Genomic DNA, 85708 nt, shown 5'->3' on the forward strand with positions numbered 1-85708 from the left:
GATTCGAGTTTGGTAGGGCTGTGTGACCGCGATCAACCAAGAAGGGACACTACCCTTTGTCCATGTAATTCAACAGAAAAATCCTTCTCTTGCAGGATTCGTTTTGACACAGATACCTCTGCTCACCATTGGGCTGTTTCCCGAATTTTACAACCCTCAAACCCCCACACACGGGACACCGAACATCCACGATAGCCATCATACCCTCCTTGGCAAATGGAACACCCTTGCGGATTCTACTCGATCAACCAAACAGATGCACTACCCACCTTCCCTACCCCTATCCACCAGGACTCTGCCCTGGACCTGCCAGGGAGCCAGCCCCCTGGACCCCGATGCGTTGCCGGGTTTTGAACGATCATGGCCACTACAACAGACATCTGTTTTTATCATCAACCAAAACCTCCCGCACCGGCCCAAAGCTCCGCCGATGGTGTGGCGTGATGCCCAACCTTTGCAGGGCTGCGACATGTTCCCGCGTCGGATAACCTTTGTTGCGTTCCCAGCCATAACCCGGATGGTCCCGCGCCAAGTCGTCCATGATGGCATCCCGGGTGGTTTTGGCGAGGATGGAGGCAGCGGCGATGGAGGCGCTGAGCGTGTCCCCCTTCACCACGGCGCGGGCAGAACAGGAAAGAGCGGGAGGGAGATCGCGTCCATCGACAAGAAGAAAATCCGGAGTGAACGGGTCGGGCAGGGGAGACCCGAACCATGGCGATCCAGAGGAACAAGCATGGGGTATGATGCGCAGGTTCGCCACGGCCCGCGCCATGGCGAGGAGGGCTGCCTGACGAATGTTGACGCGATCAATCTCCGCAACATCCGCCAATCCGACACCGATGGCCACGGCGCGGTCACGAATTTGCCCGGCCAGAAAGGCGCGCTGGTCCGGGGTGAGCTTTTTGGAATCATCCAGACCCGCTGGGGCAACCTCAGGGGAGAGAATGACAGCCGCTGCGACCACCGGGCCTGCCAGCGGTCCCCGACCGGCCTCATCCACACCGGCGACGCAGCGAAACCCCTCCCGGAAAAGGGCCTCTTCCAGGTGAAAATCGGGACGTGTCGGGCGCAAGCAGAGTGTCCGGCAGGGTCAGTCCGGTCTTTCAGTCCCGCTTTTCTTTGATGCGGGTTGCTTTGCCTGTCCGCTCACGCTGGTAGTAGAGCTTGGCGCGTCGAACCTTGCCCCGGCGCGAGACCTCAATTTTTTCCAGGCGTGGCGAGTGGAGCGGAAAGACCCGCTCGACACCTTCACCGAAGGAGACCTTGCGCACGGTAAATGTGGAACGGACCCCGGCGTTGTGCCGACCGATGCAGACCCCCTCGTAGACCTGCACCCGTTCGCGATTGCCTTCCACGACCTTGACGTGGACCCGCAGGGTATCCCCAGGGTTGAAGGCGGGCATTTCTTTGATGTTAGCCTGCTCGAATGTTTGCAACACGTTCATGTAAACTTACCTCCCAACGTCAATCCCGCAATCCCGTTCAGCCTCTTCAGACGCCTGGTCCAGGAGATCCAGATCCTGGGCCAGCGCTTTGACAAGACGGCTCTCCGCTTTGGTCAGACAACTCCCGTCCAGAAGGTCGGGGCGTCGCAAGATGGTACGCAACAACGACTGCCGCCGCCGCCACGCCGCGATGGCTCCATGGTTACCCGAACGCAGCACCTCCGGCACTGGCCGTCCATCCCAGACCCCTGGGCGTGTATAGTGAGGGTGGTCCAGCACCCCCTGGTAGAAAGAGTCCGCCTGGCAACTCTCTGCATCACCGAGAACTCCGGGCACGAGGCGGGCTACCGCATCCACCACGGCCATGGCGGCAATTTCGCCACCGGTCAAAACAAAATCCCCGAGGGAGATCTCTTCGTCCACCCGGGCATCGGTAAATCTTTCATCCACCCCTTCGTAATGCCCACACACCAGGACGACATGATCCACCCCGGCCAGACGGCAGGCGACCTTCTGATCGAAAGGGGCGCCCTGGGGTGTCAAAAGCACCACATGCGCCACCGAGTCCGCACAAGCCTCGGCCAAGGCCTGATCCAAAACATCCGGGCGAAACACCATGCCCGGACCGCCGCCAAAGGAGGCATCGTCCACCTGTCGGTGCGGTCCGGGGGCAAAATCCCGAATCTGCACCACTCTGACCGCCAACAACCCCCGATCCTGCGCCCTGCCGAGGATAGACCTGGTCAACACCCCAGAGAACATTTCCGGGAAAAGGGTCAGGATGGTGAAGCGAAGCGTTGCATCCATCATAGACCGGGCATCAGTTGCACGGTGATCATGCGTTGCGGCAGGTCGACCGTTTCAACCACCTCCCGGTTGAAAGGCAAGAGCCGTTCCGTACCGTCGGGCGTTGTCATAACCATCACATCGTTGGCACCGGTCGCCATCATCGACTGCACCGTGCCGAGGTGGAGACCATCCCCGGTCACGACGCGGCACCCCTCCAGGTCAGCCCAATAGAACTGCCCCTCTTCCGGCTCGGGCATCTGTGTGCGCTCAACCAAAACCCTGGCCTTGGCGAGAAGCTGTGCCTCTTCTCTGGTTGCAACCCCGGCCAAGCGCACCACAACCGCGCCTTCACCATGACGCCGTCCAGACACCACGGCAACCTTCCGGCGCGATCCCTTTTCTGGAAATTCCAGATACCACTCGGGAAATCCAAGCAGACGTTCCGGGTCTTCCGTAAACGTTTGCACCCGGACCTCTCCATGCACCCCGAACGCACCGATCAAACGTCCAAGCGTCAACCAACGGACGTATTGATCCGTCATGGCTCAGGATGCGGGTTGCGCACGAACCGGTTCGATGCCAGCCAATTTGATCAACTTGGCGACAACATCGGAGGGCTGTGCCCCCAGACCCAACCAATGGGAGACGCGATCCGCCTTCAGCACCGCCTTGTCCGACACCTTGCGGGGATCATAAGTGCCCAGTTTTTCCAGGTAGCGGCCATCCCGGGGCATCCTCTGGTCCGCCGCGACGACGGCGTAAAAGGGACGTTTTTTGGATCCTCTCCGCTGCAATCGGATGCGTACAGCCATACCGTTTCCTCTGCTTCCTTTCATGACCCGGGGCCAACGCCCGGCCTTGTGGTGATTGGGAAAAACCGCCTGAAGTCAACTCCAGAAAAAGCGTTGCATTGTCATCGAAAACAGCTATCCCGTCAAGGCCTCTCGTCACGTTATCTCGAACAAAAGTGTCGCCGTTCAGCGTCCTTACAAGAAAAGCCGTCACGATTCAGCACCCTGCCAAGAGAAGCCTGGACATGAAAGCCTCGGTTAAGGCCCCGCCCCGAACGCCACCAGGACGCAGTCCAGGGTTCTGTCTGGGAGCCACTCCTCTGGACCCCGAAGAGCCGGACCATCCCGGTCTGTACATATCGTCGTTCCGTTGGCCAGACGTCTGGTCCGTAAAATGCTTGTAACCATGGTTCTCAGTCAACCCCGAAAGCCGTCCCACCCTGAAATGCACTGCCGTCCCAACGTCAAACCTATGGGCAAGTCGAGGAGAAGATTATGAGCGAGGCGCAACAGACAGAATGCAAGACCCTGGACAATTACTGGCGTTATGACCACCTGATCAAGGGTTGCGCTCCGGTGGATCCGATCACGACCGCCGTCGTGCATCCTTGTGATGTCGAGTCCATCCTGAGCCTGGTCCAAGCGGCGCAGGAGGGTCTGATCAATCCCATCCTGATCGGACCCGAGCGCAAAATTCGCGAAACTGCGGAAAAGGCCGGGCAAGATATCTCCCCCTTCCAGTTGATTCCGGTCGTTCATAGCCATAATGCCGCTGAAAAGGCCGTGGCCATGGCCCGGGCAGGCCAGGTCGAGGCCATCATGAAGGGGAGCCTGCATACCGACGAACTCATGGGAGAAGTGGTCAAAAAGGAGATCGGTCTGCGCACGGAACGCCGCATCAGCCACGTATTCCTGATGGACATTCCCAAATTTCCCCGCCCTCTCCTGATCACCGATGCGGCGGTCAACATCAACCCCAATCTGTGGACCAAACGCGATATCTGTCAAAATGCCATCAATCTGGCCATTGACATGGGTATTCTCAACCCGCGTGTCGCCGTCCTGTCGGCTGTGGAGACCGTCAACCCGGAGATGCCCTCCACCATCGAGGCCGCTGCCCTTTCCAAGATGGCGGATCGTGGACAGATCGTTGGTGGCCTGGTGGATGGCCCCTTTGGCTATGACAACGCCATCAACGTTGAAGCGGCCAAAACCAAGGGGGTCAAAGGCCCCGTCGCCGGCAATGCCGATATCCTGCTGGTGCCCAATTTGGAGGCGGGCAACATTCTGGCCAAGCAGTTGACCTACTTTGCCCAGGCAGAAGGGGCCGGCATCGTTCTCGGCGCCAAAGTCCCCATCATTTTGACCAGCCGGTCGGACAATGCCCACACGCGCCTGGCATCCTGTGCCGTTGCGGTCCGCCTTGTCGAGGCCCGTCAACGCCGGGCCGTCAAGGCCGCTGCCGAAGCGGCGCGCTGAGGGCCGTTCCGCCATGACCGCTCCAGCGATTCTCGTCATCAATGCCGGTTCGTCGAGCCTCAAATTCACTGTCTTCGTGACCGACGGCGACGAACCCCGGCGCACCCTTTACGGCCAGATCGAACGGATCACGACGCGGCCCCGGTTCGACGCCCACGGTCCCGAGGGAACCCTGGACAAAGATGTGGACCTGGGCGTGGAGAGGTGTGGTCACACCGCCTGCCTGACCTATCTGCTGGATTGGCTGAAAAGCCACACCACCATCCAGGCTGCCGGGCATCGGGTGGTGCATGGCGGCATCCATTTCCGGCAGCCGGTCCTGGTCACGCCGGAGATCCTCCGCGAACTGGCGACGCTGACACCTCTGGCCCCTCTGCACCAGCCGCACAACCTCGCCGCCATACACGCCCTGGAACAGATCTACCCGGGCCTACCGCAAGTGGCTTGTTTCGATACCGCTTTTCACGCCAACAAACCCCCGGTAGCGGCCATTTTTCCCCTGCCCAAGGATCTGACCGCATCGGGCGTCCGGCGTTATGGGTTTCATGGTCTCTCCTACGAGTACATTGCCCGGGTGTTGCCGAAGGTGGCCCCGGACATCGCCCGGGAGAAGGTGGTGGTGGCCCACTTGGGCAGCGGCGCCAGCATGTGCGCCATGTACAACGGTTGTGGCATCGAAACCACCATGGGGCTCTCCACGGTCGATGGCCTGATCATGGGTACCCGTTGCGGCTCCATCGACCCTGGCGTGATCATGTTTCTTGCCCAGGAGCGCGGCATGTCGCTGGATGAGATCCGCGAGATCCTTTACAATCGCTCCGGTCTCAAGGGGGTATCCGGGATCAGCAACGATATGCGGGAGCTGCTGAACACCCCGCATCCCGATGCCGTCCTGGCGGTCGATCTGTTCATCTACCGGATTCGCCAACAATTGGGTGCGCTTGCGGCGGCCTTGGAGGGGATCGACGCCCTGGTCTTTACCGCTGGCATCGGCGAGCACTCCCCGGTGGTCCGCGAGCGGGTCATCACGGCCTCAGCCTGGATGGGCATGGTCCTGGACCCCCATGCCAATGCGACAGGCGCTCCCCGCCTGACCACCCCGGACAGCCCAGTTTCGGCCTGGATGATTCCCACCAACGAAGAGTTGATGATCGCCATTCATGCCAGGGATACGCTGAATTAAGAAACTCTTGGAGAAACCGGACATACCAGGAAGGGATGTGCCCTTCCTGGTGGGGTATGGAACGAACTCTTGACAAAATCCCCCGTAGCACCCGGCAGCGAATCGGGGTCCGGGGGGCGGGCTCCCTGGCGGGTCCAGGGCAGCGCCCTGGTGGGGTTCGGGGCGAAGCCCTGACAAAGGCTTTCATGTCCGGCTTTTCTTGGGATGATGCTGAATCGTTACGCATTTTTTGCTTCACAAAAGGGAGTTCGCCGCGTCATGACCATCATTTCCCTTGCCATGCACGATGGTGATTGGCATCTCCAGGAGACCCACTTCGGTCTTTTCAATTTGCTTGTGGGGATTTCGGGTGTTGGCAAGACAAAAATTCTTGAGGCCATACGCATCATTCGGCGAACAGGCATCAAAGACTCCAGTCGCGCAAGTGGGTGCTCATGGGTTGCAAAATTTAATATCGGCGATCACCAATACTCTTGGGAAGCTGAGTTGTCATCGGATACAGGCAGATCGCCAATATTCACCTCGCGTCCTGATGAAACCGATAGAGATCTTCCTGTTTTTGAAAGAGAAATTATTCATCTTGACAGCTCGGAACTGGTCGCCTGAAACCGGGATGAAGGCAGTTTCCTGTTTAATGGAACGCCCTTGCCAAAGTTAAAATGGACAGAAAGCGCAATTTCCCTATTGAACACTGAACCTTCCATGTCTCCTCTCTATGAGTCCCTCCAGGGAATCGTAATGAGCACTACAAACAATTCCTGGACGGACGAAATCATGGACAATCCTCCTGTTTACGATCCCCTGTCGGACATTCAATCCAATACAAGACACCCTTTGCTTGTCAAGTTGCTTGGGCTGCAAAATCATTTCGGCGACAAATTTAATCAGATCAAGGATGACTTTGTAGATATTTTCCCATTTGTTGAAGCCTTCCGCGTCGTTGGTGCCAAAGAATATTTTCCTGATTTAATAAAGACGCCTTTTGATATATGGGTTCTGGCCATCAAAGAGAAGGATGTCCAAAATTGGATTCCTGCTGTTGAACTCTCGACGGGCATGCTGCGCACCCTGAAAATACTCTTGGAGTTGTTTCTGGCCCCGAAGGGGTCTGTTTTTCTTGTCGATGAGTTTGAAAACAGCTTGGGTGTCAACTGTCTGCCCCAGGTGGCCGAGGCTGCCAGGGCACGCCAAAACGACATTCAATTCATCATTACCAGTCATCATCCCTATGTGATCAACAACATTCCTTGGACATCCTGGAAGGTGGTCACGCGCCATGGCGGTACTGTCACTGTGCGCGATGTCGAACACATTCCAGAACTGCAAACAGACTCTTCCATGGACCATTTCTTGTTGCTCCTCAACTCGGAGACGTATGAGGATGGTATCAGATGAACCTGTATTTCTTCGTGGAGGGCGAGAAGACCGAAAAGATGGTCTATTCCGCATGGGTTCCTCATGTCTTTGCCGGCTTGCAAAAGGTGGGACGAGTCGAGGATTTGCAGGGGAGCCATTTTTTCGTCACCTCCTCCATGGGGTACCCCTTCAAGAAAGAGACGCTTGAAGCTGCCGTGCATGATGCCGCACGCCACGACGCTCATTTATTCGCATGCTTCGATGCCAAGGATGAGTCGCAGGAGAAAAAGTATGGCGAAATCAATAAAGTCATTGCAAATTTATTGCATGATCTCGGAAGGGATATCTCCCACTCAACCATCATACACAACAGATGCATGGAGACGTGGTTTTTGGGAAATCGTCACTTCACGAAGCAAAATCCCCAAAACTGGCGCATGCGCGCCTGCCAGCAGCACTATCCGGTGTCAGAGCGTGATCCGGAACAGATGCCGGTGCCGGGAGATTTCAGAGGCACCCATGCCGAGTGCCATCTCGCCTATCTCAAGGCCATGTTTGCCGAACACCTCCAGATGTCATACAGCAAATCCCGCCCGGGGGCCGTGCTTGAGGAGAGCCACCTCGCTGAACTGGCCCGGAGATGCCGGGAGACGGGCCACCTGCCCAGTCTGAACGCCCTGCTGGAGTCATGGGAAGGGTTGGGAGGCAAGATTCCGGGGACGCTGTCTCAGGCCCTGCCAGGGAGCCAGACCCCTGGACCCCCATTTGTAACCGGGTGGTGAATGGTTGGTGCGGCTAGTGGCTCAACCGTGTTGATTTGATGTGCAGGCAAGCCATGAATCGGGGTCCAGGAGGCTGGCTCCCTGGCTTTGTCCAGGGCAGCGCCCTGGTGGGGTTCGGGGCGAAGCCCTGACAAAGGCTTTCATTTCCAAGCTTTTCTTGAAAGAGTGCGGAATAGTCACGAAAAGTGAACACTTTAAATCATGTTGGTTGAGCCACTAGGCAAGGTCGCGTATTTCTCGGAGAGCATGGCATGTCGGAGATAGGGGATATGTGGCAACCTGGGAGACCCGGATGGGTCGTCTTTCAGGGAAGGGAGTATGCCGAGCAATCTTTACAAGGGGAGCGAGGCAAAGGCGGCAACGGGAGTCGGATGGTTGCATGGTACCGATGAAGGCGGGTAACTCTGCTGGAGGGAAGGTGGCCACATCAGTAATCACCTTCCCGACCCCGGCGTAAAGGTAAGCGAGGACGGAAGAAGAAGCTGAAGAAGCGTTGGCCGAAGGGCAGAAATGACGCCACCAGGCGTTTGTGCGCGATTCTTGCTGATATTCGCGCATTAATGTGCGAAAATGCGTCCCATGAACGGCAACGAACTCCTCCGCAAGCTCAGAAAGTACGCCAAGGCCAACGGGCTCGATCTGATCCATGTGGCTGGACGCGGATCTGGGAAGGGGAGCCACTCTTACATTCTTCTGGGGTGCCGCCGAACGGCCATGAAATATTTGCGGAGCGAAATCAATCAGGGGTTGCTGGTCAAAATGCTGAAAGACCTTGGCTTGACCTTGGACGACATTCAATAAGGAGGTTTCCGTGAACCCGACCTATCCCTATGACCTTCATGAGGATCCCCCTGGTTGGTATATCTCGTTCCCGGATGTCCCGGGGAGCAATACCGGGGATGCAACCCGGGATGACACCATAGATGGCGCCATGGATTGCCTCATTACTACCATGGAAGCCATTATGCACCAGCGCCAGGATATCCCCCCGGCAAGCCTGCCAAACAATGGTCAGGGAACCGTGACTCTCTCACCTTTGGTGATGGCCAAATTGGCTCTTTACCAGACCATGCGCAACCATGCCATGACCAACGTGGCTTTGGCCAATGCGCTTGGCATCCAGGAGAGTGCAGTGCGCAGGCTTCTTGATCTCCGGCATCAATCACATATCGGACAGGTGGACCGTGCGCTTGCATCGCTTGGGAAGCGATTGATTGTCTCCGTTCAGGATGCGGCGTGATGGAGCGGATCCACACAGGGAGCCAGCCCCCTGGACCTCCATTCGTGGCCGGGTGGTAAATGGTTACGGTTTTCGTAGCCATTTACCACCCTCGCAAGAAAGGCCTGGATATGAAAGCCTCTGTCATGGCTTTGCCCCGTTGCAAAGCATCTCTTGCAGTGGCGCCGAATGGTTATGCGGCGCCGAGGCTACATCTTGAAACCAATACCCAACAGATCGATCGGCACGCCCGACGTGGTGGTGGTCGAGCCTGCCTCAACCATCATGCCGGTACCCGCCAGCAAAGTCGGTGTTGCACCCGGTGTGGGGGCTGTTGACGTGGCCCACCCATTCCAGGGTGAGTTCAGAGTAAATGTGCTGGTCTCGTCGCTCCCTGCCGCTCCATTCACGACAACATTGGAAGTGGTGACATTGCTGCCAAGGGTCACCGTTTGCGTCATGGAACCAATGATATATCCCGAGTTGGCCTTGCCAAACACCCCCACCTGCCATGTGCCGTTCGCGTCGTCGGCGGTGATGGCTTTGGCCGTCGCCCCGATCACGACGCCATAACCCAGGGCGACCGGATCTTTCATGTCGATCAACATGACGTTTTGGCCGTTGGCGGCTTGGTAGGCCATGGCGGTGCCGACTTCCCGGCTTTCTTGAAGGATTTGCCATTTACCCCCGCCCAGGGTATTGATCGTGCCGCTTGATCCAGGGCAGAATGGATCCGTGGCATAATTGGCGTTGGCGCAACTGTTCCACGTCCCATCGCTGCCGATACGGAAGGTGCCATACTCGGTGTTGGCCGCCACCGCTGAACAGTCGAGGGTGGGGCACCTGTAAGAGACGTAGTTGTAGGTTGCAGCCGTCGCCGCCAGGGAGGTGAGGGGGTTGCTGAACCCCACGATTGAGACCGTTCTTGTGTTGCCGTTGAAATTTTCCCGAATGGCCGCAACCAGCATGCCGCCCTTGAGAATGATGGCCTTCGCGTTCGGGATGTTGGAGAGTGCGTAGGTGCCGTCACCGTTGGCGATAAGCTTGCCGGAACCGGTTTTTCCTGTCAGGCCGTATTGGCTCTCGACGATCGTGTAGTTGTAAGTTAAACTTGAGGTATCCATGGTGTAGCTCACCAGCTCACCTGCCGCTGCCGCGCTCGTGTAGGTGACCGGACTTGGAGTGGAAGTTGTGGTGGTGGCAGCAGGGGTTCCACCACCATCCCCACCGCCACCGCCACAACCCGCCACGGATATCAGGCAGGAGAGCGCCAGTAAACCCTGAGAAAATGGCCTCGATTTCATTTTTTTCCTTTCCCTTGCAAGTTTATTACTGCATGTCATAGGGCTACGCCTTGAGGAAAAGAAAGATATCCTATCGACTGGCATCTTTCAATATATATCATTAACTGAATGTGATTTTTGAAAACAACCCTTTTTACATGATCACTTGCATGAATGATTTCAGGGGTATGACGCATGCGCAAACGATCCATCATCATGTCACTTCTCCTGGCAGCAGTTTTTTTCACGCCTGATGCCATACCCCAGGTCGGGATGGGTTTTGGTCTCGGGTCAGGCTTGGCAGCCGGCATGGCCGACCAGGAGCCCTGCCGGTTTCTCAATGATGGTGGGAAACGGGCGCCGGTTGGAGCGGTGGTTGCTCTCCTGCTGCTGGCAGGGTTGGCGTTTCTTCTCTACCGCTGGGGGGTGACGCCCGGTTTTGCCGCAGGACTCAAATGGATGACCGGTTTGTTCCTGTTGGCGTTCCTGCTGACGGCATCATGGACCTGGCGCAGTTGGCAGGATTGGCGGAAGTTCGGGGAGGTGATCTTGTCGGTGACGCCCTGTCCACCCCGCCTCGGAATGCCGATGCGGGCAGAAGTGATCCTGGCAGGGGAACCTGGACCGGGAGCGTTGCCGCCCGGGGAAGAGACCTTGCACCTCACGCTGGTTTGCGAAAAATCAACCTGGATACCGGGTTCGGATGTGGGAGAGGTCAAGGGTTGGCAGGAACAGATTGAGACTCTCTGGCAAAAGGTTCAGCAAGCCGGGAGGATACCCACGGCGTCCCATCCAACCTATGTGGCCACCTTCGATCTGCCGCAGGGGCATCCAGCCAGCGCCCCGCCAGCGTCCAAACCTCTGCACGCCCCCGCCCAACCCCAACCCGGGATCCGTTGGATTGTGCATCTTCGGGGCGATGGCGGCTTGGCTTATCTGGATCGCCGTTTTGAAGTGCCGATCTACTGAAAATCCATCTGATAATAGATGATCTCATCTTCGATGCGGCTGGTGAGCTTGAGACCGCTGCCTTCAAAGACGGCGCGCATGGGGCGGTTGGAGACCAGAGTCTCGGCGGTAAATCCCCGGATGCCGTTGCGTTTGGCGAGGGTGACGAGGTAGCGCATGACAAATGTGCCGATCTTGTGGCCCTGCCAGGCATCCCGGACCACAAAAGCCACCTCGGCGCGGTTGTGGATGGGGTCGAGGTAGTATCCACCCACGGCAATGATCTGTTCCCCGTAGGACTCGGGGATGGTGCCGACCAGGATGACATCCCGGCGATGGTCGATGTAGACGAACTGCTTGAGCTGTTGAAACGTGAAGCGCTTCAGATTGCTCATGAAACGGCGATAGACCGTGATCTGGGAGAGGGAGTAGAGCATCTCCCGTATGGAAGGTTGATCGGTGGGCAGCGAAGGACGAAACACGATCTGCTCGCCGTTTTCCAACAGCAGGGTGGTTTTCAGGTCACGCGGGGCAATCAGGGTCTTGCCATCCACGGCAGCCAACTCGGGATGGACATAGTGACGGCGGATGGCCTCGTGGAGCAAATGGGCCCGAAAGTCAGGGTGCGCGATGCTGATCATGGCCATGACACGCTCCTGGATGCTTTTGCCATGCAGGTATGCCACCCCGTGTTCGGTCACGACATAGTGAACATGTCCACGTCCCAGTCCGCTGCCGGCCCCTTCCCGGAATTGCGCGACAATGCGCGAAACCTTCCCACCCTCGGCGGTGGCGGCCAGGGCGATGATGGATTTGCCCCCAGGTGCTCGTGTGGCGCCATGGCTGAAATCGACCAACCCCCCTATCCCGGAATAAAGACGGTCGCTGATGGCATCGGCACAAAGTTGCCCGGTCAGATCCACCTCCAGAGCGGTGTTGATCGCCACCATGTGACGCTGCCGGGAGATGATGGCAGGATCGTTGACATACTCGGTGGGGTGGAAGGCGATGCGGGGATTGTTGTGGACAAAATCGAACAGTTTTTGGGTTCCAAGCGCAAAACTGGTGACAATTTTTCCCGGATCCAGGCTTTTGCGTACTCCGGTAAGACTCCCTTGCGCCACCAGCTCCATGAGGGTATCGCTGATCACGTCGGAGTGGATGCCAAGATCGTGTTTGTCAGCCAAAAAAGGGAGGATGGCCTGGGGGAGTTGGCCCAGTCCCACCTCCACGGTGGCGCCATCTTCCACCAGAGAGGCGACATGGCGGGCAATGTCGCGGGTGGTCACATCGACGGGAGTGGGTGGGTGTTCACGGAGCGGTTCATCCACGGGAACCAGCCAGTCGAGATCCTCGACGTGCAGGAAGCTCCCCCCCAGGGTGCGCGGCATGTGCCGGTTGACCTGGGCGATGACCAGAGCCGCATTGCTGGCGGCGCTCTTGACCACGTCCACGGCCACCCCCAGGCTGACCATGCCCCGAAGATCGGGTGGGGTCACCTGAATCAGGGCTACGTCCAGCGGCATCTGTCGGTTGGCAAACAGGGGAGGTATCTCCGACAGTGACACTGGGGTGTAATCCTGAAGCCCCTTGCTGGGGCCGATCTGGGCGTTGTCGGCTACGTAAAAGGTGTTGACGGTAAAAATATCCTGCAACTCCCGGGTGGCGAACGGGGAGTCGCCGAGAGTCAGCAGGTGTATGATCTCGATATCGGCCAGGGAGCGTCCGAGAAGAGCCAGGGTACGCAACAAGGCCTGGGGTTCACCACAACCGGAACCGACAAAGATACGCTGGCCCGGCTTGATGTGCGCCAGGGCCCGCTCCGGGGTGGTGACCCAGGAGCGGTATGTCTCCTGCCAATGCGGGTCGGGTGCGGTGGGCCCTGCGTGTGGATCCGGATTCATGGTTGCGGGATTGGGGGTCATGTTGGCCCCTCGTGCGGGATGAGGTTGATCCGGACTTGTCCCACCAGGGGTGGGGTTCCCGGCAGGTCCGTGATCAGGGGGTTGATCTCCAACTCCTGGATGGCTGGAAAATCGGTGGCCAACTGGCTGAGGCGTTGCAGGCTTTCGGCGATATCGTTCAGGCCTCTTTCCGAGCCGAGTTGGGAAAAAGAGCGGGTGCTGCGTAGCATCTGCATCGCCTCGTCGGCGGTGATGGGGGCCAGATGAAAGCTGACATCCTGCATCACCTCAACAGATGTGCATCCGGCGCCGAAGGTCAGCATGGGACCGAACAGCGGATCGCGCAGCATGCCGATGACCACCCGGCGCCCCGCCGGGAGGGTGCGTTCCACGGTGATGCCAGGCAGACTGCTGGCGGGAAGTTGACGTTGCAGGCGCAAGGTGAGCAGGTCGTAGGTGTCGCGGACCTCTTCAGGGTTGCGCAAACCTTCCCGGAAAAGATCGGTTGTGGCAAGGACAGGCGCCTCGGAAGCCGCCACGCTCAGGGTGACCGGGTAGCCGATACGTTCCGCCCACTCCATGGCCGCATCGACATCATCGACTGTCTGGGCGTGGGGAACCAAAAAACCATAGGCGGACAGAATCTCCCGCGCCCGTATCCCCTGAATCTGGACCTGGTGGGTGCGTCGATGGGAGTTGATGATGCGCTTGACCCGGGTCTGATTGACGGGAAAGTGGGTCACGACCCGTGGGGGGCGTTGTTGCCAGGTGTGGCGGTGGTGCATGGCCGCCAGGGCGACAATGGCCCGGGAGGGGCTGGTATACAGGGGGAGGTTGCCACCTGTCAAAAGGGGCAGGTGACCATCCGGGGAGGGCGGGGCGCCGACGAGGGCCACCAAAACCGGCTTGCGCTCATGGGGGTCGGCATGCAGGCGGAGGACGATCTCCTCCAGGGGCGCCGCAGGGAGTGGGGCGACCACCACCACCACGGCATCCACCTGGGGATCGGTCAGGAGCGTCTCCAGGGCGATGGCGTACAGGTCAGGGGTGGCCTGCGCACCCAGATCCAGGGGGACGCCGGGTTGGGGAGGCCATGGCAACACCTTTGCCAGGCTGGCCAGGGTTGCCGGTGTGGGCTCGGCGACTGTCAGGTTGACGGCATCCAGGGTATCGGCGGCCATGACCGCCAACCCTCCGGCGTTGGAGATGACCCCAACCCGACCACCGCAGGGGAGGGGTTGCCGGGCGAGGGCCATGGTAAAATCCTGGAGTTGCTCCAGGGTGTGGACGCGAATCGCCCCAACGCGCCGGAAGGCTGCGCCATAGGCCAGATCCACGCCGGGAAAACCACCTGTATGCAGCAGCGCCGCCCGTCGTCCTGCCGGGGTGATCCCCACCTTCATGACGATCACCGGTTTGGTGGCTGCCGCCTCCTCGGCGGCCTTGAGAAAGCTGGGTCCATCGCTGATGGTCTCCAGAAAGCAGACAATGACCTTGGTTTCCGGATCCCGGGCAAGCCAGGCGAGAAAGCTGACTTCATTCAGGTCAGCTTTGTTGCCGATTCCGGCCAGTTTGGCGAGGCCGATTTTCATATGGACCATCCAACCCAGCAGGGCGCTGCACACCGCACCCGATTGGGAGATGATCGACACGCCGCCGATGGGGGGGAGGGGGCCATCATGGGTGGTGGCGTTGAACAGGCGCAACCGGTTGATCAGGCCAAGGCAATTGGGTCCAAGGAGGAGAGTGCCTGCCTCCCGGCAGAGTTGGGCGACCCGTTCCTGGACGGCAGACCCTTCCGGGCCAGCCTCGCGAAATCCGGCGCTGATCAGAACGATCCCTTTGACCTGAGCCCGGATCGCCTGCCGCACGGCGGCCTCCGCTTCGGCCTGTGGCGACACCACGATGGCCAGATCGATCCCCTCCACCCCGTCCAGGGAGGGGCAACATGGCATGCCCCGAATGGCAGGAAGGCGCGGATGCACCGGATAAATTTTTCTGCCAAATCCGCCGCGCAGGAGGTTGTCCAAAATCTGGCCACCGGTCTGACCGGGATCCGTGGTCAGACCCAGAATGGCGACGCCCTGGGGATCAAACAAGATTTTCAGCACGTTACAGCAATCCTTGTGTAACCATTCAAAGCCCGGCAACCAATCGGGGTCCAGGGGGCTGGCTCCCTGGCGGGTCCAGGGCAGCGCCCTGGTGGGGTTCGGGGCGAAGCCCTGACAAAGGCTTTCATGTCCGAGCTTTTCCTGAAGGGGTGCCGAACGGTTGCACGCTTTCAGCTATTGGGGGCTGGATGATCTCTGGTTACCAAGCAGCAATCCTTGCCGGTTGGCCTCCAGCCAGACGAAGGGTGATATTTTTTTCAGATGGTCGGATGTGAACTGTTGGTCGAAGTAGTCCTGGAAATGTTGGACGCGCACTCTCTTGATGTCGGGGTCGTTTAGCTTCAGGCGGGTAATGGTATCTTCCACTTGTTTGGTTTTTTGCGCGTCAAAATCCCTGGCAGGGTAAATGTGGCCTGTGATCAATTCAAGCTGAAACCAGCCATTGGTCACGGTGAACGGGTCGAGCACATCGTCAAACTTGTTCTTTCGGTTGTTCATGGCCTGGCAGGCCAGGCGATAATTGTCCCACTCGTAGGCCAACCTGGCTTGGTGTTGGGATTTGGCGACAAAGTGATCGACCGAGGCTACCCCCAGCACTCTCTCAAAATGGATGGCAAGGTAGGCACAGATTCCCCCATAAGCCTTATAGAGATCACCCAGGGATGTGCGCCAGAAAGGGGCAAGTTCGCTCCCTTTTGAGGGAAGTTGATCGACGGCGATGCCTTTTTTGCGCAGATCGGCAAGGCCTTTTTGCCGGACATCTTTGTCAAATCCGGCTGGTTCGGGCTGGAGCTGCACGCGGATCATGTGTTCCACCCCTTTTTATCCATGACAAAGCGCCAGCGTGCCCAGAACGGATCGATATCTCCCAGGACCGATTTCAACTCCTCTTCAAGCATTTTGGCCTGGGCTGCATCAAACGCGGGTTCACTCATGAGCTTGCCGGCCTTCTCCAGGGCGATCTCAGCTTCCAGGGATCGACCGCTGCCCAGGTCAAAGGCCTCGCTGGTCAACCAATCGGTGACGTCACCGTGGCGATAGAAGGGTTGCTTGGCGATTTCGACGCGGGATGCCGGGATTCTTTTCTGGCCCGTCTGGCCCGTTGGAGAGAAGAATTTGAGAAGTTTTTGATATGCCGCTTCGTCTTCCTGACGGTAATCGAGAGCAAAATAATTTCTTAACTGAGTAGGAATCTCGCAATCATCCAGGAATATAGGGATGAATCTCCTTGTTTTATTCATAGGATCGCGTGTTATGGCCGCACTATACTCTAATTGAATCCATTGGGAACGAATAGAATGACTAGATAAGACCACTATTGCCACTTTTGCATTGCGCAACCCCTCCATAACAGCTTCTGAAATGGAATCTCCAGCTCTCAATTTCCAAACATCAATCCAGACTTCCAAACCATCGCTTTTGAGTCGTTCTGCTAACTTTAAAACCCTCGCTCTATCCTGATGGGCATAGCTGAAAAAAACATCGTACAGGTAGGTTTCATTCTGTTCTAAAGTGTCTGATGGGTCATCAGGCTGGTCTTGAAGAGGTGTTGTGCCATGGACCAGATCGATATCGAACCAGGCATCCTGGGCAGAGTCGAAAAAGGGTTCGACCGAGGCAAGAACCAAGGGGGCATGGGTCGCCACCATGAGTTGCACCCCGGCCTTAATTCCGCTCTCGTCTCCCAGCGATGCCAATGTTTCCATCAATGCCCGGATGATGCTGCGTTGCCACCTGGGGTGTAGATGGGCCTCGATCTCGTCCACCAAAAAAACAACCTGCCGGGACGGGGAGATATCAAGGAGTTGACAGGCGCTGAGGTGTTCCTGCCACACCCAGGTCAACAGGTAGCACAAGGTAATGATCCTGCGCATACCCGCCGAGGCATGCAGGATAGGCACATCCTGACCATAGGGCATCCGCAGCGTGGGGATGTCGCGGGCATCATCTGGACTGATTCGGGTCAATGGACCTGGCGCGAGCACCTCCCGAGGTCCAGGCGAGAGCATGCTGAGTGCCCGGGTCAACATTGTAAGCGGAAGTTTATTCTCCTTGAACCAACCGGCCCAGTCGGCAACCAGCCCGTTGCACAACTGCCTGCCACTGCCCCCCTTCAAACCGTCCCAAAGCTCTGCCGGGGTAAAAACATAGGCAGGTTGCCGCTCCTGCGTGGCCACTTCACCCTTGGTTCGCCAGGAGTTGCGTGCCGAGTCCCACACGGAGAAACTGCCGTCTGCCTGGCTGTAGATGACCAGGCCGGAGATGGCAGGACGCGCCCCACGTCCCGCCCAGGTTTGTGCGGGGCGGTCAAATCGGCTGGTGTATGAGACGGGTTTGGTTTTGCCGGAAAGAGTAAACTCGATTGAGGCCTCACCCGTTCCATAAGGCCGTGCCATCATCCCGGTAGAGAGCTTGTTGTTGAGCTCGGCGGGCCAGGTGCGGGTCAAGGCCCACCAGACGATATCCAACAAAAAGGTTTTGCCCAACCCATTGTCACCGGTCAACAGGTTCAGACGCTCTCCAAACTGGAGAACCATGGAGGGGGCAGGCCCGACATTCTGCAACGTCAATCGCTTGAGCATGATGCTCCCTCGGTCAGGTTCCCCCCGAAAGGTCGATCCTTTCGTGATAAATGGAGTAGTGTATCGGCACGGTATTTTGATAGTTGATGCGCTTGCGGCGCGCCTCGTCCAGCAGGTGGTAGCGGATGGTGACATCCAGCACGGCGGCTTGCGGGGCGGCGCCCATTTTGGGGAGTTCGTAGATAAACTCGCGCGGCTGCCGGGCCGCCAGCCGATTGTCCCAAAGATCGAGGATGAAAGGCCGCCACATGATGGTGCGTTGCAGCTTGTAGACTTTTTCCTGCATCACGGCGTCATGGTCGTCAAGGAGACGAAATGCAAGAGTCAGATGACGATCCGGTGTGCCGGTCGGCAGAAAATGGTCGGTGCCGACGTTGGTCAGGGTGAAGACGAATTGCGACTTGCCATCGACCTCTTCGCGGCGATGATCGACCTTCAGGGCACGCGCCACCTGGGGCGGATAGTGCCCCCCCTGGAACAGATGCCGCCCACCCTGCCGCAGGGGCCCGCTGGTGGCCATGGGCCGTGTCACGCTGGGGAGATGACACCCCACGCAATCGGGTTTCCTCTCGCCCTGGTTGATCTCATCGACAGTGCCGCAGGGGGCGATGCGATAAAACATGTCCCAGCGATCTCCAGAGACGACATGACAGATGCGGCAAGGACTCATGCCGGAAAGAAAGTTGGGATCCACCTTGACCGGGTGGGGTGACTGATCGGTGGCATAAGGGCCGATCACCTCGCCCTGACGCACATGACAGACGGCACAGGTGACGCCTTCGTCACGCAACTGGGGATCGAAGTGGGGATTGTCCGCCAGAACCGGATCCAGCATATCCTTGTCCCTATAGCGAACAACAACTTTTTCCTGCTGATTTTTCAAAGGAATATGGCAATTGATGCAAACGTGGGGGCGCTTTTCAAAGGCGCGATCCGCCTGGTAGTATTCGTCCGTCCAGGCCCGGGCGTGCATGCTCCCGGACCACTCCTGGTAAATTTCTGTGTGGCACGAGCCGCAATGCTGGGCACTGAGGGATTCCAGTCCCTTGGGGATGGGGGAGTCGATGGGCCAGGCAAATTTTTCTTCCACAACAAAAATATTTAAAGGCCGAACGAACCTCCAACCGAGAAAGAGTACGATCACCGCCAAGAGCATCCATCGAGCGTGTTGGGGACGTAAGACCATATTCTGGATCCGGAAGGAGCGCATCAGAAGGAGGTTGTTCAGGTTTGACAATTTGAACCCCCGAATCTAACAGGTTCGTTGCCCCTCCTCCAAGACAAATTTTGCCACCAACACCCGATGGGTAGAGATCATTCATGACCCATCCGGGAGGGGGGTCCGACCTGCCGGGGATGCAAGCGTCGCGGCAGGCTCATGGCGCGTTTTTTGGGTGGCTGCCGAACAGAGGGCATGGAGGAAAACTTGTTGCCTGACCTCTTCGTGTCGTACAACCATTCAGGGATATGAAAGCCTTTATCAGGGCTTCGCTCCGAACCCCACCAGGACGTCGTCCTGGACCTGCCAGGGAGCCAGCCCCCTGGACCCCGATGCGTGGTCGGGTGGTGAATTGGGACTGGTTACGGTCATATTTTGCTTTTGCATGGGAAAGATGTGGTCATGGCAGCCCGTTTCATACCAACCCTGTTGGGGTTGATCCTGATTGATATCCTTTTTCTGAGCGGATCTTTTCCGGACGGGAGCGGAAGGGTTTGGGCCGCTGACCGTGCCGTGGCGGAGAAGGGAAGCGAAGCGCTGAAAAAGGGGGTTGATGCCCAAAAAAAAGGCCACTTCGTTGTGGCGGAAACGCTCTACACCAACGCCCTGGCGGGCAAGGATCTGGACCGTGCCACCGAAGCGGAAACCCTGGCCAATCGTTGTCTGGTGCGTCTGGAACTGGGACAGCGCAACAAGGACAAGGAGAAATTTATTGCCGGATTTGATGACTGCAATCGGGCGGCATTGCTGAAACCGGACCTGGCCCATGCCTATCTTTTTCGCGGCAACGGATATTTGGCTGTCGAACAGTTTGACCTGGCAGCGGAAGATTTCAAGGTGGCCATGGGGCTGGCTCCCAGGGATCCTCTCCCCTTCTACTTGCGCGCCCGGGCCTTGTTGCGCCTGGGGCGCAGGGCGGAGGCTAAACAAAACCTGGATAATGTGCTGAAGATCCAGCCCAAATTTTCTCCGGCCCATGTGGAACGCGGCCTGATCCATCTGCAACAAGCCAACCTGACCCAGGCGCTGAAGGATTTTACCGAGGCCATCCGGCTCAATCCGGAATGGCATGAGGCCTATTTTTTGCGCTCGGAGTTGTTGGGTCGTATGGGGAAGATCAAGGAGGCCTTGGCCGATGTCGAGCGGGTTTTGCGGGGGCGACCTGATCATCCGGTGGCCATGTTTCGCCGTGGTCTGTTCCATTTGGCCCTGGGTGAGACCGATGCGGCCATTGCCGCATTCGAGCAGGCGCGTCGATTGGCCCCGGCAGACCCGCAAGTGCCTGCGGGACTGGGCATGGCACGACTGGGTCAGGGCTCCCTTGCCGCCGCCGAGGCGGACTTTGCCTTGAGTCTGCAACTGGCTCCGCATGATCCATTCGTTCTGCTTTGGAGTGCCTTGACGCGACTGAAGGGGAATCCCCAGGCATCTCTGCCAGCCCTGACCGGCAGCGAGACCGACCGGTTGGAACACTGGCCAAACCCCTTGCGCGCCTTGCTGTTGGGCGCTCTGACGCCGGATGCGGTCCTGCAATACGCCGGCAAGGTGGAAAAGGCCGGCAAGCCCATGGCCATGGCGGAAACCCATTTTTTCATGGCCCAGTACCACCTGTTGCATGGCCAGGCGTCAGAAGCGGAAAAGTCGTTTCGGCAGTACATGGCCCTCCCGGAAAAAGACCCCCTGTTGACCTACCTCGTCACCCGGGAACGGGATCGCTTCGCCACGCCGGTGGCCGGCGCTGTCGATGACAAACCCAAGACGGATGCCGTGACTTTATCGCCCGAACCTGCGGTTGTTGCTGCGGAGACGACCCCCATCATGCCATGGATCCTGTCTGCCACCCCACTCCTCCCCTCGCCGCTCTTTTTGCGCAAGGAGGATGGATCACCAGCCGATGTCGCCCCCGAACCGTTGCCCCCGGCAGAGACGGTCGAACCAGCCACATCCGCCACCCAAAACAAACAACATGAAAAACCGGTCAGCCAGGAGAAGGTCGAACCCGCCACATCCGCCACCCAAAACAAACAACATGAAAAACCGGTCAGCCAGGAGAAGGTCGAACCCGCCACGCCCGCCACCCAAGACAAACAACATGAAAAACCGGTCAGCCAGGAGACGGGTTGGCCCTTCGGCGAGGTCAAGGGGGCTGTCACGATTCTGGTCACGAACTCAAAATCTACTGATCTATCTGATATTGTTAAATATTTTCGTCGGAATGGCCTTGTCAAATCAGGCCAGCGCATGCACCTTTTGCGTACCAGGGGCAACAGAACCCTGGTCTATCTTGGCACCTTCACCCACGTTGCCGAAGCCCGAAAGCATATCGAGGGGATGACCCCTTTCTTGAAAAAAAACAATCCGACGATTCTTCCTCTCTCCAGGGTTGAAATGTTGCTGAAAACAGCCCAGGTCTTTTCCATCCCTGGCGATCCTGGCTGATCGCCGCTCGCAATTTTTCATGCAACGATTCACTGCCCGGCAACGCATTGGGGTCCAGGGGACTTGCTCTCTGGCATGGCCTTTGTCAATGTTTTTTTTGCTGAAGGTTGCACTTATGCAAAATTACAAACATTTGTAAATAGAGTGTATTTTTTGATGGAAGGAAAAAAATTCATGGGATGGCATTTTTTTCTTCTTATAAACCAAAATGATCTGTTATTATCTCACCTTATACCAAACGTTCGGGCCAATCGGAGGCAAGGGATTGCGGAAACGTTTCACACCGGGAAGTGCTGAGTGCCGGATGCGTGGCCGATCATGGATGGGCCTCGTTTTGTCGGCACTCGTTCTGTTTGGATGCGCCAGGCAGGAAGATCCGGTTGTGACATCCAAAACGCTTCTCGATCATATCCAGGCACGGGGGTTTTTGCGGGTAGTTACCCGTTATGCCCCCACGACGCTCTATGAAGGCCCGGATCGGCGCATGGGGTTTGAGTACGAGCTTGCGGTTGCCTTCGCCCGCTCCCTGGGCGTTGTACCGCGCTTTGTCTTCCGGGATGGGCAAGAGGATATTTTGGCGGCCCTGCGTGACGGCGAGGGGGATATCGCTGCCGCCGGTTTGATCCGTACCCCGGACATGGAGAAGGAGTTCTTGCTGGGGCCGGATTATCAGGAAGTGGATCAACAGGTCGTCTGCCGACGCGGTGGACAGCGCCCCACCGACCTGCCGAAGTTGGCCAAGGTCAAGCTCTCCGTGCCACGCGGCAGCATCCATGAAGCACGGTTACGGGAGTTGCAGGAGGGCGTTCCGGATCTCTCCTGGATATCTGACCCGGAGCGATCTTCCGAACGGATCTTCGAGCAGGTGGTGAAGGGTGATGTGGATTGCACCATCGCCGACTCCAATGTCGTGGACATCAATCGGCGGTATCACCCGGAGTTGGTGGTTAAGTTCCCTGTCCATGAGACCCAATCTCTGGCCTGGGTGTTGCCGAGCCAAGCGGTGGAACTGCAACAGGCGGTTTCGGCATGGTTCCGCGCCATGGGCAGGACTGGTCGGCTGGGAGAGTTGGAAGATCGCTATTTTGGTTCTCTCAGCCGCCAGTACGATTATGTGGATAACCGGGCCTTTATCCGCCGTATCGACGAACGGTTGCCTGATTTTATCGCCAGATTCAAGGATGCCGGAAGACGTTACGGCATTCCCTGGCCCCTGCTGGCCGCGCAGGCCTATCAGGAGTCCCACTGGGATCCCCAGGCGATCAGCCCGACCGGTGTCAGGGGGATCATGATGCTGACGCAGGAAACGGCAGCGACGCTGGGAGTGAAAAACCGACGAAATCCCTACGAAAGCATCCGTGCGGGTGCCTGGTATCTGGCTGAGATGCGACGACGATTGCCGCCAGAGATCAAGGATCCGGATCGAACATGGATCGCCCTGGCGGCGTACAACGTTGGACTCGGGCATCTGATGGATGTCCGGGAGATCGTCAAATCGATGGGCAAGGATCCTAACTCCTGGAAGTCGGTACGCGAAGTGCTGCCCTTGTTGGCCAATAAAGATTACTACTCCAACACAAAACACGGCTACGCACAGGGGATGGAGCCGGTCCATTATGTCCGGAAAATCAGGTATTACTACGATGTCCTGGTGCAGCGCGAAGCCATGCTGAACCGGCGTTCCACCCTTCTGGCCCAAACGCACCAACCGGACGATGGCGCTACCCGGATGGCCCAGTTGGATGTTCCGGATTTGAAAAATCCTTAAAGAAACTGTTGAAGTCTGGTACATCCGGGGCTGGCGGTGCCTTGTGGCTGGTGGCGGCGTAAATGGCGTGTGCCAACAAGCCACCGGACAGAATCATGCCCAAGCCGGCCACGGAAAGGGCCAAGGGAAAAGACGAGTTGATCCCTGTCACCAGCAGCAGGATGGTGGCGCAGTGGGTCACGAAATGGATGCGGGTCGTGCGCTCCGGGAGCAGATCATCCATCATGGGGAGGTTGGGAACCAGACCTGCCAAGCGGCTGAAGCGGTGAAACCAAACCAGAAAGGGAACTATTTTGTAGAGCATGCCAAAGATGATGGAGGAGACGCCACCCCAGAGAAAGATCACGGCAAAAAGGAAGCGCCAACGCTCGGCGTCGGTAATGGGCCAGATGATCGGCAACAACAGGCTGATGCCGCCACACCCCAGGCCAACAAGCCAGAACTGATAGGTGACATCCGCAATCTTACGCTTGCGGGCGGCAAAGATTCGCTTCATGGCCAGGGCGTAATAAACGATGGCCACGCCGGCGGGAAGCGCTGTCAGCCAGACCCAGACCGGTTGCCCCGCAGCGAACCACAGAGCGGCAGGCAGAGCGATGAGCGTTGTACCCAGACCGACCAGAATTTTGTTGCCAACAGCAACGGGAAACATGGGCATGACATAGAACATGGGCAGAACCTGCATGGAGACGCCTATGATCAACGTGCCCATCCACCCCAGCAGACCCCAAACCAGGTGCATGCCGAGCAGTGTCTCCCGATCAACGTTCAGAAATCCGTGCGCATACTCCCCGAGAAAAATGGCACCCAGGATCAACACCCCCGACAGGGAGAGGAGGGCGATGCGCATGGCATGCACGGTGGGATGCCTGACAGTGGTTTTGACAAGGGCACGGCCTGTCTGCAAAATGAAAAACCCCAAGGCGATGCCCAAACCGGCTGAAGCCACCAGCAACAACCAGCGGTGGAGGCCAAATCCGATCTCCAGGAAAAAGGTGATCACCCCGATGATCAGCCCGGCATGGACCCAGGGAGCCAGTCGCAGCCAGGGCATGGGCAGCCCGGCCAATACCGGAATCATCTGGTACATGGCGCCGAACATGACCATGCTGATCCACCCCAGAACGGCAAGATGGGCGAGAGCAATGGTTTGGGGTGACAAGGGAAACTGCCAGAGATCAGGGCCCCAGCCAAAAACGACAACCCCCGCGCAGGCTATGAACAAGGGAGCGGTCGCAAAAAATCGGAATGGTATGTGGAGAGGAGGGGCTTGGTCAATGTGTAACCCACTGGTGGAAATCATGTTTCAATCTCTCTTGGGGAATTGAGTAGCCCTATTGGAACACATCATCGATAGTCTTGGCGTCCAAAATGTTCTCCGCCCATTTTACCAGGGTTGCAAGGTCAGCCGCGATGAGCTTTGTATGGACCCATTCCGGGACCACACCAAATTGTCGCTCAATGAGCCGCCGAAGGGAGCGCATTTCACCTTCGCGAAGACCTTTCATTTCACCCTCACGCAAGCCTTCCTGGCGGCCTTCCTGGCGGCCTTTCGCTTCCCACTGCTTCGTCCATTCCTGCACAGTTTCGGCCAACATGGCATCGACCTCCTGCAAGTCATTCAACTCCGGTATCGCCTGTCCCGACACGCGCCGTGGCAGCAGAACGCGCCCCAGCATCACGGTGAAGGCCCTCCGCAGACTTAGCTGCTTCGGCTCCTGCAACCAATCGACCAGATACCCAACGACTGTGCGGATCTCCTCGGGCGTTCGGCTCTGTTCCAGACGGCACAACGCCAGAGCCAGATTTTGCTTTTCGGATAGATCCAGCTTGGCATACCGAAGCTGGTCGATCAACAGATACCGCATCCGGGGCCGATATCGATCCAGCCCTCCGGGGGCTGGATGGATCAACGCCTCCACATCCAAAGCTGCCGTCCATACCGGTTTCCCATTGTAGAGGACCAGCGGCAACACCGGCGGTAGCCGATCTTCCTCTTTGATCTGCCCGGACTTGATCAGATCCTGATACAGCAGCCCGACATAGACGAGCACCCGGACGGCCATGTACTGATCGACCGTGCTTTGGAACTCCAACCCACTCCTCTTTCACGAACTCCAGCAGGAGATCCAGCACCATTTCCGCATGGCTGAAGAGCTGTTTGTAGCCCGAGTCGATTTCCGCCAACGGTCATCTCCATTCATCAAGGGAGGCAACCTGCAAGGGCATCCAGCGTTTGGTTCTACCCGCTGTATGCCTCTGCCGACAGGATCGGGCCTTAGAAGGTGTAGTTGACCCCCATGAATGGACCCTTCGTGACGTCGGGTTCATCATAAACGGCGCCTGTATTCAAAGGGGATTCCACAGTTATTTTTTGATACTTATAACCCAACTGCAAACCAGCTTGTGGCATGAAGTCCGGACGATAGACGACACCAACCTCGCTTGAAATGTAGGATGTTCCGCAGTTTTTGAAAACAGCATCACTCACGTAGGAGGCAGAGTAGCTGGTTTTTCCACCGACGCCATAAGCCAAATTTCCGATGAACGAAAAACGGTCATAGAGAGGCGCTGCAACGACGAGTCCAACAAATGGCGACTTGACGGTCATGGTGTCTGAGTCACTTCTATTAAACTTGGACTAGTCGACACTAAGTCCCACTTTCGATCTTTGTTCAAATATTTATAGCCTGCTGCAACCCCAAAATTCGGCAAAATCATGTAGCAAATACTTAGATCGTATTCTGTCTTCTCAATTTGTGTATTCTTAAAAGTGTTTTGTACGATCTCAATTGGCGCATCTGGGCGGTCTTCCATCGTCGCAATATAGGAAGTTTGCATATCATCTATGCCATATTTTTTTTTGTGTTATAACTTCCTGTAATAAAAAATTTCCGGTACATGACGGACATGTTTGGGATGATATTGACCCTGGCGCCATTCGCTGGCGTAGAATCATAACCATTTGCTTTGCCATTACTGCCAACACCAGCTCCAAAAAACGTCGCATAATCGCTATACCACCCCCTCATCCCCACAGTCACCGCCCAATCGCGTTGTCCGGTCACCTCTTCATTTTTTACTGCTCCATTCTGACCCCCCCCTTCGAATGGGCGGACTCTTCCGCGATCCTGACGGCCTCTTTCAGGAGTTCCTGGGCCTTGCGATGGGAGTCATCGGGCAGATCCTGGGCCTTGGTGGCAGGGGGAAGGGCCGACTGGGCCGCCAGGAGAAGCAGAGAGGCGGTCAACCATTTCGTGGTGGAGAGTTTGCCGTGGTTTGTGGTGTGTCTATTCATGCTGATATCCTCCGATGTGGTTTCTGACGATGAGCAAAAAAACCTGTCCTCAAACAAATATGTTTAAGATAAGATGCGAGCTACCGCCCAGCCCCGACCAACCAGACAAGAAGGGTTGATTATTATATTTATAGATGTAAATCTTGACTTGTTAAGCGACGGACGGCTTACCCCCACCAGTTCCATGGAATCGAGCAGCGACGTGCCAAAACAACCCATTGTTTGTGTGTCGTCAAGGGCTTTGCCAAGATTTATGGAATATGGACGATTTTAAATTTAAACTTAATAAATATTAAAAAAATACAAGATTATAATTTAAATCTATGAAAACAATCTGAACTGTTTGAGGTTTCCGACAGGTTTCATGGGAGGGGTGCGCAGGTGGAAACTGCAAAACACGGCGCCTGTGGGGGAAACTGTCGTTCTCGGTGCCTCTTGTCCCTGTGAACCGCTTGCGGCCCATTGACTTGCGTCAAGGCGCGGAGGCATGGTCCCGGAGAAGATGTCGGCGGGGAGTGCCCCCTTGTTCATGTGACAACGGCATGGTGCGACAACGACACGATGCACGACCAGAAAAAAGAGGAAGGGATACATGAGTGATGCATTGGATTTGAGCGGAACCGATTCTGCCCAGGCTTGGACGCTGTTACAACAAAAATTTGCCGCCGCTGCACCCGGCGAGGCGCTTGAGATTCTGATCTCTGGAGATGCCGGGGGGCTTCTGCGGGAGATGCAAAAGTCGCATTGGGGGGCATTCGACTGGGCCCCTCTGGAGGAGGTGTCCGGCCAGGGGAGGTATTGGGTACGAAAATTGGACAAACCTTCGCAAAAAAGACGCCTCAACGAATTTTTGACCAGTGACCACCGGCGTTGCGACAGCGTGTTCACCACCCTGGAAGAAAAAGCCGCTGCCGGTGACAAGGAAGGAACTCGTCTGCATTTCCAGCGCTTTGAAAGAGGTATGCACCGCCACTTCAAAATGGAGGAAGATCTCTTTTTTCCCGCATTTGAGGCCCGCACCGGTATGACCCGTGGACCGACCATGGTGATGCGCATGGAACACGAGCAAATGCGGGGCATTTTGAAGCAGATGCGCCAATCCCTGGAAGGGGGTGATGTCCATGGCGTGGCACGGGCTTGCAGCACCCTGCTGATGGTGATGCAGCAGCATAATGTCAAAGAAGAACAAATGCTCTATGCCATGGGTGAGATGCACCTGGGAGCGGAAGGGGATGCCCTGACGTTGCAGATGCAGGCTGTGGTGTGATGGATCGAGGCTGATACCCCCTGCTTATCCTTCAGATTCTTCCTGGCGTAACTTCCGGATTGGAATCAGAATCCTCGGCCATGCCCAGAAAGGGTTCCGTTTTTTCGGGAAACCGGGAGCCGGGTGGAGTTTTTGTAGGCGGAGCGGACACGGGCAGCGTTCCGGTCCAGGGGGGGGCAGTTTTGATCAGCGGGAGGATCGGTCATGACGGGAAGTCCGCTTGGGCGGCACAAGGCAGATTGGGTCTTCATGGTCATGATGATCGTTGGTTTTCTTTATCAGATCGTCATCTTTCATCGGGTCATGCAGGTCGCTCCGGATGTTGGGTTCACGACAGATGAAGTGTTTATGAATCTGGCGAAAAATCTGTACGAACACGGTGTCATGGGAGACAGGATCGATGCGGCGGGGAACGTTGTTCCCAACACCTGGCGCACTCCGTTGTTTCCAGTGGCAGCGGCTCTCGTGTATGAGATCTTGGGGCCTGAGACCCGCTGGGCTTTGGTTTTGAACAACGCCTGCTATGGCCTTGCCGTGATTTTGACCTTTTTTCTTGGCCGACGATTACACCCGTGGGGAGGGGTGTTCGCCGCCTTTTTTGTCCTTTTGGATCCGATCTTTCTCTATACCGTGAACTCCGTCATGGCCGATGCGGCGTTTCACCTGCTGGTGACCTGGCTGTTGCTGCACATGATCTGGATGTTGCAGGAGGGTGTGACTTATCCTCGGGTTGCCGTATTGGCCATCCTGATCTCCCTCCAGGAGTTGGCCCGACCCGCCGGGATGCATTTGTGGATGGTGGTCTGCATCACCCTTCTGGCCCACCTCTGGCGCCGCGCCAGTTGGCGTCGCATGGCCGCATGCATTGCCATGATCCTGGTGGTCCACTTTGCCACGGTGGGTTTGTGGAGTCTGCGCAACGCCCAGGCTGGAGGTCTGTTCAAATTTGTGGGTATGAGCGGGGATCATCTCCTGCGTTTCCACTTCCCCGTGGTGGAGTCGGAACGGCTCTCCATCTCGGTGGATGAAGGATCGCGCCGGATCCATGAACGCTTCGATGCCGACTTGAACAAACTGCAAACGACCAAAGAACAGGAAGCCTTCGTCGAGGCAGCCAACAAGACAATGTTTCTGGAAACCTTTCCCTGGTCTCTCTGGGTCATGGTCAAAATGTTTCCGACGCTCTACATCGGATTTCCGCCGGACTTTTTTTCCCTGTTCCACACTCCGGAAGAGAGATCCCGATTTGACGCCTACCTGCGCGAACATGCCACCTACTCCAGAAGCTGGAGCGAAAAGGTCGCGTTTTTTCGCCATCTCTTCGACCATGGCTACGGAGTCACACTCGGCATGGGCATTTTGACCAAGATCGTCAATTCGGCCCTCTTGATCCTGTCTGTCGTTGGAGCCTGGGGCATGTGGCGCGGAAAGGATCGTGTACAACGTCATATTTCATTGTTTCTGACCCTGTTTTTTGTGCAGATGACCTTGATTTCAACCGTGTATGGCATGGGCCGTTATCGTTTGCCCATCATGCCGGCGGTTTATCTCCTGGCCTTCCATGCTCTCTGGATGTTTTTTCACTCGAAAACCATCTCCGTAAAAACGGCGCCGACCGGGAAGCCGGTGGGTGTTTCACCAGGGCCGAAGGCTGTTCGACAGAGGTGATGGGCATGTTGGCACGTGTTGGTACCGTCGCTCTGGAAGGGATCGCCGCCCGCCGGGTGGAGGTGGAGGTGGACCTGAGCCGGGGTATGCCGTCCCTGAACATGGTGGGGCTGCCTGACGGGGCTGTGCGCGAGGCGAAAGATCGGGTGCGGGCCGCCTTGAGCAACTCCGGGTTTCAGTTGCCCAGCTTGCGCATCACCATCAATCTGGCCCCCGCCGACCTGCCCAAGGAGGGGAGTGGCTACGATCTGCCGGTCGCCGTCGGGTTGCTGGCGGCCATGGGGTCTGTGCCTGCCACCAGCACGGAGGGTCGTGTTTTTTTGGGAGAACTCTCCCTGGATGGGCGGCTGAACGCCGTTCCGGGGTCTTTGCCAACCGCCCTTTATGCCCGGCAGGAGGGGATCCGAGAGGTCATCGTTCCGGAGGCCAATGGCGCCGAGGCGGCCCTGGTTCCCGGGATTCAGGTCATCGCCGTGGCGACCATCACGCAACTGGTGGCGCATCTGCGCGGGGCGCCACCGCTGCCGCCACTACCGGCCACGGAGTGGCAACAATGGCTGGGACGCATTGATCCGGGTACACGGGAACTTGCCGAAGTCAAAGGGCAGGAGTTTGCTAAGCGAGCGCTGGAGGTGGCAGCCGTCGGAGGACACAATCTGGTCATGAGCGGGCCACCAGGATCCGGGAAGACCTTGTTGGCCCGTTGTATTGCCGGCTTGCTGCCGCCCTTGTCCCTGGACGAAGCCCTGGAAGTGACTGCTATTTGGTCCGTCGCCGGACGCTTGACCCAGGGCTCCCCCCTGGTGGGAACCCGCCCTTTCCGTGCGCCGCACCACACGGCATCCGCCATCTCCCTGATCGGTGGTGGTTCATCTCCTCGCCCCGGTGAGGTCAGCCTCTCCCACAACGGCGTGCTCTTCCTGGATGAATTGACAGAGTTTGGACGTACCACCCTGGAGGTTTTGCGCGAACCTTTGGAGGCGGGCATGGTCACCATCTCACGCGCCCAAAGAAGCGCCAATTTTCCCGCCGTTTTTCAACTGATTGCCGCTTTCAACCCCTGTCCCTGCGGCCACATGGGCGACCCTTATCATGAGTGCCGATGTTCGTCCAGTCAGGTGGCGCGTTATCGGGCCCGTCTTTCCGGTCCCCTGTTGGATCGCATCGATATTCACATCCAGGTGCCGCCGGTTCCCGTGGAGAAGCTGATGCACTTGCCGGGAGGAGAGAGGTCGGCAACAGTCCGGGAACGTGTCATGGCTGCCCGGGATCGCCAACGCGAACGTAATGGACCGGGTTGCCTTAACGCCACCTTGCAGGGTGCAGATCTGGAATGTCACGCTGCCCTGGATGCGGAGGGGACGGAGCTGTTGCGCCATGCCGCCAAGCGTCTGGGATTTTCGGCGCGCGGGTTTCATCGCATTTTGCGCGTGGCCCGCTCCATCGCCGACCTGGAACAGGCCGAACGCATCCATGCCGGGCACCTGGGAGAAGCGATCCAGTATCGGTTGGAGAGTGGCCTGAATGCGTCCGGGACGTGAACCCATGTTTGTCGGGTCGTGTTGAAAAGACACAAAACAGTGACCATTCAGAATCTTGTAAGTGAAACGGAGTCCAGGGGTCTGGCTCCCTGGCAGGGCCCTAGACAGCGTCCTGGTGGGGTTCGGGGCGAAGCCCTGACGAAGGCTTTCATATCCAGGTTTTTTTTGGAAGGGTACTGAATGGTTACGGGTCGCAAAAAAAGCCGGGAGATGGCCACCATCTCCCGGCTCTTTAATTCAAACCAGGCTCGGATCAGCCCAGATTGCTGGCCACGAAATCCCAGTTGACCAGATTCCAGAAAGTTTCGACGTATTTGGGACGTGCATTGCGATAGTCGATGTAGTAGGCATGCTCCCAGACATCACAGGTGAGCAGGGCCTTTTTGTTGTGTTTCACCGGGGTGTCGGCATTGCTGGTGCTGAGGAGATCCAGCGAACCATCCGGATTTTTCACCAACCAGGCCCAACCGGAACCGAAAGTGGTGATGGCGCACTTGCCGAAGGCCTCTTTGAAGGCGGCGAAGGAGCCCCACTTGGCGTTGATGGCATCGGCCAACTTTCCCTTGGGTTCACCCCCCCCTTTGGGAGAGAGGCAGTTCCAGTAGAAGGTGTGGTTCCAGACCTGGGCGGCATTGTTGAACATGCCACCCGAGGAACGCTGAACGATCTCGTCCAGGGATTTGCCCTCGAACTCCGAACCGGGCAACAGGCCATTCAAGTTGGTGACGTAGGTCTGGTGATGTTTGCCGTAGTGAAACTCCAGGGTCTCCTTGGAGATGTGGGGCGCCAGGGCATCCATTCCGTAGGGGAGGGGAGGCAGGGTGATCGACATGGGGTCATTCCTTCTTCAATGGGCAGGTTTGATGGCAATCGGTCAGTCGACCGACAGGATTCCTTACAGCTTGTTGGCGTGTTGCGCCAGATATTCGGCCACGCCAGCTGTGGAGCCCTTCATGCCGGGTTTGCCTTTTTGCCAGCCAGCCGGGCAGACCTCCCCATGCTCCTCGTTGAATTGCAGGGCATCAACCATGCGCAGCATTTCATCGACGTTGCGGCCCAGGGGCAGATCATTGACCACCTGGTGCCGAACGACGCCAGCCTTGTCGATCAGGAAGGAACCACGCAGGGCAATGCCGGGACCGAACTCAAGATCGTAAGCCTTGGTGATGGCTTTGTTGATGTCAGCCACCAGAGGGTATTGCACGTTGCCAATACCGCCCTTGCTGATTTCCGTGTTTTTCCAGGCCAGATGGACGAAGTGGGAGTCGATGGAGACGCCGATCACTTCGGTGTTGCGCGATTTGAACTCGTTGAGACGGTGGTCGAAGGCGATGATTTCTGAGGGGCAGACGAAGGTAAAATCAAGGGGGTAGAAATACAGGACGACGTATTTTCCCTTGTAATCGGACAGAGAGATCTCTTTGAAGCTGTTGTCGGGCATCACCGCAGTGGCTTTGAAATCCGGGGCCTGTTTGGTCACCAATACACTCATGGGGCTTTCTCCTCTAATGGTACGCTTGATTTATTATGTATATGATTTACAACATGTTATTCGACTTGCCACGATGGCCTTGCCTGGATAAGGGAGCCGATGTTGGATGGTTGAGTGGAGCTTTGGCAAGGTGGGGATGATCCTGTGAACTCACTCGACATCTTGGAGCCTGGAAACGGATGGTAATGGGACAGGCTGTATACGTCAAGAGAAAAAAATGGTATACCATCAAAAATGTCGTGATTTTGTCGGATGTGACGATGGCTTCATTTTTTGCAACTATTCGACACCCTTGCAGGAAAAGCTTGGATATGAAAGCCTTTATCAGGGCTTCGCCCCGAATTTTCACCAGGGCTCTGTCCTGGACCTGCCAGGGAGCCAGCCCCCTGGATCCCGATGCGTGGCCGGGTGGTGGATAGTTACTGACATAGTTACCAATTTTTTTTGGAGGAGACAGGGGTGGTCACCAATCTGGTGGGTACGCGAATCCGTGCCATACGAACGATGCGCAAATGGACGCAGCAACAACTGGCCGACTTGGCGGGCATTCCCAGGGCCACGTTGGCAACGGCGGAACGTGATGATGGCAACCCATCCCTGGCGGTTGTGTTCAGGATCGCGACTGCGTTGGGCATGCCGTTGGACGATCTGGTCGAGGCGGCGGAAAATTTGATTCAGGTTTACTCCAGTGAGCAGATGCCCCGGGTCAGTTCGGGAGATGGGGTGTATCGGGCGGTCACCGTCTCTCCGCCCAATGTTTTCCATTTTTTTCAGCAGGCCTTTCATTTGCAGCCTGATTCCACTTACGATGGGAAACCCCACCCGCCTGGGAGCGAGGAGTATCTGTACATTCTGCGCGGCGAGGTGATTCTTGACGTGGCTGGAGAGTGCGTGTGTTTGCGGGCCGGGGACAGTGCCCGGTTTCGTGGCAATGTTTTGCACTCGTACCGCAACGCCTGCCAGGAGGAGGCATGGGGGGTCGTCACGATCCTGGATGGCGTCGGGAAAAAAAACGGGGTGAGTTGACTTGGATCATTCAGCCGAGTAAACTCGAATAGAAACAGGATATTTGATTTTGCGTTCGGGGTGTTTTTTCGGGGTTGGATGTGGGTGCCGTGTCGAGAAAAGAATTATATACCCTTGACCCTGGTGTTGCTTTCTGGTAACTCTGCTTGGCTATTCTTGGAGGGGTTCCCGAGCGGCCAAAGGGAGCAGACTGTAAATCTGCCGGCTCAGCCTTCGAAGGTTCGAATCCTTCCCCCTCCACCACCTCTTGCGTTGTTGCAGGGGGCTCTGGAAAGGGGAAGGGGTGGGGCTTGAACAGGCGGGTGTAGTTCAATGGTAGAACGTCAGCCTTCCAAGCTGATCACGGGGGTTCGATTCCCCCCACCCGCTCCAGCTTGGAAGCTTTGTTGTGTAGGCGACTTTATCGCAGCAGGTTTGCCCATGTAGCTCAGTGGTAGAGCACTTCCTTGGTAAGGAAGAGGTCATCGGTTCAATCCCGATCATGGGCTCCATCATCAACTTTGCGGAACTGGCCACCTGAGAACATATCACCGCCTTATTATGAGTTGGGAGAAATTGGCATGTCCAAAGCGAAATTCGAGCGAACAAAGCCGCATGTGAACATTGGTACCATCGGCCACGTGGACCATGGCAAGACGACGCTGACGGCGGCCATCACCAAGGTCTTGGCGGAGAAGGGATGGGCCGAGTTCATGGCCTACGACAAGATCGATGCGGCCCCGGAAGAGCGCGAACGTGGCATCACCATCTCGACCGCCCATGTGGAGTACCAGACCGCAAAGCGTCATTATGCCCATGTGGACTGTCCGGGCCATGCGGACTACATCAAGAATATGATTACCGGCGCCGCCCAGATGGATGGTGCCATCCTTGTGGTCTCCGCCGCTGACGGCCCTATGCCCCAGACGAGGGAGCATATCCTCCTGGCGCGTCAGGTCGGTGTTCCGGCTCTGGTGGTCTTCATGAATAAGGCTGACCAGGTGGACGACCCGGAGCTTTTGGAACTCGTCGAACTGGAAGTGCGTGAACTCCTCTCCCTCTATGAGTTTCCGGGTGACGACATTCCCATCGTGGTGGGCTCCGCCCTGAAGGCCATGGAAGGGGATGCGGGTGAGATGGGTAAGGGCGCCATCGAAAAGTTGATGGATGCCGTGGACAGCTATATTCCCCTGCCGGAACGCCCCCTGGAGGGCGCCTTCCTGATGCCCATCGAGGATGTTTTTACCATCTCTGGGCGCGGTACGGTGGTGACGGGACGTGTGGAGCGCGGCATCGTTAAAGTTGGTGAGAGTGTTGAAATCGTTGGTTTTCAGCCCACGACCTCGACCATCTGCACCGGCGTTGAAATGTTTCGGAAGCTCTTGGATCAGGGACAGGCCGGCGACAATATCGGCGTCCTCCTGCGCGGCACCAAGCGCGACGAAGTCGAGCGCGGACAGGTTTTGGCCAAGCCCGGCTCGATCACTCCGCATAAGAAATTCAAGGCAGAGTGCTACATTCTGACCAAGGAAGAGGGTGGCCGTCACACTCCTTTCTTCTCCAACTATCGCCCGCAGTTTTATTTCCGGACCACGGACGTGACCGGTATCCTGAAGCTGCCCGAGGGTATGGAAATGGTGATGCCAGGAGACAAAATCTCCCTGGAAGTGGAGTTGATCTCCCCTATCGCCATGGAGCAGGGGTTGCGTTTTGCCATTCGTGAGGGTGGCCGGACCGTTGGTGCCGGTGTGGTCGCGACGGTTATCGAATAGAAGTTGGCCTTGATGTCTGGCTTGGCCGGCGGGGTCTTGAACAAGATCCCGCTGGTTTCGTCTTTGCAACCCCATGCGAGGGTAACGGGGCTGAGAATTCGGTCTCGGAGGATTTTTGTATGCGTGATCTGATCAGCCTCAGTTGCGAAGAGTGCAAGCGGCGCAACTATACGACGGACAAAAATAAACGTACCAAGCCGGAGAAGTTGGCCCTGCGCAAATACTGTCCGTTCTGTCGCAAACACACCCTTCACAAAGAAGGGAAGATCAAGTAGACTGTCCGGTTTCATGGGTGTGACAGGGGGGCGGCGGCTGTTAGTGAAGGACAGTAGCTCAAGTGGTAGAGCATCGGTCTCCAAAACCGGCGGTTGGGGGTTCGAGTCCCTCCTGTCCTGCCACCGCAGCAGCCTGTGTCGCCAGTGCAGGTCGGGATTTTTGATTGTTCACAGCCGGTCCCCTCAAGGAAAAGTCGGTTCGACATGATTCAAGTATCCGAGGTCAAGCAGTATCTTTCCGACGTCCGCAACGAGTTGCGAAAAGTGGTTTGGCCCACCCGGAAGGATACCAGCAATACGACCATCCTTGTTCTCGCCATGGTTTTTCTGGTCTCTCTGTTCCTGTGGTTGATCGATAGCGTTTTGTCGCTCCTGGTGCGTTTGGTTGTCGGCTGATGCCGCTTCGGAAGCGTTGATTCAATACAGCCTGAAGAGAAGTCGTCAAGAGTCATCCATGGCCAAGAAGTGGTACGTCATCCATGCCTACTCCGGGTTTGAAAAGAAGGTCAAACAGGCCCTGGAGGAGCGTATTCGCCTGACCGGTCGGGCGCATATGTTTGACGAAATCCTGGTTCCGTCTGAGGACGTTGTCGAGCTGCGCAAAGGGAAGAAGGTCACCTCCGAACGGAAGTTTTTCCCGGGCTATGTCCTGGTCCGCATGGAGTTGAACGATGAAACCTGGCACATGGTCAACGAAATCCCGAAAGTGACGGGGTTTTTGGGTGGTGGTGGGCGCCCCCAGCCGTTGGGTGACCGTGAGGTCGACAAGATTTTGCGCCAAGTCGAAGATGGTATGGAAAAACCCAAGCCGAAGGTGCAATTTTCGGTGGGTGAGAGTGTGCGTGTGGTGGATGGTCCGTTCGTCTCCTTCAATGGGGTTGTCGAAGAGGTGGATGAAGACAAAACCCGGTTGAAGGTTTCGGTCAGCATATTCGGTCGCGCCACCCCGGTGGAATTGGAATTTGTCCAGGTCGAGAAACTGTAGGGAAAAAACATGGGAAAGAAAATCACGGCCTACATCAAATTGGAGGTTCCCGCCGGAGCCGCCAAGCCGAGTCCGCCGGTTGGTCCGGCCCTGGGCCAGCATGGGCTGAACATCATGGAGTTTTGCAAAACCTTCAATGCCAGAACGCAGGGTATGGAGCCGGCTACCCCGATTCCGGTGGTGATCACGGTCTTCCAGGATCGCACCTTCACGTTTGAGTTGCGCACGCCGCCTGCCGCCTACTTTCTGAAGAAGGTCGCCGGCGTGGAGAAGGGTTCGGCAACGCCTGGGCGGCCACCCTTGGCCGGCAAGGTGACTTGGGCGCAGATCGAGGAGATCGCCAAATCCAAAATGCCGGACATGAATGCCAAGGATCTGGAAGGGGCCAAGCGCACCATCGCCGGTTCTGCCCGTTCCATGGGCCTACAGATTGTCGAGTGAGGTAAGAGACCATGGCGCAACGCGGTAAACGGCTCAAAAAAATCTATGAAACTTTGGATCGCACCAAGGCCTACCCCCTGGTTGAGGTGGTGGGGATCTTAAAAGAGGGTGCAACAGCCAAGTTTGACGAGACCGTGGAAATTGCCCTTAACCTGGGCGTGGATCCTCGCCATGCCGACCAGATGATCCGTGGTACGGCCATCCTGCCCAACGGCACCGGCAAGGTGGTGCGTGTCCTTGTCTTCGCCAAAGGAGACAAGGTGGCCGAGGCGCTGGAAGCTGGGGCGGATTATGCCGGCTCCGATGAACTGGTCGAAAAAATCCAGGGCGGCTGGACGGACTTTGATCGGACGGTTGCCTGCCCGGATGTCATGGGTGTGGTGGGTCGGCTTGGCAAGGTTCTCGGTCCCCGTGGTTTGATGCCCAACCCCAAATTGGGCACCGTGACCTTCGATGTCGCCAAGGTGGTGCGCGAGATCAAAGGCGGGCAGGTGGCCTTCCGGGTGGAGAAAGCCGGCATCCTCCACGCAGGAATCGGCAAAGCCTCCTTTGCGGCTGAACAATTGGCGGACAATATCAAGGTCATGGTTGAGACCATCCAGAAGTTGCGCCCCTCCACCATCAAAGGAACGTTCATCAAAAAAATATCCGTCTCCACGACCATGGGTGTGGGCGTCAAGGTTGATCCGCACTCGCTGACGTCGTGAGACGATCCGGATTTAGGGTCCAAGACAGCAGGTGAGTCCCTCCGTCGGGTCTCGTAAATGATCATTCGGCCTGCCGAGACAAAAGGAACCCCGGGCCCCAGGCGCCTTTTGCGTTGGACAGATGCAACCCCAGGGGAGCCAAAAGGAGGAGACCAACGTGAATCGGGAGGAGAAAAGTCAGGTCATCGACGATGTGCGTGCCACACTGGAACGGTCCAAGGTGGCGGTCGTGGCCCATTATCGCGGCATGACCGTCGGCGAGATGACCGAGCTGCGCAAAAAGTTTCGGGAGTCGGGAAGTGAGTTCAGGGTGGTCAAAAATACCCTGGCCAAACGCGCTGCGGAGGGAACCCCCTTTGCGGGACTTGCATCCCTGCTGACCGGACCAACCGGTTTGGCCACGTCCATGGATCCCGTGGCACCGGCCAGGGTACTGGACGGGTTTGCCAGTGGTCATCCCAATTTGCAGATTGTGGGTGGTGTCCTGGACGGAAAACTTGTGGATGCCCAGGGGATTACCGCGCTCGCCAGATTGCCGTCGCGGGAAGTTCTGCTGGCCCGGATGCTTGGATCGATGAATGCGCCGATCCAGGGTTTCGTCGGGGTTTTGGCTGCCGTGCCGGGGAGTTTTGTCCGTGTCCTGGCCCAGATCCAGAAACAAAAGGAAGAACAGCAGGCGGCCTGAGCCGATCCCCTCGGATGGCTCGCAACCTGTCAACAACATGGTGTTTTGAAAAATTTTCAGGAGTTGAACATGGCCCTGTCCCGTGAAGAGTTGATTGCAGAAATCGAAAAGATGACAGTCCTTGAGCTGTCCGAGCTGGTCAAGGCGCTGGAAACCAAGTTTGGCGTCTCGGCGGCTCCTGCTGCCGTGGCTGTCGCGGCCCCAGGGGCCGGTGGTGGCGCCGCTGCGGCGCCCGCCGAAGAAAAAACCGCCTTCGATGTGATTTTGACGGATGCCGGCGACAAGAAAATCCATGTGATCAAGGCCGTTCGGGCCATCACCGGCCTGGGCCTCAAGGAAGCCAAGGATCTGGTGGAAGGTGCCCCAAAAGTTGTCAAAGAGGGGGTCAGCAAGGAAGATGCCGAGAAGTTCAAGAAGGAGTTGGAAGAGTCTGGCGCCAAGGTTGAACTCAAGTAAAAAAACCAAGCGTTTGCTTTGTTCGTAAACCCCGCTTTCGGGAAGATCACTCTCTCCCGAAAGCGGGGTGCCATGCATCGACTCGACGGGTGCGTACCGGGCGGCTGTGGCGCATGATGGCGCGTGCGGCGTGTTCCGGAGAAGTCAGTTGCTGCCGGTTTCGTGATCGGTGCGAGCTTGGCCAGTTTTCAAAGTCGGCAGAGGAAATCCGATGTCACTGAGCTTTACCGAAAAACAGCGTTTGCGCAAAAATTTCGGCCGGATTCCAACAATCATTGATATTCCAGACCTGATTGCCATCCAAAAAGAGTCCTTTGCACGGTTTCTGCAGATGAGCAACATTCCGGACAGCCGGGATGATGCAGGCCTCCATGCGGTTTTTCAGTCGGTTTTTCCCATACATGATTACGCCGGCGCCGTGACCCTGGAGTATGTCAATTTTTCTCTCGGGGAACCCAAATACGATGAAGACGAGTGCCTTGCCCGCGGCATGACCTTTTCGGCGCCGTTGAAGGTGATCCTGCGCCTGGTGCTGTGGGAGGAAAATGAGGATACCGGCGCCAAAACGATCAAGGAGATCAAGGAACAGGATGTCTACCTGGGGGAGATCCCCCTGATGACGGACACCGGGACTTTTATCGTCAATGGCACGGAGCGGGTAATTGTATCGCAGATGCATCGGTCGCCCGGCGTGTTTTTTGATCATGACCGAGGCAAGACCCATAGCTCGGGCAAGTTGCTCTTTTCGTCCCGGATTATTCCCTACCGTGGCTCGTGGCTGGATTTTGAATTCGACCCCAAGGATCTGCTCTACGCCCGGATCGACAGACGCCGCAAGATGCCGGTCACGACGTTGTTGCGTGCCCTGGGTATGAATCCCGAGGAGATGCTGGCGCGGTTCTATGACACGGAACCCTTCCGGAAAAAGGGCGTTTTATGGGAGAAACGGCTCAATCCCGACCAGTTGCTGGGCAGCCGCCTCAACTACGCCATCGTGCATCCCCAAACCGGAGAGGAGATCATCCGGGCCAAACGCAAAATCTCTGCCCGGTCCATCAAAAGACTCCAATCCGAGGGGCTGGACTGGATCCAGGTTCCTGCCGAAGATCTGGTCGGGCGTTTTCTCGCCCATAATATGCAAAATAATGCCGGTGAGTTGATCGCCGAGGCTGGGGCCGAAATCACGGAGGCGATGCTCAGCGTTTTTGAAGATAATGGTATTGAGGAGATCGTTACCCTCTTCATCGATTATGTCAACGTGGGCCCCTACCTGCGCAACACACTGGACCTTGACAAGAATTTGAGCCAGGACGAGGCCCTGATCGATATCTATCGCATGATGCGGCCTGGGGAGCCCCCCACCATCGAAGCGGCCAAAAACCTGTTCACCAATCTTTTCTTCAAGGCTGACCGCTACGATCTCTCCACGGTGGGCCGCCTTAAGATGAACAAACGCCTCAGCCTGGAGTGCGACCTGAATATACGCATCCTGCGTAAGGAAGATATCCTCGGCGTGGTGGATATCCTTTTGAAGTTGAAGGATGGTCACGGCAAGGTGGACGATATCGACCACCTCGGAAACCGGCGGGTGCGTTCGGTGGGAGAACTCCTGGAGAACCAGGTGCGCATCGGGTTGGTGCGGATGGAGCGGGCTATTCGTGAGCGACTCTCGTCCACAGAGCCGGAAAATTTGATGCCGCATGACGTGCTGAATTCCAAGCCGTTTTCGGCGGTGATACGCGAATTTTTTGGGTCCAGTCAGCTTTCCCAGTTCATGGATCAGACCAATCCGTTGTCTGAGATCACCCACAAACGTCGACTGTCGGCTCTGGGACCGGGTGGTATGACCAGGGAACGGGCCGGTTTTGAAGTGCGCGACGTTCACCCGACCCACTATGGCCGTATCTGCCCGATCGAGACGCCGGAAGGACCGAACATCGGCCTGATCAACAGCCTCTCGACCTTCGCCCGAATCAATGCCTTCGGCTTCATTGAGAGCCCTTATCGGCGGGTCGCGGATGGCCGGGTCTCGGACGATGTCGACTACCTCTCGGCCATCGAGGAGGAAAATTTTGTCATCGCCCAGGCCAATGCGATCCTCGATCACGAAAAACGGTTCGTCAGCGATGTTGTCCAGTGTCGGCACAAGCTGGAGTTTACCATCGCCACCCCAGACCGCATCCAGTATATGGACGTCTCCCCCAAACAGATCGTTTCGGTGGCGGCGGCGCTGATTCCCTTCCTGGAAAACGATGACGCCAACCGCGCTCTGATGGGCTCCAACATGCAACGTCAGGCGGTGCCGTTGATCAAGACCGACGCGCCGCTGGTAGGCACTGGCATGGAACCTGTCGTGGCACGGGATTCAGGCGTGACCATCGTCAGCCGTCGAAATGGGGTGGTGGAAGAGGTGGATGCCTCCCGCATCGTTATCAAGGCCGACGAAGAGCCTGGTTCCAGCGAACCGGGCGTCGATATCTACAATCTGACCAAATTTGCCCGCTCCAACCAGAATACCTGTATCAACCAGGTGCCTTTGGTCAGGGCGGGTGACCGTGTCCGCAAGGGTGACATCGTTGCCGACGGACCCAGCACCCAGTGGGGAGAGCTGGCCCTGGGACGGAACGTTCTGGTCGCCTTCATGCCGTGGAATGGCTATAACTTTGAAGACTCCATCCTGATCTCGGAACGACTGGTCCAGGATGATGTATTCACCTCGATCCATATCGATGAATTTGAAGTCATGGCCCGTGATACCAAGTTGGGGCCGGAAGAGATCACACGGGATATGCCCAATGTGGGCGAAGAGGCCCTGAGCAACCTGGATGAGTCCGGGATCATCTATGTCGGCGCCGATGTCAACGCCGGGGATATCCTGGTTGGCAAGGTGACCCCCAAAGGGGAAACGCAGCTCACCCCGGAAGAGAAGCTTCTGCGCGCCATCTTCGGCGAAAAGGCCTCTGATGTGCGAGATACCTCCCTGCGACTGCCACCGGGTATCTCCGGCACCGTGGTTAATGTGCGGGTCTTCTCCCGGCGTGGCCTGGAGAAGGATGACCGGGCCAAACAGATCGACGAAGAAGAGATCGCCGCCTTGCGCAAGGATATGGTCGCCGAACGTCGTATCATCGAAAATGATGCGGATGATCGTATCCGGCGCCTCATGCTCCACAAAGCAGTCCGCTCCGCACCCCGCTTGCAATCCGGTCATACGATCGAGGAGCATTGGCTGCGGAACGCCAGCAACCGGGATCTCCAGGATGTGCTCCTTGACGATGACGTGGTCACCCAGCAAATCGAGGGAATTCGTGCCCAGGTGCTGAAGGCGGGGCAACGTTTGCAAAAACGCTTTGAGAGCAAGGTGGAGAAGTTGGAACGAGGGGATGATCTCCCCCCGGGCGTTCTGAAGATGGTCAAGGTGTACATCGCCGTCAAACGTAAGTTGCAGCCCGGCGATAAAATGGCCGGACGTCATGGCAACAAGGGCGTCATTTCCAAAATCAATCCCGTGGAGGATATGCCCTATCTTGAGGATGGCCAGCCGGTCGATATCGTGTTGAACCCGCTGGGTGTGCCCTCGCGCATGAATGTGGGACAGATATTGGAGACCCATCTGGGCTGGGCCGCCAAAGGCCTGGGAAAGAAAATTGGCAAGCTTCTGGAAAAATGCCGCCAGGGAGAGTCTGTCGAAAATTTGCGCAACTACTTGCTGACCATCTACAACCATGAAGATCAAGCCACTCCCTTGAACGAGTTGACCGATGCGGAAATTCTGAATCTGTCCGACAACCTCAAGGAGGGCGTCCCGGCAGCGACCCCCGTGTTTGACGGCGCCCGCGAAGAGGAGATCGTCAGTTGGCTAGAACAGGCGGGTTTGCCCCCCTCCGGCCAGGTGCGCCTCGTGGATGGACGGACGGGAGATTATTTCGACAGGCCGGTGACTGTCGGCTACATCTACATCCTCAAACTCCACCACCTGGTCGACGACAAGATCCACGCCCGATCCATTGGACCCTACTCCCTGGTGACCCAGCAACCTCTGGGGGGCAAGGCCCAATTCGGTGGACAGAGGTTTGGCGAGATGGAAGTCTGGGCCCTGGAGGCTTATGGCGCCTCCTACACCCTGCAGGAAATGTTGACGGTCAAGTCCGATGACGTGGCTGGACGCACCAAGATATACGAGTCCATCGTCAAGGGTGATGATACGTTTGAGGCGGGAATTCCTGAATCCTTCAACGTCCTGGTCAAGGAGTTGCAGTCTCTTGCCCTGGATGTTTCACTGGTAAGGACCCCGGAATGACCATCGTTCTCCCCCTTGGCCACGGCGTGGCCGTGGGGGGAGGGGTGGATCCGCGCAGATCGACCGGAGGCGTCAATTGAATCAAAATCTGTTCAAACTTTTTTCCCGGCCAGTGTTGGGTCAGAGTTTTGATGGGATCAAAATATCCATCGCGTCGCCAGAGAAGATCCGCTCCTGGTCGTTTGGGGAGGTCAAGAAACCCGAGACCATCAACTACCGGACCTTCAAACCGGAACGGGATGGGCTTTTTTGTGCTAAAATATTTGGTCCGGTCAAGGATTATGAGTGCCTCTGCGGCAAGTACAAACGCCTGAAACATCGGGGCGTGGTGTGCGAAAAGTGTGGCGTCGAGGTCATTCAGTCCAAGGTTCGCCGCGAGCGCATGGGGCATATCGAACTGGCGTCGCCCGTGGCCCACATCTGGTTCCTGAAATCCCTGCCCAGTCGTATCGGCCTGCTCCTGGATATGACCCTCAAGGATTTGGAGCGGGTTCTCTATTTTGAAAATTTTGTCGTCCTCGAACCCGGCATGACCCCCTTGAAAAAAGGTGACCTGCTCACAGAGGATCGATTCGGTCAGATGCAGGATGAGTATGGCGACGAGTTTACAGCTGGGATTGGCGCCGAAGCCATTCGGGAGATGCTCTCCCGGTTGAATGTCGAAGAGGATATCATCCGGTTGCGGGATGAACTGGCGGCGACCAATTCGGAAGCGCGGCGGAAAAAAATTGTCAAGCGCCTGCACACCCTGGAGGCGTTCCAGGAGTCTGGGAACCGTCCGGAGTGGATGATCCTGGAGACCATTCCGGTGATACCGCCAGAGTTGCGACCCCTGGTGCCCCTGGATGGCGGTCGTTTTGCGACCTCCGATTTGAATGATCTCTACCGGCGGGTGATCAATCGCAACAATCGGCTCAAACGACTGTTCGAGTTGAAGGCTCCCGATATCATTATTCGCAATGAAAAGCGGATGTTGCAGGAGTCCGTGGATGCCTTGTTCGACAATGGCCGGCGGGGGCGGGTCATCACTGGAACCAACAAGCGACCGCTCAAATCCCTTTCGGAGATGTTGAAAGGAAAACAAGGTCGCTTCCGCCTGAATCTGCTTGGCAAGCGGGTGGACTATTCGGGGCGGTCGGTGATCGTGGTGGGGCCGGATCTCAAGCTGCATGAGTGCGGCCTGCCGAAAAAAATGGCGTTGGAGTTGTTCAAGCCCTTCATCTACAACCGGCTGGAAGAGCGCGGGTTGGCCACCACCATCAAGGCGGCCAAGCGCATGGTGGAGAAAGAAAAGAGCGAGGTGTGGGATATTCTCGAAGAGGTGATCCGCGAACACCCCGTCATGCTCAACCGGGCGCCGACGCTGCACCGGCTCGGCATCCAGGCGTTTGAGCCGAAATTGATCGAGGGGAAGGCCATTCAGCTGCATCCTCTGGTGTGTACGGCTTTCAATGCCGACTTTGACGGGGACCAGATGGCCGTGCATGTTCCGCTCTCCATCGAGGCTCAGATCGAAGCGCGCGTCCTGATGATGTCGACGAACAACATTCTCTCGCCCGCTAACGGTAAACCAATCATCGTGCCGACCCAGGATATCATTCTGGGCTTGTATTACATGACCTCGGAACGGTTGAACGTGTTGGGAGAGGGGATGATCTTCTCCTCACCCCTGGAGGTTCGCCAGGCCTACGACTCTGGTGCGGTCGGCCTGCACGCCTCCATCACCTGCCGGTTTCGGGGGACGCGGCAGAAGGCCACGGTGGGCCGCATTTTGTTGACGGAAATTTTCCCTGAACAGATTCCTTTCGATCTGATCAATCGGCTTATGACCAAAAAAGAGGTCGCCAAACTGATTGATGTGGTCTACCGCAACTGTGGCACCAAAGAGACGGTCATCTTTGCTGACCGTCTGATGACCGTGGGTTTCAGTTTTGCTGCCCGGGCCGGCATCTCGTTCGGCAAGGATGACATGGTGATTCCCAAAAGCAAGCGGGCTTTGGTGGAGGACTCTCAGGAGAAGGTCAAGGAGATCGAGCGCCAGTACATCGAAGGCTTGATCACCGAAGGTGAAAAATACAACAAGGTGATCGATATCTGGTCCCACTGCACGGAGCGGGTTGCCGACGAAATGATGAAGGGGATTTCGTCGGAGAGCATGGAGGAGGGGCGCGAGCAGTTGTCGTTCAACTCCATTTTCATGATGGCGAACTCCGGGGCCAGAGGTTCGGCGGCCCAAATCCGGCAGTTGGCCGGGATGCGCGGTTTGATGGCCAAACCATCCGGCGAAATCATTGAAGCCCCCATCACGGCGAACTTTCGCGAAGGGTTGACGATGCTGCAGTACTTCATCTCGACCCATGGCGCACGCAAAGGTCTTGCCGACACGGCCCTCAAGACGGCCAACTCTGGGTACTTGACGCGGCGGTTGGTGGATGTGGCCCAGGATTGCATCGTGCGGGAAGAAGATTGTGGTACCTCGGAGGGGTTGACGGCCACGGCCCTCCTGGAAGGGAACGATGTGGTGGAGTCCCTGGCGGATCGTGTGTTGGGACGCACCCCGCTGGAAGATGTGGTGGATCCGATTACGGACGAAAAGCTGGCTGAGTGCGGCAGAATCCTTGACGAGGACGATGTGGAGCGGATCGAAAACTCCAACGTGGAGAGCATCAAGATTCGTTCGCCCCTGACCTGCGCAACGGAACGGGGCGTTTGCGTCAAGTGCTACGGACGCGATCTAGCGCGGGGTACCAAGGTCACCATCGGTGAGGCCGTCGGTGTCATCGCGGCGCAGAGCATCGGTGAACCGGGAACCCAATTGACCATGCGTACCTTCCACATTGGTGGTACGGCTTCACGGAAGGTGGAGCAATCCTCTCTGGATTCGCTGCATGGCGGCGTGGCCCGTTTTCACAATCTCACAACGGTGCAGGACCGAAATGGACGGTATGTGGTGCTCTCCCGCAATGGCGAGGTCTCCATCCATGAGGTACGCTCCGTGGATGGTGTCGAAAGTGGCGGTGAAGCCATGATATCTGAGTTGGAACTGGGCCGGGAACGGGAACGGCATCGTGTTCCGTATGGCTGTCGTTTGATGGTGGGTGATGGTCAACGTGTTGAAAAGGGCCATACTTTTGCCGAATGGGATCCCTTCTCCTCGCCGATCATCACGGAAATCGAGGGTATCATCAAGTTTGGCGATCTGGTGGAAAACCACACCCTGCGGGAGACGATCGACGAAACGACGGGATTGAGTTCCCGTGAGGTGACGGACTGGAAGAGTCAGGGGCGCAAGACCGACATGCGACCACGCCTGACCCTGAAACATCCGGAGTCCGGTGAAACCCTGGTGATGCCCAACGGTGCGGAGGTGCGTTATTTCCTGCCGGTCGGTGCGGTGATCATGGCCATGGAAGGGGATCATGTCCTGGCCGGTGACATCATTGCCAAGGTTCCTCGTCAGACATCCAAGACTCGTGATATCACGGGCGGTTTGCCACGGGTGGTTGAGTTGTTTGAAGCGCGCAAGCCCAAAGAGTACGCGATCATCTCCGAGAATGAGGGGGTGGTTTCGTTCGGCAAGGATCTCAAGGGCAAACGCCGCGTCATTGTGACGGCAGAGGTGGGGGAACCCCGGGAGTACATGCTGCCTAAAGGGAAACAGTTGGCTGTCAATGAAGGTGATTATGTTCGGCGTGGCGAACCACTGATGGAAGGTTCTCCTGTGCCCCAGGATATCCTTAAGATTTTGGGGCTGGAGGAGCTGTGCCGCTTCATGGTGAACGAGATCCAAGAGGTTTATCGACTGCAAGGCGTGCGCATCAACGACAAACACATCGAGGTGATCGTGCGCCAGATGTTGCAAAAAGTGGCCATCGTCGATCCGGGAGACACCACCTTTGTAGCCGGTGAATCGGTTGAGAAGAGTGAGTTCGATCGAGAAAATCTCAAGGCACTGGCCCATTCGGGACGGATCGCGACATCGTTCCCGTTGTTGTTGGGTATCACCAAAGCCTCGTTGTCGACGCCGTCGTTCATATCGGCGGCCTCTTTCCAAGAGACGACGCGGGTCTTGACGGAGGCATCCATCTCGGGTCGAGCAGATACCTTGAACGGCTTGAAGGAGAACGTCATTGTTGGACGGTTGATCCCAGCCGGGACGGGGCGCGCTGCTGGTCTTATGAAAGTTATGCAGCCTGATTCGAACAAAGAAGGCGGGAGCCAGGTCGGCAAGGGTTGAAGGCGGAATTAACTATTTTTTAAAAAAGGTGGTTGACTTCCGTGTATAATAGCTTATCTTCGTGAGTTCCCTGGCTCGAGGGATTTGTGGATCGTAACAAAGGTGGGAGTGACCTCAGATATGCCAACCGTCAATCAGCTGCTGCGCAATGGGCGTCGGCCACAGAGCAGGAAGAATAATGTGCCGGCCATGCAGAGTTGCCCCCAAAAACGTGGGGTATGTACGAGGGTTTACACAACGACCCCCAAGAAGCCGAACTCTGCTTTGCGTAAAGTGGCGCGTGTTCGCCTGACCAATGGCCATGAAGTGACGGCCTATATTCCTGGCGAGAGTCACAATCTGCAAGAGCATGCCGTGGTTTTGATTCGTGGTGGCCGCGTCAAGGATTTGCCAGGAGTTCGGTATCATATTCTGCGTGGCACCCTGGATACGCAAGGGGTCAAGGATCGGAAGCAGGGTCGGTCGAAGTATGGGGCGAAAAGGCCCAAGTAGCCCTGTGGCGATTGCAAGCGCCCATGGTTGCCCGATAGGGTCGCAGGTGGCGCGTTTGTTAAGATGAAGAGGGTGTTTGCGGGGCTGGTCAGGTGTGGAGTGGTTTGGTTTGACCGGAACAAGGCCATAGCAGGGGAGTCAACTGGATGTCCAGGCGTCGTGAAGTTCCAAAAAGGGAAATCGTACCGGACCCGGTGTATGGGGATAAACTGGTCACAAAGTTTATGAATTGCCTTATGAGAGATGGCAAGAAATCCCTTGCGGAGCGTTTGTTCTACGGTGCCCTGGAGATTGTTGGTGAGCGGGCCAAAGAGGATCCTCTGAAGGTGTTCAAGGATGCGCTGGATAATGCCCGCCCGACGGTTGAGGTTCGTTCGCGCCGAGTTGGTGGCGCCACCTACCAGGTGCCAGTCGAGGTGCGTCCAAGCCGCCGGCAAACTTTGGCGATACGTTGGCTCGTCGGTTTTGCCCGGAAACGGGGTGAGAAGACCATGCGGGAGCGCTTGGCAGCCGAGTTGATCGAAGCGGCAGCGGGGCGCGGCGCGACAGTCAAGAAGCGGGACGATACCCACAGGATGGCTGAGGCGAACAAGGTTTTTGCCCACTATCGGTGGTGAAACGGTTTGACATGGAGAGGGGTGCGCACGCATCTCCAAATTTTGTTCTTTGACAGGGGTAGGCAGTGGCGAGGGAAATACCACTTGCGCAGGTGCGGAATATCGGCATCATGGCGCACATTGATGCCGGCAAGACGACTGTAACGGAACGTATCCTTTACTACACCGGGCGCTCCCATAAGTTGGGTGAGGTGCATGATGGCACCGCAACCATGGACTGGATGGAGCAGGAGCAGGAGAGGGGCATCACCATCACGTCGGCTGCGACCACCTGTTTCTGGAAAGAGAACCGGATTAACATTATCGATACCCCAGGGCATGTGGATTTCACCATTGAGGTGGAGCGTTCACTCCGGGTTCTCGATGGGGCGGTTGCCGTCTTCTGCGCCGTTGGTGGTGTACAGCCGCAGTCGGAAACGGTCTGGAGACAGGCTAACCGCTACAAGGTTCCCCGGGTTGCCTTTGTCAATAAAATGGATCGCATGGGAGCGGACTTCAAGCGGGTCGTCAACATGATCCGTGACCGCCTCGGCGCGTCGGCGGTCCCTCTCCAGATTCCGATAGGTGTGGAAGAGACATTCCGGGGCATGGTCGACTTGGTCTCTCGTGAAGCCCTGCTGTTCGATGACGAGTCCCTGGGCGCCAAGTTTGTCGTAGCGCCCATCCCGCCTGACATGCAGGAAGAGGTGGAAGAGGCGCGTCTGCTGCTGCTGGAGACAGCCCTGGAACAGGACGATGCCCTCATGGAGAAATACCTTGAGGGTGGTGAGATATCGCAGGAAGAGTTGACTGAATGTATCCGCAAGGCTGTTATTGCCAACAGTTTTGTGCCGATTCTTTGTGGGTCGGCCTTCAAGAATAAGGGCGTGCAGCCTTTGCTGGATTCCGTGGTCAATTATTTCCCGTCGCCCATTGACACGGTCGAAGTTCAAGGGCACAAGATGGACTCGGACGATGTACTGGTCCGCAAGCCAGACGACGCCGAACCATTTTCGGCGCTGGCCTTCAAAATCATGTCGGACCCTTTCGTGGGAACGCTGACGTTTTTCCGGGTTTATTCGGGGACATTGGCATCCGGATCCTACGTTCTTAATTCCGTCAAGGACAAGAAGGAGCGCATTGGCCGAATTCTGCTCATGCATGCCAACAAGCGTGAAGATATTTCGGAAGTTCGCGCTGGGGACATTGCGGCGGCTGTTGGTTTGAAGTATACCACCACCGGCGATACGTTGTGTGATCCTAATAAACCGGTGGTTCTGGAACGGATGGTGTTTCCAGATCCCGTCATTCACATTGCCATTGAGCCTAAGACAAAGGCAGACCAGGAGAAGATGGGTATTGCTCTGGGACGTTTGGCCCAGGAAGATCCCTCCTTTAAGGTTCAGGTCGATCACGAGACAAACCAGACCATTATTTCCGGGATGGGTGAGTTGCACCTGGAAATTCTTGTTGATCGCATGCAGCGTGAGTTCAAGGTGGATGCCAACGTGGGTAAGCCGCAGGTGGCCTACCGGGAGACCTTGACCAAGAGTGTCGAGAGCGAAGGGCGATTTATTCGGCAGAGCGGTGGGCGCGGTCAGTTTGGGCATGTGTGGTTGCGTTTGGAGCCCAACAAGCCTGGCGCAGGTTTTGAGTTTTTAGATGAGATTCGAGGCGGTGTTGTTCCCCGCGAGTATATCCCCGCTGTGCAGAAGGGGATTGAGGAGGCACTGCGGAGTGGTGTGTTGGCCGGCTATCCGGTGGTGGATGTTCGGGTTGCGCTCTACGACGGTTCGTACCACGAGGTGGACTCTTCGGAAATGGCCTTTAAGGTGGCTGCCTCCATGGGGTTCAAGTCGGGCTGCGAAAAAGCCAGACCCGTCCTTCTGGAGCCTGTCATGGCGGTCGAGGTCGAGATGCCTGAAGAGTATATGGGCGATATCATCGGGGATCTCAACTCGCGGCGAGGGCAGATTCAGGGTATGGACTCCATCGGCACAGCGCAGATTGTGCGGGCCATGGTTCCTCTGGCAGGCATGTTTGGGTATGCCACGGATATTCGTTCCATGACGCAGGGTCGTGCCACATATACGATGCAGTTTGATCATTATGAGCAGGTGCCTGAGAGTGTTGCCCAAGAGATTATTGCGAAAGCTAAAGGGTAGAGTCGGTGCCGGGTAGAGTTCAGGGTTGTTGAGGTGGCAGGCTCCGATGGTGGGGTCGCGACCGGTTGGCGTCGGTGTAAAGATGAAATGAAGGTTCCGGCTTGTGGTGCGTTGCGGCGCTGTGGTGAGATGCGGTGGGTCGCACCGGGGTTGAGTCGATCATGGAAATGCGTTCGGTTGGTCCGCGGCGGGAAGCTGTAAGGCCAAACAACGGGGCTGTCAGGTGGAGTGAATTTGGATGGAAAACCAGAAAATCCGTATTCGGTTGAAAGCGTTTGATCACCGTATACTCGATCAGTCCACGGGCGAAATTGTCCAGACGGCTCGCCGCACCGGTGCTGAGATTCGTGGGCCTATACCTTTGCCCACCAAGATCAACCGCTACACGGTGTTGCGCTCGCCGCATGTGGATAAAAAGTCCCGTGAGCAGTTTGAGATTCGGACACATAAGAGGTTGATTGATATTGTCAATCCTACACCGCAGACGGTGGATGCCTTGATGAAGCTGGATTTGGCAGCCGGTGTCAACGTGGAGATCAAGCTGTAAAGTGGTGCTGGCGCGGACGACGCTGTGAAAGGCGTGGAATGCAAGAAGGATTTGAAGGAAGGATTTGGGGATGCGCGCAGGACTGATAGGCCGGAAGCTGGGAATGACCCAGACGTTTTCCGAACAGGGTGAGCGGTTGCCTGTGACCGTGTTGCAGATGGGTCCGTGTCCGGTGGTGGCCAAGAGAAGCCAGGAGACGGATGGCTACAATGCCGTCCAGATCGGCTTTGAGGAGAAAAAACCCAGTCGGGTCAGCAAACCTGAGAAGGGTTACTTTGCCAAAGCGAACATTCCCCCGCAACGGCTCCTGAAAGAGTTTCGGGTCGACAACCCGGAGGCCTACGAGGTTGGGCAGCAGCTCTCCGTGGATCTCTTTGCCGTCGGGCAGTTGGTTGATGTAACGGGGCGCAGTATAGGCAAGGGCTTCGCCGGGGTCATGAAGCGTTGGGGCTTCAAGGGTGGCAAGGCTTCGCATGGTGCGCACAAGGTGCATCGTTCCCCTGGTTCCATTGGCCAGCGGCAAACCCCAGGGCGGGTTATGCCGGGCAAGAAGATGGCGGGTCATATGGGTGACAGAAATGTCACAGTCCAAAGTCTGCGGGTGACGGCGGTGGATACCGAGAAAAATCTGCTGATTGTACATGGCAGCGTCCCCGGCGCGGAAGGTTCGGTGGTCCTGGTCCGGGACGCCGTCAAAGAGGGTGAGCAGAGCTGAAGGGCCATGCCATGATTGAACATCCGCTCAAAGATGCAAACAACCAGGAATTGCGCCAACTTTCTCTGAAAGATGAGACTTTTGGGCGCCCGGTGCGAGAAGACCTTCTGGCCCGTATGGTGCAGTATCAGCTGGCCAAGCGGCGTTCCGGAAGTGCTTCCACCAAGACCCGGTCCGATGTACGCGGTGGCGGCAAGAAGCCCTATCGGCAGAAGGGGACGGGCAATGCGCGTCAGGGTACCATCCGTGCTCCCCATTACCGGACGGGTGGTGTCGTGTTTGGGCCGCATCCGCACAGCCACGCGACAAAGTTGCCCAAGCAGGTGCGTCGTTTGGCTCTGCAAACCGCCCTCTCGGTGAAGCGACTTGATGGAGACCTGATTTTGTTGGACAAGCTGGATTTTGCCGAAATCAAGACCAAGGCGATGCGCGCCATTCTCAGCAATCTGGGGGCTGAGCGTTCCGCCTTGATCGTCATTCCCGCCGAGGACCGGAAAGTACAGGTGTCGGCTCGGAATCTTCCCGGGATTTCGGTTATTCGGGCAGAGGGGGTCAACGTTTATGACCTGCTGCGGCACGAAAAAGTGATCATGACCGAGGCTGCGTTGAATAAAATCGAGGAGAGGCTGGCATGAGCGACGCATTGACCTTGTTTGGGGTCTTGCAGGCTCCCGTGGTGACCGAAAAATCGACGATGGTCATGGCCAAGGGGAACCAGGTGGTATTCAAGGTAGCGACCTGGGCTAACAAACCCCAGATCAAGGCGGCTGTTGAGTCGTTGTTTAAAGTGACGGTTCTTGATGTCAAGACCCTCAACATGATCGGCAAGGAGAAGCGTTTCGGCAAGACGGTCGGACGCCGGAGTGATTGGAAAAAAGCCATTGTTCGTTTGGCCGAAGGCCAGTCGATCGATTTCTTCGAGAAGGGATAACCCGAATTCGGGAGGCCACGCATGGCACTCAGGAATTACAAGCCCACCTCCCCCGGGCGACGTCAGCTGATTACCGTCGACTATTCCGGGTTGTCGAAGGAGGGGCCGGAAAAGAGTCTTCTTGCCCCTTTGCCAAGTCGGGGCGGCAGGAATAATTACGGTCGCACAACGGTACGCCATCAGGGTGGTGGTCATAAGCGGCGCTACCGCATTGTCGATTTCAAACGCGACAAGCATGGTATCCCGGCCAAGGTGGCCAGTATCGAATATGACCCGAACCGGACAGCGTTCATTGCATTGCTGGCTTACGCCGATGGTGAAAAAAGGTATATTCTGGCCCCACAAAGGTTGGAGGTGGGGGAGACGGTCATATCGGACATAAAGCCGGGTGTCGTTGACATCAAACCCGGCAATGCCATGCCGTTGCGGATCGTTCCCGTTGGTACGATTCTGCATAATGTCGAGATGAAACCCCTCAAGGGTGCCCAGTTGGCTCGTTCTGCCGGCAGCTCGGTGCAGATGATGGGTAAGGAAGGGAAGTATGCCCAGTTGAAGTTGCCCTCCGGCGAGATGCGTATGGTTCTTCTCGATTGCATGGGGACGGTTGGCATGGTCTCCAATCCGGATCATGGCAACATCAAGATTGGCAAGGCGGGAAGGAATCGGTGGATGGGGATTCGTCCTTCAGTTCGTGGTGTGGCGATGAATCCCGTAGACCATCCGCACGGTGGTGGTGAAGGGAAGACCTCGGGTGGACGTCACCCAGTGAGCCCATGGGGGCTTCCGACCAAAGGTAAGAAGACCCGGAAGAAGGGCAAGCCGTCTGATCGCATGATCATGCGGCGCCGGTGATCGGGTAAACTTGTGAGGTGAGAGGTGGCTTGTGGGACGGTCAATCAAGAAAGGCCCCTTCTTTGATGCCTTTCTCCTGAAGAAGGTGGAGAAGCTCCGTGGCGATGGGCGCAAAGAACTGATAAAAACCTGGTCGCGACGTTCGACCATCATACCTGAGTTCGTTGGGTATACCTTTGGGGTTCACAACGGCCGGAAATTCGTTCCCGTCCTGGTAACGGAGAACATGGTGGGACACAAGCTCGGGGAGTTTTCCCCAACGCGGACCTACCACGGTCACGGTGGCGAAAAGACCAGCCGCCGATAAGACGAGGACAGAAGCATGGGAAGCGAAGCTGTAGCACAAGCCCGATCGGTTCGGGTTTCTCCCACGAAGGCGCGATTGGTCGTTGACCAGATTCGCGGGCTAGGTGTGGATAAGGCGCTTGAGTTGCTGACTTTTTCCAAGAAGCGTGTGGCCAGAACCATCAAGACGACCCTGGGTTCTGCCATCGCGAATGCTGAGAATAATCTTGGATTGGATGTGGACACACTTTATATTCTGCGTGCCTTCGTGGACGAGGGGACCAAGATGAAGAGGTTTCGGCCACGGGCCAGGGGTCGCGCGTGCCGCATTCTCAAACGGACGTCCCACATCACCATCGCGGTGGGATTCAAGGAATGATCGGGGCTCGACGCAAGACGAGAGAGGACGATTAAATGGGGCAAAAGGTACATCCGACCGGGTTTAGGCTGGGCAACACCAAAACCTGGGATACCCGGTGGTATGCGGACAAAGAGTATGCCGCGCTGCTCATTGAGGACGTCAAGCTGAGAGCTTGGTTGAAGAAGCGCCTGGAACATGCCAGCGTTTCCAAGATTGTCATCGAGAGGCCAGCCAAAAAGGCGCGGATCAATATCCATTCGGCCCGCCCCGGCATCATCATTGGAAAAAAGGGCGCCGATATCGAGAAGTTGAAGGAAGATATCCGCAAGGTTGCCAGTACGGATGTGCAACTCAACATCGTTGAGGTGCGTAAGCCGGAGATGGATGCACAGTTGATTGCGGAGAATGTCGCGCAGCAGTTGGTGCGTCGTGTGGCCTTCCGCAGGGGTATGAAGCGGGCAGTGACCTCTGCCATGCGCCTTGGTGCCCAGGGGATCCGGATCAACTGTTCCGGGCGTTTGGGAGGTGGTGAGATTGCCCGGACGGAATGGTACCGTGAAGGTCGTGTCCCTCTGCATACACTGCGGGCCGACATTGATTTCGGCTTCTCTGAGGCCTTGACCACCTACGGAATCATCGGTGTCAAGGTGTGGGTGTTCAAGGGCGAGATCATCGACAAAGACCAGAAATAGTGGTTGAGGGCCGAAACCCATGCTGTTGCAACCCAAAAAAAGGAAATACCGCAAGGCCTTCAAAGGTCGGATCCATGGTCTGGCCTACCGAGGGGCGGAATTGGCGTTCGGCCAGTACGGCCTGAAGGCCATGACAGCCGGGCGGATCACGGCGCGTCAGATTGAGGCGGGACGCCGTGCGATGACCCGAAAGATCAAGCGCGGTGGTCGTATCTGGATCCGTATTTTCCCGGATATTCCGGTTTCCAAGAAACCGCCCGAGGTTCGGCAGGGAAAAGGTAAAGGGAATCCGGAGTTCTGGATTGCCAGGGTCAAGGCCGGGCGTATCCTGTATGAGATGGAAGGCGTGACCGAGGAGTTGGCACGGGAGGCCATGGGGTTGGCCGGAGCCAAGCTGGCCATTCCGACCAAGTTCGTCATGCGTGGTGGAGGTGTGTGATGGCGGCAACGACGGAACTGCACGGAATGTCTGACACGGCCTTGGATGAGAAGCTCCGTGCCCTGTACCAAGAGTCGTTCAACCTTCGCTTCCAGAAGGCGACCATGCGGCTGGAGAAAACGTCGCGGATCGGCCAGGTCCGGAAAGAGATAGCCCGCATCAAGACCATCCTTGGTGCACGGGTCCGCAAGGAACGGGAGTCATAAAGTCATGGCCAGGCGGGTGATGCAGGGAACGGTTGTCAGCGACAAGATGCAGCAAACCGTGGTGGTTCAGGTGGAACGGAAAATCCGGCATCCGCTTTATGGGAAGATTGTCAGACGCAACAAAAAATACCATGCCCACGATCCAGAGAACGCCTGCAAGGTGGGCGATGTGGTGCGTATCGAAGAGTGCAGCCCGATCAGCAAGACCAAATGCTGGAGAGTGATTGACCATGTTGCCGGGGCTACGGTGGCTTCGGACGATGCGGCAGGTGCCCAATGATACAAGTACAAACCATCATGGATGTGGCGGACAATTCTGGCGCCAAAAAGGTCCAATGCATCAAGGTGATTGGCGGATCCAAGCGCCGCTATGCCCGCATCGGCGACGTGATTATCGTCTCGATCAAATCGGCCATGCCGCGTGGCAAGGTGCAGAAGGGTGAAGTGGCGCGGGCCGTTGTCGTGCGTACCCGGAAGGAGATGGGGCGCCCGGACGGTTCTTATATCCGGTTTGATACCAACGCCGCCGTTTTGATCAATGCCCAGGGCGAACCCATCGGAACCCGTATTTTTGGGCCGGTGACCCGTGAATTGCGTAGCCGCAATTTCATGAAGATCGTCTCCCTGGCTCCAGAAGTGTTGTAGGTGCAGGCCATGAAAAAAGGAAACTTCCGGACCAACCTGAAGAAGGGCGACCAAGTGGTTGTCATCGCCGGGAAGGAGAACGGCAAGCGGGGAGAGATTCTGAAGATTTTGCCCGCCTCCCATGCCGTTCTGGTAGCCAAGCTGAATATGGTCAAGCGCCATACCAAGCCAAGCGCTGGCAAGGAGGGCGGCATCGTGGAGAAGGAGGCCCCAATTCATATCTCGAATGTCATGATCGTCGATCCTGACACGGGAAAAGGGGTGCGTATTGGGAAGAAAATCCTGCAAGACGGCCGGAAAGTGCGTATCGCCTGCCGCACCGGGGATGTGCTCGATAGCTGACGAGGGATGAGGAACCGAAGATGTCCAGGTTGAGAGAGATATATTTGACGGAAGTCGTTCCCGCCCTGATGCAGGAGTTCAAGTACACCAACATCATGCAAGTCCCTCGCCTGGAGAAGGTCGTTCTGAATATGGGCGTTGGACAGGCCGTGGTCGACAAGAGCCATTTGCAGGGGGCGATTGAGGATATGACGGCTGTCTCCGGTCAAAAAGCTGTGATGACCAAGGCCAAAAAATCCATCGCGGGTTTCAAAATTCGGGAAGGTATGCCGATAGGCTGCCGCGTGACTTTGCGCCGTGATCGGATGTACGAATTTCTTGACCGGTTCATCAACGCCGCCTTGCCGCGTGTGCGCGATTTTCGGGGGGTTTCTGGAACCTCCTTCGATGGCCGTGGGAACTACGCCCTTGGTGTCAAGGAGCAGATCATTTTCCCGGAAATCAACTACGATAAGGTGGATGCTGTCCGGGGGATGGATATCATCATCGTCACCACTGCCAGGACCGACCAGGAAGCAAAGGCCCTGCTGCGTGGCTTCAGAATGCCTTTCAGGAATTGATCGTCAGGGAATCTCTTCATGGCAAAGAAATCATTGATCGCAAAGGCAAAGCGCAAGCCTAAATTCAGGGTGCGGACCTATAATAGGTGCCAGCGTTGTTCCCGGCCCCGGGGCTATCTGCGCAAGTTTACGATGTGCCGGATCTGTGTGCGCCAGTTGGCGTTGCGCGGCGAGATTCCGGGCATCATCAAGGCTTCCTGGTAACATTTGGAGTTTTCGGAGCTGTTTCATGGGAATGACCGATCCAATCAGCGACATGCTGACCCGCATCCGCAACGCCCAGGCCATTCGCAAGGGGGTGGTGGAGATCCCCTACTCGAATATCAAGGAGCGTATTTGCGCCATCCTGGTTACGGAAGGCTATGTTTCCAGCGTTGAGAGGATCGACGGACAAGACGGCTGGCCTGCCTTGCGGGTCAAGCTGAAATATCACAGCAGCCGGCCCGTGATCGAAGAGATTCGCCGCTGTTCGCGGCCCGGGCGTCGGCTCTATTTTGGCAAAGATGATATCCCGAGGGTGAACCGGGGGTTGGGTATTTCCATTCTCTCCACGAGCAAGGGTGTGGTCTCGACCCGCCAGGCGCGGGAGATGGGTGTCGGTGGCGAGTTGATCTGTACCGTTTTTTAACGGGGAAATGCGATGTCGAGAGTTGGCAAGAAACCCATACCCCTCCCTACTGGGGTGGATGTGAAGGTGGATCACCAGACTGTTTCGGTCAAAGGCAAACGTGGGACGTTGACACGGACTTTCCATCCGGATGTGGAGATTCACCTGGAAGGGGGTGTCCTGACCGTATCACCTCGCAACCAGGATCGGGCAGCGCGTGCTCTTTGGGGGTTGACCAGGAGCCTGCTGAACAATATGGTGCGTGGCGTCTCGGAGGGTTTTACCCGGCAGATGGAGATTGTCGGTGTCGGTTACCGGGCCGCTGTCAGCGGGAGGGTTCTCAAATTGACCCTGGGATACTCTCACCCTGTTGACTATAATCTGCCCGAGGGTGTTCATGTTGAAGTTGAAAAAAATACTCTGTTGACCCTGACAGGAGCTGACCGAGAGAGGTTGGGGCAGACCTGTGCCGAAATTCGGCAGTATCGGCCACCCGAGCCCTACAAGGGTAAAGGGATCCGGTACTTGGAAGAGACGGTCTTACGTAAAGAAGGCAAGAAGAAGTAAGAGAGGGACGGTCCATGGCAAAGGATCGGCAAAAGTCGAGACAAACCCGCTCCAATCGGGTACGCTACAAGATCCGGCAGGTGACCAGCGATCGGCTGCGTCTCTCGGTGTTCCGGAGCGCGAAGCAGATCTATGCCCAGATCATAGACGACAGCAAGGGGGAGACGCTGGTCTCGGCTTCGACCCTTGAGCGTGAGGTCCGGGAGCAAATCAAATACGGCGGCAATATGGATGCCGCTGCCCACGTCGGGCGACGCTTGGCTGTCAAGGCCAAGGAAGCCAATATCACCCGGGTGGTTTTTGACCGGGGTGGATTCCGCTTCCATGGTCGGACCAAGGCCCTGGCGGATGCGGCCCGCGAAGGTGGTCTGGAGTTTTAGTCGGGCACCTGTGTGAGTCAGCCTGAAGGACCGGTTTTGAAGGGGTGGATGCTGTCATGACGAATGCGCGCCGAAACGCGGAAAGTTGGCAAAACGAAGACCTTATTGAAAAATTGGTGGTCATCAAACGGACGGCCAAGGTCGTCAAGGGTGGCAGCCGCTTCAATTTCTCGGCCATAGTTGTGGTTGGTAACGGTCGCGGCATGGTCGGATATGGTCTTGGCAAGGCTAAAGAGGTTCCCGAGAGTATCCGGAAGGCCACTGAGCAGGCCAAAAAATCCATGGTGGCCATTCCCATTCGTGACGGACGTACCCTGCATCACGAAATGGTTGGCAAATACGGTTCCGGGTCTGTCGTGTTGCGCCCGGCTGCGGATGGAACCGGCATCATTGCGGGTGGATCGATGCGTCCAATCTTCGAGGCGCTGGGAATACGAGACATATTGGCCAAATCGACGGGTACATCCAATCCCCACAATCTGATCAAGGCAACCTTCAAGGCGCTTCTAGATATTCGTGCGCCCGAAGAGGTGGCCGCCAAGCGTGGCATGACAGTCAAGCAGGTCTGGGTTTGACCCTAGGGGTTCCAGATGGCGTCGGGTTGGCTTGCTGATGGGGCTGCTTTCCTCTTGTTTGTGGCGGTTGTTCAAGAAGGTCCGGGATGATGACCATGTCTAAAACGTTGAAAATCAAGTTGGTGCGTTCGCATATTGGACGCCCGGAGAAGCACAGACGCATCCTGAAGAGTCTGGGGATGACCCGCATGCATCGCGTGCGCGAATTGCCCGACAATCCTTCGGTGCGCGGGATGATATTCCTGGTCAGCCACATGGTGCAGATCGTCGATTGAGGACGTGAAAGATGAAATTGAACGAATTGCCAGCCATTCCGGGCAACAGCCAGGAAGGAAAGCGCAAGGGTCGGGGTATCGGCAGTGGTAATGGCAAGACCGGTGGTCGAGGCACCAAGGGGCAGAAGGCGCGCTCGGGTGGCTACCACAAGGTGGGATTCGAAGGCGGCCAGATGCCTTTGCAGCGCCGCCTGCCCAAACGTGGTTTCAAAAACCCGTTTCGCAAGGAGTATAGCCTCCTCAGCCTGGATGATTTAAATGCGTTTCCTGCCCATACCGAAGTGACTGAGGCTCTGTTGCGCGAAAAGGGTCTCTACAAGCGGCACAAGGATGGCATCAAACTCCTGAATAACGGTGAGCTTGGGGTGCCCTTGAAGGTTCATGTTGACAAGGCTTCCCGTGCGGCCATGGAGAGGGTCGTTGCAGCTGGCGGGGAGGTGATTCTCCCTCCCGGAGCGGACGCAGGCTCGGATGAGTCTCATAACTCTGCGGCGTTGGCTGAGTAACCCATGACCATCAGTACCCAGCAGTCGCCTTTGGCCGGTTTTGGTAATCTTGGAAAAATTCCCGAGCTGCGCAGGCGGTTGCTCTTCACACTCGGCATGTTGATCGTCTATCGGGTCGGCGCCCATGTGCCGATTCCAGGGATTGATCCGTCGGCTCTGGCTGCTTTTTTTGCCCAGCAGCAGGGGACGTTGTTGGGCATGTTCAATATGTTTTCCGGCGGTGCCCTGTCGCGTCTGACTGTCTTTGCCTTGGGTATCATGCCGTATATCTCCTCGTCTATTATTCTCCAATTGATGACGACGGTTGTGCCTAAACTTGAATCTCTCAAGAAGGAGGGGGAGTCGGGCCGCCGTAAGATCAACCAATATACCCGCTATGGGACAATCGCCCTGTCGATTTTTCAGGGATTTGGCATTGCCTATGGCATGGAGAGCATGCAGGCCGGGGGGTTGTCGGTTGTGGTCCAGCCAGGTTGGCACTTCAGGATGATCACAGTAGTGACCCTGACGGCTGGTACGGCCTTCATCATGTGGGTGGGCGAACAAATCACGGAGCGCGGGATTGGTAACGGGATTTCCCTCATCATCTTTGCCGGTATTGTTGCCAACCTGCCTGTTGCCATGGCCAACACTTTGCAACTGACGCGCACCGGGGATCTTCAGCCCCTGTTTGTGTTGTTTCTGGTCATTATGTCTATCGTGGTGACCAGCTTCATCATCTTCATGGAACGGGCACAAAGGCGCATATCCATTCAATACGCCAAGCGCCAGGTGAGCGGTCGCCGCATGGTGGGTGGCGAGCAGACCCATCTTCCCCTCAAGGTAAACACGGCTGGAGTGATTCCGCCGATCTTTGCCAGTGCCATCATCCTTTTCCCGGTGACGATTGCCAATTTTGCTCCCTGGGAGTGGTTGCAGTCCCTGTCGGCGTCGCTTTCGCCTGGTCACGCCATGCACATGCTTCTCTACTCTTCGGCGATTATCTTTTTTTGTTTTTTTTACACGGCAATCGTTTTCAACCCGGAAGAAACTGCCGACAATCTGCGTAAGTACGGTGGTTTTGTTCCCGGTATCCGTCCTGGGCAGCGCACGGCGGAACACTTTGATAAGATTTTGACCCGCTTGACGTTGATCGGCGCCATCTACGTTGTCGCGGTCTGTCTGCTGCCAGAGATCCTGATTGCCAACTACAACGTTCCGTTCTACTTCGGTGGAACCTCCATGCTGATTGTGGTAGGCGTCACCATGGATACTGTGTCGCAGATCCAATCCTTTCTGATCAGCCGGCAGTATGAAGGCCTCATGAAGAAGGCCAAGATCAAAGGGCGGCGTTAGCCCCAACGACACACAGGACCGGTGTGACCGGGCAATGGGGTTGTCCTGGTCATCCATCGCAGAGGGATGGATAGTATGAACGAAACGCTCACTGGGAGTTGGTGGTTCGGCGACTGGCTGCCCTCATGTGGCAGAATGGCTGGAGTGGCGAAAGCCCGGTCAATTGATAATGCAGGAGTGGTGACATGAAAGTCCGCGCATCGGTTAAGGTCATGTGCAAGGATTGCAAGGTGGTCCGCAGAAAGGGTTTGGTGCGGGTCATTTGCAGCAAGCATCCCAAACACAAACAAAAGCAAGGCTGAATGATTTCAGGTCGTCGGGGTTTGTGTGAGGTTCTGAATTTCCCGAAGGCCTGGGTAGTCTGTCCCCTCGGAGGTTGAGAAGTGGCCCGAATTGCTGGAGTCAATATTCCCGTCAACAAGCGGATTGAGATCGCCCTGACCTACATTTTTGGCATCGGGCGGCACCTGTCGCGAAAAATCATTGAAGAAGCTGGCATTTCACTGGATGCGAGGGTCCATCAACTCTCGGATGGAGAGGTAGCCAAAATTCGCTCCATCATCGATGCCCAGCACTCCGTCGAGGGTGACCTACGCCGCCAGGTGGCTATGAACACCAAACGTCTGATGGATTTGGGAACCTACCGGGGGTTGCGCCACCGTCGCGGTTTGCCCGTGCGCGGACAGAGAACCCACACCAATGCCAGAACCCGGAAAGGCCCGCGTAAGCCTATCGCCGGGAAGAAAGGAGCCTGACCATGAACAAGGTCCAGAAAGGCGTGCGTGTTCGGCGGCGTGAGCGAAAAAATATCGCCAGCGGTGTTGTCCACATTCAATCGACGTTCAACAATACCCTGATCACCATCACGGACCCTTCGGGGAACGTGCTATCCTGGGGCTCTGCCGGCGCCCAGGGGTTCAAAGGGTCGCGCAAATCCACCCCCTTTGCCGCCCAGATGGCCGCCGAGGCTGCTGGAAAAAAAGCCATGGAACATGGCATGCGCAATCTGGAGGTGCGTTTGAAAGGCCCCGGTTCTGGACGTGAATCGGCCTTGCGCGCTTTGGCCGCAATCGGCTTCAACATCGGTACTGTACAGGATGTGACACCGATCCCACACAACGGGTGCCGCCCGCCCAAGCGTCGGCGCGTCTGAATTGACACTGTTTTCGGGAGTTCGACTGACAAATGGCTCGTTATCTTGGATCCAAATGCCGAATCTGCCGGCGAGAAGCAACCAAACTTTTCCTGAAAGGTGAGAAATGCTTCTCTGACAAATGCGCCATTGAGCGCCGCAGTTATATCCCCGGACAGCATGGTCAGAGACGGCGAAAAGTTTCTGACTACGGCATCCATCTGCGCGAGAAACAAAAAATCAAGCGTACCTACGGCCTTCTGGAACGCCAGTTCCATAATCTCTTCAAGAAGGCTGAAAACATGCGCGGTGTCACCGGCAGTAATCTGCTCACGCTCCTGGAACGCCGCCTTGACAATGTCGTTTTTCGCCTTGGATTCTCCATCTCCCGGAGCGAAGCCCGGCAGATAGTGCGGCATCGGCAAGTTCTGGTCAATGACCGGAAAGTCGATATCCCCTCCTTGCTGGTGAAACCCGGCGACAAAATAACCGTCGTGCCCAAGTGCCAGGAGCATCTGCGCATCAAGGCGGCTGTGGAGAAGGCCACTTCCCGGGGCGTTCCTTCCTGGCTGGAACTGGATCCAGCGAAAATGTCCGGTGTGTTCCGGTCAGTTCCAGATCGAAGCGACCTCCCTGCCGACATCAACGAGAACTTGATCGTTGAGCTGTACTCTAAATAATTTACATGGGTTCAGGGGAGCTTAGATGCATAGGAATTGGACGGAACTGATAAAACCCCGGACCATTGAGCTCATCGGGGATGGTGATATCACCCGGCGGGCAACTCTGATTGCCGAGCCTCTGGAGCGTGGTTTTGGTACAACGTTGGGCAATGCGTTGCGTCGGGTGCTCCTCTCGTCGCTTCAGGGTGCGGCTGTCACTTCGGTGCGCATCGATGGTGTGCTGCATGAGTTTTCCAGCATCTCTGGCGTTCTGGAAGATGTTACCGAGATCATTCTGAATATCAAGGGTCTCGCGATTAACATGCAGGGCAATGGCCCCAAAACCATGTACCTTAAAGCTGATACCGAAGGGGTGGTGACGGCTTCCAGGATCCAGTGCGGTTCCGATATTGTCATCCTCAACCCCGACCACCACATTGCCACCTTGAACAAGAGTGGCAAGCTCGACATCGAAATGACGGTCAACTCGGGAAAAGGCTACGTGCGCGCTACACAGGGCCGGGAGGACGAACCAACCTCCATCGGTGATATCCCTGTCGATGCCAGCTTCAACCCAGTCAAGCGCGTTGCCTATCGTGTCGAGAATGCCCGCGTCGGACACCAGACAGACCATGATAAACTGGTCATGGAAATTGAGACCAACGGCGTAGTTTCACCCGAAGATGCCTTGGCTCTGGCGGCGAAGATTCTGCAAAACCAGCTGAACCCCTTCATCAACTTTGAAGAGGTGCCGATCAAGGAGTCCAGAGAAGAAGAGAAAGGGCCGCGTTGGAACCCCAATCTGTTCCGCAAGGTTGATGAGCTTGAACTCTCGGTTCGCTCTGCCAATTGCCTAAAAAATGATGACATTGTCTTCATCGGCGATCTGGTTCAGAAAACCGAGGCTGAAATGTTGAAAACCCCTAATTTTGGCCGTAAATCCTTGAATGAGATCAAGGAGGTACTTGAGGAAATGGGCCTCCACCTGGGCATGACCCTCGATAACTGGCCGCCCGAAAATATCGAAGACCTCTCCCGGCAATTCGAGGAAGATAACTTCTAGGAAGGTTGCACACATGAGACATCGCAAATGTGTCCGGAAATTGAACCGGGATTCCGCGCATCGCAAGTCATTGATCTCCAATATGTTGGGCAGTCTATTTATCCACGAGAGGATTGAGACCACTGATACCAAGGCCAAAGTTCTCAAGAGGTTCGCTGATCGCATGATCACCCTGGGAAAGCGGGGTGATCTGCATGCCCGGCGGATGGCCCTGAGGACGATCAAAAACCAGGATGCGGTTCACAAACTCTTTAACGATATTGCGGAACGGAATCGCAACCGCCCAGGCGGTTATACGCGGGTTCTCAAAACGCGCTTTCGCTACGGAGATTGTGCTGCCATGTCCCTTATCGAACTGGTTGAGCGTTCCGCTTCGGGCGGCGGCCAAGTGGCTGGAGACGGGAAATAGGCGCTGTGGCGCTTGTGAAGTCGACAAGAACAGGGGTGGGGATTTTTCCCCGCCCTTTTTTTTTGGAGTGAGGAGATGGTTGGTCAACCACCGGTTGTCCTGTTGACTGATTTCGGCAGCACAGACCCCTATGTGGGGCAGATCAAGGGCGTCCTCTACCGGAATTGCCCCAACCTGCGCTGCATCGATCTTTACCACGATGTTCCACCTTTTGCCGTTCACGTGGGTGCGTGGATGATCGGCAGAACCATGCGCTTTATGCCCTTTCCAGCGATTTGGTTCTGCGTTGTCGACCCTGGGGTGGGTGGTCAGAGACGGATCCTTCTGGTGCAATCGGGCGGCATGATCGGTGTGGGGCCGGATAATGGTTTGCTGGAACCGTTCCTGCTGCGCGAAGACAGTCTGGTCTATTCGGTTGACCTGTCGGCCTTTGCCGGTTCCAGCACGACCTTCCAGGGGCGGGATATCATGGCGCCCGTCGTGGGCCAACTGCTCAATGGTTATGAACCTTGGCAACTTGGGAAGCCCGTGGGTGATCCCCAACGCCTTGTGGGCAAAGAGTGGGAACACATGGCCCAGAATCAGTGGGAAACCCATGTGATGCTGGTGGATCGTTTCGGCAACCTGGTGACAGGTCTACCCGCCAATGAAATGGCTGGAATCCCGGTAGTCGGTTGGATTGATGGTCAACCCTGTGGTGTCCAGGTGGCAACCTTCTCCGATCTGCGTAAGGGTGAAGTGGGGCTGGTGGCCGGAGGGTTTGGTACCATGGAAGTGGTCGTCAACCAGGGCAGTGCCGCCTTGCGCTACCAGGCTGGTATCGGTACCAAGGTGACCCTGAGAGTGAGCGTGGATGCGGCATAGTCGCCGTGGGAAAGAGGGCTGAACGGTTGCGATGGCCCGGTCATCCGCCTTGTTGACCGACCTGGAGGGTTTTTTGGGAGGTGATTTGCCGGCACTTGACCCTGAAGGGGAAACCCGATACCTTGTCGACCACTGCAAGGCGATATCTTCCCCGGTAGCTCAGTTGGCAGAGCAAGTGGCTGTTAACCACTGGGTCGCTGGTTCGAGTCCGGCCCGGGGAGCCAATACAAATCAGACAGTGAAGGCTGCCCGCATGGTGGCCTTTTTTGTTTGGTGCGACCAGGTTGCTCCTTTTGGTGGGTGCTTTCGATCTGCGCATGCAAGTGGATTTTTCCTGGTGTTGTGAGATATCCTCGGACGCAGGAGGAGACGAGACGTGAGTCACGCCATACCGTTCGATACCCTGGCCTTTGTGAAGGAACTGGAAGTTGCTGGCGTTCCATCTGCCCAGGCCGAAGCCCAGGCCAATGCCTTGTCCAGGGTCATCCAAAAGGTGGAGGCAACCCTTCAGGAAGGAGTGGCAACCAGGCGTGATGTTGATGAGGTGCGCTTGGAAGTTGAGAAGGTACGCAAGGAAATATCTGATTCAAAGGCTGAAACCATCAAGTGGATGGTCGGCATGTTTGCGGCCCAGACCATGCTGATTATCGGGACCATGTTCGCCATGATGAAGATGAATCAGCATGCTCCACCTGCCTACGCACCACCGCACACCTCCCAGGAAATGCGCCTGCCCTACCATGCGCCGCAACTGCCATCCGGGACGCCACCGACAAGGTGACGCCGGCATCCCCACCCGCGCCGGTGTCTCGGTTCGGCGTGACATGGAGTTCACGCAACGGTTTGTGAAAAAAGATCATCCCACCGTGCCATATGGCTACCCTTCTGACGCACCAGCCGGAAGCCGTGCATTCTGGAGTGGCCAGGCACTCCATGCCCGGAGCGTTGCGGCAGGCGGCATACCGCTACCAGCAGGGCTTCGAAGTTGCGTCCTTGGGTGTGAGGTGCGCATGTTTGGAGGAGTCCTGGTAGATGACCGGTTCCGCCCCGACCTCCATGGCCTGGCGTTGGGCCTTTTTGGCAGCACGATGCAGAGTGGCCTCGGCTTGGCGGAAATCAATGTGGAATTATAAGACCCATCAGATCAACGTGCGACACTGCCGAGCGGTTGAGAGGGTGTCATGACTGAATCAGGGCGCCATAACATGGCGGACAGGGTCGTTTATTCAACAGAACGGGGTCGCATGTGCCCCGATTGCCGTCAGCCTGTTGCAGGGTGTGCGTGCAGTCGGAAGAGGTCACACACCCGTGCCGACGGCGTCGTGCGCGTCTCCAGAGAGACAAAAGGGCGCAAGGGAAAATGCGTGACGTTGGTGCGGGGCGTTGCGCTGGATTCTGAATCGTTGGCACAACTGGGTCAATCCCTCAGAGTAGCCTGCGGGACTGGTGGTACGGTGAAAGAGGGGGTGATTGAACTCCAGGGGGAACACGTGGGACGGGTGATCGAACAATTGAGCCATCAGGGTTGGGTCGTCAAGCGCGCCGGGGGATAGGTCATGAGAGATGCGCAACCTTCCATGTCGAACTGGCGATCGAGATCCTGACCGTGTCGGGCCTGAAACTTGGCTATGTGCCGCGCATCTGCAACCCTGTCATTGCCCGGCTGATGGGTGTCGGAAAAACCATGTTGGCCCAGGTCGCTCGCATGAAAGCTGCGGCCATGGACACTTCCGTCTCAGCCATGGTCAAGGGGTTCCTTGTCCAATGGGCCTCAGGAGAAAGCGAGAACGAACAACTCAAACGTGAGGAACGCTCCCTAAGGGCAGCAGTTTTAACTTTTACCGCCTCGGATCGTTTAAACCGAGACGAGGTGCATGATCGGTATGCGATTTCTTGACACCAACATTCTCCTTTATTCTATCAGCTGTGCCGCTGCGGAAGACAGAAAGAGGGGAGTTGCCATAGGCCTCCTGGACCAGGATGATTGGGTTCTGTCGGTGCAGGTGTTGCAGGAGTTCTATGTTCAGGCCACCCGTGTATCCAGGCCGGATCCCATTCCGCATGAGGTCGCTGCCGGTCTGGTTCGCACCTGGTTGCGATTCCGGGTTCAGGGGATCACTGTCGCGGTCATGCGTGGTGCGTTGGAGATCAAGGCAACCCATGATTTTTCGTATTGGGACAGTGCAATCATCTCCGCTGCACGAGCTTCTGGCTGCCTGGAGATATACTCCGAGGATCTGAGCCACGGACGCGAGGTCGAAGGCATCACCATCTTCAATCCATTTCGCTGAGTCGTCCCAGGTATTGAGCAAGGTCTGCGCCGCACCTATTTCCAGGATTCTTGTTTAAAAACGGGCGTTTGCCCATCAATTCTGCCCCGCATTGACCGTACCCAGGATACCGGGAAGCAGCAGCGGATCGACCCGCGCCCCCCGCACCAGAAACCCCCAGTGCAAATGTGGACCCGTGGCGCGTCCCGTCTTGCCGACCGTGCCCAGGACGGTTCCGGCGGGGAGCCACTCCCCCTCTGCGACACGAAAATCATGCAGGTGCGCGTACAGAGAGATGACGCCATCGCCATGGTCCAGAAGCAACGTGTTGCCGGTGAAGAAATAGTTTTTTCCCAACAGAGCCACGGTTCCTGGAGCGGGTGCCATCACGGGCGTCCCTTCCAGCGCAGCTATGTCAACACCGTTGTGGGGGTTGCGCATCTGACCGTTGATCTGCCGACGGCTGCCAAAGACTCCGGAAAATCGCCCAGTTACGGGTATCCGAAATCCGTCAACGAATCCAACCCTGCCGCCGCGTCGCTGATAAACGGCCAGGATGGATGCGGTCTCTCTGGCGGCTCGCGCCGTATCCTCAGGGTTGGGATTGACCTTGTTCACAGGCAGGGTCAGCGTTTCGACATGGTAAGAACGTTTGGGGATCTGTAGATTTTTTCTCAGGATGACCGTTTTGCCGGAGGGAGGTTGGACCCTGACCTCCAGAAGGAGCGTACCTGTTTTTGCCTCCATGTCCAATGCAAGCAGGGCCTGTCCATCGGCTGTGAAGGGGACGGGGTTGCCTGCCAAGCTGCCCTCGAAGCGGCTTCCGTGGGGAAACCCAGGTACCGACACCATGACCGCCATGCCTGGTTGCAGCGGTGCCGAGAGGTGCAGGGATTCGTTGCTGGAAGCGACTTTTGCCCCCAGCATCTGTGTTGCCAGCAGGATAGCCAGCCACCACGTTGGTCTGTGCATCATCGACTTACTCCAGCCTGACCACCTGGGCAGCCAGTTTGCCGCGTGCCAGGGTGACGTTGATGGGATCGCCTTGTGTCACGCCATCCGTCCGCCGCAAAACCCGGCCTTCCCGGTCCCGGACGATGGCATATCCTCGCTCCAGGGTGGCGTGTGGGGAGAGGGCTGTCAGGCGAAATTGCAGCGCGGAGAGGAGTGAGCGCTTTTGCCGGGTATGGTGCTGAGATGCATGCAACAAGCGGAGGAGGAGCGTATCCACGCGCTGGCGGCAGAAGGGGAAATAGCGTCCCTGCCGCCAGGCAAGGAGGCGTGCCAAAAGTTGGTGCGACCGTTCTTGTTGTCCCGACAATGCAAGGTGCATGGAGCGAAACAGGCGTTCGACCAGCTCGTCACAACGTTGCCGGGATTGTTCCAGGTGGCGTCGGGGGTCACGCAGTCTGGCTCGGCACGCTGCGATACGCTCACGATGCCGTTGCACATGGCCCAGAGCGGCCCGATCCAAACGATGGCGCAAGGTCCGTATGTGATTGTCGAGAAGCGCTTTTTCCGGGAGGATGCGCTCCGCCGCCGCCGAAGGGGTTGGACAGCGGAGATCCGCCACCAGATCAGCCAGGGTGACATCCACTTCGTGGCCGACCGCACTGACGACGGGCGCCTTGGATCGGGCGATGGCCCTGACGACAGCCTCTGTGTTGAAAGCCGCCAAATCCTCCGCCGAGCCCCCTCCGCGGCCACAAATGATGACTTCGGCGCGGCCATCGTGGTTGAGAAGATCCAGGGCGGCAGCGATTTCATCAGGCGCAGTGACCCCTTGGACCTGGGCATGCGCCACCAGGAGATGATAATGCGGAAATCTTAGATCCAGTACCCGGATGATGTCGTGGATGACAGCGCCGGATGTCGAAGTGACTACGCCGATGATGCCCGGCAGGAGGGGGAGGGGGCGTTTGCGCGTTTCGGCGAATAAACCTTCGGCGCTCAGGGCGGCATGCAGCTTCAGCAACCGGGCCCGTTCGTCACCTGCCCCCTGGGGAGCCAACCCTTCGATGACCATCTGGTATTCGCCGCGCGGTGTGTAAACCGCAATCCGTCCTGTCGCCAGAACGGCATCACCGTCACGCGGCAGATGCGGCAGCCGCCGTGCCGTGGTACGCCAGATGACACACCGCATCTGGGAATCGGCATCGACCAGGGTCAAATAGACATGCCCCGAAGGCGGCTTGCGCAGACCGGACACCTCGCCACGCACCCGAACATAGGGGAAGGCATCCTCCAGCAACTCACGAACCTGCTCGTTCAGTTCGGTGACAGTGAGCGCATCATCAGGACGGGGTGACAGAATCAGGGACATCGGGAGACCACGCTATGCTTGTGTTGCATGCTTCGCAACCATTCACCACCCGGCAGCGCATCGGGGTCCAAGGGGCCGGTTCCCTGGCGAATTCAGGGCAGCGCCCTGGTGGGGTTCGGGGCGAAGCCCCGACAAAGGCTTTCATATCCAAGCATTTCTTGCAAGGATCCTGAATGATTGCCATGCCTCATCCTCAAACCGAAGCGGGCAGGCAAGCATACCCTCATGGCCACAACCCTTCAATTTATTTTGGTGGGGCGCCGAAGGTGCCGGGTGCTGAATGGTTACTGACATGGGGTGTCTGAACGATTACAATGCGCTTGCCCTGGGAAAATTTATTGAGGGGTCGCCTCCAGGAAAGGATTGCTGTAACCTCCCCAGGAGGCGTTGCCGGATGATGAGAGAACGCCAGGGAAGTTGAGCATCAGCCCAAAGATGGGGGGAAACATGGCTGCAACATCGCCTGCTGCCGAAATCGATGATCCCGATTTTGTCTGGTTTAACGTGGTCGAGCCCCTCTCCTTGGAAAAGTTGCGTGGACGTCTGGTCATTCTGGATTTTTGGACCTCCTGTTGTATCAATTGCATTCATGTCCTCGACAGTTTGAAGCATCTGGAAGCCCGTTTCCCGGATGAGGTTGTGGTCATCGGCGTTCATTCGCCGAAATTTGCTGCCGAGGAGAGCAGCCGCGTCGTCGCTGGCGCCATTGCCCGTTACCAGATTCGGCACCCGGTCATCCAGGATGTGGGCATGCGGCTTTGGCAAAAGTATGGCGTTCAATCCTGGCCCACACTGATTTTTATCTCACCCGCCGGCAAGGTGCTGGGAGAGGTGGTGGGTGAACCGGACCTGGATGCGTTGGAAGAGTTTGTGGAACAGGCCCTGGGCAAGGCCAGGCGCAAGGGTGAGTTGCGCACTGCGCCGTTGCTGCGCACCACTCCTGAACACCCTGCGGGCCGCTTTTTCTTTCCGGTGCGCATCAAACCGATTCCCGACAACAATCCCAGGCGTCGTTGGGTTGTGGTGGATAGCGGTCACCACCAGATCGTCATCCTGGCCGATGACGGGACGGAAGAGGCCCGTTTCGGGGATGGTTTGCCCGGTTTCCAGGATGGAGCGCCGGATGTGTGCCGGTTTTTCAATCCACAGGGGGTCGTTGCGGGGGTGGACGCCATTTATGTGGCAGACACGTTCAACCACGCCATCCGCCGGGTTGATTTGGTGACGGGCCAGGTCACTACGTTGGTCGGCAATGGTCGGCGTGGTTTTCCGCTCATGGTGACGCCATCCCATGCGGCGCATACCCAGCTGGCTTCGGTTTGGGATCTGGAGTTGCTGGAAGATCAGCTTTTTTTTGCCAACGCCGGCACCCATCAGCTGGGGAGTTTGCACCTGCGCTCGGGTGAAGTGACCCTGTTGGCCGGGACAGGTGGCGAGGATCTGGCGGATGGTCCGGCCCAATCGGCCATGTTGGCGCAACCCAGTGGATTGGCCTTGAATCCGATAGAAAAGATTCTCTATTTTGCTGATAGTGAAACCTCTTCGGTGCGTGCCCTCGCCCTCACGGGCGAAAAACGGGTCGATACCCTGATCGGCAAAAGCTTGTATGATTCCGGCCATATCGATGGGCCGCTCCACCAGGCCTCCCTGCAATATCCGCGTGGCCTGGCCTGGGCGGGCGATCATCTTTGGGTCGCCGACAGCTTCAACCACACCCTCCGTATCATCAACCTGGCCGAGAAGCACATTGGCGATCTGGAGGCGTTGGGGTGTCAATGCACCGAACCCCTGTGTCTGCCGCTGATGGAACCAGCCGGCGTGGCGGTAGACTCTCCTGATCGCCTGTTGGTTTGTGATACGGGTCATCACCGGATCCGTGAATACCGTCTGGATGCGAAGACTTGTCGCACCTTGGCTGCCTGAGAGCTTCGAGCCGTTGCGCCCCGATGGGAAACCAGTCATGAACTGGTTGTGCCGCAGGGTGTGTTGCATTCTGGTTGCGGGGCTTCTGATCGGAGGGGCGGAACGAGGTTTTTGCGATGCCACGGCAGCGGAGCTGGTCGAAGCAGGTGTGATCGCTGCCCGCCAACACGATTTTCGGCAGGCCATTGCCGATTTTGACCAGGCACTGACCCAACCCGAACTCACCCCCAGAGAACGGGCTGTCACGCTGAATAACCGTGGCAACGCCCGCAAAAAGCTGGGGCTGTATGAGGAGGCCTATCACGACTACACCCTGGCCTTGCGTCTGGATCCAGATCGACCCAAACCCCTGCATGACCGGGGCGTGGTCCGCTTTCTTCAAGGGCAGTTTTTTGCCGCAGCGCTGGATTTGCAGGAGTTTTTGCGCCGGGAACCCGATATGGCTTCACCCTATCCGTATCTTTGGCTCTACCTTGCCCGGGCACGTGCTGAAAACGAAAAAAATAGTGGTCATGTGTTTGATCACACCCCTTTTCAGGAACAGATCACCTGGCCCGGACCTTTGATCCGCCTACATCGCGAGGCGCTGGATGTCGATATGCTGCTTTCCTTTACCGGCGACCGGTCGACAAACAAGCACATGGAAAACCAATGTGATGCATTTTTTCACATCGGCGAGTACCACCTTTTGCGAGGGAATCGGCAGGAGGCTCGCCGATGGTTCGACAAGACCCTGGCTACCGGCATGCAGCACCTGGACGAGTACGCCGCCGCCCGCGCCGAACGACAGGCATTGGAGTTGGACGCCCCTGCAACGCTCCCATCCCTGCTGGAGTTGGATCCGGAGGCGGTTTATTCTCCCCGGCCTGAGTCCTTTCCCGAGCGTAATTATCCACCACCTGGCCACGAATCGGGATCCAAGGGGCCGGCTCCCTGGCAGGTCCAGGACGGAGTCCTGGTGGGGTTCGGGGCGAAGCCCTGACAAAGGCTTTCATATCCAGGTTTTTTTTGAAAGGGTGATGAATAGTTACCACTTCAAATCATGTCGGTTGGTCCACTACGTTCGGGATATTTCCCCCAGCATCAGATTGATCTTGGCGGCGCAGATATAGTCGTTCTCGGTCAAGGCAGCCACCGCAGCCGTTGCCCAGCGTACCCGGCAGCGATCATAGGAGAAGACCATTTCGGGGTGGTGATCCTCCTGCAAGGCGATTTGGGCCACAGCCTGAACAAAGGCGAGGGTCTCAGCATAATTTTTGAACCAGAACAACCGGGATATTTCCAGACCATCCGATCCCAGCACCCACTCCGGAACTTCCTTCAGAAGTGCGCGGGCCTGGTCGATATCCAAGGCTGGATCGACCTCTTGATAACGGCGGCATTTTCGCTCATGCAATTGAGTCACGGCTTCCCCCTTTAGTGAACCAGGCCTCAGACAGATCAGGAGGAAGAGCATCCTTTTCTGCAAGAAAAGCCTGGATATGTGAAAGCCTTTGTCAGGGTTTCGCCCCGAACCCCACCAGGAGGAAGGGCGCAGCCCTTCCTCCTGGACCTCCATCCCAGTTTTTCAAGCGTTCTTTGGGTGGGTGCCTGCCCTATCCGAACATCCTTGGGTCATGAATCCCAAACGATCCATTGGGTATCCAAGGGGACCGAGGCGTTGGTGTTGGCAGGGATGACCCGTGGCGTATAGTGTTCGGCAGGCCGGTCGGCGGAAACTTCGCCGACGTAGGTGTACCCATTGACGGCTCCCAAGAGAGTGTGATCACGGCGCAGGTTGATCACCGTGGGCGCCTGCTTGGGATTGTCGGCATAAAGTTGCACGATGACGTGTTCGGCGGAGATATCGCCCAGATAGACCGGAATACTGAACCGGCGCTGTCCATTCTCCAGGTTTTCGATATAGCGGCCACCAAAGCGGACGGCGTTGCGTCCCCGGTTCAGCATCCGCCGCCAGGCGACCAGATCCCTCCCCACGTGGCCACCTTGGTGGGCGCGCTTGGCATACCCTTCTGCCAGGGGAATATAATATTTTTCCGAATACTCCCGCACCATGCGGTTGGTGGAGAAGAAGGGGGTCAGGCGGGCCATGCTCTCGCGCATGCGCTTGACCCAGGCCTCCGGGATCCCCTGGGCATCGCGCTGATAAAAGTCCGGAACAATATCGTTCTCCAACAGGCGATACAACTCATCCGCCTCGGCGGCATCAAGCTGTTCATTGTGCTCTTCGGCGTGCTCCATGCCGTCGCCCAGGGACCAGCCCACCGCCGGGTCATAGGCCTCAGCCCACCACCCATCCTGGACGGAGAGGTTGAGCCCGCCATTGACCAGAACCTTCATGCCACTGGTACCGCTGGCTTCCCAAGGGCGACGCGGATTGTTCAACCACACGTCCACCCCTTGCACCATGCGTTCAGCCAGAAGCATGTCATAGTCGCTGATGTAGATGGCCCGCTGCCGCACATCGGGGCGGCGGCAGAACTGCACCCAGGCTCGAACCATGCCTTGACCAAACCTGTCGGCAGGGTGCGCCTTGCCGGCGATGATCAATTGCACCGGGCGTTCCGGGTGATTCAGGATGCGCACGAGACGATCCGGATCCCGCAACAACAGGTTGGGACGCTTGTAGGTGGCAAAGCGCCGGGCAAAACCGATCGTAAGAATATTGGCATCGAACAGGGGGTCGCTTTGCAGGCGATCCGGGGAGGTGGTGCCAATCTGGTGCTGCTCGTCATAGGAGCGGACGTAATTGACCAGGCGATGGCGATTGTCCATGCGCAGGCGCCACATGTCGGCATCGGACTGCTGCCGGATGCGATCTTCCATGCCCTTCAATTCGTCATCCCAGCGGTCATGGCCACAGGATTTGTCCCAGAAGGTGAGAGATGGCGGGGACTCCCAGGAGGGGACATGCACACCGTTGGTGACATGACCCACCGGAACCTCCGCCAAGGGCCAGCATGGGAAAAGATTGACAAACAATCCCTGGCTGACCTGCCCATGCAGGCGGCTCACACCGTTGATGGCATGGCTGCCTCGGATCGCCAGATAGGCCATGTTGAAGGGGGCGTCTGGACCTTCATCCGGCGCACGGGCCAACTCCATCATGGCATCGAGGGTGATGTGCAGCCCCTCGGTGGCATATTTTCCCAGGTAACGCTCGACGAGATAGCGGGGGAAACGATCGAAACCGGCCGCAACCGGGGTGTGGGTGGTGAACAGATTGCCCGCCCGGGTGATCGCGATGGCCTCCTCGAAGGTGACATCGTGGGCCCGCATGAAACTCTTGGCGCGTGCCAGCACCACCAACGCCGCATGCCCCTCGTTCAGGTGACAGACATCCGGCTCGATCTTGAGCGCCTGCAACAGACTCCAGCCACCGATACCCAGCAAAATCTCCTGCTGAAGACGCTGCTCCAGTCCACCACCGTAAAGCTCGGTGCTGATGCAACGATCCATGGGAGAGTTGAGGGGGTCGTTGGTGTCGAGCAGGTAGAGCGTGATGCCGCCGATACGGGCCTGCCAGACACGCACCCAGACATCCCGGCCCGGGAAGAGGGGAAGGTGCAACCGCAGCCACTCCCCGGAAGCATCGCGCACCTGGGTGACCGGAAGCTCGCTCGTGTTGTTGGCCGGATACATGGCGATCTGGTTGCCATCTTCGTCGACAGCCTGGCGGAAATAGCCACTCTGGTAGAGGATGCCGACTCCGGTCAGGGGAATGCCCAACTCGCTGGCGGCTTTCAGGTGGTCGCCGGCCAACAGGCCGAGGCCTCCCGAGTAGATGGGCAGCGCCTCGCTGAGGCCGAACTCCATGCAGAAGTAAACGATGTTTTTTAAAGGAGATTCGCGATGCCGACGCGAAAACCAATGCTCGCTGTTGGCAATTTTTTTCTGCATCTCCTGGAGGGATTGGACCGTAGAATGAAATTCCTTGTTTTCTTTTAATTTATTCAAGGTTTGTTTGGAAACGGACTGCAACACCAGCCAGGGGTTGTGGGTCATGTGCCACACCTCCTGGTTGAGTTGCTTCCAGAGCGCGTCGGCCTCGTGATTCCAGGAGAAGCGCAGGTCCAGTGCCAGATCGATCAATCCCTCCAGACCCGACGGCAACATGGGATAATAACGACTCAACGGGGTGGTCATGGCATTTCCTCTTGATCACTTGTATGATGCAGACCAATCTTTGTCTGACAGCGGAAAAAAATGGCAACAGAATCCTGTCTCTCCCCCAAGATGAGACAAGCGATCCCGCCGATGGAACCCCACAATCTATAATAAAAAAAAACAATGTCAAGAAGGCCAGAAAAAAACCGGGTTGTTGTTCATCGCCGGGGAGGGGTGCATAATGTGATGCGGGGCGGCGGTTGCCTGCGTTCTTCCCGGTGGTGGTTTGGAGTGGAGAGTCGATGAAAGCCCAAGTCGTTTCGCCCATTGGCCGTGGACTCACCTGGGGATTGGCGGACGGAAGGGAACTTCCCCACATTTTCGTCATTGCCGGACCCAATGGCGCCGGAAAATCCACGACGGCACCGATGCTTTTGCGGCACCATTTTGGGGTGTTCGACTATGTCAACGCCGATACCATTGCCGCTGGCCTTTCCGCCTTTGCTCCGGAGCGCGCCGCCATGCAGGCCGGACGCATCATGCTCCGCGAGTTGCACCGGTTGCAGGCAAAACATGTCGATTTTGCCTTCGAGACCACGCTTTCGACCCGCAGCTATCTCCCCTGGCTGGTCAAGTGCCGCAACGATGGGTATCAGATCAGCCTGTTGTTCATTGCTTTGTCCTCTCCCGAGGTGGCAACGGCCCGGGTGGCGGAGCGGGTTCGCAACGGCGGGCACGGCATCCCCGAGCATGTCATTCGGCGCCGCTACTGTCGTGGCCTGGGCAATTTTTTCACCCTTTACCAGCCCGTTCTGGATCGGTGGTTTTTGGTCGATAATTCCCTTGCAGCCCTTCCGACGATTGTGGCATACGGTGGAACCGGAATCGCGCCTGCTGTCCTGCGTGCGGATCTGTATGCCCTTTTGGAGGAGCGTTATGCCAAGAGATGAAGAGGGATTTTTTCAGCCACAAGCGGACGGGCGCCAGGCACCCGAGTCCCTCGGTGTTGAAGACTTTGCTGCCCGGGTGTTGGCAGCGGTGGCAGAGGGGGGCCGTCGCGCTGCCCTCGAACACAAACGCGCCGGCATCCCCATGGCAGAGTGGCGGGAAGGGCGTCTGGTGCTTATCCCCCCGGAAGAGATCCAGGTTCCTGAAACGCCAGCCCGCTTTCCGCCTTGATCCGTACCTGCCAACGCAGAAAATGCCAGGGGGAGTTTGGTGTTTCATCCGTTACCATGTACACCTTTACCTGTATAACAGTATAAGACTACGGGGGATAATGGAAGATTTTTCGTCGGGGGAGCTGTGATGCTACGTCGTTTGCGGGGGTCAACCCTGGTTGCCAAGTTGCTCGCCATGGTTTGGACCATGGCCGCAACGCTCTTTGTGGTTGTTTTTGCAGGCATCATGAGCCAGCCCGACGCGCAGGAGACCGAATCTGGTACAAGCCTTGTTGCGCTTGTGGTGGTGATTGTCTTTTCTTCTCTTGGGGTTGCCTTCGTGTACTGGCTTGCTCGCATGGTCCAGGGCCAGATCGACGATGCCATGGAGAAGGTCCATCGTGCCACGGAAGGAGGGTTGACACTCGACGATTTTCGGGATGCTGCTGGTGTTGCCCCAGATCCATGGCAGCGCACCTTGGCCGAATGGGTGACAACCCGAGAGGGTTTGCGGGGACAGGTCGCTGAGCAACAGAGACATGCTGCTGAATTTGCGGATGTCTTGGAAAGAGGCCTCCGGGATGTGGCACATTGCAAAACCGCCCTGGATCGACAGAGCCGGATGGTGGCATCGGTTGCTGGGGAGATCGTGCCGATCCTGGAGGCCATCGTGGCCTCGATGGGGCAAAACGATCAGGATTTTCATACGGTATCCGCTTCGGTGGAGGAGATCAGCACCAATATGGCCTCCATCTCGACCACTGCCGACACGGTGGGTACCAACCTGCAATCCGTCGCGACACGGTCGGGGACAGCCAGTGCCAATCTGCGTCAGGTACGGGAGGCTGCGGAACGTTCCGGGAGCCGGTTGCAGGCCGTTGCCAGTTCCCTGGGACACATGTCCACCACCCTGGGAGCCATCAAGAACCGATGTAAGAGTGCCCGGGATGAGTCCGAAATGGCCAATGCCCAGGTGGCCGGCATGGCGGATGTCATGAACAAGCTCTCCCACTCCACCTCCCAGATCGGCAGAGTGGTTGAAGTGATCAAGGATATTGCCGAACAGACCGACATGCTGGCCCTGAATGCGTCGATAGAGGCAGCCGGGGCCGGCGCTGCCGGCAAGGGGTTTGCGGTGGTGGCCAATGAAGTCAAGGAACTTGCCCGCCAGACCGGCCAAGCCACCCGGATGATTACCACTCAGGTCAAGGAAATTCAGGGCAATACCCAGGAGGTGGTCGATGCCACCCACAACATGGTCCGATTTGTTGAACGTATCCGCAATGCCAATGACGAAATTCTTCTGGATGTCGATCATCAGGACCAGACCATGGTGGACGTGGCCACGGCCATGGCCAGCGCTTCGACCGAGACGCATGACGCCCTGCAAAGTCTGGGAGAGTCTGTCGATGGTATTGCCGAGGTCAATCGTAATGTCCAGGATCTCTCGGTTGGTATTGGCGAGGTGACCCGCAACATCGCCGAGATGGCGATCGCAGTCCGGAGTGTGCCCCCCACCATCGTCCACCTCTCTGAAATTGCCCAAGGTGCGGTTGGACAATTACAAGAGGGCGCCCGCCTGGCCCGGGAAGTGACAACGCATGCGGATGCCCTGCACAAGACAGCAGAGGAGTGGATGAATACGTACAATAAAATCAACTTTTCAGTCGCCAACCGAGGTGAAAGAGCGACACCGCAAGGGCAAAAAGCCCGATCATGACGAGCAATACAGCCGGGATGGCCCAAACAGGGGCGGTTTGCCCACTGCCGAGGACGCCGTGCCGAAAAAGATCGACCAGGTAGAAGACGGGATTGAATAAAAACACCCCCTGCCAACCAGCGGGCAGCATGGTGTTGGCAAAAAACACCCCGCCCAGGTAGACCATCGGGGTCAGGATAAAATTGCCGACCAACGACACTTGATCGAAGTTTTTGGCCCAAATCCCGGTCAACAATCCGATCAGGCCGAAAATGGCCGCCATGATCAGGGCGGCGCCAATCAGTAAAACTGGATTGGCGATGGAAAAAACGACAAAACAACGTGATGCCAATAGAATGGAAGCACCTACCAGGATGCCTCGTGCCATCGCGGCGGCGGTGAAAGCCATGACAATCTGCGCCGGTTTTAACGGCAAGGCGAGCAGGTCGGCTTGCAACATGCCCAGATATTTCATCTGAATCAGCGAAGAGCTGGAGTTTTGAAAGGCGTGCTGCATGATTCCCATGGCAGCCAGGCCAGGCGCCAGGAATTGAAGATAGGTGACCCCCACGCCGGTCTCTCCGATGCGTTGCCCCAACGCACCACCGAAAATGGCAAAATAGAGTAGGGCAGATATCAGGGGCGCCCCCAGGGTTTGCGACCAAACCAGAAGGAAACGCAAACACTCCCGCCGGAATAGCGACCAGTTTCCATACCAGTTCACGATTGTTTCCCCGTCAGGCGCAAAAAGACATCCTCCAGACGTGGCCGATCGATGCGCAGATCGGCTGTTTTGCCGGCCACGGTGCCCAGCCAGGAAAAAAACTCCTGCTGGCGTTCCACGGTAAACTCACCTGTGAGGCGGAGCCCACCCGCATCCATCTCCCCCGTGGCTAAGCCGACGGGAAAAGGAACGGCCTCGTGCAGATCGATCTCAAACTGCCGGGAACCAAAAGCGGCCAACAAGGCGGGAGTGCGGTCACAGGCTACGACCTCTCCATCACGCAGCATGGCGACCCGTTGGGCCAGCTCCTGTGCCTCCTCGATGTAATGGGTCGTCAGAATGACCGTTGTGCCATTCTGGTGTAGTTCGCGCACAAACTCCCACAGGGAGTGCCGCAGGGCGACATCAACCCCGGCGGTCGGTTCGTCGAGAATCAACAGGCGTGGTTTGTGGGCCAATGCCTTGGCGATGGTCAGACGCCGCCGCATCCCCCCGGAGAGGGCCTTGCTGTTTTTATCGGCATAGGGAGCCAGATGCAGGCGTTCCAGCAACGCATCGATCCAGGCCCGATTGTCGGCAATGCCGTAATAGCCGCTATGGTGTTGCAGTATCTCCCGTACCGAAAAAAAAGGGTCCAGGGCAATTTCCTGGGGTGTGTATCCCAGCAGCATGCGCGTCCGTTGTGGGTGCTTGTCGATCGAAAGACCAAATACCGTGACATGACCAGAGCTTTTGGTCACCACCTGGGCAACGATGTTGATCAAGGTCGACTTGCCGGCGCCATTGGGGCCCAGTATGGCAAAAAACTCGCCCTCGCCAACCTCCATGTCGATTCCGTGCAAGGCCTTGGCGCCGTTGTGATAGTGTTTGGACAATCCGACGATGGTCAATGCGGGAGTCATGCGTTCAGGTTAACCTTCATGGTAGACTCGGCCCCCTTGCCAGTGCGATAGGAGAGGATGTGATGTATGGCATGAAATATGCAGTGCATTCCCAAAAAACAACCCCAAAATCAACCAGGCAATCATTCGGTGTGGTGATGAGTCGGCCAACACCACAGGACTAAGGACGGGACATGGTGCCAGGGATCGCCGCAACCCTTTTTTCCATATTTGTGATGCTGTTTCCGCTGGCAGCCAGGGCTGTGGTGGGTGACCAGGGGGCTTACATCACCAATGCCTATTTTTCCGATAAGCTGGTGGAGGTCGGGAATGTTTTGAAACCCAGCTCCGTGGTGAGTGTTTTGCCTGCCAACATGTCCGGTGTCAACGGCTATTTCATCATGGATGTGGTGTTCGTCGAGATGGGGCGGCACCAGCTCCAAATTGATATTCTTGACAAAAACGCCAAAAAGATTGCCGATATGGCCTATGACCCGGTTCAGGTCAAGGACAAGGAGCATGTTTTTACGGTTGTGGGCTCGGTGGCTGGGGAGTTCCCCAGCGGGTGGTTGTTTTTCAAGGTTTTTGATCAGATCAACGGCAAGGAACGGCAGCACCTCAGCACCTTTTATATCATGACCCGGGATCCGGCAGAGGAAGATCGTGAACCACCGCGTGGAAGAAAGAGTGGGCAGGAGAAAAAACCACCGGCTGTTGCGGACAAGAGCGCCCTGGGGGAGTTTCACTTTACGCCCAATGCTGCCTTGGAGGATCAGACATCTTCGGTATATGATCCGCCAGGAAGAGAGTCTGGATCGACCTTTACCGCAGGCGTTGCCGACGCCGCGCATACCGGACCCGCCTCGCCGTTTGTCTCTCCATCGCCCCGCACGACCGGATATTCCATTTATCTGGGATCCTACGCCAACAATAAGGGGGCGGAGCTCGTTACCTCCAAGGTCAATGCTTTGGGGATTCCCAGCTTCTACCGCCTGATCGAGGTTAATGGCCGGAATTATTTTCGAGTCAATGCCGGATCCTTTGCCGACGCATCCGAGGCAGAGTTGGCTGCCAAATTGATCGAAGAGAAAACTGGCATCAAGGGGAGCGTCCATGATCTGGCTGCGGAGAAGGCCGTGGTGCAACAAAGGGAGGGAGGAAAGAAAGGAGCAGTGCAACAAAATACCCCGCCTGCGGCGACAGAGCCTGATCTGATCTATGTGGGTTCGTTTTCTGAACGCAAGCCGGCTTTGGATACCTACAGAAAACTGGAAAAAATGCAACTTCCGGTATTTCACCAGCTGACAAAGGTGGGATTGCAACCATTTGTGCGTCTTTTCGTCGGTCCGTTTTCGGACAAGGAGAAGATGCATGCTGCCCTGAAATCCCTAAAGGGCACACTCGGCATCAAAGGGGTGCCGCTTGCCAGTGGAAGCGCATCCGTATCTACAGCCGCTTCGGGGGGGGGCGTTGATCCGGGTGGCTCGGCGAACGGAGAAGGGGCGACGGCTATGGCATCCCCGAAGGGCGCCATGGACCCGAAAGCGGTGGAGACGGATGCGCCAGGCAAGGGTGGCAAGCAGGTTGCTGTCAAAATGTTTTCGTTTGTCAACAAGACCCATGCCGAGCAAAAGCTTCAGGAGTTGTCGGGCATGGGTTTCCCTGTGTTTCAGAAGGTGGTCACGGTTGGTCAGCGCCGGTACCACCAAATCTACCTTGGTCCCTTTCAGGATCGCCGTGCGGCTCAGGATGCGGCGATTGCCGCTGCACGTCGTTCAGGTCATGGTGGGACCATTCTCCCTCTTCAGAAACCAGACCAGATTGCGGCGACACCATCTGGTGTTTCGGCGCATCCCGAAGTGGGACAGAAGTCGGAACCAACCAGTGACAAGACCCCTCCGGATGCCGTTGTCTTGACCATCGAGGTGGTTACCTACCTGGATCGGACCATGGCGGAAGGGATGAAAAACAGAATATTGGGTTGGGGTTTGCCCGCCTTTATCCAGGGTGAGCAGGTCAGGGATCGGGAGGTTTTAACCGTTTTTGCCGGGCCTTTTACGACCGCAAAGGCTGGTGAAAAGGCCCAACGCCTGATTGCGGCAAAGTCGGGTATTCAAGGGACTTTGCAACAGCAAATCTTCTCGGCGGCCAGTTACGGCGGTGCCACTGCGGCGGACAAGTCTGCAGATCAAGGGGAGTGGGGCAGAGGGGCGGGTGGAACCTCATCCGGAGAGGTGGGGTATTGGATCTATTTGGGATCTTTCAACCAAAAAAAACGGGCCGATGCCATGTACAAAAAGTTGTCAGCATCTGGCCTGCCCATGACCAGGCAGGAGATTGCCGTGGTTCAGGGACGCTTGCCGACTCTTTGCTCCGGTCCTTTTCCCACCCGGCGCGAAGCTGAAGAGGCGGCTCAGCTGATACGTGATGAAACCGGAATGTCAAAGCTGCGTATCAGGGAGGCCCCTGCTGCGAAAATAAATGGTCACGAGGGATGCAAACCTGGATCTTGAAGCAGGATTGTGGGAGAATGACGAACTGATGGTTCGTGAGTGTTGGTCTTATCCGGTTCCCCATTGATGAAAATCCGCACCCGGGCAACCTTCCACATCCTGCCCCTGGTCCTGTTGATCCTCGCTGGGACCACCCTCCTTCACGATGTGGTCTACGGCTACTTCCTTGACAGGGAGATCCACAGCCGCCTGCGTGCCGTCGCCCTGATCCAAAAGAAGCGTCTTGACGATATCCTGGAGTGGCATACAGAACGGGTCGGCTTGATCGCCAGCAGATCCAACCTGCGTCAGGCTCTCTCCCAGTACCTGGACCAAAGGGGGGACGCAGTCGGATCCGGGGTGCGTTCGTTGCTGTTGGAGATTCTCCATGCGACGCCCGGATTCCGCAAAATAACCTTATTGAATCCAGCGGGTCAGTCGGTTCTTTCCACGGATCCCGGTGATGTCGGCATCGATCACTCCAAAGAAGATTATTTTGTCCGTGCCCATGAAACCGTTACGGTCGGGGATCTGTTTCATGACGAAGCGGGTGAGTTGAACGGTCGTTTGGGGGGGCCTCTGCTTCTGGGCAGACGTTTTCTGGGTGTTTTGCTCGTGGAATCCCGCATGCACAGCCTGTTGGGTGTGGTTCAGGATGACACCGGACTGGGTCGGAGTGGGGAGGCCATGCTGGTCCAAAAAAGCGCCAAGGGTGAACTGCTCCGTTTGACACCCAGCCGATTTGGCCATTCCCTCGCCAAGACTCCCATGCATTCAGGCAGCGCCCTTGGCGCCATGATCGAGGCCGGGATGCTCGGGGGAGATCGCGAGGCTGGAGATGGCTTGGATGAGGATGGCCACCCAGTGCTTGTTTTTGTGCAACCTTTGGCCAAGGTCGATTGGAGCCTGGTTCTCAAAATCGATGCGGAAGAGATGCGCGCCCCGGGCCGATCAGCGCGTGATGGCGCCTTCCAGGTTTTGGCGGGAATGGGGTTGGTCGTCTTTTTCCTGGTGACCCTGTTGACCCGGCGTCTGGTCCGTCCCCTGGAGGAGGTCAGTGCAGCCATGCAGCTGGTGGGCAGGGAGGGGCAGGAACAACCCGTCATCTACGATCGGCTCGATGAACTCGGGGATCTGGTGGCCGCTTGCAACGCAAGGAGTGCGCGCCTTAACGATGCGCATCGCCGGATTCAGGAAAAAAGCCGACTCCTGGAACGCCAAATGGGTGAACGGGAGCGTCTGGAACGCTCCTGTCAGGAATCCAATCTGCTGTTGGCAAAAATTTTTTCCAATCATCACCTTCTGGTGGCTCATCTGGATTCCCGTGGCAATTTTTTGCGGGTCAACCCCCTGTACGCCGAAGCGGGTGGGCATCCTCCGGAATATTTTATAGGGCGCAATTATCTCGACCTGTTTCCCGACCCCAGCTTGATGGCTCATTTGCAGCAAGTCTTGAACACCGGAAAGCCGTGGATAGCGCATGATCACCCCTTTGAGTTTCCGGACGCCAACCATGCGTCGGGCCGCTATTGGGATTGCTCCCTGGATCCCCTGCACACGCCACGGGGGGAGGTGAGTGGATTGATCTGGCACATGCTGGATGTGACCAGACGCAAAGAGTCTCTCATGGCCCTTGAGGGGAGCGAAAAACGTTATAGGGACTTGTTCGAGAACGCCCCCATTCCCTATTGGGAGGAAGATTTATCCCAGATCAAGGATTTATTGATTGATTTAACCAACAAAGGGGTGGAAGATCTGGGCGCCTACCTGTGTGCGCACGCCGATGTTCTGGAGGAGTGTGTGCGGCGCGTGCATATCACCGATGTCAATCGAGCATCCTTGACTCTCTATGGAGTTGGCGACAAGGGCCAGTTCTGCCGAGTGTTGCCAAAGATCATGACACCGGAATCCATGCAAACGTTCGCCGACGGATTGGTTGCTCTGGCCAATGGGGAAAATACCTACTCTTGTGAATCACGTCACCTTTCCCTGAACGGCAGGTTGCTTCGGACCATGGTTCATGTCTCACTGACTCCTGGCCACGAAGGTGATTGGTCACGGGTTCTTGTTTGTATTCTTGATCTGACTCTGCCAAGAGATCCTGAAGGGGTTTGACAGGAATGTCGCGCCGCTATGCGGCCTTTTTTTACAGACGATGTTGGATCACGGCTGTGTTACATGGTCAACGTGACCCAAACGAATGGGAGTCTCAAGATGCGAAATGCAGGTACCAAATGGCTTGGGTTGGCTGGCGGGTTGGCCTTGGGGTTGATCATCGCCAGTCATGGCATGGCACAGGAAACGGTCGTTTTGGGGAGTCGTCCTGTCGCTGAGAGCGGTCCTTCCGGCAAGGAAGCGCCTGGTGGATCTGGATCGGAAAATTCCGGGAGTTCTGGGGGTCTTCAATCGATGCACGGATCGACTGGGCCTGGATTTGTCCAAGGTTCCGGCGAATCGGGCATGATGGGCGGTCCTGGCGGTCCAGGGATGATGGGTGGC

At 57.0% G+C, this 85708-nt stretch carries 90 protein-coding genes, 5 tRNA genes and 1 pseudogene; 72 read left to right on the top strand and 24 right to left on the bottom strand.

The features are described 5' to 3' along the window. Positions 1–49: 49 nt before the first annotated feature. From HQL63_02900 to rpsP, 6 genes are all read right to left on the bottom strand, one after another. Positions 50–199, bottom strand: a complete 150-nt coding sequence (locus tag HQL63_02900; protein MBF0175789.1) for an IS1 family transposase — start codon at positions 197–199, stop codon at positions 50–52. Positions 200–367: 168 nt separating this feature from the next. Beyond that, entirely contained in the window at positions 368–1072 is a 705-nt protein-coding gene (locus tag HQL63_02905) for a ribonuclease HII (GenBank protein MBF0175790.1), read from the bottom strand. A 31-nt stretch (positions 1073–1103) separates the two neighbouring features. Beyond that, positions 1104–1445, bottom strand: a complete 342-nt coding sequence (rplS, locus tag HQL63_02910; protein MBF0175791.1) for a 50S ribosomal protein L19 — start codon at positions 1443–1445, stop codon at positions 1104–1106. Positions 1446–1451: 6 nt separating this feature from the next. Beyond that, entirely contained in the window at positions 1452–2255 is an 804-nt protein-coding gene (trmD, locus tag HQL63_02915; GenBank protein ID MBF0175792.1) for a tRNA (guanosine(37)-N1)-methyltransferase TrmD, read from the bottom strand. Next, complete coding sequence (gene rimM, locus HQL63_02920) at positions 2252–2776, bottom strand: 16S rRNA processing protein RimM (protein MBF0175793.1); 525 nt, start codon at positions 2774–2776, stop codon at positions 2252–2254. Before rimM ends, trmD begins: the two co-directional genes overlap by 4 nt. A gap of 3 nt (positions 2777–2779) precedes the next feature. After that, a complete protein-coding gene (rpsP, locus tag HQL63_02925) occupies positions 2780–3046 on the bottom strand; it encodes a 30S ribosomal protein S16 (GenBank protein ID MBF0175794.1) in 267 nt (88 codons plus the stop codon). 474 nt (positions 3047–3520) lie between these two features. Between rpsP and HQL63_02930 the strand changes: the two genes are divergently transcribed. The 7 genes from HQL63_02930 (at position 3521) to HQL63_02960 (ending at position 9065) form a co-directional block, all read left to right on the top strand. Then, entirely contained in the window at positions 3521–4504 is a 984-nt protein-coding gene (locus tag HQL63_02930; protein MBF0175795.1) for a bifunctional enoyl-CoA hydratase/phosphate acetyltransferase, read from the top strand. Between the two features lie 13 nt (positions 4505–4517). Then, positions 4518–5687, top strand: a complete 1170-nt coding sequence (locus tag HQL63_02935) for an acetate/propionate family kinase (GenBank protein MBF0175796.1) — start codon at positions 4518–4520, stop codon at positions 5685–5687. Between the two features lie 258 nt (positions 5688–5945). Continuing rightward, the gene (locus HQL63_02940) at positions 5946–6293 is read left to right on the top strand and encodes a hypothetical protein (protein MBF0175797.1); all 348 of its coding nucleotides are present in this window, start codon (positions 5946–5948) and stop codon (positions 6291–6293) included. A gap of 132 nt (positions 6294–6425) precedes the next feature. After that, entirely contained in the window at positions 6426–7082 is a 657-nt protein-coding gene (locus tag HQL63_02945) for an ATP-binding protein (protein MBF0175798.1), read from the top strand. Further along, complete coding sequence (locus tag HQL63_02950) at positions 7079–7825, top strand: hypothetical protein (GenBank protein MBF0175799.1); 747 nt, start codon at positions 7079–7081, stop codon at positions 7823–7825. Before HQL63_02945 ends, HQL63_02950 begins: the two co-directional genes overlap by 4 nt. A 579-nt stretch (positions 7826–8404) precedes the next feature. Beyond that, positions 8405–8626: a hypothetical protein gene (locus HQL63_02955; protein ID MBF0175800.1), complete on the top strand. Its 222-nt coding sequence runs from the start codon at positions 8405–8407 to the stop codon at positions 8624–8626. A gap of 10 nt (positions 8627–8636) precedes the next feature. After that, the gene (locus HQL63_02960) at positions 8637–9065 is read left to right on the top strand and encodes a hypothetical protein (protein MBF0175801.1); all 429 of its coding nucleotides are present in this window, start codon (positions 8637–8639) and stop codon (positions 9063–9065) included. A 188-nt stretch (positions 9066–9253) separates the two neighbouring features. Here HQL63_02960 and HQL63_02965 read toward each other — a convergent pair whose 3' ends face one another. Continuing rightward, a complete protein-coding gene (locus HQL63_02965; GenBank protein MBF0175802.1) occupies positions 9254–10348 on the bottom strand; it encodes a hypothetical protein in 1095 nt (364 codons plus the stop codon). A gap of 174 nt (positions 10349–10522) precedes the next feature. Here HQL63_02965 and HQL63_02970 point away from each other — a divergent pair, with 174 nt between their 5' ends. Beyond that, positions 10523–11296 (top strand): hypothetical protein, encoded by a 774-nt coding sequence (locus tag HQL63_02970; protein MBF0175803.1) that lies wholly within the window; start codon positions 10523–10525, stop codon positions 11294–11296. Here the strand turns inward: HQL63_02970 and HQL63_02975 are convergent. From HQL63_02975 to HQL63_02995, 5 genes are all read right to left on the bottom strand, one after another. Then, complete coding sequence (locus tag HQL63_02975; protein MBF0175804.1) at positions 11290–13179, bottom strand: GNAT family N-acetyltransferase; 1890 nt, start codon at positions 13177–13179, stop codon at positions 11290–11292. The genes HQL63_02970 and HQL63_02975 overlap by 7 nt on opposite strands. Before the next feature lie 17 nt (positions 13180–13196). Further along, positions 13197–15290: an acetate--CoA ligase family protein gene (locus HQL63_02980; protein MBF0175805.1), complete on the bottom strand. Its 2094-nt coding sequence runs from the start codon at positions 15288–15290 to the stop codon at positions 13197–13199. A 174-nt stretch (positions 15291–15464) separates the two neighbouring features. Further along, positions 15465–16097 (bottom strand): hypothetical protein, encoded by a 633-nt coding sequence (locus tag HQL63_02985; GenBank protein ID MBF0175806.1) that lies wholly within the window; start codon positions 16095–16097, stop codon positions 15465–15467. Then, the gene (locus HQL63_02990) at positions 16094–17872 is read right to left on the bottom strand and encodes an AAA family ATPase (protein MBF0175807.1); all 1779 of its coding nucleotides are present in this window, start codon (positions 17870–17872) and stop codon (positions 16094–16096) included. The genes HQL63_02985 and HQL63_02990 overlap by 4 nt, the downstream gene beginning before the upstream one ends. Positions 17873–17885: 13 nt before the next feature. Beyond that, the gene (locus tag HQL63_02995) at positions 17886–19109 is read right to left on the bottom strand and encodes a hypothetical protein (protein ID MBF0175808.1); all 1224 of its coding nucleotides are present in this window, start codon (positions 19107–19109) and stop codon (positions 17886–17888) included. Between the two features lie 384 nt (positions 19110–19493). On the opposite strand from HQL63_02995, the gene HQL63_03000 reads away from it, so the two are divergent. Further along, positions 19494–21530 carry a tetratricopeptide repeat protein gene (locus HQL63_03000; GenBank protein ID MBF0175809.1) on the top strand — a complete coding sequence of 679 codons (2037 nt, stop codon included), beginning with the start codon at positions 19494–19496 and terminating at the stop codon, positions 21528–21530. A 334-nt stretch (positions 21531–21864) separates the two neighbouring features. Continuing rightward, positions 21865–23298 (top strand): membrane-bound lytic murein transglycosylase MltF, encoded by a 1434-nt coding sequence (gene mltF, locus HQL63_03005; protein ID MBF0175810.1) that lies wholly within the window; start codon positions 21865–21867, stop codon positions 23296–23298. Here mltF and HQL63_03010 read toward each other — a convergent pair. The 4 genes and pseudogenes from HQL63_03010 to HQL63_03025 all read right to left on the bottom strand — a co-directional run bounded on the left by HQL63_03010 (position 23252) and on the right by HQL63_03025 (position 26596). Next, positions 23252–24601: a hypothetical protein gene (locus tag HQL63_03010; GenBank protein ID MBF0175811.1), complete on the bottom strand. Its 1350-nt coding sequence runs from the start codon at positions 24599–24601 to the stop codon at positions 23252–23254. The two genes, mltF and HQL63_03010, sit on opposite strands and share 47 nt — an antisense overlap. A 31-nt stretch (positions 24602–24632) precedes the next feature. Continuing rightward, positions 24633–25485: pseudogene (locus tag HQL63_03015) on the bottom strand (Rpn family recombination-promoting nuclease/putative transposase). Between the two features lie 91 nt (positions 25486–25576). Then, a complete protein-coding gene (locus HQL63_03020) occupies positions 25577–25909 on the bottom strand; it encodes a hypothetical protein (GenBank protein MBF0175812.1) in 333 nt (110 codons plus the stop codon). A 468-nt stretch (positions 25910–26377) separates the two neighbouring features. Next, positions 26378–26596, bottom strand: coding sequence for a hypothetical protein (locus HQL63_03025; protein MBF0175813.1), 219 nt, complete (start codon positions 26594–26596; stop codon positions 26378–26380). 730 nt (positions 26597–27326) lie between these two features. Here HQL63_03025 and HQL63_03030 point away from each other — a divergent pair. The 3 genes from HQL63_03030 (at position 27327) to HQL63_03040 (ending at position 31072) form a co-directional block, all read left to right on the top strand. Then, the gene (locus HQL63_03030) at positions 27327–27863 is read left to right on the top strand and encodes a hemerythrin domain-containing protein (GenBank protein MBF0175814.1); all 537 of its coding nucleotides are present in this window, start codon (positions 27327–27329) and stop codon (positions 27861–27863) included. 204 nt (positions 27864–28067) lie between these two features. Next, positions 28068–29531: a glycosyltransferase family 39 protein gene (locus tag HQL63_03035; GenBank protein MBF0175815.1), complete on the top strand. Its 1464-nt coding sequence runs from the start codon at positions 28068–28070 to the stop codon at positions 29529–29531. Positions 29532–29536: 5 nt separating this feature from the next. Continuing rightward, positions 29537–31072 (top strand): YifB family Mg chelatase-like AAA ATPase, encoded by a 1536-nt coding sequence (locus HQL63_03040; GenBank protein MBF0175816.1) that lies wholly within the window; start codon positions 29537–29539, stop codon positions 31070–31072. Between the two features lie 253 nt (positions 31073–31325). On the opposite strand, the gene HQL63_03045 is transcribed toward HQL63_03040, so the two are convergent. Next, the gene (locus tag HQL63_03045) at positions 31326–31904 is read right to left on the bottom strand and encodes a superoxide dismutase [Fe] (GenBank protein ID MBF0175817.1); all 579 of its coding nucleotides are present in this window, start codon (positions 31902–31904) and stop codon (positions 31326–31328) included. 63 nt (positions 31905–31967) lie between these two features. After that, positions 31968–32564 (bottom strand): peroxiredoxin, encoded by a 597-nt coding sequence (locus HQL63_03050; protein MBF0175818.1) that lies wholly within the window; start codon positions 32562–32564, stop codon positions 31968–31970. Between the two features lie 459 nt (positions 32565–33023). On the opposite strand from HQL63_03050, the gene HQL63_03055 reads away from it, so the two are divergent. The 52 genes from HQL63_03055 (at position 33024) to HQL63_03310 (ending at position 67921) form a co-directional block, all read left to right on the top strand. Further along, positions 33024–33590 carry a helix-turn-helix transcriptional regulator gene (locus HQL63_03055; protein ID MBF0175819.1) on the top strand — a complete coding sequence of 189 codons (567 nt, stop codon included), beginning with the start codon at positions 33024–33026 and terminating at the stop codon, positions 33588–33590. Between the two features lie 158 nt (positions 33591–33748). Next, positions 33749–33833 (top strand) — tRNA-Tyr (locus HQL63_03060). 55 nt (positions 33834–33888) lie between these two features. After that, positions 33889–33962 (top strand) — tRNA-Gly (locus HQL63_03065). Between the two features lie 44 nt (positions 33963–34006). Beyond that, positions 34007–34081, top strand: a tRNA-Thr gene (locus tag HQL63_03070). 69 nt (positions 34082–34150) lie between these two features. Further along, a complete protein-coding gene (gene tuf, locus HQL63_03075; protein MBF0175820.1) occupies positions 34151–35341 on the top strand; it encodes an elongation factor Tu in 1191 nt (396 codons plus the stop codon). A gap of 119 nt (positions 35342–35460) precedes the next feature. Next, complete coding sequence (rpmG, locus tag HQL63_03080) at positions 35461–35616, top strand: 50S ribosomal protein L33 (GenBank protein MBF0175821.1); 156 nt, start codon at positions 35461–35463, stop codon at positions 35614–35616. Positions 35617–35663: 47 nt separating this feature from the next. Continuing rightward, positions 35664–35739, top strand: a tRNA-Trp gene (locus tag HQL63_03085). A gap of 81 nt (positions 35740–35820) precedes the next feature. Next, the gene (gene secE / locus HQL63_03090; protein MBF0175822.1) at positions 35821–36012 is read left to right on the top strand and encodes a preprotein translocase subunit SecE; all 192 of its coding nucleotides are present in this window, start codon (positions 35821–35823) and stop codon (positions 36010–36012) included. Positions 36013–36070: 58 nt separating this feature from the next. After that, on the top strand, positions 36071–36601 hold the full coding sequence (gene nusG, locus HQL63_03095; protein ID MBF0175823.1) for a transcription termination/antitermination protein NusG: 531 nt from the start codon (positions 36071–36073) through the stop codon (positions 36599–36601). 9 nt (positions 36602–36610) lie between these two features. After that, positions 36611–37042, top strand: a complete 432-nt coding sequence (rplK, locus tag HQL63_03100) for a 50S ribosomal protein L11 (GenBank protein MBF0175824.1) — start codon at positions 36611–36613, stop codon at positions 37040–37042. 11 nt (positions 37043–37053) lie between these two features. Further along, positions 37054–37749, top strand: a complete 696-nt coding sequence (locus HQL63_03105) for a 50S ribosomal protein L1 (GenBank protein ID MBF0175825.1) — start codon at positions 37054–37056, stop codon at positions 37747–37749. 157 nt (positions 37750–37906) lie between these two features. Beyond that, on the top strand, positions 37907–38434 hold the full coding sequence (locus HQL63_03110; protein MBF0175826.1) for a 50S ribosomal protein L10: 528 nt from the start codon (positions 37907–37909) through the stop codon (positions 38432–38434). A gap of 75 nt (positions 38435–38509) precedes the next feature. After that, on the top strand, positions 38510–38890 hold the full coding sequence (rplL, locus tag HQL63_03115; protein MBF0175827.1) for a 50S ribosomal protein L7/L12: 381 nt from the start codon (positions 38510–38512) through the stop codon (positions 38888–38890). Positions 38891–39101: 211 nt separating this feature from the next. Further along, on the top strand, positions 39102–43190 hold the full coding sequence (rpoB, locus tag HQL63_03120; protein ID MBF0175828.1) for a DNA-directed RNA polymerase subunit beta: 4089 nt from the start codon (positions 39102–39104) through the stop codon (positions 43188–43190). 88 nt (positions 43191–43278) lie between these two features. Beyond that, positions 43279–47427: a DNA-directed RNA polymerase subunit beta' gene (rpoC, locus tag HQL63_03125; GenBank protein ID MBF0175829.1), complete on the top strand. Its 4149-nt coding sequence runs from the start codon at positions 43279–43281 to the stop codon at positions 47425–47427. Positions 47428–47547: 120 nt separating this feature from the next. Then, entirely contained in the window at positions 47548–47919 is a 372-nt protein-coding gene (locus HQL63_03130) for a 30S ribosomal protein S12 (protein MBF0175830.1), read from the top strand. Between the two features lie 146 nt (positions 47920–48065). Continuing rightward, a complete protein-coding gene (gene rpsG / locus HQL63_03135) occupies positions 48066–48536 on the top strand; it encodes a 30S ribosomal protein S7 (protein ID MBF0175831.1) in 471 nt (156 codons plus the stop codon). 65 nt (positions 48537–48601) lie between these two features. Further along, positions 48602–50680, top strand: coding sequence for an elongation factor G (fusA, locus tag HQL63_03140; protein ID MBF0175832.1), 2079 nt, complete (start codon positions 48602–48604; stop codon positions 50678–50680). A 238-nt stretch (positions 50681–50918) separates the two neighbouring features. Beyond that, positions 50919–51227, top strand: coding sequence for a 30S ribosomal protein S10 (gene rpsJ / locus HQL63_03145; protein ID MBF0175833.1), 309 nt, complete (start codon positions 50919–50921; stop codon positions 51225–51227). Between the two features lie 70 nt (positions 51228–51297). Beyond that, the gene (gene rplC / locus HQL63_03150; GenBank protein MBF0175834.1) at positions 51298–51942 is read left to right on the top strand and encodes a 50S ribosomal protein L3; all 645 of its coding nucleotides are present in this window, start codon (positions 51298–51300) and stop codon (positions 51940–51942) included. 11 nt (positions 51943–51953) lie between these two features. Continuing rightward, positions 51954–52577 carry a 50S ribosomal protein L4 gene (rplD, locus tag HQL63_03155; protein ID MBF0175835.1) on the top strand — a complete coding sequence of 208 codons (624 nt, stop codon included), beginning with the start codon at positions 51954–51956 and terminating at the stop codon, positions 52575–52577. Then, a complete protein-coding gene (gene rplW / locus HQL63_03160) occupies positions 52574–52873 on the top strand; it encodes a 50S ribosomal protein L23 (protein ID MBF0175836.1) in 300 nt (99 codons plus the stop codon). Before rplD ends, rplW begins: the two co-directional genes overlap by 4 nt. A gap of 21 nt (positions 52874–52894) precedes the next feature. Then, complete coding sequence (rplB, locus tag HQL63_03165; GenBank protein MBF0175837.1) at positions 52895–53725, top strand: 50S ribosomal protein L2; 831 nt, start codon at positions 52895–52897, stop codon at positions 53723–53725. 31 nt (positions 53726–53756) lie between these two features. Further along, positions 53757–54032 (top strand): 30S ribosomal protein S19, encoded by a 276-nt coding sequence (rpsS, locus tag HQL63_03170; protein MBF0175838.1) that lies wholly within the window; start codon positions 53757–53759, stop codon positions 54030–54032. 15 nt (positions 54033–54047) lie between these two features. Beyond that, complete coding sequence (rplV, locus tag HQL63_03175; GenBank protein MBF0175839.1) at positions 54048–54389, top strand: 50S ribosomal protein L22; 342 nt, start codon at positions 54048–54050, stop codon at positions 54387–54389. 35 nt (positions 54390–54424) lie between these two features. After that, the gene (gene rpsC / locus HQL63_03180) at positions 54425–55063 is read left to right on the top strand and encodes a 30S ribosomal protein S3 (GenBank protein MBF0175840.1); all 639 of its coding nucleotides are present in this window, start codon (positions 54425–54427) and stop codon (positions 55061–55063) included. 22 nt (positions 55064–55085) lie between these two features. Continuing rightward, positions 55086–55502 (top strand): 50S ribosomal protein L16, encoded by a 417-nt coding sequence (rplP, locus tag HQL63_03185; GenBank protein ID MBF0175841.1) that lies wholly within the window; start codon positions 55086–55088, stop codon positions 55500–55502. After that, positions 55502–55708: a 50S ribosomal protein L29 gene (gene rpmC, locus HQL63_03190; GenBank protein ID MBF0175842.1), complete on the top strand. Its 207-nt coding sequence runs from the start codon at positions 55502–55504 to the stop codon at positions 55706–55708. The genes rplP and rpmC overlap by 1 nt, the downstream gene beginning before the upstream one ends. A gap of 4 nt (positions 55709–55712) precedes the next feature. Beyond that, positions 55713–55988, top strand: a complete 276-nt coding sequence (gene rpsQ / locus HQL63_03195) for a 30S ribosomal protein S17 (GenBank protein ID MBF0175843.1) — start codon at positions 55713–55715, stop codon at positions 55986–55988. Then, the gene (gene rplN / locus HQL63_03200) at positions 55985–56353 is read left to right on the top strand and encodes a 50S ribosomal protein L14 (protein ID MBF0175844.1); all 369 of its coding nucleotides are present in this window, start codon (positions 55985–55987) and stop codon (positions 56351–56353) included. The genes rpsQ and rplN overlap by 4 nt, the downstream gene beginning before the upstream one ends. 9 nt (positions 56354–56362) lie before the next feature. Then, positions 56363–56695 (top strand): 50S ribosomal protein L24, encoded by a 333-nt coding sequence (gene rplX / locus HQL63_03205; GenBank protein ID MBF0175845.1) that lies wholly within the window; start codon positions 56363–56365, stop codon positions 56693–56695. Between the two features lie 20 nt (positions 56696–56715). Next, positions 56716–57255 (top strand): 50S ribosomal protein L5, encoded by a 540-nt coding sequence (rplE, locus tag HQL63_03210; protein MBF0175846.1) that lies wholly within the window; start codon positions 56716–56718, stop codon positions 57253–57255. An 18-nt stretch (positions 57256–57273) separates the two neighbouring features. Further along, positions 57274–57459, top strand: coding sequence for a type Z 30S ribosomal protein S14 (locus HQL63_03215; GenBank protein MBF0175847.1), 186 nt, complete (start codon positions 57274–57276; stop codon positions 57457–57459). A 31-nt stretch (positions 57460–57490) separates the two neighbouring features. Next, positions 57491–57883 carry a 30S ribosomal protein S8 gene (rpsH, locus tag HQL63_03220; GenBank protein MBF0175848.1) on the top strand — a complete coding sequence of 131 codons (393 nt, stop codon included), beginning with the start codon at positions 57491–57493 and terminating at the stop codon, positions 57881–57883. A 12-nt stretch (positions 57884–57895) separates the two neighbouring features. After that, on the top strand, positions 57896–58429 hold the full coding sequence (gene rplF / locus HQL63_03225) for a 50S ribosomal protein L6 (protein ID MBF0175849.1): 534 nt from the start codon (positions 57896–57898) through the stop codon (positions 58427–58429). A gap of 14 nt (positions 58430–58443) precedes the next feature. Further along, positions 58444–58809 carry a 50S ribosomal protein L18 gene (gene rplR, locus HQL63_03230; GenBank protein MBF0175850.1) on the top strand — a complete coding sequence of 122 codons (366 nt, stop codon included), beginning with the start codon at positions 58444–58446 and terminating at the stop codon, positions 58807–58809. Between the two features lie 56 nt (positions 58810–58865). Next, positions 58866–59384 carry a 30S ribosomal protein S5 gene (gene rpsE, locus HQL63_03235; protein ID MBF0175851.1) on the top strand — a complete coding sequence of 173 codons (519 nt, stop codon included), beginning with the start codon at positions 58866–58868 and terminating at the stop codon, positions 59382–59384. Between the two features lie 89 nt (positions 59385–59473). After that, on the top strand, positions 59474–59659 hold the full coding sequence (rpmD, locus tag HQL63_03240; GenBank protein ID MBF0175852.1) for a 50S ribosomal protein L30: 186 nt from the start codon (positions 59474–59476) through the stop codon (positions 59657–59659). A gap of 11 nt (positions 59660–59670) precedes the next feature. Next, positions 59671–60165 carry a 50S ribosomal protein L15 gene (rplO, locus tag HQL63_03245; GenBank protein ID MBF0175853.1) on the top strand — a complete coding sequence of 165 codons (495 nt, stop codon included), beginning with the start codon at positions 59671–59673 and terminating at the stop codon, positions 60163–60165. Between the two features lie 3 nt (positions 60166–60168). Continuing rightward, positions 60169–61500, top strand: coding sequence for a preprotein translocase subunit SecY (gene secY / locus HQL63_03250; protein ID MBF0175854.1), 1332 nt, complete (start codon positions 60169–60171; stop codon positions 61498–61500). 185 nt (positions 61501–61685) lie between these two features. Continuing rightward, positions 61686–61802, top strand: coding sequence for a 50S ribosomal protein L36 (rpmJ, locus tag HQL63_03255; GenBank protein ID MBF0175855.1), 117 nt, complete (start codon positions 61686–61688; stop codon positions 61800–61802). A gap of 81 nt (positions 61803–61883) precedes the next feature. Next, positions 61884–62255, top strand: coding sequence for a 30S ribosomal protein S13 (rpsM, locus tag HQL63_03260; GenBank protein MBF0175856.1), 372 nt, complete (start codon positions 61884–61886; stop codon positions 62253–62255). 2 nt (positions 62256–62257) lie between these two features. Then, complete coding sequence (rpsK, locus tag HQL63_03265; GenBank protein ID MBF0175857.1) at positions 62258–62653, top strand: 30S ribosomal protein S11; 396 nt, start codon at positions 62258–62260, stop codon at positions 62651–62653. A gap of 32 nt (positions 62654–62685) precedes the next feature. Beyond that, a complete protein-coding gene (gene rpsD, locus HQL63_03270) occupies positions 62686–63312 on the top strand; it encodes a 30S ribosomal protein S4 (protein ID MBF0175858.1) in 627 nt (208 codons plus the stop codon). A 25-nt stretch (positions 63313–63337) separates the two neighbouring features. Continuing rightward, positions 63338–64357, top strand: a complete 1020-nt coding sequence (locus HQL63_03275; GenBank protein MBF0175859.1) for a DNA-directed RNA polymerase subunit alpha — start codon at positions 63338–63340, stop codon at positions 64355–64357. Between the two features lie 13 nt (positions 64358–64370). Further along, complete coding sequence (gene rplQ, locus HQL63_03280; GenBank protein MBF0175860.1) at positions 64371–64766, top strand: 50S ribosomal protein L17; 396 nt, start codon at positions 64371–64373, stop codon at positions 64764–64766. A gap of 75 nt (positions 64767–64841) precedes the next feature. Beyond that, a complete protein-coding gene (locus HQL63_03285; protein MBF0175861.1) occupies positions 64842–65630 on the top strand; it encodes an SAM-dependent chlorinase/fluorinase in 789 nt (262 codons plus the stop codon). Between the two features lie 148 nt (positions 65631–65778). Beyond that, positions 65779–65854 (top strand) — tRNA-Asn (locus HQL63_03290). 152 nt (positions 65855–66006) lie between these two features. After that, entirely contained in the window at positions 66007–66411 is a 405-nt protein-coding gene (locus HQL63_03295; GenBank protein ID MBF0175862.1) for a DUF1640 domain-containing protein, read from the top strand. Positions 66412–66835: 424 nt separating this feature from the next. Further along, positions 66836–67183: a translation initiation factor Sui1 gene (locus HQL63_03300; GenBank protein ID MBF0175863.1), complete on the top strand. Its 348-nt coding sequence runs from the start codon at positions 66836–66838 to the stop codon at positions 67181–67183. 113 nt (positions 67184–67296) lie between these two features. Beyond that, positions 67297–67527 (top strand): hypothetical protein, encoded by a 231-nt coding sequence (locus HQL63_03305; protein MBF0175864.1) that lies wholly within the window; start codon positions 67297–67299, stop codon positions 67525–67527. Continuing rightward, complete coding sequence (locus tag HQL63_03310) at positions 67505–67921, top strand: PIN domain-containing protein (GenBank protein ID MBF0175865.1); 417 nt, start codon at positions 67505–67507, stop codon at positions 67919–67921. The genes HQL63_03305 and HQL63_03310 overlap by 23 nt, the downstream gene beginning before the upstream one ends. 75 nt (positions 67922–67996) lie before the next feature. Here the strand turns inward: HQL63_03310 and HQL63_03315 are convergent, their stop codons facing one another. Both HQL63_03315 and xseA read right to left on the bottom strand, forming a co-directional pair. Continuing rightward, on the bottom strand, positions 67997–68875 hold the full coding sequence (locus HQL63_03315) for a M23 family metallopeptidase (protein MBF0175866.1): 879 nt from the start codon (positions 68873–68875) through the stop codon (positions 67997–67999). A gap of 4 nt (positions 68876–68879) precedes the next feature. Further along, on the bottom strand, positions 68880–70223 hold the full coding sequence (gene xseA, locus HQL63_03320; GenBank protein ID MBF0175867.1) for an exodeoxyribonuclease VII large subunit: 1344 nt from the start codon (positions 70221–70223) through the stop codon (positions 68880–68882). Between the two features lie 447 nt (positions 70224–70670). On the opposite strand from xseA, the gene HQL63_03325 reads away from it, so the two are divergent. After that, positions 70671–72146, top strand: a complete 1476-nt coding sequence (locus HQL63_03325; GenBank protein ID MBF0175868.1) for a redoxin domain-containing protein — start codon at positions 70671–70673, stop codon at positions 72144–72146. 37 nt (positions 72147–72183) lie between these two features. Beyond that, entirely contained in the window at positions 72184–73128 is a 945-nt protein-coding gene (locus tag HQL63_03330) for a tetratricopeptide repeat protein (GenBank protein MBF0175869.1), read from the top strand. A gap of 75 nt (positions 73129–73203) precedes the next feature. On the opposite strand, the gene HQL63_03335 is transcribed toward HQL63_03330, so the two are convergent. Both HQL63_03335 and glgP read right to left on the bottom strand, forming a co-directional pair. Continuing rightward, positions 73204–73551 carry a 4a-hydroxytetrahydrobiopterin dehydratase gene (locus tag HQL63_03335; GenBank protein MBF0175870.1) on the bottom strand — a complete coding sequence of 116 codons (348 nt, stop codon included), beginning with the start codon at positions 73549–73551 and terminating at the stop codon, positions 73204–73206. 209 nt (positions 73552–73760) lie between these two features. Further along, the gene (glgP, locus tag HQL63_03340) at positions 73761–76292 is read right to left on the bottom strand and encodes an alpha-glucan family phosphorylase (GenBank protein MBF0175871.1); all 2532 of its coding nucleotides are present in this window, start codon (positions 76290–76292) and stop codon (positions 73761–73763) included. A 263-nt stretch (positions 76293–76555) separates the two neighbouring features. On the opposite strand from glgP, the gene HQL63_03345 reads away from it, so the two are divergent. The 3 genes from HQL63_03345 to HQL63_03355 all read left to right on the top strand — a co-directional run bounded on the left by HQL63_03345 (position 76556) and on the right by HQL63_03355 (position 79133). Continuing rightward, positions 76556–77203 carry a zeta toxin family protein gene (locus tag HQL63_03345; protein MBF0175872.1) on the top strand — a complete coding sequence of 216 codons (648 nt, stop codon included), beginning with the start codon at positions 76556–76558 and terminating at the stop codon, positions 77201–77203. Further along, entirely contained in the window at positions 77190–77432 is a 243-nt protein-coding gene (locus HQL63_03350) for a hypothetical protein (protein MBF0175873.1), read from the top strand. The genes HQL63_03345 and HQL63_03350 overlap by 14 nt, the downstream gene beginning before the upstream one ends. Before the next feature lie 129 nt (positions 77433–77561). Then, entirely contained in the window at positions 77562–79133 is a 1572-nt protein-coding gene (locus HQL63_03355; GenBank protein ID MBF0175874.1) for a hypothetical protein, read from the top strand. Here HQL63_03355 and HQL63_03360 read toward each other — a convergent pair. Beyond that, positions 79069–79836 carry an ABC transporter permease gene (locus HQL63_03360; GenBank protein ID MBF0175875.1) on the bottom strand — a complete coding sequence of 256 codons (768 nt, stop codon included), beginning with the start codon at positions 79834–79836 and terminating at the stop codon, positions 79069–79071. The genes HQL63_03355 and HQL63_03360 overlap by 65 nt on opposite strands. Next, positions 79833–80738, bottom strand: a complete 906-nt coding sequence (locus HQL63_03365; GenBank protein MBF0175876.1) for an ABC transporter ATP-binding protein — start codon at positions 80736–80738, stop codon at positions 79833–79835. The genes HQL63_03360 and HQL63_03365 overlap by 4 nt, the downstream gene beginning before the upstream one ends. Before the next feature lie 173 nt (positions 80739–80911). Between HQL63_03365 and HQL63_03370 the strand changes: the two genes are divergently transcribed. Further along, the gene (locus tag HQL63_03370) at positions 80912–83230 is read left to right on the top strand and encodes an SPOR domain-containing protein (GenBank protein MBF0175877.1); all 2319 of its coding nucleotides are present in this window, start codon (positions 80912–80914) and stop codon (positions 83228–83230) included. A gap of 66 nt (positions 83231–83296) precedes the next feature. Beyond that, positions 83297–85324 (top strand): PAS domain-containing protein, encoded by a 2028-nt coding sequence (locus HQL63_03375; protein ID MBF0175878.1) that lies wholly within the window; start codon positions 83297–83299, stop codon positions 85322–85324. Positions 85325–85708: the final 384 nt, after the last annotated feature.

Source organism: Magnetococcales bacterium (assembly GCA_015231175.1).
Taxonomy (GTDB): domain Bacteria; phylum Pseudomonadota; class Magnetococcia; order Magnetococcales; family DC0425bin3; genus HA3dbin3.

Bases quoted from the DNA above. Each gene is read 5' to 3' on its own strand.
- HQL63_02900 (MBF0175789.1), bottom strand. From the start codon at position 199: ATGGCTATCGTGGATGTTCGGTGTCCCGTGTGTGGGGGTTTGAGGGTT.
- rplS (MBF0175791.1), bottom strand. From the start codon at position 1,445: ATGAACGTGTTGCAAACATTCGAGCAGGCTAACATCAAAGAAATGCCC.
- trmD (MBF0175792.1), bottom strand. From the start codon at position 2,255: ATGATGGATGCAACGCTTCGCTTCACCATCCTGACCCTTTTCCCGGAA.
- rimM (MBF0175793.1), bottom strand. From the start codon at position 2,776: ATGACGGATCAATACGTCCGTTGGTTGACGCTTGGACGTTTGATCGGT.
- rpsP (MBF0175794.1), bottom strand. From the start codon at position 3,046: ATGGCTGTACGCATCCGATTGCAGCGGAGAGGATCCAAAAAACGTCCC.
- HQL63_02930 (MBF0175795.1), top strand. From the start codon at position 3,521: ATGAGCGAGGCGCAACAGACAGAATGCAAGACCCTGGACAATTACTGG.
- HQL63_02935 (MBF0175796.1), top strand. From the start codon at position 4,518: ATGACCGCTCCAGCGATTCTCGTCATCAATGCCGGTTCGTCGAGCCTC.
- HQL63_02940 (MBF0175797.1), top strand. From the start codon at position 5,946: ATGACCATCATTTCCCTTGCCATGCACGATGGTGATTGGCATCTCCAG.
- HQL63_02945 (MBF0175798.1), top strand. From the start codon at position 6,426: ATGAGCACTACAAACAATTCCTGGACGGACGAAATCATGGACAATCCT.
- HQL63_02950 (MBF0175799.1), top strand. From the start codon at position 7,079: ATGAACCTGTATTTCTTCGTGGAGGGCGAGAAGACCGAAAAGATGGTC.
- HQL63_02955 (MBF0175800.1), top strand. From the start codon at position 8,405: ATGAACGGCAACGAACTCCTCCGCAAGCTCAGAAAGTACGCCAAGGCC.
- HQL63_02965 (MBF0175802.1), bottom strand. From the start codon at position 10,348: ATGAAATCGAGGCCATTTTCTCAGGGTTTACTGGCGCTCTCCTGCCTG.
- HQL63_02970 (MBF0175803.1), top strand. From the start codon at position 10,523: ATGCGCAAACGATCCATCATCATGTCACTTCTCCTGGCAGCAGTTTTT.
- HQL63_02975 (MBF0175804.1), bottom strand. From the start codon at position 13,179: ATGAATCCGGATCCACACGCAGGGCCCACCGCACCCGACCCGCATTGG.
- HQL63_02985 (MBF0175806.1), bottom strand. From the start codon at position 16,097: ATGATCCGCGTGCAGCTCCAGCCCGAACCAGCCGGATTTGACAAAGAT.
- HQL63_02990 (MBF0175807.1), bottom strand. From the start codon at position 17,872: ATGCTCAAGCGATTGACGTTGCAGAATGTCGGGCCTGCCCCCTCCATG.
- HQL63_03000 (MBF0175809.1), top strand. From the start codon at position 19,494: ATGGCAGCCCGTTTCATACCAACCCTGTTGGGGTTGATCCTGATTGAT.
- HQL63_03010 (MBF0175811.1), bottom strand. From the start codon at position 24,601: ATGATTTCCACCAGTGGGTTACACATTGACCAAGCCCCTCCTCTCCAC.
- HQL63_03020 (MBF0175812.1), bottom strand. From the start codon at position 25,909: ATGACCGTCAAGTCGCCATTTGTTGGACTCGTCGTTGCAGCGCCTCTC.
- HQL63_03025 (MBF0175813.1), bottom strand. From the start codon at position 26,596: ATGAATAGACACACCACAAACCACGGCAAACTCTCCACCACGAAATGG.
- HQL63_03030 (MBF0175814.1), top strand. From the start codon at position 27,327: ATGCAAAAGTCGCATTGGGGGGCATTCGACTGGGCCCCTCTGGAGGAG.
- HQL63_03035 (MBF0175815.1), top strand. From the start codon at position 28,068: ATGACGGGAAGTCCGCTTGGGCGGCACAAGGCAGATTGGGTCTTCATG.
- HQL63_03040 (MBF0175816.1), top strand. From the start codon at position 29,537: ATGTTGGCACGTGTTGGTACCGTCGCTCTGGAAGGGATCGCCGCCCGC.
- HQL63_03045 (MBF0175817.1), bottom strand. From the start codon at position 31,904: ATGTCGATCACCCTGCCTCCCCTCCCCTACGGAATGGATGCCCTGGCG.
- HQL63_03050 (MBF0175818.1), bottom strand. From the start codon at position 32,564: ATGAGTGTATTGGTGACCAAACAGGCCCCGGATTTCAAAGCCACTGCG.
- tuf (MBF0175820.1), top strand. From the start codon at position 34,151: ATGTCCAAAGCGAAATTCGAGCGAACAAAGCCGCATGTGAACATTGGT.
- rpmG (MBF0175821.1), top strand. From the start codon at position 35,461: ATGCGTGATCTGATCAGCCTCAGTTGCGAAGAGTGCAAGCGGCGCAAC.
- secE (MBF0175822.1), top strand. From the start codon at position 35,821: ATGATTCAAGTATCCGAGGTCAAGCAGTATCTTTCCGACGTCCGCAAC.
- nusG (MBF0175823.1), top strand. From the start codon at position 36,071: ATGGCCAAGAAGTGGTACGTCATCCATGCCTACTCCGGGTTTGAAAAG.
- rplK (MBF0175824.1), top strand. From the start codon at position 36,611: ATGGGAAAGAAAATCACGGCCTACATCAAATTGGAGGTTCCCGCCGGA.
- HQL63_03105 (MBF0175825.1), top strand. From the start codon at position 37,054: ATGGCGCAACGCGGTAAACGGCTCAAAAAAATCTATGAAACTTTGGAT.
- rpoB (MBF0175828.1), top strand. From the start codon at position 39,102: ATGTCACTGAGCTTTACCGAAAAACAGCGTTTGCGCAAAAATTTCGGC.
- HQL63_03130 (MBF0175830.1), top strand. From the start codon at position 47,548: ATGCCAACCGTCAATCAGCTGCTGCGCAATGGGCGTCGGCCACAGAGC.
- rpsG (MBF0175831.1), top strand. From the start codon at position 48,066: ATGTCCAGGCGTCGTGAAGTTCCAAAAAGGGAAATCGTACCGGACCCG.
- rpsJ (MBF0175833.1), top strand. From the start codon at position 50,919: ATGGAAAACCAGAAAATCCGTATTCGGTTGAAAGCGTTTGATCACCGT.
- rplC (MBF0175834.1), top strand. From the start codon at position 51,298: ATGCGCGCAGGACTGATAGGCCGGAAGCTGGGAATGACCCAGACGTTT.
- rplD (MBF0175835.1), top strand. From the start codon at position 51,954: ATGATTGAACATCCGCTCAAAGATGCAAACAACCAGGAATTGCGCCAA.
- rplW (MBF0175836.1), top strand. From the start codon at position 52,574: ATGAGCGACGCATTGACCTTGTTTGGGGTCTTGCAGGCTCCCGTGGTG.
- rplB (MBF0175837.1), top strand. From the start codon at position 52,895: ATGGCACTCAGGAATTACAAGCCCACCTCCCCCGGGCGACGTCAGCTG.
- rplV (MBF0175839.1), top strand. From the start codon at position 54,048: ATGGGAAGCGAAGCTGTAGCACAAGCCCGATCGGTTCGGGTTTCTCCC.
- rpsC (MBF0175840.1), top strand. From the start codon at position 54,425: ATGGGGCAAAAGGTACATCCGACCGGGTTTAGGCTGGGCAACACCAAA.
- rpmC (MBF0175842.1), top strand. From the start codon at position 55,502: ATGGCGGCAACGACGGAACTGCACGGAATGTCTGACACGGCCTTGGAT.
- rpsQ (MBF0175843.1), top strand. From the start codon at position 55,713: ATGGCCAGGCGGGTGATGCAGGGAACGGTTGTCAGCGACAAGATGCAG.
- rplN (MBF0175844.1), top strand. From the start codon at position 55,985: ATGATACAAGTACAAACCATCATGGATGTGGCGGACAATTCTGGCGCC.
- rplX (MBF0175845.1), top strand. From the start codon at position 56,363: ATGAAAAAAGGAAACTTCCGGACCAACCTGAAGAAGGGCGACCAAGTG.
- rplE (MBF0175846.1), top strand. From the start codon at position 56,716: ATGTCCAGGTTGAGAGAGATATATTTGACGGAAGTCGTTCCCGCCCTG.
- HQL63_03215 (MBF0175847.1), top strand. From the start codon at position 57,274: ATGGCAAAGAAATCATTGATCGCAAAGGCAAAGCGCAAGCCTAAATTC.
- rpsH (MBF0175848.1), top strand. From the start codon at position 57,491: ATGACCGATCCAATCAGCGACATGCTGACCCGCATCCGCAACGCCCAG.
- rplF (MBF0175849.1), top strand. From the start codon at position 57,896: ATGTCGAGAGTTGGCAAGAAACCCATACCCCTCCCTACTGGGGTGGAT.
- rplR (MBF0175850.1), top strand. From the start codon at position 58,444: ATGGCAAAGGATCGGCAAAAGTCGAGACAAACCCGCTCCAATCGGGTA.
- rpsE (MBF0175851.1), top strand. From the start codon at position 58,866: ATGACGAATGCGCGCCGAAACGCGGAAAGTTGGCAAAACGAAGACCTT.
- rpmD (MBF0175852.1), top strand. From the start codon at position 59,474: ATGACCATGTCTAAAACGTTGAAAATCAAGTTGGTGCGTTCGCATATT.
- rplO (MBF0175853.1), top strand. From the start codon at position 59,671: ATGAAATTGAACGAATTGCCAGCCATTCCGGGCAACAGCCAGGAAGGA.
- secY (MBF0175854.1), top strand. From the start codon at position 60,169: ATGACCATCAGTACCCAGCAGTCGCCTTTGGCCGGTTTTGGTAATCTT.
- rpmJ (MBF0175855.1), top strand. From the start codon at position 61,686: ATGAAAGTCCGCGCATCGGTTAAGGTCATGTGCAAGGATTGCAAGGTG.
- rpsK (MBF0175857.1), top strand. From the start codon at position 62,258: ATGAACAAGGTCCAGAAAGGCGTGCGTGTTCGGCGGCGTGAGCGAAAA.
- rpsD (MBF0175858.1), top strand. From the start codon at position 62,686: ATGGCTCGTTATCTTGGATCCAAATGCCGAATCTGCCGGCGAGAAGCA.
- HQL63_03275 (MBF0175859.1), top strand. From the start codon at position 63,338: ATGCATAGGAATTGGACGGAACTGATAAAACCCCGGACCATTGAGCTC.
- rplQ (MBF0175860.1), top strand. From the start codon at position 64,371: ATGAGACATCGCAAATGTGTCCGGAAATTGAACCGGGATTCCGCGCAT.
- HQL63_03285 (MBF0175861.1), top strand. From the start codon at position 64,842: ATGGTTGGTCAACCACCGGTTGTCCTGTTGACTGATTTCGGCAGCACA.
- HQL63_03300 (MBF0175863.1), top strand. From the start codon at position 66,836: ATGGCGGACAGGGTCGTTTATTCAACAGAACGGGGTCGCATGTGCCCC.
- HQL63_03305 (MBF0175864.1), top strand. From the start codon at position 67,297: ATGGGTGTCGGAAAAACCATGTTGGCCCAGGTCGCTCGCATGAAAGCT.
- HQL63_03310 (MBF0175865.1), top strand. From the start codon at position 67,505: ATGATCGGTATGCGATTTCTTGACACCAACATTCTCCTTTATTCTATC.
- HQL63_03315 (MBF0175866.1), bottom strand. From the start codon at position 68,875: ATGATGCACAGACCAACGTGGTGGCTGGCTATCCTGCTGGCAACACAG.
- xseA (MBF0175867.1), bottom strand. From the start codon at position 70,223: ATGTCCCTGATTCTGTCACCCCGTCCTGATGATGCGCTCACTGTCACC.
- HQL63_03325 (MBF0175868.1), top strand. From the start codon at position 70,671: ATGGCTGCAACATCGCCTGCTGCCGAAATCGATGATCCCGATTTTGTC.
- HQL63_03330 (MBF0175869.1), top strand. From the start codon at position 72,184: ATGAACTGGTTGTGCCGCAGGGTGTGTTGCATTCTGGTTGCGGGGCTT.
- glgP (MBF0175871.1), bottom strand. From the start codon at position 76,292: ATGACCACCCCGTTGAGTCGTTATTATCCCATGTTGCCGTCGGGTCTG.
- HQL63_03345 (MBF0175872.1), top strand. From the start codon at position 76,556: ATGAAAGCCCAAGTCGTTTCGCCCATTGGCCGTGGACTCACCTGGGGA.
- HQL63_03350 (MBF0175873.1), top strand. From the start codon at position 77,190: ATGCCAAGAGATGAAGAGGGATTTTTTCAGCCACAAGCGGACGGGCGC.
- HQL63_03355 (MBF0175874.1), top strand. From the start codon at position 77,562: ATGCTACGTCGTTTGCGGGGGTCAACCCTGGTTGCCAAGTTGCTCGCC.
- HQL63_03365 (MBF0175876.1), bottom strand. From the start codon at position 80,738: ATGACTCCCGCATTGACCATCGTCGGATTGTCCAAACACTATCACAAC.
- HQL63_03370 (MBF0175877.1), top strand. From the start codon at position 80,912: ATGGTGCCAGGGATCGCCGCAACCCTTTTTTCCATATTTGTGATGCTG.
- HQL63_03375 (MBF0175878.1), top strand. From the start codon at position 83,297: ATGAAAATCCGCACCCGGGCAACCTTCCACATCCTGCCCCTGGTCCTG.